The organism is Streptacidiphilus sp. PAMC 29251 (genome assembly GCF_054208735.2).
Map to the genome: position 1 here is coordinate 1133109 of NZ_CM135725.2, position 115070 is coordinate 1248178.

96 protein-coding genes and 11 pseudogenes (2 of these 107 cut by a window edge) are annotated in these 115070 nt (G+C 70.3%); 63 read left to right on the forward strand and 44 right to left on the reverse strand.

Translation table 11 applies throughout. From position 1 onward, the window contains the following. The 4 genes and pseudogenes from gap to ACXKR8_RS05340 all read right to left on the reverse strand — a co-directional run. Nucleotides 1–379: the 5' portion of a type I glyceraldehyde-3-phosphate dehydrogenase gene (gap, locus tag ACXKR8_RS05325; RefSeq protein ID WP_458271723.1), read on the reverse strand. The gene continues 638 nt to the left of window position 1, outside the view; 379 of the gene's 1017 nt are visible here — the first part of the coding sequence; the start codon lies at nt 377–379; its stop codon lies beyond the left edge, outside the window. Between the two features lie 45 nt (nt 380–424). Continuing rightward, nucleotides 425–1168 (reverse strand): pyruvate formate-lyase-activating protein, encoded by a 744-nt coding sequence (gene pflA, locus ACXKR8_RS05330; protein ID WP_458271724.1) that lies wholly within the window; start codon nt 1166–1168, stop codon nt 425–427. After that, a pseudogene (gene pflB, locus ACXKR8_RS05335) lies at nt 1165–3430 on the reverse strand (formate C-acetyltransferase). The gene pflA and the pseudogene pflB overlap by 4 nt, the downstream one beginning before the upstream one ends. Nucleotides 3431–3571: 141 nt before the next feature. Then, nucleotides 3572–4438 carry a universal stress protein gene (locus ACXKR8_RS05340; protein ID WP_458271726.1) on the reverse strand — a complete coding sequence of 289 codons (867 nt, stop codon included), beginning with the start codon at nt 4436–4438 and terminating at the stop codon, nt 3572–3574. Nucleotides 4439–4811: 373 nt separating this feature from the next. Between ACXKR8_RS05340 and ACXKR8_RS05345 the strand changes: the two genes are divergently transcribed. The 3 genes from ACXKR8_RS05345 (at nt 4812) to ACXKR8_RS05355 (ending at nt 8194) form a co-directional block, all read left to right on the forward strand. After that, nucleotides 4812–5399 carry a hypothetical protein gene (locus tag ACXKR8_RS05345; protein WP_458271727.1) on the forward strand — a complete coding sequence of 196 codons (588 nt, stop codon included), beginning with the start codon at nt 4812–4814 and terminating at the stop codon, nt 5397–5399. A gap of 100 nt (nt 5400–5499) precedes the next feature. Then, a complete protein-coding gene (locus ACXKR8_RS05350) occupies nt 5500–6330 on the forward strand; it encodes a universal stress protein (RefSeq protein WP_458271728.1) in 831 nt (276 codons plus the stop codon). Between the two features lie 262 nt (nt 6331–6592). Beyond that, nucleotides 6593–8194, forward strand: coding sequence for a carboxylesterase/lipase family protein (locus ACXKR8_RS05355; protein WP_462100341.1), 1602 nt, complete (start codon nt 6593–6595; stop codon nt 8192–8194). A 473-nt stretch (nt 8195–8667) separates the two neighbouring features. Here the strand turns inward: ACXKR8_RS05355 and ACXKR8_RS05360 are convergent. Together ACXKR8_RS05360 and ACXKR8_RS05365 are read right to left on the reverse strand one after the other, a co-directional pair. Next, nucleotides 8668–8808, reverse strand: a pseudogene (locus tag ACXKR8_RS05360) (flavin reductase family protein); the annotation flags it as partial. Between the two features lie 554 nt (nt 8809–9362). Further along, on the reverse strand, nt 9363–10655 hold the full coding sequence (locus ACXKR8_RS05365) for a carbohydrate-binding protein (RefSeq protein ID WP_458271730.1): 1293 nt from the start codon (nt 10653–10655) through the stop codon (nt 9363–9365). Nucleotides 10656–10953: 298 nt separating this feature from the next. Between ACXKR8_RS05365 and ACXKR8_RS05370 the strand changes: the two are divergent. Together ACXKR8_RS05370 and ACXKR8_RS05375 are read left to right on the forward strand one after the other, a co-directional pair. Then, nucleotides 10954–11202: pseudogene (locus ACXKR8_RS05370) on the forward strand (transposase); the annotation flags it as partial. A gap of 48 nt (nt 11203–11250) precedes the next feature. After that, nucleotides 11251–11919: pseudogene (locus ACXKR8_RS05375) on the forward strand (AI-2E family transporter); the annotation flags it as partial. Here the strand turns inward: ACXKR8_RS05375 and ACXKR8_RS05380 are convergent. The 4 genes from ACXKR8_RS05380 to ACXKR8_RS05395 all read right to left on the reverse strand — a co-directional run bounded on the left by ACXKR8_RS05380 (nt 11909) and on the right by ACXKR8_RS05395 (nt 13952). Then, nucleotides 11909–12082, reverse strand: coding sequence for a CsbD family protein (locus ACXKR8_RS05380; RefSeq protein ID WP_458271731.1), 174 nt, complete (start codon nt 12080–12082; stop codon nt 11909–11911). The pseudogene ACXKR8_RS05375 and the gene ACXKR8_RS05380 sit on opposite strands and share 11 nt — an antisense overlap. 54 nt (nt 12083–12136) lie before the next feature. After that, nucleotides 12137–12721, reverse strand: coding sequence for a hypothetical protein (locus tag ACXKR8_RS05385; protein ID WP_458271732.1), 585 nt, complete (start codon nt 12719–12721; stop codon nt 12137–12139). A 343-nt stretch (nt 12722–13064) separates the two neighbouring features. Beyond that, nucleotides 13065–13619 (reverse strand): transposase, encoded by a 555-nt coding sequence (locus ACXKR8_RS05390; RefSeq protein WP_458271733.1) that lies wholly within the window; start codon nt 13617–13619, stop codon nt 13065–13067. A 15-nt stretch (nt 13620–13634) separates the two neighbouring features. Continuing rightward, entirely contained in the window at nt 13635–13952 is a 318-nt protein-coding gene (locus ACXKR8_RS05395) for an IS110 family transposase (RefSeq protein ID WP_458271734.1), read from the reverse strand. A gap of 215 nt (nt 13953–14167) precedes the next feature. Between ACXKR8_RS05395 and ACXKR8_RS05400 the strand changes: the two are divergent. From ACXKR8_RS05400 to ACXKR8_RS05455, 12 genes and pseudogenes are all read left to right on the forward strand, one after another. After that, a pseudogene (locus ACXKR8_RS05400) lies at nt 14168–14344 on the forward strand (ISL3 family transposase); the annotation flags it as partial. A 274-nt stretch (nt 14345–14618) separates the two neighbouring features. After that, nucleotides 14619–15368: an HAD family hydrolase gene (locus ACXKR8_RS05405; RefSeq protein WP_458274907.1), complete on the forward strand. Its 750-nt coding sequence runs from the start codon at nt 14619–14621 to the stop codon at nt 15366–15368. Then, entirely contained in the window at nt 15369–16136 is a 768-nt protein-coding gene (locus tag ACXKR8_RS05410) for an SDR family NAD(P)-dependent oxidoreductase (protein WP_458271735.1), read from the forward strand. Nucleotides 16137–16986: 850 nt separating this feature from the next. Then, the gene (locus ACXKR8_RS05415) at nt 16987–17487 is read left to right on the forward strand and encodes an RNA polymerase sigma factor (RefSeq protein WP_458271736.1); all 501 of its coding nucleotides are present in this window, start codon (nt 16987–16989) and stop codon (nt 17485–17487) included. After that, nucleotides 17484–18104 (forward strand): methylated-DNA--[protein]-cysteine S-methyltransferase, encoded by a 621-nt coding sequence (locus ACXKR8_RS05420; protein WP_458271737.1) that lies wholly within the window; start codon nt 17484–17486, stop codon nt 18102–18104. The genes ACXKR8_RS05415 and ACXKR8_RS05420 overlap by 4 nt, the downstream gene beginning before the upstream one ends. Next, nucleotides 18101–18865 (forward strand): 2OG-Fe(II) oxygenase, encoded by a 765-nt coding sequence (locus tag ACXKR8_RS05425; RefSeq protein ID WP_458271738.1) that lies wholly within the window; start codon nt 18101–18103, stop codon nt 18863–18865. The genes ACXKR8_RS05420 and ACXKR8_RS05425 overlap by 4 nt, the downstream gene beginning before the upstream one ends. Nucleotides 18866–18950: 85 nt before the next feature. Further along, the gene (locus tag ACXKR8_RS05430; RefSeq protein ID WP_458271739.1) at nt 18951–19526 is read left to right on the forward strand and encodes a hypothetical protein; all 576 of its coding nucleotides are present in this window, start codon (nt 18951–18953) and stop codon (nt 19524–19526) included. Further along, complete coding sequence (locus ACXKR8_RS05435; protein WP_458274908.1) at nt 19526–20182, forward strand: alpha-ketoglutarate-dependent dioxygenase AlkB family protein; 657 nt, start codon at nt 19526–19528, stop codon at nt 20180–20182. The genes ACXKR8_RS05430 and ACXKR8_RS05435 overlap by 1 nt, the downstream gene beginning before the upstream one ends. A 40-nt stretch (nt 20183–20222) precedes the next feature. Further along, nucleotides 20223–20864 (forward strand): DNA-3-methyladenine glycosylase I, encoded by a 642-nt coding sequence (locus tag ACXKR8_RS05440; RefSeq protein WP_458271740.1) that lies wholly within the window; start codon nt 20223–20225, stop codon nt 20862–20864. Between the two features lie 106 nt (nt 20865–20970). Next, nucleotides 20971–21885: a 2-amino-3,7-dideoxy-D-threo-hept-6-ulosonate synthase gene (locus ACXKR8_RS05445; protein ID WP_462100342.1), complete on the forward strand. Its 915-nt coding sequence runs from the start codon at nt 20971–20973 to the stop codon at nt 21883–21885. Continuing rightward, nucleotides 21803–22904: pseudogene (locus ACXKR8_RS05450) on the forward strand (3-dehydroquinate synthase II family protein). Before ACXKR8_RS05445 ends, ACXKR8_RS05450 begins: the two are co-directional and overlap by 83 nt. Before the next feature lie 111 nt (nt 22905–23015). Then, nucleotides 23016–24425 carry a class I adenylate-forming enzyme family protein gene (locus ACXKR8_RS05455; RefSeq protein WP_458271743.1) on the forward strand — a complete coding sequence of 470 codons (1410 nt, stop codon included), beginning with the start codon at nt 23016–23018 and terminating at the stop codon, nt 24423–24425. Nucleotides 24426–24498: 73 nt separating this feature from the next. Here the strand turns inward: ACXKR8_RS05455 and ACXKR8_RS05460 are convergent. Both ACXKR8_RS05460 and ACXKR8_RS05465 read right to left on the reverse strand, forming a co-directional pair. Then, nucleotides 24499–26080: pseudogene (locus ACXKR8_RS05460) on the reverse strand (4-hydroxyphenylacetate 3-hydroxylase family protein). An 85-nt stretch (nt 26081–26165) separates the two neighbouring features. Next, nucleotides 26166–26720, reverse strand: coding sequence for a flavin reductase family protein (locus tag ACXKR8_RS05465; protein WP_458271745.1), 555 nt, complete (start codon nt 26718–26720; stop codon nt 26166–26168). Between the two features lie 205 nt (nt 26721–26925). Between ACXKR8_RS05465 and ACXKR8_RS05470 the strand changes: the two genes are divergently transcribed. The 5 genes from ACXKR8_RS05470 to ACXKR8_RS05490 all read left to right on the forward strand — a co-directional run bounded on the left by ACXKR8_RS05470 (nt 26926) and on the right by ACXKR8_RS05490 (nt 33085). Beyond that, nucleotides 26926–27588: a class I SAM-dependent methyltransferase gene (locus tag ACXKR8_RS05470; protein WP_458271746.1), complete on the forward strand. Its 663-nt coding sequence runs from the start codon at nt 26926–26928 to the stop codon at nt 27586–27588. Nucleotides 27589–27677: 89 nt separating this feature from the next. After that, entirely contained in the window at nt 27678–29390 is a 1713-nt protein-coding gene (locus ACXKR8_RS05475) for an FAD-binding oxidoreductase (RefSeq protein ID WP_458271747.1), read from the forward strand. Next, nucleotides 29387–31096: an FAD-dependent oxidoreductase gene (locus tag ACXKR8_RS05480; RefSeq protein ID WP_458271748.1), complete on the forward strand. Its 1710-nt coding sequence runs from the start codon at nt 29387–29389 to the stop codon at nt 31094–31096. Before ACXKR8_RS05475 ends, ACXKR8_RS05480 begins: the two co-directional genes overlap by 4 nt. Nucleotides 31097–31212: 116 nt before the next feature. Beyond that, nucleotides 31213–32358: an MFS transporter gene (locus ACXKR8_RS05485; protein ID WP_462100343.1), complete on the forward strand. Its 1146-nt coding sequence runs from the start codon at nt 31213–31215 to the stop codon at nt 32356–32358. A 79-nt stretch (nt 32359–32437) separates the two neighbouring features. Next, nucleotides 32438–33085, forward strand: a complete 648-nt coding sequence (locus tag ACXKR8_RS05490; protein WP_458271750.1) for a cupin domain-containing protein — start codon at nt 32438–32440, stop codon at nt 33083–33085. 86 nt (nt 33086–33171) lie between these two features. Here ACXKR8_RS05490 and ACXKR8_RS05495 read toward each other — a convergent pair whose 3' ends face one another. Both ACXKR8_RS05495 and ACXKR8_RS05500 read right to left on the reverse strand, forming a co-directional pair. Then, a complete protein-coding gene (locus ACXKR8_RS05495; protein WP_462100344.1) occupies nt 33172–33813 on the reverse strand; it encodes an SDR family NAD(P)-dependent oxidoreductase in 642 nt (213 codons plus the stop codon). Continuing rightward, a complete protein-coding gene (locus ACXKR8_RS05500; protein WP_462100345.1) occupies nt 33798–33977 on the reverse strand; it encodes an SDR family NAD(P)-dependent oxidoreductase in 180 nt (59 codons plus the stop codon). The genes ACXKR8_RS05495 and ACXKR8_RS05500 overlap by 16 nt, the downstream gene beginning before the upstream one ends. Before the next feature lie 196 nt (nt 33978–34173). Here ACXKR8_RS05500 and ACXKR8_RS05505 point away from each other — a divergent pair, with 196 nt between their 5' ends. Then, on the forward strand, nt 34174–35679 hold the full coding sequence (locus ACXKR8_RS05505) for an MFS transporter (RefSeq protein ID WP_458271752.1): 1506 nt from the start codon (nt 34174–34176) through the stop codon (nt 35677–35679). On the opposite strand, the gene ACXKR8_RS05510 is transcribed toward ACXKR8_RS05505, so the two are convergent. Together ACXKR8_RS05510 and ACXKR8_RS05515 are read right to left on the reverse strand one after the other, a co-directional pair. Further along, on the reverse strand, nt 35610–36479 hold the full coding sequence (locus ACXKR8_RS05510; RefSeq protein ID WP_458271753.1) for an AfsR/SARP family transcriptional regulator: 870 nt from the start codon (nt 36477–36479) through the stop codon (nt 35610–35612). The genes ACXKR8_RS05505 and ACXKR8_RS05510 overlap by 70 nt on opposite strands. 184 nt (nt 36480–36663) lie before the next feature. Beyond that, nucleotides 36664–38322: an FAD-dependent monooxygenase gene (locus ACXKR8_RS05515; protein ID WP_458271754.1), complete on the reverse strand. Its 1659-nt coding sequence runs from the start codon at nt 38320–38322 to the stop codon at nt 36664–36666. A gap of 194 nt (nt 38323–38516) precedes the next feature. On the opposite strand from ACXKR8_RS05515, the gene ACXKR8_RS05520 reads away from it, so the two are divergent. From ACXKR8_RS05520 to metF, 8 genes and pseudogenes are all read left to right on the forward strand, one after another. After that, on the forward strand, nt 38517–40211 hold the full coding sequence (locus tag ACXKR8_RS05520; protein ID WP_458271755.1) for a class I adenylate-forming enzyme family protein: 1695 nt from the start codon (nt 38517–38519) through the stop codon (nt 40209–40211). Between the two features lie 36 nt (nt 40212–40247). Further along, complete coding sequence (locus ACXKR8_RS05525) at nt 40248–41117, forward strand: methyltransferase (protein ID WP_462100346.1); 870 nt, start codon at nt 40248–40250, stop codon at nt 41115–41117. Beyond that, nucleotides 41117–41245 carry a hypothetical protein gene (locus tag ACXKR8_RS05530; RefSeq protein ID WP_462100347.1) on the forward strand — a complete coding sequence of 43 codons (129 nt, stop codon included), beginning with the start codon at nt 41117–41119 and terminating at the stop codon, nt 41243–41245. Before ACXKR8_RS05525 ends, ACXKR8_RS05530 begins: the two co-directional genes overlap by 1 nt. A 41-nt stretch (nt 41246–41286) precedes the next feature. Then, nucleotides 41287–43264, forward strand: a pseudogene (locus ACXKR8_RS05535) (FAD/NAD(P)-binding protein). Next, nucleotides 43261–44691 (forward strand): nitrosuccinate lyase, encoded by a 1431-nt coding sequence (locus tag ACXKR8_RS05540; RefSeq protein ID WP_458271758.1) that lies wholly within the window; start codon nt 43261–43263, stop codon nt 44689–44691. The pseudogene ACXKR8_RS05535 and the gene ACXKR8_RS05540 overlap by 4 nt, the downstream one beginning before the upstream one ends. A gap of 1 nt (nt 44692) precedes the next feature. Next, nucleotides 44693–45916, forward strand: coding sequence for a methionine adenosyltransferase (gene metK, locus ACXKR8_RS05545; RefSeq protein ID WP_458271759.1), 1224 nt, complete (start codon nt 44693–44695; stop codon nt 45914–45916). A 37-nt stretch (nt 45917–45953) separates the two neighbouring features. Further along, nucleotides 45954–46937: a carbohydrate kinase family protein gene (locus ACXKR8_RS05550; protein WP_458271760.1), complete on the forward strand. Its 984-nt coding sequence runs from the start codon at nt 45954–45956 to the stop codon at nt 46935–46937. Nucleotides 46938–46983: 46 nt separating this feature from the next. Continuing rightward, a complete protein-coding gene (gene metF / locus ACXKR8_RS05555) occupies nt 46984–47892 on the forward strand; it encodes a methylenetetrahydrofolate reductase [NAD(P)H] (RefSeq protein ID WP_458271761.1) in 909 nt (302 codons plus the stop codon). Nucleotides 47893–47959: 67 nt separating this feature from the next. Here metF and ACXKR8_RS05560 read toward each other — a convergent pair whose 3' ends face one another. From ACXKR8_RS05560 to ACXKR8_RS05575, 4 genes are read right to left on the reverse strand one after another with little or no spacing between them, the layout of a single operon-like run. After that, nucleotides 47960–48772 (reverse strand): Ada metal-binding domain-containing protein, encoded by an 813-nt coding sequence (locus ACXKR8_RS05560; protein ID WP_458271762.1) that lies wholly within the window; start codon nt 48770–48772, stop codon nt 47960–47962. Continuing rightward, nucleotides 48769–49353, reverse strand: coding sequence for an RNA polymerase sigma factor (locus ACXKR8_RS05565; RefSeq protein ID WP_458271763.1), 585 nt, complete (start codon nt 49351–49353; stop codon nt 48769–48771). Before ACXKR8_RS05565 ends, ACXKR8_RS05560 begins: the two co-directional genes overlap by 4 nt. 2 nt (nt 49354–49355) lie before the next feature. Beyond that, nucleotides 49356–50225: an AfsR/SARP family transcriptional regulator gene (locus tag ACXKR8_RS05570; protein ID WP_458271764.1), complete on the reverse strand. Its 870-nt coding sequence runs from the start codon at nt 50223–50225 to the stop codon at nt 49356–49358. Further along, entirely contained in the window at nt 50222–50803 is a 582-nt protein-coding gene (locus tag ACXKR8_RS05575; RefSeq protein ID WP_458271765.1) for a TetR family transcriptional regulator, read from the reverse strand. The genes ACXKR8_RS05570 and ACXKR8_RS05575 overlap by 4 nt, the downstream gene beginning before the upstream one ends. A gap of 198 nt (nt 50804–51001) precedes the next feature. On the opposite strand from ACXKR8_RS05575, the gene ACXKR8_RS05580 reads away from it, so the two are divergent. Then, a complete protein-coding gene (locus tag ACXKR8_RS05580) occupies nt 51002–52234 on the forward strand; it encodes an IS701 family transposase (protein ID WP_458271766.1) in 1233 nt (410 codons plus the stop codon). A gap of 80 nt (nt 52235–52314) precedes the next feature. Here the strand turns inward: ACXKR8_RS05580 and ACXKR8_RS05585 are convergent, their stop codons facing one another. After that, nucleotides 52315–53298, reverse strand: a complete 984-nt coding sequence (locus tag ACXKR8_RS05585; protein WP_462100348.1) for a ScbA/BarX family gamma-butyrolactone biosynthesis protein — start codon at nt 53296–53298, stop codon at nt 52315–52317. A gap of 100 nt (nt 53299–53398) precedes the next feature. Between ACXKR8_RS05585 and ACXKR8_RS05590 the strand changes: the two genes are divergently transcribed. The 3 genes from ACXKR8_RS05590 (at nt 53399) to ACXKR8_RS05600 (ending at nt 55065) form a co-directional block, all read left to right on the forward strand. Beyond that, nucleotides 53399–54031 (forward strand): ScbR family autoregulator-binding transcription factor, encoded by a 633-nt coding sequence (locus ACXKR8_RS05590; protein ID WP_458271768.1) that lies wholly within the window; start codon nt 53399–53401, stop codon nt 54029–54031. A 719-nt stretch (nt 54032–54750) separates the two neighbouring features. After that, on the forward strand, nt 54751–54879 hold the full coding sequence (locus ACXKR8_RS05595) for a hypothetical protein (protein ID WP_458271769.1): 129 nt from the start codon (nt 54751–54753) through the stop codon (nt 54877–54879). Nucleotides 54880–54888: 9 nt separating this feature from the next. Continuing rightward, nucleotides 54889–55065, forward strand: a complete 177-nt coding sequence (locus tag ACXKR8_RS05600) for a hypothetical protein (protein WP_458271770.1) — start codon at nt 54889–54891, stop codon at nt 55063–55065. A 321-nt stretch (nt 55066–55386) separates the two neighbouring features. Here the strand turns inward: ACXKR8_RS05600 and ACXKR8_RS05605 are convergent, their stop codons facing one another. Then, on the reverse strand, nt 55387–59166 hold the full coding sequence (locus ACXKR8_RS05605; protein WP_458271771.1) for a CHAT domain-containing protein: 3780 nt from the start codon (nt 59164–59166) through the stop codon (nt 55387–55389). 28 nt (nt 59167–59194) lie between these two features. Next, nucleotides 59195–59659 (reverse strand): hypothetical protein, encoded by a 465-nt coding sequence (locus ACXKR8_RS05610; protein ID WP_458271772.1) that lies wholly within the window; start codon nt 59657–59659, stop codon nt 59195–59197. A 51-nt stretch (nt 59660–59710) separates the two neighbouring features. On the opposite strand from ACXKR8_RS05610, the gene ACXKR8_RS05615 reads away from it, so the two are divergent. Next, a complete protein-coding gene (locus tag ACXKR8_RS05615; RefSeq protein WP_458271773.1) occupies nt 59711–60508 on the forward strand; it encodes an alpha/beta fold hydrolase in 798 nt (265 codons plus the stop codon). Here the strand turns inward: ACXKR8_RS05615 and ACXKR8_RS05620 are convergent. From ACXKR8_RS05620 to ACXKR8_RS05645, 6 genes are all read right to left on the reverse strand, one after another. Then, the gene (locus ACXKR8_RS05620) at nt 60480–62276 is read right to left on the reverse strand and encodes a hypothetical protein (RefSeq protein WP_458271774.1); all 1797 of its coding nucleotides are present in this window, start codon (nt 62274–62276) and stop codon (nt 60480–60482) included. The genes ACXKR8_RS05615 and ACXKR8_RS05620 overlap by 29 nt on opposite strands. After that, nucleotides 62257–62820, reverse strand: a complete 564-nt coding sequence (locus ACXKR8_RS05625) for an SET domain-containing protein-lysine N-methyltransferase (protein WP_458271775.1) — start codon at nt 62818–62820, stop codon at nt 62257–62259. The genes ACXKR8_RS05620 and ACXKR8_RS05625 overlap by 20 nt, the downstream gene beginning before the upstream one ends. After that, the gene (locus tag ACXKR8_RS05630; protein ID WP_458271776.1) at nt 62820–63995 is read right to left on the reverse strand and encodes a preATP grasp domain-containing protein; all 1176 of its coding nucleotides are present in this window, start codon (nt 63993–63995) and stop codon (nt 62820–62822) included. Before ACXKR8_RS05630 ends, ACXKR8_RS05625 begins: the two co-directional genes overlap by 1 nt. A gap of 96 nt (nt 63996–64091) precedes the next feature. Continuing rightward, nucleotides 64092–64817, reverse strand: coding sequence for a class I SAM-dependent methyltransferase (locus ACXKR8_RS05635; protein WP_458271777.1), 726 nt, complete (start codon nt 64815–64817; stop codon nt 64092–64094). Continuing rightward, on the reverse strand, nt 64814–65941 hold the full coding sequence (locus ACXKR8_RS05640) for a hypothetical protein (protein WP_458271778.1): 1128 nt from the start codon (nt 65939–65941) through the stop codon (nt 64814–64816). The genes ACXKR8_RS05635 and ACXKR8_RS05640 overlap by 4 nt, the downstream gene beginning before the upstream one ends. Nucleotides 65942–65964: 23 nt before the next feature. After that, the gene (locus ACXKR8_RS05645; protein WP_458271779.1) at nt 65965–67032 is read right to left on the reverse strand and encodes a lysine-2,3-aminomutase-like protein; all 1068 of its coding nucleotides are present in this window, start codon (nt 67030–67032) and stop codon (nt 65965–65967) included. Nucleotides 67033–67184: 152 nt separating this feature from the next. On the opposite strand from ACXKR8_RS05645, the gene ACXKR8_RS05650 reads away from it, so the two are divergent. From ACXKR8_RS05650 to ACXKR8_RS05665, 4 genes are read left to right on the forward strand one after another with little or no spacing between them, the layout of a single operon-like run. Then, nucleotides 67185–70196 carry a CHAT domain-containing protein gene (locus ACXKR8_RS05650; RefSeq protein WP_458271780.1) on the forward strand — a complete coding sequence of 1004 codons (3012 nt, stop codon included), beginning with the start codon at nt 67185–67187 and terminating at the stop codon, nt 70194–70196. Between the two features lie 56 nt (nt 70197–70252). After that, on the forward strand, nt 70253–72922 hold the full coding sequence (locus ACXKR8_RS05655) for a tetratricopeptide repeat protein (RefSeq protein ID WP_458271781.1): 2670 nt from the start codon (nt 70253–70255) through the stop codon (nt 72920–72922). Nucleotides 72923–72958: 36 nt separating this feature from the next. After that, nucleotides 72959–74584 carry a hypothetical protein gene (locus ACXKR8_RS05660; RefSeq protein WP_458271782.1) on the forward strand — a complete coding sequence of 542 codons (1626 nt, stop codon included), beginning with the start codon at nt 72959–72961 and terminating at the stop codon, nt 74582–74584. Nucleotides 74585–74590: 6 nt separating this feature from the next. Next, complete coding sequence (locus tag ACXKR8_RS05665; RefSeq protein ID WP_458271783.1) at nt 74591–75412, forward strand: hypothetical protein; 822 nt, start codon at nt 74591–74593, stop codon at nt 75410–75412. 17 nt (nt 75413–75429) lie between these two features. Here the strand turns inward: ACXKR8_RS05665 and ACXKR8_RS05670 are convergent, their stop codons facing one another. Next, nucleotides 75430–76347 (reverse strand): macrolide 2'-phosphotransferase, encoded by a 918-nt coding sequence (locus tag ACXKR8_RS05670; RefSeq protein ID WP_458271784.1) that lies wholly within the window; start codon nt 76345–76347, stop codon nt 75430–75432. 154 nt (nt 76348–76501) lie between these two features. On the opposite strand from ACXKR8_RS05670, the gene ACXKR8_RS05675 reads away from it, so the two are divergent. Further along, nucleotides 76502–77338 (forward strand): PHP domain-containing protein, encoded by an 837-nt coding sequence (locus ACXKR8_RS05675; RefSeq protein ID WP_458271785.1) that lies wholly within the window; start codon nt 76502–76504, stop codon nt 77336–77338. Between the two features lie 280 nt (nt 77339–77618). Here the strand turns inward: ACXKR8_RS05675 and ACXKR8_RS05680 are convergent, their stop codons facing one another. Continuing rightward, nucleotides 77619–77855, reverse strand: a complete 237-nt coding sequence (locus ACXKR8_RS05680) for a globin family protein (protein WP_458271786.1) — start codon at nt 77853–77855, stop codon at nt 77619–77621. A gap of 172 nt (nt 77856–78027) precedes the next feature. On the opposite strand from ACXKR8_RS05680, the pseudogene ACXKR8_RS05685 reads away from it, so the two are divergent. From ACXKR8_RS05685 to ACXKR8_RS05770, 18 genes and pseudogenes are all read left to right on the forward strand, one after another. After that, nucleotides 78028–79712: pseudogene (locus ACXKR8_RS05685) on the forward strand (GNAT family N-acetyltransferase); the annotation flags it as partial. Nucleotides 79713–79847: 135 nt separating this feature from the next. Beyond that, on the forward strand, nt 79848–80585 hold the full coding sequence (locus ACXKR8_RS05690) for an acetate--CoA ligase family protein (RefSeq protein WP_462100661.1): 738 nt from the start codon (nt 79848–79850) through the stop codon (nt 80583–80585). Next, nucleotides 80582–80830: pseudogene (locus ACXKR8_RS05695) on the forward strand (hypothetical protein); the annotation flags it as partial. The gene ACXKR8_RS05690 and the pseudogene ACXKR8_RS05695, both read left to right, overlap by 4 nt. Nucleotides 80831–80897: 67 nt before the next feature. Further along, nucleotides 80898–81572 carry a PRC-barrel domain-containing protein gene (locus ACXKR8_RS05700; RefSeq protein WP_458271789.1) on the forward strand — a complete coding sequence of 225 codons (675 nt, stop codon included), beginning with the start codon at nt 80898–80900 and terminating at the stop codon, nt 81570–81572. Between the two features lie 41 nt (nt 81573–81613). Next, the gene (locus tag ACXKR8_RS05705) at nt 81614–82486 is read left to right on the forward strand and encodes a universal stress protein (protein WP_458271790.1); all 873 of its coding nucleotides are present in this window, start codon (nt 81614–81616) and stop codon (nt 82484–82486) included. A 62-nt stretch (nt 82487–82548) separates the two neighbouring features. Beyond that, nucleotides 82549–83226 (forward strand): DUF6629 family protein, encoded by a 678-nt coding sequence (locus ACXKR8_RS05710; protein ID WP_458271791.1) that lies wholly within the window; start codon nt 82549–82551, stop codon nt 83224–83226. Between the two features lie 42 nt (nt 83227–83268). Further along, a complete protein-coding gene (locus ACXKR8_RS05715; RefSeq protein WP_458271792.1) occupies nt 83269–83568 on the forward strand; it encodes a CBS domain-containing protein in 300 nt (99 codons plus the stop codon). A 367-nt stretch (nt 83569–83935) separates the two neighbouring features. Continuing rightward, nucleotides 83936–85123 (forward strand): NAD(P) transhydrogenase subunit alpha, encoded by a 1188-nt coding sequence (locus ACXKR8_RS05720; protein ID WP_458271793.1) that lies wholly within the window; start codon nt 83936–83938, stop codon nt 85121–85123. After that, a complete protein-coding gene (locus tag ACXKR8_RS05725; protein ID WP_458271794.1) occupies nt 85120–85446 on the forward strand; it encodes an NAD(P) transhydrogenase subunit alpha part 2 in 327 nt (108 codons plus the stop codon). The genes ACXKR8_RS05720 and ACXKR8_RS05725 overlap by 4 nt, the downstream gene beginning before the upstream one ends. After that, complete coding sequence (locus ACXKR8_RS05730; protein ID WP_458271795.1) at nt 85443–86864, forward strand: NAD(P)(+) transhydrogenase (Re/Si-specific) subunit beta; 1422 nt, start codon at nt 85443–85445, stop codon at nt 86862–86864. The genes ACXKR8_RS05725 and ACXKR8_RS05730 overlap by 4 nt, the downstream gene beginning before the upstream one ends. 47 nt (nt 86865–86911) lie before the next feature. Further along, complete coding sequence (locus ACXKR8_RS05735; RefSeq protein WP_458271796.1) at nt 86912–88441, forward strand: aldehyde dehydrogenase family protein; 1530 nt, start codon at nt 86912–86914, stop codon at nt 88439–88441. A 51-nt stretch (nt 88442–88492) separates the two neighbouring features. Then, nucleotides 88493–89548 carry a 2,3-butanediol dehydrogenase gene (locus ACXKR8_RS05740; protein ID WP_458271797.1) on the forward strand — a complete coding sequence of 352 codons (1056 nt, stop codon included), beginning with the start codon at nt 88493–88495 and terminating at the stop codon, nt 89546–89548. A 279-nt stretch (nt 89549–89827) separates the two neighbouring features. Then, nucleotides 89828–90694, forward strand: a complete 867-nt coding sequence (locus ACXKR8_RS05745) for a universal stress protein (RefSeq protein WP_458271798.1) — start codon at nt 89828–89830, stop codon at nt 90692–90694. 69 nt (nt 90695–90763) lie between these two features. Continuing rightward, nucleotides 90764–91492: a CBS domain-containing protein gene (locus ACXKR8_RS05750; RefSeq protein WP_458271799.1), complete on the forward strand. Its 729-nt coding sequence runs from the start codon at nt 90764–90766 to the stop codon at nt 91490–91492. A 33-nt stretch (nt 91493–91525) separates the two neighbouring features. Further along, a complete protein-coding gene (locus tag ACXKR8_RS05755) occupies nt 91526–91807 on the forward strand; it encodes a hypothetical protein (protein WP_458271800.1) in 282 nt (93 codons plus the stop codon). A 327-nt stretch (nt 91808–92134) separates the two neighbouring features. Next, nucleotides 92135–92548, forward strand: coding sequence for a hypothetical protein (locus ACXKR8_RS05760; protein ID WP_458271801.1), 414 nt, complete (start codon nt 92135–92137; stop codon nt 92546–92548). 65 nt (nt 92549–92613) lie between these two features. Beyond that, on the forward strand, nt 92614–95235 hold the full coding sequence (gene mgtA, locus ACXKR8_RS05765) for a magnesium-translocating P-type ATPase (protein ID WP_458271802.1): 2622 nt from the start codon (nt 92614–92616) through the stop codon (nt 95233–95235). A 188-nt stretch (nt 95236–95423) separates the two neighbouring features. Continuing rightward, the gene (locus tag ACXKR8_RS05770; RefSeq protein ID WP_458271803.1) at nt 95424–98240 is read left to right on the forward strand and encodes a cation-translocating P-type ATPase; all 2817 of its coding nucleotides are present in this window, start codon (nt 95424–95426) and stop codon (nt 98238–98240) included. Here ACXKR8_RS05770 and ACXKR8_RS05775 read toward each other — a convergent pair. Further along, nucleotides 98215–99165: a ribose-phosphate diphosphokinase gene (locus ACXKR8_RS05775; RefSeq protein WP_458271804.1), complete on the reverse strand. Its 951-nt coding sequence runs from the start codon at nt 99163–99165 to the stop codon at nt 98215–98217. The genes ACXKR8_RS05770 and ACXKR8_RS05775 overlap by 26 nt on opposite strands. 44 nt (nt 99166–99209) lie before the next feature. Next, a complete protein-coding gene (locus ACXKR8_RS05780; RefSeq protein ID WP_458271805.1) occupies nt 99210–100085 on the reverse strand; it encodes a universal stress protein in 876 nt (291 codons plus the stop codon). Nucleotides 100086–100405: 320 nt separating this feature from the next. On the opposite strand from ACXKR8_RS05780, the gene ACXKR8_RS05785 reads away from it, so the two are divergent. Then, complete coding sequence (locus ACXKR8_RS05785) at nt 100406–101095, forward strand: CBS domain-containing protein (protein WP_458271806.1); 690 nt, start codon at nt 100406–100408, stop codon at nt 101093–101095. 7 nt (nt 101096–101102) lie between these two features. Here the strand turns inward: ACXKR8_RS05785 and ACXKR8_RS05790 are convergent. Beyond that, nucleotides 101103–102813, reverse strand: a pseudogene (locus ACXKR8_RS05790) (GAF domain-containing sensor histidine kinase). 213 nt (nt 102814–103026) lie between these two features. Here ACXKR8_RS05790 and ACXKR8_RS05795 point away from each other — a divergent pair. Then, complete coding sequence (locus ACXKR8_RS05795; protein ID WP_458274909.1) at nt 103027–103380, forward strand: ArsR/SmtB family transcription factor; 354 nt, start codon at nt 103027–103029, stop codon at nt 103378–103380. 95 nt (nt 103381–103475) lie between these two features. Continuing rightward, entirely contained in the window at nt 103476–105101 is a 1626-nt protein-coding gene (locus tag ACXKR8_RS05800) for a SulP family inorganic anion transporter (protein WP_458271808.1), read from the forward strand. Nucleotides 105102–105135: 34 nt separating this feature from the next. Here the strand turns inward: ACXKR8_RS05800 and ACXKR8_RS05805 are convergent, their stop codons facing one another. From ACXKR8_RS05805 to ACXKR8_RS05825, 5 genes are all read right to left on the reverse strand, one after another. Continuing rightward, nucleotides 105136–106620: an amino acid permease gene (locus tag ACXKR8_RS05805; RefSeq protein ID WP_458271809.1), complete on the reverse strand. Its 1485-nt coding sequence runs from the start codon at nt 106618–106620 to the stop codon at nt 105136–105138. Continuing rightward, nucleotides 106617–108149: a glutamate decarboxylase gene (locus tag ACXKR8_RS05810; RefSeq protein WP_458271810.1), complete on the reverse strand. Its 1533-nt coding sequence runs from the start codon at nt 108147–108149 to the stop codon at nt 106617–106619. The genes ACXKR8_RS05805 and ACXKR8_RS05810 overlap by 4 nt, the downstream gene beginning before the upstream one ends. A 129-nt stretch (nt 108150–108278) precedes the next feature. Then, complete coding sequence (gene pspAA / locus ACXKR8_RS05815; RefSeq protein ID WP_458271811.1) at nt 108279–108581, reverse strand: PspA-associated protein PspAA; 303 nt, start codon at nt 108579–108581, stop codon at nt 108279–108281. Continuing rightward, nucleotides 108578–109342: a PspA/IM30 family protein gene (locus ACXKR8_RS05820; RefSeq protein WP_458271812.1), complete on the reverse strand. Its 765-nt coding sequence runs from the start codon at nt 109340–109342 to the stop codon at nt 108578–108580. Before ACXKR8_RS05820 ends, pspAA begins: the two co-directional genes overlap by 4 nt. Before the next feature lie 7 nt (nt 109343–109349). Continuing rightward, nucleotides 109350–109841 (reverse strand): STAS domain-containing protein, encoded by a 492-nt coding sequence (locus ACXKR8_RS05825; protein ID WP_458271813.1) that lies wholly within the window; start codon nt 109839–109841, stop codon nt 109350–109352. A 382-nt stretch (nt 109842–110223) separates the two neighbouring features. On the opposite strand from ACXKR8_RS05825, the gene ACXKR8_RS05830 reads away from it, so the two are divergent. After that, nucleotides 110224–110562: a hypothetical protein gene (locus ACXKR8_RS05830; RefSeq protein WP_458271814.1), complete on the forward strand. Its 339-nt coding sequence runs from the start codon at nt 110224–110226 to the stop codon at nt 110560–110562. A gap of 306 nt (nt 110563–110868) precedes the next feature. On the opposite strand, the gene ACXKR8_RS05835 is transcribed toward ACXKR8_RS05830, so the two are convergent. The 5 genes from ACXKR8_RS05835 to ACXKR8_RS05855 form a co-directional block, all read right to left on the reverse strand. Beyond that, nucleotides 110869–111480 carry an Rv1733c family protein gene (locus ACXKR8_RS05835; protein WP_458271815.1) on the reverse strand — a complete coding sequence of 204 codons (612 nt, stop codon included), beginning with the start codon at nt 111478–111480 and terminating at the stop codon, nt 110869–110871. Between the two features lie 170 nt (nt 111481–111650). Further along, the gene (locus tag ACXKR8_RS05840; RefSeq protein WP_458271816.1) at nt 111651–112397 is read right to left on the reverse strand and encodes a DUF6544 family protein; all 747 of its coding nucleotides are present in this window, start codon (nt 112395–112397) and stop codon (nt 111651–111653) included. Continuing rightward, nucleotides 112390–113241: an ABC transporter permease subunit gene (locus tag ACXKR8_RS05845; protein WP_458271817.1), complete on the reverse strand. Its 852-nt coding sequence runs from the start codon at nt 113239–113241 to the stop codon at nt 112390–112392. Before ACXKR8_RS05845 ends, ACXKR8_RS05840 begins: the two co-directional genes overlap by 8 nt. Next, complete coding sequence (locus ACXKR8_RS05850) at nt 113238–114191, reverse strand: ATP-binding cassette domain-containing protein (RefSeq protein ID WP_462100349.1); 954 nt, start codon at nt 114189–114191, stop codon at nt 113238–113240. The genes ACXKR8_RS05845 and ACXKR8_RS05850 overlap by 4 nt, the downstream gene beginning before the upstream one ends. A gap of 48 nt (nt 114192–114239) precedes the next feature. Then, nucleotides 114240–115070 carry the 3' portion of a universal stress protein gene (locus ACXKR8_RS05855; RefSeq protein ID WP_458271819.1) on the reverse strand. 102 nt of this gene lie beyond the right edge of the window, so the window shows 831 of its 933 coding nt (coding positions 103–933); the start codon falls outside the window, past its right edge — the gene reads right to left on this strand; the stop codon is at nt 114240–114242.

Consider the following 115070-nt stretch of genomic DNA (forward strand, 5'->3'; position numbering starts at 1 on the left):
GAGACGAGAGCAGAACCTTGCGGGCACCGGTTTTGAGGTGCAGGGCTGCCTCGTCGCGGGTGCGGAAGTGGCCGGTGGACTCGATGACGATGTCCACCCGGTGCTCCGCCCAGGCGAGGGCGGCGGGGTCGCGTTCGGCGGTGACGGCGATGCGGTGGCCGTCGACGGTCAGCGAGTCGGCGTCGTGGCGGACGGTGCGGTGCAGGCGGCCGTAGGTGGAGTCGTACTCGAGCAGGTGGGCCAGGGTGGCCGTGGGGGCGATGTCGTTGACGGCCACCACCTCCAGGTCGGTGCCGCCCTGGTCGATGCGCTCCAGGACGCCGCGCAGGTAGTTGCGCCCGATCCGGCCGAATCCGTTGATGCCGATGCGCACGGTCATGTCCGTTTCCTCTCCAGGTGGATGGTGCGGTGACGATGGTGCAGGTCAGTAGGCCTTCAGGCCGTGGGCTCGGAACTGGCCGCGTACCCGCTCGGTCAGGGCTGCGTCCGGTACCGGGGTGTCGGCCAGTGGGAAGGGGATGCCGAGGGTCTCGTACTTGGGGGCGCCCAGCTTGTGGAAGGGCAGCACGTCGACCTGTTCGACGTTGCCGAGGCCGGCCACGAATGCGGCCAGGCCGTCGATCGCCTCGGCGTTGTCGGTCCAGCCCGGGACCAGCACGTAGCGGATCCGGGCCCGGATGCCGAGCCGGTCCAGGCGGGTGGCGAAGCTGAGCGTCGGGCCCAGTTGACGGCTGGTCAGCCTCCGGTAGGTGGCCAGGTCGAAGGACTTGATGTCGAGCAGGACCAGGTCGGTGTCGGCGAGCAGCCGGTCGTCGGCGGCGGCGCCGAGGAAGCCCGAGGTGTCCAGTGCGGTGTGCAGGCCCAGTTCCTTGCAGCGGTGCAGGATCTCGGCGGCGAAGGCGTGCTGGAGCAGGGGCTCGCCTCCGGTCAGGGTCACTCCGCCGCCGGCGGCCCGGACGAAGGCGGCGTGCCTGCCGATCAGCTCCATCGCCTCGTCGACGGTGGTGGGCGTGCCGTCGCGCATGTGCCAGGTGTCGGGGTTGGCGCAGTACAGGCAGCGCAGCGGGCAGCCGCTGAGGAAGAGCACGAACCGGGTCCCTGGCCCGTCCACCCCGGTGGACAGGTCCCAGGAGTGGATCCGACCGGTGGGGTCCGCGGCGCGGTTCACAGCGCGCCGTGGAAGGTGCGGCTGATCACGTCGAGCTGCTGCTCGCGGGTCAGGCGGACGAAGTTGACGGCGTATCCGGAGACCCGGATGGTCAGGTCCGGGTAGTTCTCCGGGTGCTCCATGGCGTCCTGGAGGGTGGCCCGGTCCAGGACGTTGACGTTGAGGTGGAAGCCGCCGGACGCGATGTAGGCGTCGAGCAGGCCGACCAGGTTGCCGGCCCGTTCGGCCGGGTCGTGGCCCAGGCCCTCGGGGGTGACCGTGGACGTCAGCGAGATGCCGTCGCGCGCGTGGTCGTACGGGATCTTCGCGACGGACAGGGCGGAGGCGGCCATGCCGTGCCGGTCGCGCCCGTTCATGGGGTTGGCGCCGGGGGCGAACGGAGTTCCGGCACGGCGGCCGTCGGGGGTGCTGCCGGTGTGCTTGCCGTAGACGACGTTGGAGGTGATGGTGAGCACCGACTGGGTGTGCACCGCGCCTCGGTAGGTCGGGTGGCGGCGCAGTTTGCCCATGAACGAGTCCACCAGGTCCACCGCGATCGCGTCGGCCCGGTCGTCGTTGTTGCCGTAGGCGGGGTAGTCGCCCTCGACCAGGTAGTCGACGGCGAGGCCGCTGTCGTCCCTGATCACCTTGACCCGGGCGTACTTGGCGGCGGACAGGCTGTCGGCTGCCACGGAGAGGCCGGCGATGCCGCAGGCCATCCAGCGGTGCACCGGGTGGTCGTGCAGCGCCATCTCCAGCCGCTCGTAGGCGTACTTGTCGTGCATGTAGTGGATGACGTTGAGCGCGTTGACGTAGACGTCGGCGAGCCAGTCCAGGGTGTGGTCGTAGGCGGCGTACAGGGTGGCGTAGTCGAGATACTCGCCCTCGACCGGGGCGGAGGGCGGGGCGACCTGGACGCCGCTGATCTCGTCGCGTCCGCCGTTGACGGCGTAGAGCAGGGCCTTGGCGAGGTTGACCCGGGCGCCGAAGAACTGCATCTGCTTGCCGACGGTCATCGCCGAGACGCAGCAGGCGATGGCGGTGTCGTCGCCGGTGACCGGGCGCATCAGCTCGTCGGACTCGTACTGGATCGAGGAGGTGTCGATGGACACCTGGGCGCAGAACTGCTTGAAGCCCTCGGGCAGCCGCGGCGACCAGAGCACGGTGAGGTTCGGCTCGGGGGCCGGGCCCAGGTTGTAGAGGGTCTGCAGGAAGCGGAACGAGGTGCGGGTGACCAGGGTGCGGCCGTCGGCGCCGATCCCGCCGATGGACTCGGTGACCCAGGTCGGGTCGCCCGAGAAAAGGGCGTCGTACTCCGGGGTGCGCAGGAAGCGCACGATCCGCAGCTTGACCACGAAGTCGTCGACCAGCTCCTGCGCGCCGCTCTCGTCCAGCTCGCCGGCTTCGATGTCGCGCTGCAGGTAGACGTCCAGGAAGGTCGAGGTGCGACCGAGCGACATGGCCGCGCCGTTCTGCTCCTTCACCGCGGCCAGGTAGCCCAGGTAGAGCCACTGGACCGCCTCGCGGCCGGTGCCGGCCGGGCGGCTGACGTCGCAGTCGTAGGTCGCGGCCATCCGCTCCAGCTCACCCAGGGCCCTTATCTGCTCGGAGAGTTCCTCGCGGTCGCGGATCACCTCGGCGGTGGAGGCCTGGTGGTCCAGGCGGGCGCGTTCGACCCGCTTGGCTGCGATCAGTGCGGTGGTGCCGTAGAGGGCGACGCGCCGGTAGTCGCCGATGATCCGGCCGCGGCCGTAGGCGTCGGGCAGCCCGGTGACGATGCCGGCCCTGCGGGCGCGGACCATCTCCGGGGTGTAGGCGTCGAACACGCCGTCGTTGTGGGTCTTGCGGTACTGGGTGAAGACGCGTTTCCAGTTCCGGGGAGACCGGGTAGCCGTAGGTGCCGAGGGCGCCGGCCACCATCCGCCAGCCGCCGAACGGCATGATCGCCCGCTTGAGCGGGGCGTCGGTCTGCAGGCCGACGATCAGTTCCCGGTCGCGGTCGATGTAGCCGGGCCGGTGGGCGGTGATCGTGGAGGGGGTGGTGGCGTCGATGTCCAGCACGCCCTTGCGGCGCTCCTCGGGGAAGAGGGCAGCGACCGTCCCCCACACGCTGCGGGTCCGCTCGGTGGGGCCGGCCAGGAAGGAGCCGTCGCCCTCGTAGGGCGTGTAGTTGGCCTGGATGAAGTCGCGCACCTCGATCCGCTCGCGCCAGGCGGTTCCGGTGAAGCCGCGCCAGGCGGTTTGCGGGGATCCGGTGGTCGGGCGGGTGGTCACGGTCGTCATGACTGCTCCTGTGCTGGGTGGGCCGTTCCCTCTGCTCTGTCATCGTCCGTCCGGGCGGCCCGCCGGCAGCAGAGCCCACCCGGCCCTTCCTGGGCCCGATGGTCCCCTGCGCGACTGAGTGGCAGCGATCTGTGTCACTGCTCAGTCGTGCGGGACCACCGCGACCGGGCACATCGCATGGTGCAGAACCGCGTGGGCCACCGGACCCAGGCGCATTCCCAGGACCGGCCGCGTGACCTGACGTCCGACGATCAGCATCCCGGCCTTGGTCGCCTCGTCCACCAGGACGGCCGCGGCCGTGCCCGGGCGGGCCTCAGCGTGGATGCGTGTACCGGGGTACTTCTCGGCCCAGCCGTGCAGAGCCTCAGCAAGCAGCCGCGACTCCCGGTGCATCCGGTCGCGTTCCGGGACCCCGGGGTCAACCGGGTTGACCGACCACAGCGGCGGCGGGCTCCAGGCGTGGACCACCCGCAGGGAGGAACCGCTGCTGGTGGCAGTGCGCAGGGCGAAGTCGATCAGGGCGTCGCTGGAGTGGCGGGCGTCGAGTCCCAGGACGACCTCACGGCGCGACGCGACCGCGCCCTCCGGGCTCTCGCCGTCGGGCACCAGGACGACCGGACAGGTGCTGCGGGCCGCCGCCGCCAGGCTGGTGGAACCGACCAACAGGTTCCGGAAGCCGCCTGTTCCACGGGATCCGAGGACCATCAGCTCCACGTCGTCCCCCGCCGCGAGCAGCCCGTCGACGGTCGAGTACGACAGCATCTCGGTGTCGACGGCCAGGTCGGGGAAGTCTGCCTGGATGTCAGCGCCGGCACCGGTGAGCATGCGCAGCGCATCAGCCTGCAGGGCATCGGGACTGGGGGACCCGGGGTACAGGTGCGGCAGCCACGGCCAGGCGTAGAGCAGACGCAGCGGTGAACCCAGCAGGACCGCCTCGCGCGCAGCCCACCGGGCAGCGGCGAGACTCTGCGGGGAACCGTCCACCCCGGCAACAACAGGACGCTTCATGGGGGTTCGACCTCTCAGGTGGGAGCGGCCTCACGACCGAGGCCCCGACACCCGCCCACCCTGACCCCGTCAACCGCTCGCCGGGGATGGGCCTATCGGGGCGAATCCGGGTGCCGGTGGTCCCCTACCTGTCAACCCGTCGTACTGGGCGACCCATGGAGGCAATCGGAGCAGGACCCAGGCATGCAGTGGGCAAACGATACCCACCGCCGCGAGAACGGGACGCTTCATGGGGTTCGACCCCTCGACGGGCGCGGCCTCGGTCGAGGACCCGGTTGTCGGTGAGGGACGGGACCAACGGCCCTGTCGTCCTTCCCGGGAGGTGACACATGCTCAGGAAACCAGCCCAGAAGGACAAAGGAAGGTGCCAGTCATGCGCCGTAGAGTATTCGACCTCCTTGCCAGCGTCGGAGGAATAGCGATCGTCCTGATGCTGCTGATCGCCGGGGGTCTGGCGACCTGGGGCTACAACTTCGCCGACTCCAGCGTCCACAGCCAACTGGCCCAGCAGCAGATCGTCTTCCCCGCCAAGGGCACTACCGCTCTCGCCGACCCGAAGATCAGCCCCTACCTCGACCAGTACGCCGGCCAGCAGCTGACCACCGGGGACCAGGCCAAGGCCTACGCCGACCACTACATCGCCGTCCACCTCTCCGAGATGCCGTACGGGGGCGTCTACTCCCAGGTGAGCAGCGCGTCGCGGGCCGATCCGAAGAACGCCGCGCTGGCCGCCGAGGTCCAGACCTCCTTCCAGGGAACGACGCTGCGGGGCCTGCTACTGGAGGCCTACGCCTTCTCCGTCTTCGCCACACTGGCCCTGTGGGCAGCGATCGCCTCGTTCGTGATGGCGCTGCTCTTCGCGGTACTGGTCGGCCTCGGCATCCGACACGCCCGGAGGGTCCCGGACAGCGCCGAGCTCCTGGCGCACCCCGCCGTGGGACCTGAGCTCAGCGCCGCCTGACATGCACGGCGTGCCCGAGGGGCCTCTCCAGCACGGAGACGCCCCTCGGGCACCCGGGAAGACCACCGGCCGAGCGATCAACGCGCATGAGGAGTGGACTATGCCGATCAGCCGGATAACCGTGGGTGTGGACGGTTCCCCATCGAACCCGCACGCGGTGGACTGGGCGGCGGAGGAAGCGTGTCGCCGCGACGTCCCCCTGCGCTTGCTGCACGCGGGCACCTCGCCGCCCGATGTCGGAGCCGCACGCTCGGAAACCCCGGTGTTCCTGGCCGCAGCCTGCGAACGAGCCTCCCGGCACCGTCCCGGAGTCGCGGTGACCGTCGAAAGCCTCACCCGGGACGTGGTGCCCGCACTCCTGGCGCTTGACGGGACGACGCAACTGCTGGTTCTGGGATCGCGCGGCCACGGCGCGCTGACCGGTGCCCTTCTCGGCTCGGTGAGCCTGGCGGTGGTCTCACAGGCGGAATTTCCCGTCGTGGTGGTACGCGGTGACCCCAACCGGCGCAAGCCGTGGGGTGGGGGCGTGGTCCTCGGCATCGGTCCGCATGGAACCCCCGGATCCGTGATCGACTTCGCGGTGCGGGAGGCGGCCCTGCGCCGAACGAGTCTGCACCTTGTGCACGCCTGGCAGTCCGAGGCCGAGACGCTCGGGCTGCCGGCCCCCAGGGCCGACGAAACAGCGGCGCAGCGGGCACGGGCCCTCGTCGCCGCCGTCGTCCTTCCCAACCCGCCTCCTGGGGTCGATGTCCGGCGCTACAACGCGCCCGGCAGCGCCGGCTCGGTCCTGCTCCGGGCCGGAGCCGACGCACATCTCCTGGTGGTGGGCGCTCAGCGCCGATCCGGCCGTGCGGGTCCGCGCCTCGGCCCTGTCAACCACACCGTGCTGCACCACGCGGCCTGCCCGGTGGCCATCGTCCCGTACCCCTGACGGTCCGGGCGCCCGCAGCGAACACGTCGCCGAGGAGATCCGCCTTCCGGAGACCGGCACCACACACCAGAGGTGAGCCACGGAACCGTTACCGAACGAAGGAGTTCGCCCCGACGGAGTCGACGCTGGCAACCTCCGCCGTACATCAGCTGACCGTCAGTCTGAGAAGGGGACCACCGGCAGCGCGTTGCCGTCACCCGCCCCAGCAACCGGAACGAGAGAGCGAATGCCGAAATCACCTGCTCCCAACGAGCAAGCATCCTTGCGGGCCGTCACAGCCACCTCCCTGGTCATCGCCGTGCTCTTCGCCACCACGGCCCTTGCCAGCGCGAGCACCGCCCCCAACCGAGCCACCGACCGACCCCCCAACAGCAGCCTGGTGGTGCGCACCTACGACGGAGCCGTCCAAGGCAGGACCACCAGTACCGCGAACGAATACCTGGGCATCCCCTACGCGGCTCCACCGGTCGGCGCCCTGCGCTGGCACGCCCCCGAGCCCGTCGCCCACTGGCGAGGCGTCCAGGACGCGACCGCATACGGCAGCCACTGTGCTCAGCCCAGCTCGGCGTTCGGGGAGGCCGGCACCTCGGAAGCATGCCTGAACCTCAATGTCTTCACTCCGACCAGCCGCACCGCTGCCGCACACCGTCCCCTTCCCGTCATGGTGTGGATCAACGGCGGCGCGAACATCGTGGGAGAGAGCGACGACTACGACCCCACCCCGTTGGTGCACAGAGGAGTGATCGTTGTCACCATCAACTACCGCCTCGGCGCGCTCGGTTACCTCGCCGACCGCGCCCTGGCCGGCACCGACGGAGCCGCTGGGAACTACGGGCTGATGGACCAGCAGGCCGCTCTTCGCTGGGTCCAGCACAACATCGGCCGCTTCGGAGGCGACCCCCGCAAGGTGACCCTGTTCGGGGAATCAGCCGGCGGACTGAGCGTCCTGGCGCAACTCGCCTCCCCCGCAGCCAAAGGCCTGTTCTCCAAGGCCGTCATCGAGAGCGGCGGCTACGGCCTCGACACGACACCTCTCGCCGCTGCCGAAACCGCAGGCCAGGCATTCGCCACCACCGCGGGGTGTACCGGTGCGGCCAGGGCCGAAACGGCTTCCTGTCTGCGGAACCTGCCGGTGTCCACCATCCTCGACGACCAGAACCCGTCCGGCTACCAGCCGGACATCGACGGACAGGTCCTCCCACGGTCCATCCGAACAGCCCTCGCCAGCGGGCAGTTCAACCGCGTCCCGGTGATCAACGGCTCCAACAGGGACGAACGGCGGCTGTTCGTCGCCGAGGCCGAACTCGAAGGCCACCCGGTCGTCACCGTCGCCGACTACCAGGGCATGATCGAAGCAGAACTGAAGGTCACCCCCCAGACAGCCGCGATCATCGCCACCCAGTACCCGCCGAGCGACTACCCGAACCCAGCCGAGGCCCTGAGCGCGGCATGGACCGACGACAGCTTCGCCTGCCCGGCGCTGACCATCGACCAGTCCATGGCGGCGTACGTCCCCACGTACGCCTACGAGTTCAACGACGAGAACGCACCCGAGCGCTACCTGCCACCGGTCAGCTTCCCCTACGGTGCGGCCCACGAATCAGAGGTCCAGTACCTGTTCACCCTGGCCAACACCGCCAACCCTGGCATCTTCACACCCCGCCAACAGGATCTGGCCGCCACAATGCAGCAGGACTGGACCGGCTTCGCCCACCAGGGACACCCCCACGCCTCCGACCAAACCCCCTGGCCCCGCTTCACCAGCGCCCACCCGTCCCTGCTCTCCCTCAACGCCCCCGGGCCCGATCTGGAAACCAATGTCGCAGGCGAACACCACTGCGTCTTCTGGAGCAGCGCGAACTGACCGGAGCACGGACCCCCACGTCTTGAGTCGATCCAGGGTTGCGGTGGAGTGGTGCTCCCTGCACCTGCGGGACTGTTCCCCAGTCACGCATCGTGTCCATATGAGCCAGCATGTGCTCACCGCGCCTGGGACCGTTTCTGCGGAGAGCGACCACACATTCTGCGCAGGCCGCCAGGCTGCTCCTACGGGTGCACGCTTTGCGCACGCATAGCGTGCACTAGCGCCTAATTTAGGCGGGGATATACCTTTGGCACCCGACTGGGGGTCAGGGGTCTCCGGCGGGACCTCTTGCGGCCCCAGCAGGGGCAAGGGCGTCGGAGGAAACACCACGTCGGCAGTTGCTGCAGCCACTTGGCGTGCCAGCGTCCTGAGCATTGCTTCGGTCTGCACCGTGCGGTTCCAGATCGCGCTAGGACTCTTGCCATGGTGTTTGACCTGGGTTAACGTCACGAACTGCGATACTGCTTTCTACCGAACTTCGCAGGGGCGAGGTTCGCCGTCCCGGCAGAACTCAACGTGGACACCCAGGCGATCGGCCGCGGCACCACTACCGCGGTCAGCAGCTTGTAGAAGGCTCCCGGTTCCATCACCTGTGGGTCGAAATCAGTGCGCATGGCGATCAGTATCCCGCGCCGGGCCGTGGACCGTCCCACCAGGTCAACGGCACGGCTAAACCACGAGGCTGAGGAACGTCCCGAATGCCAAATGGATCCGAACCCGGGAGCCGACCCCGCAATGTCAGTGCGGCCGCCACCGGTGACCTCGAAGAACTGCTGTCGCTGCTCGCGCCGGACGTCGTGTGGACCGCCGACAGCCAGGGGGGCGCACGACTGCGGCTCGTCGGCCGGTCGTGGGCGCGGACAAGGTGGCAGCAGTGCTGACGAACATCTTCCGCAAGGGGCGTCTGGCAGACCTGCGGATCGAGATGATCAACCGCAACAGCGCTCCCGCGATCGCGGTCCACGGCCTGGGCCGCCTCCAGGGCGTCTTCCTGACGGAGGTCACCAACGGCCGAATCACCGGAATCCATGCCATCCGCAACGGCGAGGGCACTGCAGGCGCGCTGCCAGGAACCTGGACTGCTCGTGGACGTGTTGCTCCTGCGGCGGGGACGCGGGAAGGCGGGCCGTGCACGCGAGGTGCACGGCCCGCAGTCACCCCGGAGGGGTCAGTACCCGAGGTCGCCCAGGAACCTCTTGGTGTACTGCAGCGGGGTTGTGCTGGACACGGAGTTGCAGGTGGGCGACGCGTAGGTGTAGTTGCAGGGCGTGTCTCGGTCCAGGGACCAGAAGTGGACGCCGGCCAGGCCGTTGCTCTTCGCGTAGGACGACAAGGTGTCCACGTCCGCGGTGGTGAAGGTCTCGCTGGTGTTGTCGTTCATGCCGATCATCGGCGTGACGGCGATTTTTCCGGCCGGTATCCCGTAGGTGTGCTCCAGGTTCTTCACTGCCTGGATCGAGGACTGGGCCATCTCGCACGTGCTGCTGGAGACCACGCACACGCTGCTGGAAGCGTTGCCGAAGTCCATGGTCATCAGGTTGATGACGTACGACTTCAGGCTGGAGCCCAGGACAGCGCGGACGACCTGGTTGCCGAGCGAGTTCACGCCGCCGTAGGAGCCGTCAGAGGCGCCCAGGGTGGCCAGGGTAAAGCTGAACTGGAGCTTGGGGTAAGTGGCCTGGGCGCCGGCCGCGGCGTTGACCAAATTGGTGATGTCCGAGGAGCTGAGCCCGTTCTCGATGTCGAAGTCGATGCCGACCAGGTTCGAGCTGGTGTAGCGCGAGATGAAGGAGTTCATGGCGGAGGTGGAGCCGCAGGTGAACGTCCCGGCGGCACCGCCGGTGGACACCACGTAGTTCAGGTTGGCGGAGTGGAGCTGGGGCACGTTCTCGGCGGCCCAGTTGGCACCCGAGACGCCTCCCCAGGTCTCGCTGCCGCAGGAGCCGGTGGCGAAGGCGACGCTGACGGCAGGCAGCTTCGGGACGTACTGGGACACCATGCTGCCGGATCCGACCAGCGGCCGCACGGACCCGCCGGCCGCCGACTGCATCTGGTAGGTATTCCAGTTCATATTGATGGTGACGTCCTTATACGGGCTCAGGAGCAGGCCGCTGACCGAGCCCGTCCCGGTCCCGCCGGTCCCGCCTCCGCCCCCGCCGCCGCCGGAGGAGCCGCCGGTACAGGCGCCGTTGGAGGTCCAGGGCTGTCCAGAACCGCTGCCGCCGTTGCTGGTGGCCGGGTCGTTGCCCTGGGTCCAGTAGTTGGCCGTGTAGTTGGTGCCGTTCTCGCTGGTCTGCTGGCCTGCGGTGTACACCGTGGCGGCGCTCCAGGCCGTGACGCAGGTGGTGGCCGCCTGCGCGGCGGGCGCCGAGGCCACTGCCAGGACCGTTCCACCGATGGCCAGGCCGAGGGCTGAACAGCTCGCCAGTGCCGTGCGAAGAATCCGCTTTCCAAGGCGCATGAATCCTCCAGGGGGAGAGGAGTGGGGGCGACCAATCGGCTCACCTGCGCCGAGGCACAGGCAAGTTGACGACTTTTGTATGTCCGCCGCCAAGATTGGTCAAGACCACTAGCGCGTATTGGTACAGACCAGAATCCGGCGTCGCGAAACGGGTGGGCCTCCGTCAGGCTGTTGGCGCCGCCCAAGTCCGCGGCGGTGCGCACGCGAAAGCAGGGGCGGGCCGCGGGGAGATGTCTCAGCCTTCCCATTCCAGCTGGCCGGCTCCCTGTTGCCGCGCGCCGTGCTGCGGAATGGACTCTCCGGCGCGGCGGGAAAGATAGAGAATGCCCAGGTCGGCGTGTTCCTTGCCTACTCATCCGCGCGTGGACGAGCCTTGGTCGACCGTCGCCTCTACCTTCCCGAGCAGAACTGGTGCCAGAACGCCGAGCGTCGCAGCGCCTCGGGCATCCCGGAGGCGGTCGGGTTCGCCACCAAGCCCCGCCTGGCCGCACAGATGACCGTCACGGCCCTGGCGGCCGGGGTCCCGGCCCGCTGGGCGACCGGGGACGCCCTGGGCACCGGCAGCGGCAACGTCCTGGACGGCGTCATGGGAGCAGGCCAACTGGTCGCCACCACTCTGACCGGCCTGATCCTGGTCATCACCCTGACCATGTACTTCCTCGCCGGCCTGCCCTCCCTCAAAGCCTTCGGCCTGCGCTTCGTCTCCGGCAGCAAACGCGAGCACGCGGCCGTGCTGACCGACGAGATCCTGCTGCGCACCGGCCGCTACATGCTCGGCAACCTCGCCACCTCTGTCATCGCCGGAGTCGCGACGTTCATCTGGCTCGAAGCCTTCGGCGTCCCCTACCCCGCGGCTCTGGGCGTGTTCGTCGCCGTGATGGACCTGATCCCCATGATCGGCTCCACCATCGGCGGCATCGTCGTGTCCCTGGTCGCCCTGGTCGTCTCGCTCCCGGTGGCGATCGCCACCGCCGTGTTCTACATCGTCTTCCGCGTCGCCGAGGACTACCTGATCATGCCCCGGGCGATGAAGTACGCCGTCGAGGTCCACCCCCTGGTCACCATCCTCAGGCGTCCTGATCGGCGGATCACTGCTGGGCATCATCGGCGCCCTGCTCGCCATCCCCATCGCCGTCGCGATCGGCCTGATCCTGGACGACGCCGTCTTCCCCCGCATCAGCAGGCGCTGACCGGTACATCCGAGCAGGGGGCGCGCCCCGTAGGCGGACCCCCTGCCATCTGCTCTGGGCCGGTCAGTCCTTGAAGGCGTCCTGGACCTTCTCGACCGCCTGCTTGGCGTCGCCCTTGACCTGGTCGACCTTGCCTTCGGCCTCAAGGCGCTCGTTGCCGGTCACCTTGCCGGCACCCTCCTTGGCCTTGCCCTTGAGCTTGTCCGCAGCGTTCGAAGCCTTGTCGTCGGCACCCATGGTCATCTCCCTCACTCCGTCAACCAACCCGGCTGTCCCGGCGAAGCCCCGGGGTCAGTGTGCTGCCGAGTCGGGATCAACGCCTCGGCTCCATAGCCGGGCGCGGACACGCTCCCACCTCTCAGGGGGAAGGTCCCACCCGATCACCGATCCGGTGTCACTCGCGCAGAAGGAGAGTCCTGACCCAGACGGGCCCCAGATCTCTGCGGAGATGGTATGCGGCACCAGGGTGATGAACCATTCGCACTGCCGTTCGTCTGTGAGATCCAGGACGACGGCGGTCTCTCCCTCCCGGGCCCCCGTCGCGTCGGTGATCGCAGTCAGGGCGGCCTGGGCGTCCGAAGGCCAGGGAAGGTCCGAGATCAGATCGATGCCGACCGAAGCCGCACTCGGGGCGACCTCCCGAATCACCTCCTCAACCACCATCCGCCGCACCTCAGCAGTGACCCCGTCCAGGAGGAGGAGCTCAAGCGGTACTGGCTTCTGATCAGTGCGGTCCCTGCGGCGCCATTCGAATCCGGCGAGCGTGCGCGAGAGTGAGTGTCTGGCGGACAGGTCCATCTCCTCCGGTGAGGCTCTGTGCAGGTCGTCATCCGCAAAGGCCCCGTTGTTTCGCTGTGCCGAGCTGGCGGCGGACACCGCGATGCCCCTGAACCACTCCCGCATCGTGCACCGAACAGGTGCCCCGCCCTGATGTTGATCAATCTCTGGACAAGTCAGATCATCGCAGGTCGGGCGGCACCTCTCGCACTAACTTCACCAAGCGCCCCAGACCTCATGAAACGCTGAGGCTGGTGCCAGTCGGGGCCGAGGTCCTGTAGCGCCGGGGGTCTGCCAGGAGATGCCAGACGATCACCAGGATGGAGCGGGCGACCGCGACGAGTGCCTTCTTGTGCGGCATGTGCTTGACCAGGCGTCGGTAGCGGGCGCCGAGGAACGTGTCGGTCCGTGCCGCGGCTGCGGCGGCTTCGTCCAGGACTCCCTAGAGCCAGGGGTTGCCGTGCCCGGTGGGCCTCGATGTGTTCTTCCCGCCGGACTGGATCGTGCGGGGCGAGAGGTTGGCCCAGGAGACCAGGTGACCCGGGGTCGGGAAGACACTCATGTCCCATCCGATCTCGGCGAGGATGATCTGGGCGGTGACGGGTCCGATTCCGGGAACGGCGTCCAGGAGCACAACGACGTCGGGCAGGCCGCCGGGGAAGGCGGCGGCGTGCTGGGCGCGGGTCTGGGCAGTGGCGCAGGCGGGCCCGGGCGGTGGGCCGGTGTCGTGGGGCTCGCTGACGCGGTTCAGATGCCGCTCGATGCGGACGGTGAGCCCGTCGATCCGGGCGCTGAGGTGGTCCACGGTGTCCAGCAGCGTGGCGAGCCGGTCGGCGTGGTGGGCGGTGAAGTTGCCGGTGGGCGCGTCGACCAGAGCGTTGTGCTTGTTGCGCAGGCGGCCCTGGGCCAGGCCGGCCAGCGTCCGCGGGTGGTGTTCGCCTGCCACCAGCGCGTCCATGATGGCCCGCCCGGAGACTCCGGAGATGTCGGTGGCCACTGCCGAAAGCTTGATCTAGGCGTCTTCCAGGAGCTTCTCGGCGCGCTGCTTGACGCGGGCGCGGTCCTGGGCGAAGACGGTTCGGGCCCGGGTCAGGTCGCGCAGTTCCCGCACGGGACGCGGTGGGACGAAGGAGGGCCGCAGCATCCCCTTCTCGCGCGGTTCGGCCAGCCAGACCGCGTCGAGCCGGTCGGTCTTCGGCCGGCCCGGGACGTTCTTCACGTCGCGCGCGTTGACCAGCCAGCATTCCAGTCCACGCGACTCCCATATCTCCTCCCTCCAATACCCCTTCGGGATCTGGTCGATGGGCCGTCCGGGGAGCCGAGAGGGCACGCGAGAATCTGAGCGGCGTGCTCGAAGCAACAGTTCACAGCCCCTCGGACCGGCTCCCGCACCAGACTGTCCCCCGGGTTCGAGCCCCAAAGAGCAAACGGCTTCGACGGACGGCCCACGCCAATTTTCGGGCCTCCACAGGCGTCAGCACAGCGGATACAACAACTGTCCCGTAATCGGTGGTAGCTGTGGGTCATGGTGTGCGAGCCTGAGGCATGGACGACGTCAACTCGCTTGTCGGTGTGGTACTTTCGGGCCTGTCTGCTTCGATCGTCGAGAGTGTGGCCGACGAGGGAGACCTGACTCGGGTGGTGGCCAGCACGCGGGATGTTCCGGTTCCGTGTCCGGTGTGCGGGACACCGACGGGGCGGGTGCACGGGTTCCACGGCCGGACGGATGCTGCGGGCCGGGGTCCGACTCACCACCGAGCAGGCGTCGTTCGCGGTGCACGATGCGACGCCCTACCAGGACTGGGCCCAGATTGCAGATGTACGCCGAAGTGGTCAGCGGAAGGGCCGACCTGCCGCAACGAGCGGTAAGAACGTGGCGGATCCTCCTCCCCGGCATCGCCGTACCTGCCATCGTCATGCGCACCGAGGTCAACCCGGCCCGGACAATCAAACCCGGCGCCCAACGCCCGGCACCAAACCGACCAGCGGAGTGCAGATGACCACAGGGCTCCACCAACCGCACCCGCTGACCCGCCTGCGCCTGGCCGCAATCAACATCGACGGCGTACTGCTCAACGACACCTTCAGCCCGGTGATCCACCACTTCGTGGTCAGCCGGGGAGGCCAGTACACAGCCGACACCGAGCGAAGAATCTTTTCCCAGCCCCGGCATGTCGCAGGTGAGGAGCTCGCGCAGGCGGTGGGTGGAACCCTCACCGGGCGGGAAGCGCTGGCCGCCTACTTCGTGGAGCGCGCCGACTACCTTCGGACACACCCCGTCGAGTTCATGGACGGCGCGATCGACCTGGTCCAGCGGTTGCGCGGTCTGGGACTTGCCACGGTCTGCTACGGCGGATTGCCCCGTGCCCACTTCGACTCCTTCTTCGGTGAGTACTCGGCGCTGTTCGACGGCCCCGGATATGTCTGCACCAACGCCTTCCGCCCCGGTATTCACGAAATCGCCACCGATGTCTTCGAACTCCCCCACAGCCATTGCCTGTTCATTGACGACGTCGCCCGGGTGGCGGAGGCCGCCCGAACACTGGACGTACCCTTCATCGGTCACCCCAGCAGCTTCGAGCACAGCTTCCAGCCCGAGTTGATGCGCCGGGCCGGAGTCCGCTATCAGGTCGCATCACTGCATTCCATCGACGAGGCGATGCTGCGCGCGATCGATGCCGACGCCGCCCACGGCACCGTATGGGCGCCCAGAGCCGAGGACAGTCCCACCCATGAGGAGAGTTGAATGAGCAGCGGGGCACGTATGCTGAGTGGAAGAGTCGCAATGATCACGGGGGCCTCCAGCGGCATCGGTGCCGCCGCCGCTCGACTGTTCGCCGCCGAGGGCGCGGCGCTGGTGCTGATGGCCCGCCGCGAGGACCGGCTGCGCGCCGTCGCCGACGAGATAGCAGCGGCCGGAGGCCAGGCCCTCGCGGTGCCGGGTGACGTGGCGTCCTCGGCCGATGTCGAACACGCCGTCAGATCCGCAGTGGGGGCCTATGGCCGACTGGACGCGGCCTTCAACAACGCCGGCTGGGCCACGGCCGGGACAGCACTGCACGAGACTGCCGACACGGTCTTCGACCGCACCATGGAGGTCAACGTCAAGGGCGTGTGGAACTGCCTGCGGCACCAGATCCCGGTCATGCTCGCATCCGGCGGGGCAATCGTGAACACCTCCAGCGTCGCGGGCGTCCGGGCCACAGGCGCCTCGGCCGCCTATGTCGCAGCCAAGCACGCGGTGATCGGGCTGACCAAGGCCGCAGCGGCGGACTACGGGCAGCACGGCATCCGCGTCAACGCGCTGGTCGTCGGCAGCACCCGCACCGAGATAATGCAGGAAGTCCTCAAGGAAACCCCGGAGTTGGAAGAGATCTTCCTGTCCCACGCGATCCAGAAGCGAATGGCGGCGCCGACCGAAGTGGCCCAGGCGGCGGCCTGGCTGTGCAGCGACCTCTCCTCCTTCGTCACCGGCACTGCCATGGCCGTCGACGGCGGCGTGACCGCCGCCTAGTAGTCAGCAGGGCTCCTGGCACTGCGGCGGGCGCGGCAGCAGTGGCCCGACTGCGAGTTCGGCCCGGTCGTGATGGCGTACAAGTTCCATCTGCTGGACGGCGCCCTGGACCAGTGGGTGGCGCAGGCCTCGGCCCGGCACCGGGTGGAGATCCGGCTGCTGAGCCCCGCCGGAAGCACCCTGGCCTACGAGGTGAAGCTCGGCACAGAACGACCCGCGGTCCGCGACAACCCGGTCTACTCCTCGACCAAACAGCAGATCGGCGTGGACCTCCTAGCCCTGTTCGACCCGCAACCGCGGCCCGGCTCCGCCGCCGATCTGGAACGCAGAGGCTGGTCCACCACCACCCGCACCCCCCTTCGAATTCACCCACCAGTACGGACGCGGCCCGCGGCCCGAGCCCCACGACGCGCTGGCGAACAACCGATGGGTGTTCGCCGCCAAACCAACCGCCGGGCTGGGAGTCGATTCTGCGGCGGTCTGACCTCCGCGTGTCAGGGCACTCTGGCGCCGTCTCTCGCGGAACTTCCCGCGGAACTGCCCGCGGCACTGATCAGGGGCCGGCTCGCGCAAGGCGCCCAGGTCTGCGCCGAAGAGGCCTCCGAGGGCCTTGAGGGGATCGAGGTGCGGCCGGGCCCGGGCCTCGTACACCGGACCGCGGACCCCGGTCCCCGTGATCGTCCCCCCTGCCGCCGAGTGGTGGACGCCGATGGCAGCGTGACCCGGTGCGCCGGCGAACTGGACGGCGAAAGGCAGTTGCTGAGCCTTGGGGAGCCTGCCCGGATCAAAGCCGAACAACTTTTTTGGAATGCCGACCTCACGTTCTGCGCAGCCCGGTCGTTTACCTGGTGTGACCAAGCCACCATTCGAACAGATCGTGACCGACCACGGGCCCACGGTGCTCCGCGTCGTGCGGGCCGTGCTGGGTCCCAACGACGCGGAGGATGCCTGGTCCGAGACGTTTCTGGCGGCGATGAAGGCCTATTCGGACCTTCCGGCGGACGCCAACGTCAGGGCCTGGCTGGTGACGGTCGCGCACCGGAAGGCGATCGACGTCACCCGGGCCAACTTCCGGCGGCCCGCACCGGTCGAGCAGCTCCCCGAGCGCCCCAGCACGCTTGGAACGCCGCAGGACTGGGACGGCGACCTCTGGCAGGCCCTCAAGGCGCTGCCCGAGCGGCAGCGGCAGACCGTGGCGTACCACTACCTGGTCGGTCTGCCCTACCAGGAGATCGCCGACCTGACCGGCGGCAGCACCGAAGCCGCCCGCAGGGCGGCGGCCGACGGGATCAAGGCCCTGCGCAGCACATACCCAGGAGTGACCAACGAGAGAGGAGGGGCCCGACCATGACAACCGCATCCGACCCCACCAGCGGCGATCTGTTCGCGGCCCTGCCCTACGACGACGACGCGACGATGTCCCGGCTGCGCGCCCGCCTGGCGGCCCGGGCGCAGCAGCAGGGGATCCTCGACGTCGCCTACCGCACCCTGGACACCCCGGTGGGCTCGCTGCTGCTGGCCGCGACCGAGGAGGGCCTGGTCAGGGTCGCCTTCGCGGTCCAGGACCACCAGGCGGTGCTGCAGCATCTGTCCGGCACGGTCAGCCCGCGCATCCTGCACGCACCGGCCCGGCTCGACCAGGCCAGTCGGCAGATCGACGAGTACTTCGCCGGCCGACGCCGGGCCTTCGAGCTCCCGCTGGACTGGCGACTGTCCAAGGGCTTCCGCCTCGAGGTGCTGCGCCACCTCGCCGGGATCGGTTACGGAGGCACCGAGAGCTACGCCCAGGTCGCTCTCGCCGCGGGCAGCCCCCGGGCGGTCCGCGCGGTGGGTACCGCGTGCGCGACCAACCCGCTGCCGGTCATCGTGCCCTGCCACCGGGTGGTGCGCTCCGACGGCACGGCCGGGCAGTACGTCGGTGGTACCGACGCCAAGCACATCCTTCTCTCGCTGGAGGCAGCGGCATGACCACCATCACCGAACGGGCGGGCAGCGACAGCCTGGACGCCACGGAGACGCAGGACGTCTTCGCCCTGCGGATCGCCGGGGCGGACTGGACAGCCGTCACCGACGAGGTCAACGAGCACGGCTGCGCTCTGCTGCCGCAGCTGCTCACCCCGGCCGAGTGCGCGGAGATCGCCGCCCTCTACGAGCAGGCCGAGCTGTTCCGGGCCACCATCGACATGCGGCGCTACCGCTTCGGCAGCGGCGAGTACCGCTATTTCGACCGTCCCTTCCCGACCGCGGTCCAGCGGCTCCGGGAGGAGCTGTACCCACGGCTGCTGCCGATCGCCCGCGACTGGTACGCCAAGCTGGGCCGCGACGCCGAATGGCCCGACACGCTGGCGGAGTGGCTGGACGTGTGCCACCAGGCCGGACAGGTCCGGCCCACCCCGATCCTGCTGCGCTACGAGGCCGGCGACTGGAACGCGCTGCACCGCGACCTCTACGGCGAGAAGGTGTTTCCGCTGCAGGCTGTCATCAATCTCAGCTCACCCGGCGAGGATCACACCGGTGGCGAGTTCCTGCTCGTCGAACAGCGTCCCCGGGCCCAGTCGCGGGGCACCTCCGTCCTGGTCCCGCAGGGGCACGGGCTGGTGTTCACCACCCGCGACCGGCCGGTGCGGAACACCCGCGGCTGGTCCGCTGCCCCCGTTCGGCACGGGGTGTCCGTGGTCCGCACGGGTCGACGGCACACCCTCGGCCTCGTCCTGCACGACGCTGCCTGAGCCGAGCCGGACGGCAGCAGGGCAGGAGCGGTACTGGGCCGCGAAGGCGTGCGCCGCCCCCGATCACGCCCCCTGAGGAGGCATCATGAGCATCGCACGGGCCGGACAACGGTCCCCGCTGAGCCCGTACCCGGTTCCGTCTCCGCCTGCGGAGCCGCTGGCCGGGGCGGAGCAGGACGCGGTCCTCCGGCTGCTGGGCCAACTCCGTCCGCGTCCGGCCACCGTCGTGATCGGCACCGCCCGGGAGCCCGAGTGCCTGCGCACCGCCTGGCTGCTGGGCTCTCGCTGGCGGGACGAGGGCGGTGTCGTCCTGGACACGGTGACCTGGCCCGAGCACGCTGCCTCCTGGCTGCGGCAGGCCCATCGGTTCACCCGCTCGGAGCCGGACGCCTGGATCGTCAGCGGTCTGCTGCCCGGCTGGGTGCAGTTGGGCCGACGGCTGGCCCTCTCCACCGCCTGGGACCCCGCGCGCACGGTCGCCACCGCTTCCCTCGCGCACCAGGACCTCATCGTCCACGGCGGGGCAGGCACCTTCGACGGTCTGCGCGGCGCCCACCGCGACGGCGGCAGCTGGCAGATCGACGGCTCCCGGCTCGTGAACCACCCCCGTCCCGGAGCCACCCCCGTCCCAGACCGGACCCATCACGGACAGACGACATGATGCTTCCCCTGCCCACGCCGCCTCGCCGGCATCTCGCGGCCGGCGCCGTGCATGTGCCCGGCTGGCTGGATCCGTCCCAGCAAAGGAAGTTGGCCGCCTCCTGCCATGCCTGGGCGCTGGGCCCGGTGGCCGCCCGAGCGGCGACGCTGCCGGGCGGGCACCGGATGTCGGTGCGCACCGTGTGCCTGGGCTGGCACTGGCAGCCCTACCGCTACAGCCGCACCGCGGACGACGCCGGCGGCGGGCGGGTGGCGGAACTGCCGGACTGGCTTGCCGACCTGGGCCGCGCCGCCGTCGCCGACACCTGGCAGGACTCCGTCGCGGCCCAGGACTACCGGCCCGACATCGCGCTGATCAACTTCTATGACGACAGCGCGCGGATGGGCCTGCACCAGGACAAGGACGAGCGCAGCGATCAGCCCGTGGTCTCCTTCAGCATCGGTGATTCCTGCGTGTTCCGCTTCGGCAACCCGGACACCCGCACCAGGCCCTGGACCGACGTGGAACTCGCCTCCGGCGACCTCTTCGTCTTCGGCGGCGCCTCCCGCTTCTGCTATCACGGCGTGCCCAGGACCCTTCCGGGCACCGCTCCCGCCGACTGCGGGCAGCCGACCGGTCGGATCAACGTCACCCTGCGCCAGAGCGGCCTGACCTGACGCTCCGGCACCACCACACGAGACACGAATGGCAGTCACCATGCCCCCGGTACCTCATTCAGCGACCCCCCGAGCCGAACCCACGACCGACGGGGCGGTGTTGGGCGTGGATGGCCTGGCCAGGCCCCCGTGGGCGGCCACCGACCCGCTGCTGCGCGCCTACTACGACACCGAGTGGGGCATGCCGGTACGCTCCGAGCAGGGGCTGTACGAACGCATCAGCTTGGAGGCCTTCCAGGCCGGACTCTCCTGGGCCACCATCCTGCGCAAGCGCCCCGCCTTCCGCGCGGCCTTCGCCGGCTTCGACCCCGACCTGGTCGCGGCGTTCACCGAGGACGACATCGAGCGGCTGCTGGGCGACCCGGGCATCGTACGCAACCACCGGAAGGTACGCGCCGCCGTCACCAACGCCCGTGCCACCAGGGCCCTGCGCGACGCCGGCGGACTGGCCGACCTGGTCTGGTCGCACCGGCCCGACCGCACCCCGGAGCCTCGCACCTTCGCCGAGATCCCCACCCGTTCGCCGGAGTCGCTGGCCCTGTCCAAGGCGCTGCGCGGCAAGGGCTTCGTGTTCGTCGGGCCCACCACCATGTACGCCCTCATGGAGGCGATCGGCATGGTCGACACCCACCTGCTGGGCAGCCACCGCCGCGGCAGTTCCGGCGTCTGGACCTCCCGCTGACAGCGGTTGCCCGGGGCTGACCGGAACCCCGCTTGGCTCGATCCTTCAGCGGCTCTTGGCAGGGTGCAGCCATGACACAGAGTTGTCGCGAACGAAGGAGCGAGTCATGACGATCATGCCGCTGACCGGGAAGGCACTGCGCTTGGCGCGACTGTCCCGGAGAGGTGACGACCGCTACCTGTTCATCCCACTGGACCACTCCGTCTCCGACGGGCCGATCGTGAGTGCGGCGGGGTTCCCGGACCTGGTGTCGGCGATCGTGGGCGGAGGCGCGGACGCCATCGTGGTCCACAAGGGCAGGGCGCGGCTGATCCCGCCGGACCTCCTGGTCGACACCGGGCTCGTGGTCCACCTGAGTGCCAGTACCAGCGCGAGCCCTGACGCGGACGCCAAGGTCCTCGTCGGTGACGTCGAGGAGTGCGTGCGATTGGGCGCGGACGCCGTCAGCGTCCACGTCAACATCGGATCCGACACCGAGGCCGAGCAGTTGAGCGGGCTCGGGGCGGTGGCGGCGGCGTGCGAGCGGTTCGGCATGCCGCTGATCGCCATGATGTACCCGCGCGGGCCGCGGGTGGACGAGCCGCACCGCCCGGATCTCATCGCTCATGTGGTGAGCGTCGCCGCCGATCTGGGCGTCGACATCGTCAAGACGCTGTTGGCCTCGCCGTCGGAGCGGATGGCGGAGGTGGTCGCGGGATCCCCTCTGCCGATCATCGTCGCCGGCGGTGGCGGGTCCGAGGACAGCCTCTCGGCGTTCGCCCTGTCCGCGCTGTCGGCCGGCTGTGCCGGTGTGGCAGTGGGCCGCCGGGTCTTCAGCAGCCCTCCCCGCAGCAGGCGGTCGAGCAGCTGGCCGCGATCGTCCACGGCCGCGGGCTCGCAGACAAGTCCGTCCCCTATCACGAACTGGCAGGAGCCCTGTGAAATTCGCCTGGATCGACATGCGTACCGTCCCCGCCGAATACCGCGAGGCGGTCATCGACGCCGCCATCCACGCCCGGGTGGACGGAATCGTCGACAGTGACCCCGAGACGCTGGCCATCCTGCCGGGGACGGTCAAGCGCATCCTGTTCGGCGCCGACCGGCCGCAGAGCCAGGACGCTGACGGACCGTCCGACGACCTGATCGTGCTGCACGAGGTGGCCGGCCAGGACGCGCTGAACCGCTTGAGGGCCCGGCACCTGTCGGGGGCCAAGGAGATCGCGGCACTGGTGAACGTGACCGACGACCCCACGCTCAGCCTGGCCTGCGAGACCGCGATCGCACTGCCCTACACGGTGGTGCAGTTCAAGGACCCGACGAAGATCCCGCTGGAGATCGTGATCGCGGCCGCCGACCACGCCCCGGGCCAACTGATCTGCCAGGCCGACGACCTGGAGGAGGCCAAGGTCATCATCGACGTTCTGGAGAAGGGGTCGGAGGGCATTCTGTTCGCCCCCAAGGACGCCAACGACGTGTTCGAGCTGGTGGAACTGCTCCGGGTGAAGACCCCGGACCTCAACCTGACCACGCTGACCGTCCAGTCGATCCAGCACCTGGGGCTGGGCGACCGGGTGTGCATCGACACCTGCACCCACTTCGAGAAGGACGAGGGCATGCTGATCGGCTCGTACGCACACGGGTTCATCCTGTGTGTGAGCGAGACGCACCCGCTGCCCTACATGCCGACCCGGCCGTTCCGGATCAAACGCCGGAGCGCTGCACTCCTATGTGTTCGGGCAGGACAACCGGACCAACTACCTCAGTGAGTTGAAGGCCGGCAGCGCGGTGCTCGCGGTGGGGGCCGACGGCCGGACCCGCCGGATCGTGGTGGGCCGGATCAAACTGGAGTCGCGTCCGCTGCTCAGCATCAAGGCGACCTCGCCCGAGGGCGTCGAGGTGAACCTGATCGTGCAGGACGACTGGCATGTGCGGGTGCTCGGCCCCGGTGCGAGCGTGCTGAACGTGACGGAACTGAAGCACGGCGACCAGGTGCTCGGCCATGTCGCCACCGACAAGCGCCATGTCGGCTGGCCCGTGGGCGAGTTCTGCGTGGAGAAGTAGCAGGAGAAGAAGTGGGGGAAGCAAGCCCGCACACGCCGGTCCGGGGCCGCGCCGCAGCAGTACCGGCGGGGCGGCCCCGGACCGGCGGGGACAGTTCGACCCGGAGGGACGATGAACGACGACGGCTGGTGGGGCGAGGGACTGCTCGCCGCCGGTGCCCCGGAGGCGGCGTGGGCGCACTGCACGGACACGATGGACTTCGGAGCGCTGCGTGAGCAGACGGCCCGGCTGGCCCGGATCCTGACGTCCTACGGAATCCGCCCTGGCTCGACGGTGGCGCTGCACGGTTCGCCGAGTTTCACCCACCTTTGGTCGGTCTTCGCGCTGTGGTCACTGGGTGCACAGGTGATCCTGCTGGAGCCGTCGCTGAGCCTCGCGGAGCGCGAGGCGCTGCTGCGACTGAGCTCCCCGCAGTTCGTGCTGACGCTCGGGCAACTGAGGCGCGACGAGGAGCTCTTCGTATCGGAGTGCGAAGTGCTGGTGCGGCGCCGGCCCGACGGCCGGTCCGCGCGGACCGACCACTGCCTGGTGCAGTTCTCGTCGGGAACCACCGGACGCCCCAAGGCGGTGGGCCGCACACCGGGTTCGCTGATGACCGAGGTGGCCCGGCTCGGCACGCTGGCGCTGATGCCGCGGGCCGGGGAGCGAGTCGCGGTACTGGAGCCGGTGGCGCACTCGTTCGCGCTGATCGGCGGGGTGCTGCACGCCCTGGCGGTCGGGGCGACGCTGGTGTTCCCGGCGTGCGGGGAGCGCGACGCGGTGGTCGAGGCGGTGACCGGCGCCCAGGTCGTCCTGGGCCGGCCCCGTCACTTCGGCATGCTCGTACAGGCCCCGGCCGGGTTGCGGCTGCCGTCGCTGCGGCTGGCGGTCTCCGGCGGCGACGTGCTGGCCGGCGAGACCTCGGGCGCGTTCGCCCGGCGGTACGGGGTGCTGGTGGGCCAGGCCTATGGCACCACCGAGACCGGCCTGGTGGCCGCCGACCTGGCGGGCGGCCGCGGGCCGCACACGCTGGGGGTACCGATGCCGGGAGTGCGCACCCGGACGGTCGGCGGGGCGCTGCAGGTGCTCATGCCCTCCTGGCCGTACCCGTACGAGACCGCACCGTCCAGAACGACGGCGGACGGGTTCTGGTTGGAGACGCACGATCTGGTGACGCGTGATCCGGCGACCGGGGTGCTGAGCCTGCGCGGCCGGGCCGGTCGGACCCGGGCGGGCGCGGATCTGCTGGACATCGAGGCAGTGCTGCGGGCTCACCGGCATGTCACCGACGCGGTGGTGCTGGGGCCCGACCCGGTGGAGGCGCATGTGTCCGGCACCGAGGAACTGCGGTCGGCCGACCTCTCGGCCTGGTGCGAGCGGTTCCTTGACACCACGTCGGCGCCTCGACGGTTCCATGTGGTGCCCGAGCTGGCGCGGTCGGCCAGCGGGAAGCTGCTCCGGGACCGGGCCCGGCTGGCCGAACGCGGCTGGGCTCCCCCGCCGGTCGCGGTCGGTAACCGCCCGAAGGCCCGGGGCCGGTAACCGCCCGAAGGCCCGGGGCCGGTCCGCGGTGGTTCGCGGACCGGCCCCGGGCCTCTCTGTGGACACCCCCCAGTCAGCTCCAGAGTCGGTTGCGCTGCTCGCGCAGGCCGTGGAAGGAGTCGAGGTCCGGTACGGTCCAGCCGTCCAGGTCGTACTCCTCCAAGCACTTCTCGGCGAAGCCGCGGTACTGGTCGAGCTGGCCGCTGGCCTCCTGTGCCTGCACGATGTCGGTGCGGATCTGCTCGTGGTTGCCGGAGTAGTTCCGCTCGTAGAGCTCGTGCCGGCCGCCGAACTCGGAGCCGACCGCGTCCCACAGCAGCTTCATCAGCTTGACCCGGCTGACCGAGTCGTAACCGTTGGAGCCGCGGACGTACTTGTCGAGATAGGGGCGGATCTCGGGGTTGGCGAAGTCCTCGGCGCTGGAGTTGATGTAGATCAGGCCGCTGGCGACGTCCTGCTGGATGATCTCCTTGATCCGCGGATAGCCGATGGTCATGAACCAGCGGTAGGCCATGCCGTAGTCCAGCCGTGGCAGCAGGGCGCCGTTCTTCCAGTCCTGCGGGTTGCGGGCTGAGGCGTCGCTGAGTGCCCAGAACATGTTGCGCCAGGCGAGCACCTCGCCGACCCGGGCCTGGATGCCGCGGAAGTCCTTGCTGCCGGTCATGTCGACGGCCTTGAGAAGCAGGCCGGCAATGAAGTCGATCTTCACGGCCAGTCGGATCGAGCCGTGGAAGGTGAGCCGCTCCAGGAACCCGGACTGCGGGGCGAAGGCGTTGACCTTGTCCACGTCGCCGTACAGGAAGACGTTCTCCCAGGGGATGAGCACCTTGTCCATCACGAAGATGGTGTCGTTCTCGTCCAGGCGACTGGACAGCGGGTAGTCGAAGGGACTCCCCATCACGGCGGCCGCAGCCGCGTAGGAGGGCCGGCAGATCAGCTTCAGGCCGGGCGAGCCCATCGGGACGGTGGCCACCAGGGCGAACTTCCGGTCGCGCAGCGGCAGGCCGTAGTGGGAGATGAAGTTGTAGTGGGTGATGGCCGAGCCGGTGGCCACCACCTTCGCACCGGAGACGATCAGCCCGTTGTCGGTCTCCTTCTCCACGTGCACGAAGACGTCCTGGACCTGCTCGGTGGGCAGGTGGCGGTCGACCGGGGGGTGGATGATGGCGTGGTTCCAGAACAGCACCTTCTCCTGGGACTCCTGGTACCAGCGGCGGGCGTTGGCCTGGTACGGGTCGTAGAAGTCGCTGTTGGCGCCGAGGGTGCCGAGGAAGGCGGCCTTGTAGTCGGGGCTGCGGCCCATCCAGCCGTAGGTCATCCTGGCCCACTCGGCGATCGCCTCGCGGTCCCCGACCAGATCCTGGACGCTGTGCGGGGTGCGGAAGAACTTGTGCGTGTAGCCGTCGCTGCCGGTGTCGGTGCGGGTCGTGAGCACCGCCTGCTTGGCCGGATCGTGCAGGGGCGTTGTAGAGGCGTGCGGTCATCAGCGCGGAGTTGCGGAAGGCGGGGTGGGCGGTGACGTCCTTGACGCGTTCGCCGTAGAGGAACACCTCGCGGTCGTCCTTCAGGCTCTCCAGGTACTCGTCACCGGTGAGCGGGCGGGTCACCCGGGGCGGCGGGCCCTGCGGCGCGGCGGCTTCATTCGTTGGCGTCATGTCCTGTTCCTTGTCCGGTCGGTGACCTGTTTGTCGTCGGCGGCCGTCAGGGCCCGGTGGTGGAACTTCCTCGTGCGCCGCCGCATCATCCGCGGCCGGTCAGCGCAGCGGAGTCCGCTGCCCAGCCGTGCGAGGGCCCGTCCAGAGAGGTGGTCCAGGCGGCGTCGCCCCAAGGTCGGCGGAACTCGCCCAGCGCCCCCGAGTGGAACACCAGCGGCTCCCCGCCGGGGGCGTCGAAGCGCACCACCTGCCCGACGTGGAGCACATGGTCGCCGCCGTCGTAGGAGGCCCAGGGGGTGCAGCTGAAGTGCGCCACGGCACCGACCAGCCGCGGTGCGGCGGCGTCGCCCTCCCAGCGGACGTCGGGAGCAGCGTCCGCCGCGCGGCCGGCAAAGAGCAGGGCCAGGTCGCGCTGACGGGTACTCAGCACACTGACGCCGAAGGGAGCGCCGTACAGCCGGGTGCAGCTGCGGCTGCGACGGTCCAGGGCGACCAGGACCAGTGGGGGGTCCAGCGACACCGAGGTGAACGAGCTCACCGTGGCACCGTGGACGGCGTCGGCGTCGGTGGTGGTGACCACCGTGACGCCCGAGGCGAACTGACCCAGGCAGTCCCGCAGCGCGCGCTGTTCGGGATTCATGGACTCCTCCTGTGCCGGTCCTTTTCAGGCCAATTGAAAAATCATTCTTCCAGTTGCCGCTGAAGAAACGGTCCAGGGATATACGTGCCTAATTCCACTTGACGGGAACCGGTTTTGCGTTCTAGTTTTCCGTTGCGGAAGCACCCCCGGACTCCTATCGAATCCTGCCGGTTATCGCAGGTCAAACGAGCGTGAGGGATAGATTATGCGTCTCCAGGTAGATGTGAGCGAGGCCATGCAGGACTACGTGGCGAGCATTTCGCTGCGGGAGTCCGACCTGTTGCAGGAATTGCGGATCCTGACCTCGGAACTCCCGCTCTCGCTCATGCAGATCTCGCCCGAGCAGGGACAGTTCATTTCCCTGCTGGTCAAGGCGATCGGCGCGAAGCGGGCCCTCGAGGTCGGGGTGTTCACCGGCTACAGCATGCTGGCGACCGCGCTGGCGCTGCCGGCCGACGGCCGGCTGACCGCGCTGGACATCAGCGAGGAGTGGACCGACATCGCCCGTGACTTCGCCGTGCGGGCCGGTGTGGCCGACCGGATCGACCTACGGATCGGTGACGCCCGGCAGTCGCTGGAGGTCCTGCTGCGCGAGGAGGGCGCGGTCGGTTCCTTCGACTTCGTCTTCATCGACGCCGACAAGGAGAACTACACGGCCTACTACGAGGCGGCGCTGGAACTGCTGCGCCCCGGCGGCCTGGTCCTGGTGGACAACGTGCTGTGGCACGGGGCGGTGCTGGACCAGAGCAAGCAGGATTCCGAGACGGTCGCGCTGCGGGCTTTCAACGCCAGGGTGCGCGAGGACAAGCGGGTGGACCTGAGCATCCTGCCGTTCGCCGACGGCCTGACCTTCGCGCTCAAGCTCTGAGCAGGCCGCACCACCCCGGCCCGGCCGTTGCGGCCGGGCCCTCCATCCGTCAGTGACCCTGGGGTCCAAGGTTCCAAGAAGGTAGAAACATGGCAGACAACCACGCCGGGATGATCCGGCGTCGCTTCCTGGCGGGCGCCGGAGTCGTTGCCGGCGCCGCCGTCGTCGGGCTGGACGGCAATGCCTTCGCCGCCGACGCGGTGGCCCCCAGCCCATCCACGGGCACCGTGGACCCGACCATCGGCCCGGTCTCGGTGACCTCCGCCGACCAGCAGTACCCGGACCTGGTGCGGGCGTTGAACGCCCGCTATGTGGCAAGCCCGGATTCGGTGCAGGTGGTCGACTCGCCCGCCCAGGTGGCCCCGATCCTGCTGGCGGCGGTCAAGGCCGGCAAGCGGCTGACGATCCGCAGCGGCAACCACTGCCTGGAGGACTTCGTCTTCAACTCCTCCACCCAGGTGGTGCTGGACGTGTCCCAGATGAACGGCGTCTACTACCACCCGCCGCTGAACGCGATCGCGGTGGAGTCCGGCGCCACCCTGCTGGACGTCTACACCACCCTGTACTCCGCCTGGGGCGTCACCATCCCCGGCGGCATCTGCTACTCGGTCGGCGTGGGCGGGCATGTGGCCGGCGGCGGCTGGGGCATGCTGGTGCGCCGCAACGGGCTGGTCATCGACCACCTGTACGCGGTCGAGGTGGTCACCGTGAACGCGGACGGCACGGTCCGGACGGTCACCGCGACCAGGGAGGCCAACGACCCCAACCGTGAGCTCTGGTGGGCCCACACCGGCGGTGGCGGCGGTAACTTCGGCGTGGTCACCCGCTACTTCTTCCGCTCGCCCGGGGCGACCGGAACCGACCCGCGCCAACTGCTGCCCAAGCCGCCGGCCGAGGTGCTGTTCTGCGCCGTGTCCTGGGCCTGGAGCGACCTGACCGAGGCGGAGTTCCTGCAACTGGTCCACAACTACTCGTCCTGGCACGTGGCCAACATCAGCCCGACCAGCCCGACCCGCTTCCTGACCAGCTTCCTGCTGCTGAACCACGCGTCCAACGGCCAGATCGGCCTGGTCGCCCAGGTCGACGCGACAGCGCCGAACGCCCAGCAGATGCTGGACGACTACCTGACCTACATGAACCAGGGCGTGGCCACCCAGCAAGGTGCGCTGACCGAGCCGATGGGCGACCTGGCGCCGATGCCACAGTTCGCCTCGGCCGTCCGGATGCCGTGGCTTCAGGCCACCCGCTACGCCGGAACCACGAACCCGCAGCTCAACGACCCGACGCTGCGTGCGGACTACAAGTCGGCGTACATGAAGGTGGCCTTCCCGACCACCCTGGCGCAGGTGCTGTACAAGCACCTCACCCGCACCGACATCGACAACCCGAAAATCAACATCCAGCTGACGCCCTACGGCGGCCTGGCCAACGCGGTCGCCGAGGGCGACACCGCCTCGGTGCACCGCAGCGCCGCCTTCAAGATGCTCTGGTCGGTGCTCTGGAACGACCCGGCCGACGACGCCACGTACATAGCGTGGACCCGGCAGAGCTACGAGGAGGCCTTCGCCGGCACCGGCGGCGTCCCGGTCCCCAACACCGTCACCGACGGCTGCTACATCAACTACCCGGACTCCGACCTCAACGACCCGGCGCACAACACCTCGACGGTGCCGTGGCACGACCTCTACTACAAGGGCAACTACCCACGGCTGCAGCGGGTGAAGCTGGCGTACGACCCGCGCAACTTCTTCCGCCACACCCAGTCCGTGCAACCGCCCACCACCGCGGGGAGTCGGCCGTGACGACCGAGGGAGCAGGGGGCGGCATCGGACGTATCCGCAGACGGGACCTCATCGCCGGAGGCGCGGCGGCCGGTGGGGCCGTCCTGCTCACCGGCACCGGGCTGACCAGGGCGGCAGCCGCCGCCCCCACCGCTGCCGGGGGCGGTACGACCGCGCCGGAGCCGATCACCACGGTCACTTCGGCCGACAAGCGCTACCAGGACCTGGTCCGGGGCTGGAACCAGCGCTGGACCGCGGCGCCCGACGCGATCTTCCTCGCGGAGACCACCGCGCAGGTCCAGCAGGTGGTGCAGCGGGCGGTGCGCGCCGGCAAGCGGCTGACCGTGCGCGGTGGTGGACACTGCTGGGAGGACTGGGTCTTCAACGCGGACGTCCGGTTCATCCTCGACATGACGAAGATGAACCAGGTCTACTACGACGCCGCGATGAACGCGATCTGCGTCGAGTCCGGGGCCCAGCTGCTGAACGTCTACGAGCGGATGTACCGCACCTGGGGTGTGGTGGTGCCGGCCGGGATGTGCTTCCAGGTCGGCGCGGGCGGCCACGTCAGCGGCGGCGGCTGGGGGCTGCTGTGCCGTCAGCTGGGCCTGGTGGTGGACCACCTGTACGCCGTCGAGGTGGTGTCGGTGGACGCCGACGGCACCGCCAGGACCCGGGTGGCCACCAGGGACGCGGACGACCCCGACCGCGAGCTGTGGTGGGCGCACACCGGCGGCGGCGGCGGCAACTTCGGCGTGGTCACCAGGTTCTGGTTCCGTTCCCCGAACGCCGCCGGGACCGACCCGGCCGGGCTGCTGCCGCAGCCGCCCGCCGAGGTCCTGCTCAGCGCTGTGGCCTGGCCGTGGGCGGAGCTGACCAGGGAGCGGTTCGCACTGCTGGTGGGCAACTACGGGGCCTGGCACGAACGCAACCTGCGCTCGGGCACGCCGAACGACAACCTGGTGAGCATGCTGGCGCTGAACCACAAGTCCAACGGCTACGTCGGGCTGGTCACCCAGGTGGACGCGACGGTCCCGGGCGCGCAGCAGTTGCTGGACGGATTCCTGGCCGAGATGACAGCCGGACTGGATGTGGCGCACCAGCCGCTGAGCACGCACATGGGCGAGCTGTCGGCGATGCCGGAACTGGTCGCGCCGCGGCGGATGCCGTGGCTGCAGGCGGCCCGCTACATGGGGACCACCAACCCCACCCTGAACGACCCGAGCCTGAAGGGGGACTTCAAGTCCGCGTACTACCGCACGGCCATGCCGGCCGCGCACGTGGACACCTTCTACACCCAGCTGACCAGGGACGACCTGTCCAACACCACCGCGTCGGTGCTGTTGAGCTCCTTCGGCGGACAGATCAACTCGGTCGCGCCGAACGCCACCGCCTCGGCGCACCGCGGGGCCGCGTACAAGGCAGCTTGGATGATCTGGTGGATCGACCCGGCCGACGAGGCGATCTCGCTGAGCTGGCTGCGGGAGTTCTACCACGGGGTGTACGCCGCGACCGGCGGCGTCCCGGTGCCCGACGCGGTGACCGACGGCTGCTACGTCAACTACCCGGACATCGACCTGAGCGACCCGGTGTACAACACCTCGCGGGTGCCCTGGTCCACGCTGTACTACAAGGACAACTACCCCAGGCTGCAGCAGGTCAAAAAGACGTACGACCCGCGCGACGTCTTCCGACACAGCCAGTCCGTCCAGCTACCGGCGTCATGACGACCGAGCACGGGACCGCGTACGACCCCCCGCGGTTCGCCGGGGGGCGTACGGCCGTGCGGAGCCGGGGCGAGGGTGGCAAAGGAAGCGGGAACGGGTGGCCCGCGGTGCTGGCAGTGGCGCTGGGGTCGTTCACGCTGGTGCTGTCGGAACTGCTGCCGGTCGGGGCGTTGAGCCAGATCGGCGCCAGTCTGCGGATCTCGACCGGAACGACCGGACTGCTGGTGGTGGTGCCGGGACTGGCGGCCGCGCTGGCCGCCCCGCTGCTGACGGTGGCGTCCGGGAGGCTGGACCGGCGGCGGGTGCTGTGGACGCTGGCCGCGCTGACCGCGGTCGCCGACGCGGTGTGCGCGCTGGCACAGGACCTGGCGGTGATGCTCGCCGGGCGGGTGCTGCTGGGGCTGGCGCTGGGCGGGTTCTGGTCGGTGGGGGCGGCGGTCGCGCCCCGGCTGGTCGGACCCGGCTCCGCCCACCGGGCGGCGTCGCTGGTCACCGCCGGGATCTCGCTCGGTACGGTGGCGAGCCTGCCGCTGGCGGCGCTGGCCGCGCAGCAGGCCGACTGGCGGGCCGCGTTCTGGGCAGCGGCGTTGCTGGCACTGCTGGCGCTGGCCGCCCAGCTGCGCCTGCTGCCGGTGTTGCCGGCCGTTGCGGCGACCGGTGCCTGGGCGCTGTTGGCGGCGCTGAGGCGGCCGGCCGCGCGGGCCGGGCTGGCGACGACCACGTGCGTGTTCCTGGGCCACTTCTTCGCCTACACCTATGTCGGTCCCTATCTGGAGCGGCAGGCGCAGCTGGGTACCGGGGCGGTGGCCGGGCTGCTGCTCGGGTACGGGGCGGCCGGCGTCGCCGGGAACTTCCTGGCCGGGCTGACTCTGGCCCGCTCGGTGCGCGGCACGATCGGCGCTGCGGCGGCGGGGCTGGCTGTGGCAGTGGCGCTGCTGCCGCTGTGCACGCATGCTCCGCTGCTGGTCGGCGCACTGTTGCTGGTGTGGGGCGCGGCGTTCGGGGCGCTGCCGCTGGCGCTCCAGACCGCCATGGCGCAGGCGGTGCCGGCGGCCCCGGAGAGCGGCCTGGCCGTGTTCGTGACAGTCGTTCAGGTGTCGCTGGCCACCGGATCGCTGCTGGGCGGGCTGACCGTGGACCGGTACGGGATCTCCGCGAGCCTGCTGACGGGGGCCGTGCTGGCGGCGGCCGCCGTGCTGGCGGTACTCGCCCTGCCGGTGGGCCGCAGATCGAGAGGTACGCAGCAGGAACCGGTGCTGTGAGGCGGCACCGAATCAGGTGGACCCGGGACACATCAACGGCTCGCCGGACAGCCGGTCGAGCATTCCCCTTGGAGGAGACATGGCAGTCCGCACCGGAGAGGTCTACTACAACCCGCGCTGCAAGGAGCGGATCGTCATCCGTACACCTGCCGCGCAGACCGGCGGCGAGCGTGCGGTGATGGACCTGTACGTGGAGCCGGGAGGCTTCGCCGCCGGGTACCACACGCACCCGTTCAGCCAGGAGATCTTCCACCTGGTGCGCGGTAACATCCGGGTGCACGTGGGTGGACGGGACGTCATCCTGGACCAGCCCGGGCAGACCGTGGCGGTGCCGGCCGGCACCGTGCACCGCTGGTTCGGCAACACCCGGGACGAGACCTCGTTCGCGGTGGTGGAACTGGTCAACCTGGCAGATCGTTTCGAGAAGTTGATCCTGCGTCAGCTGTTCGGCCTGGCCCAGGACGGCAAGACGGACGCCGAGGGCCGGCCTGGCCGACTGCAGCATGCGATCACCATGCGGGAGTTCTCCGACGTGCTGCGCTTCACCGACCGGCCCTGGCCGGTGCAGCGGCTCAGCAACGGCGCGCTGGCGCCGCTGGCCCGGCTGCTGGGCTACCGGGCCTGCAACCCCGAGTACCTGGAGCGGGGGCCGTCGGAGCTGGCCGCGCTGGAGGAACTGCCGGACGTGGTGGTGGAGCAGCTCGGCCGGGCGGCCGACCGGGTCTGAGCACATGAGGAAGGACCCCGGCAGCCGAGGCTGCCGGGGTCCTTCCTCATGTGCTCTGGTTGCGCCAGGGGGTGAGGAGCTCTTGGTCAGAAGCTCTTGAGGAAGCCGGCGTCGACGGCGAAGTCGGCGCCGGTGGTGCTCGCCGAACGGGGCGACGCGAGCAGCAGTACCGCGTCGGCCACCTCCTGCGGGGCGATGAGCCGACCGGTGACCTGGCCCATCATCTGCGGGGCGATGCTGTCCATGACGCTGTCGCGGTCGGCACCGGCCATGCCGGCGATGATGTCGGCCGCGCCGCCCTCCTCGGTCCACCAGGCGGTGAGCACCGCTCCCGGGGACACGGTGTTGACCCGGATGCCCTGCGCGCCGAACTCCTCGGACAGCGCCTTGGTGAGGTTGGAGAGGCCGGCCTTGGCAGCGCCGTACTCGACGTTGACCGGTGCGGGCTGGCGGGCCATTCCGGTGGAGATGTTGATGATCGAGCCGCCGCCGCGCTCCAGCATCTTGGGGATGGCGGCACGGATCGCACGGACGGCCGAGAACAGGTTGAAGTCGAAGATGGCCTGCCACTGGCTGTCGCTGCTGTCGAAGAAGCCGGTGCGCGGCATGGAGACGCCGGGGGGCGGGCCGCCCGCGTTGTTGACCAGGATGTCGAGCCCGCCGAAGTGCTCCACCGCCCGGGCGATGACCCGGGCCGGGGCCTCGGGGTCGGTCAGGTCGGCCGACACGTGCAGAAGTTCGGGACCGCGAGCTTGTCCAGCTCGGGGGTGCTGTTGCGGGAGACCGCGACGACCCGGGCGCCCTCTTCGAGCAGCGAGCGGGTGACGGCCAGGCCGATGCCCTTGGAGGCGCCGGTGACGACCGCGACGCGACCGGAAAGCTGGAGGTCCATGAGTGTCCTTCTCCATGACTTGAAACGGGCCCTCACCCGGACAGGCGAGGAAGAGCGTGTCGTTCGCTCTCATGTTGTTGAACACCGCCGCCCGCCGACGGGTTGCAGGGCCGCGGCGGTGCAACCTGCGACCGGAGCACGGGGTTCTGACCCCCGACAGCCCCGCAGCCCCTTGCCGGCCCCCAAGGAGTCCCGTATGCACTCCCCCGCGCCACGTCCGCCCCGCTCCGTGCTGGTGCTGCTCTCGCTGGCCCCGCTGCTGGCCAACGCCGACGCCGGGCTGGTGGTGCTCGCCCTGCCCGACATTCGACAGGATCTGTCGATGGGCCTGGCCGGGGCGCACTGGGTGATCAATGTCTATGTCCTCCTGGTCGGCGGACTGCAGCTGCTGGGCGGGCGGCTGTGCGACCGGGCCGGGGCACGTCGGCTGTTCCTGTGGTCGTTGGCGGCGTTCGCGGCGGCATCGGCGGGGTGCGGGCTGGCGCCGAGCGGGCCGGTGCTGCTGCTCGCGCGGGCCGGGCAGGCGATGGCGGTCGCGGTGCTGGTGCCTGCGGCCATGTGCATCCTGCTGGTCGCGGTGCCGGGGAGCGCCGAGCGCCGGCGTGCGTTGGCGCTCTGGGCGGCCTGCGGGGGCATCGGGTCGATCGTCGGGGTGCTGGCCGGTGGGCTGGCGGTCACCGTCCTTGACTGGCGCTGGGCGTTCCTGCTGAACGTGCCGCTGGCGCTGGCCGGGGTCGTGGTGGGGTGGCGGCTCTGTCCGGACGACACGACGCGCCCCCGCGACGCCACGTTGGACGTGCCGGGGGCGCTGCTGCTGGTCGGGTCGCTCGGGGGGCTGGTGTACGGGCTGGTCGGCACCGCCGGGCACGGTACCGGGCCGCACACCTGGGCCGTGCTCGGTATCGCGGCGGCCCTGGGCGGGCTGCTGTGGTGGCGTCAGACACATGTGGTGGAACCGCTGTTGCCAACCGCGCTGCTCCGGGACAGGTCACTGGTCGCCGGTGCCGTCGGCATCGGGCTCATCGCGGCGGCGACCAGCCCGGTGGTGTTCGTCTGCAGCATGTACTTGCAGCAGGTGCACGGGTACAGCGCCTGCCTGACGGGGTGTGCGCTGCTGCCGGTGGTGGGTGGGGTGATCCTGGTGGGCCGGTGGGCCACCAGGCTGCTGGGCCGGCTGGGGCCTCGCCTGCCTTGTCTGGTGGGCTGTGCGCTGACCGGCTCCGGACTGTTGCTGCTGACCCGGCTGCAACCCGACTCGCCGTACCTGAGCGGGCTGCTGCCGGGGCTGACACTGGTCGGGGCGGGACTGCCTTTCCTGTGGATGGCCTGCGAGCTCGCCGCAGTGTCGGGGGTGAGCAGGCTGGACACGGGGGCGGCGGCCGGGGTGGTCCAGTGCGCCGGCCAGATAGGTGCGGCACTCGGGCTGGCCCTGGCGGTGACGGTGTGCGGCACGGCCGGTCCTGCGGCCACCAGCGGCCCGGTGGACCCGGCGGCGCTGACGGTGGGGGCGACCCGGGCCTTCTGGGCCTGTGCGGGGCTGATCCTCTGTGCCGCGCTCACCGCCCGGTTCGGCCTGCGCGCAGTACGTCCGGTGCGGTCGGAGCCAGTGCAGTCGGAGCCGGTGCGGGCCGGCTACGCGCCGAGCAGCAGCGGGCGAGCCTCGGACCAGCCGGAGTCTCCGGTGCTGCTGGTGCGCGGCTGACCGGGCGCCGGGCGCGGGCGCCGGGAGACCACGTCCAGCGACTGCGGCTCGCTGGTCGCGGGCGGTTCCAGGCGCGGGTGGCCGGCCAGCATGTCGGTGATCAGCCGGTGCAGGCTGTGGTTGGGCGACTCTCCCAACTCCTCGCGCAGAGTGCGGCGGAGCCGGTGGAAGGCGACCAGGGCGTCGGCCTGGCGACCGGAGCGGTAGAGGGCGAGCATCAGCCGCCCAGTGAGTTCTTCGTTGATGGGGTCCTGGTGGACCAGCGCGCACAGTTCGGCCAGCAGCCGGTGGTGCCGGCCCAGCCGCAGCTCGGCGTCGACCCGCTGCACCAGCGCGTACCGGTAGTCGTGCTCCAGGGTGGCCAGCGCGGCGCACAGCAGCGGACCGGTGGGCGCGTCGATCAGGCCCTGGCCGTTCCACATGGCGTGCGCGGCGCGGATCTGACCGGCCCCGGCGCGGAGCTCGCCGCGGTCCAGGGCCAGCAGCCCGGACCGGACCTGGCGTTCATAGGCGTGCAGGTCGAGTTCGTGTTCCCGGACTTCCAGCAGGTAGCCGCGCTCGCAGGTGGTCAGCCGTCCCGCGGCGACCGGGGGCGGGCCGTCGTGCAGGATGCGCCGCAGTTGCATGACGTAGGTGTGCACGGCGGCCACTGCGCGGGGCGGCGCGTTGTACTCCCACAGCTCCTCGGTCAGCTGCGCCATCGACACCACATGGTTGGCGTTCATCAGCAGAAGGGCCAGCATCTGCCGGTGCTTGGGCGCGCTGGGCGTTCTGTCGCGGCCGTTTTCGGTGACGGACATGGGCCCGAGTATGGAGAATTTCATTACCCCTCCACGGATATGCATCCCGATCAGGAACTCCCCGACCGTAGTCACAGTCGGCCGTTTTGCGCAGAGACCCGGAGCCACTTTGGCAACTGCCGCGCGATGCGCCCGGTATCAGCAGTGCAATGTTCTCAGGAGCGGATTCCAGCATTCCGGGAATTCACCGTCCGCTTACTCGGTCGAGCAGGGCCCCCGAGTCGCTGGGCAGGCGGTTGCCGCGCCAGGCGATGTGCTGGTCCGGGCGCACCAGCACCAAGCCGCGCCCGTAGAGGTCGTGGGCGACGGGATCGTCGATCCGGACCACGTCCAGCGGGATCCCGCGGCTGCGGGCCGCGGCCACCAGGGGACCGGTGTCCTCGTGGCGGGGGCACAGGCTCAGCAGCGTGAAGCCGGTGCCGAACCGGTCGAACAGCGAACTGCCCGGGCCGTGCTCGTCGTCGAGCCAGAGGTGCGGCGCGCGACCGCCCGGCACCCCGGAGGGGGTGTAGTCGGTGAAGGCGTCCGGCGGCGCCGGATCGCCTGCGGCATCGACGATCGCGGAGGCGTCGTAGCGGGCGCCGAGCTGGACGCCGAGGGTGTCCAGGGTGAGTCGGCCGTACTCGGCGAGCTGCGCCGCGACCTTGTCGCGGGCGGCGGCGCCCGCGGGGGTGTCGTCCTCCAGACCGGCCGGGCGTTCGACCGCCCCCAGCCCGATGTTGAGCTCCCGGGCGGCGCCGGTGTTGCGCAGCGCGACCGGGCGGCGCTCGGCCTGGTAGGAGGGCAGCAGGCCGGGGCCGGCCCAGCCGTGGACGGCGGCGGCCAGCTTCCAGGCCAGGTTGGCGGCGTCGTCGACGCCGGTGTTCATGCCGAAGCCACCGTTGGGGGTGAACAGGTGCGCCGCATCCCCGGCCAGCCAGCAGCGGCCTGCCCCGAAACGCTCGGCCACCAACGCGGCGCCCGGGGTCCAGGCCCGCCGACTGAGCACCTCGACCTGCAGCGGAACCCCGGCGGCCCGGCGGACCAGGTCGGCGAGGGCGGTGTCGTCGGCGCTGTCCGGGTCGGCCGAACTGCTGAGCAGGAAGTACTCGTCCGCGCCGTCCAGGGCGATCAGGTTGAGCGCCAGCTCGGCGTTGACGACCCAGTTGCTCCAGGCCGCGTGCTCGCGCAGATGGCCGCTGCGCAGGCCGGGGACCCGCAGGTGCGCGGCGGTGGCACGGCCGCCGAGCACCGCCTGGTCCAGGGTGCCCTCGCCGGTGTAGCCGATGCCCAGCGACCGGCGGACCAGGCTGTGGCCCCCGTCGCAGCCGGCCAGGTATCCGGCCTGCCAGCACCGGGGTCCGTCCGGGCCGGTGGCAGTGACGGCGACATGGTCGGTGCGCTCGCTGACCGAGGTGACCCGGTGGCCGTAGCGCAGGGTGATCCGGGGCCGGGTGCGGGCGTGGTCCAGCAGCAGCCGCTCGACGTACATCTGGTTGGCGCGGTGCATCGGTTCGGGGACCTGGTCGGTGCGGGGGGCTGCGGCGACCTGGGCCCGGGCGGCGTCGGGCCCGGGCCAGGGCAGGTCGGCGAGCAGCCGGCCGCTGTAGCGGGTGAAGAAGGAGATGCCGGCGCTGTGCCCGCCGGGCAGGCCGAGGTTCCGGACCCGGTCGGCCAGTCCGAGTCGGCGGTAGTGCTCCATGGTTCGGGCACCGTGGGTGCTGCCGCGCGGGGTGGTCGGCACGCCGTCCTCGCCGTCGAGGAGCACCGAGTCGACGCCGTGGCGGTCCAGGAAGAGGGCGAGCAGCAGCCCCACCGGACCGCCTCCGACGATGGCGACGGGCGTACGCGTGGGGCGGTCCATGGCACTGGCCTCCGGTCCTGGTTCATCCGCGAAAAAGGGCGCGGGGCATGATTGCAAATGCTTCTGAAGGATTAATGGAAGGGCTGCTCAGGAATTGAGCCCGGCTTTTCTCCAGGGGATCTTTAGATGCGGTGGGGAGACTCGGCGGCGGACCGGTCAGATTCTTTGAAACCTTCCGGAGTGCGAGGTATTCCATGTTTCTTTTCAACACGCACCGATCCGTCGGGCAACGCCTGCGTCTCCACACCGACCGGAACCTGGGTGCGGGGAACTTCTTCTGGCACGCCTGGAAGGTCTCCCGCGACCGGGACCGCCCGCTGCTGTTCCACCCGGACCCGGCCGTACCCGGCTGGGAGGACCGGGAACCGGCCGGGATGTCCCTCAACGACATGCGGCTCACCGTCATCCGCTATGCCAACTGGTACCGCGAGCACGGAGTGACGCCGTCCTCGCACGTCGGACTGCACACCCGGCACGGGCTGTTCGGGCTGCTGCACCACATCGCGGTGACCAGCCTGGGCGCGGCGGCGGTGCACTGCAATCCGCGGATGCCGCCGCAGACCGCGGCGGAGTACTTCGTGCGCACGGGAGCGACACTCGTGGTGGGCGACGCCGACCTGCTCAAGGATCTGACCGGCGGCTGGGAACGGTCCGGCGCGGTGGCACCGGCGCTGCACGACATCCAGGCCGTGGACGCCGAGGCGCTGCGGCCGACCGTGCCGCTCACCTCGTTCCCGCACCGGCACTCCGCCGACGACCTGGTGATGGTCTCGCACTCGTCCGGGACCACCGGCCGCCCCAAGGCGCCGGTGTTCCACCACCGTTCCTTCTTCATCGGCAAGCGCGAACGGCTCTGGACGTTCCCCTCGCGGCGCAGCGACCGACTGCTGACCGCCCTTCCGCACAGCCATTCGGCAGGAATCAGCTATCTGTCGATGGCGCTGCTGCTCGGCATTCCCACCCTGATCCTGGACGGCGCCGACGGCGACCGGGTCGCCCGGGCGGTCAACGGCTTCCGGCCCACTATCGTGCTGGGTTTCCCGCTGACCCTGGCCGAGATCGATCCGGCCGAGCTGCGACCGGAGGCCGCGGAGCGGATCCACACCTGGAACGGCATGGGCGACGCCTCCCACGAGCGGCACATCCGGCCACTGGTGGCACTGGGTGGATCCGGCGCCGGATCCACCTACCTGGACGGCCTGGGCTCCTCCGAGATGGGCATGGTGCTGTTCAAGGCCGCCCACACCACCGGCTCGAACCACTACGGTCGGTTCATCGGCACCCCGGCCTCGGTGGTGCGCAAGGCCGCGGTGCTGGGCGCGGACGGGCGCGAACTGCCGGACGGGCAGGCCGGGATGCTGGGGGTGCGCACCCCCAGCGTGACTCCCGGCTACTGGGACGACCCCGCCCTGAACAAGGAGTCGGTGCTCAGCGGCTACTTCCTCACCGGCGACATCGTCCGCAAGGACCGCGAGGGCAACTGGTACCACCTGGACCGCACCCCCGACGTGATCAGGAGCGCCGCCGGGGACGTCCACAGCCTGCCGCTGGAGGAGGTCGTACTGACGGCCACCCAGGCTCTGGACGCCGCGGTGGTCGCCATCGCCGACCCCCGGCAGCCAGGCAGGTACTGCCCCGCCGCGGTGGTGTACTTCCGCGACGGCGTGCCGCGCGCCGCCGCCGAACTGCTGGCGCTGTGCAACACCGCACTGGACGTCGCCGGGTTGCCCCGGCTGGACGCCCTGGTGCTGGCCACCGCACGCGAGGAGCTGCCGGTGGGGGTGACCGGCAAGGTGCTCAAGCGGGTGCTCCGGGAGCGCCACCACGACCTGATGAGTCAGTCGGCCACCGAGACCGTCGCCATCATGGCTTCCCCGTCCGCTGCCTGAGCCATCGTCAGACCATCGATCGACAAGGGACAGGCCATGCCCGATCAGAAAGCAGTGCGGCACGTCATCGACATCATCACCGGCACCTGGCAGTCGCAGGCCCTGTACGCAGCGGTCGCGTTGGGCCTCGCCGACCACGTCGCGGCGGGCCACAGCACCAACCGCGCGCTCGCCGAGCAGACCCGGGCCAGCCTGGACGGCATCGTCCGGCTGATGCGGCTGCTGACCGCGATGGACGTCTTCGAGCGCACCGACGCCGGCTACCGGCTCACCGCCACCGGGGAGCTGCTGCGCGCGGGCTCCCCGCAGTCGATGAGCGACCTGGTCCGACTCTACGGCGAGGAGTTCCACCAGGCCTGGGGCGCGGTGGTGCCGGCCGTCCGAACCGGCGGCTCCGGCTTCCAGCACGCCTTCGGCCGGACCCTGCACGAGTACCTGCGCGAGCCCGGCGCGGGTGCGAAGTTCCAGCGGGCCATGAACGCAGGCAACGCATTCTTCCCCGACGTGCTGGAGGCCTTCGACTTCACCGACTGCCGCACCGTCGTCGACGTGGCCGGCGGCAGCGGCATGCTGCTCGGTACCGTGCTGGCCGCCTACCCGCGGCTGCAGGGCGTGCTGTTCGACCAGCCGCACATGGTGCCGGTGGCCACCGCCTACCTGGACGTGGCCGTCGGCCCGAGCCGCTACCGGGCCGAGGGCGGCGATGTCTTCCAGGGGGTGCCGGCCGGCGCGGACACCTACCTGCTCTCGCGGGTCCTGCAGGACTGGGACGACTCGGGCTGCGTCACGCTGCTGACCCACATCAGGGAAGCGATGGCCGCCGAGGGACGGCTGCTGATCCTGGAGCGGGTCATCCCTGACGGCGGGAGCAGCTGCTACCGCTGCTCTACGACCTGCACCTGCTGATGGCCGCCGGCGGCCGCGGCCGCGACCTGGACGACTACCACGGCCTGATCGCGGCGGCCGGGCTGCGCCTGGAGTCGGTGCACGCCCTGTCCCTCGAGACCAGTCTGCTGGTCGCAGCCGCCGCGTGAGCGCGCGCACCGGTTCCTCCCACATGTATCGGAGAAGCGAGATGAGCAGAGGGGAACTCACGGTCGGCATCGTCGGCGCCGGCCCCCGGGGTCTGTCGGTGCTGGAGCGGATCTGCGCCAACGAGCGCAAGTCCTCCTCCTGGTCCTCGGTGACCGTCCACCTGGTGGACCCCTACCGGCCCGGGCCGGGCCGGGTCTGGCGCACCGAGCAGTCCCAGCATCTGCTGATGAACACGGTGGCCTCGCAGGTCACCGTGTTCACCGACGGCAGCGTGGAGATGGACGGGCCGGTCGAGGCGGGGCCCAGCCTCTACCAGTGGGCTTCCTCGCTGCCCCTGCCCGCGCCAGACCCGGGCGAGTCGGCCTTCCAGGCCGAGGTGCGGCGGCTGGGACCGGACTCCTACGCCAGCCGGGCCCTGTACGGCCGGTACCTGGAGGACTCCTTCGACCGGGTGGTCGACGGCGCGCCAGGGCATGTGACAGTCCGGGTGCACCGGGCCCTGGCAGTGGCCCTGGAGGAACGCGGCCCGGGTCGGGAACAGGTGCTGACGCTGTCGGACGGGGTCCGTCTGCGCGGCCTGGACGCGGTGGTGCTGGCGCAGGGGCACCTCCCTGCGCGGCCCACCCCGGACGAGGCGCGGATCTCCGAGGAGGCCCAGGCCTGGGGGCTGACGCATCTGCTGCCGGCCAACCCGGCCGACGTCGACCTGTCCGCGGCCCTGCCCGGGGAGCCGGTCCTGCTGCGCGGACTGGGGCTGAACTTCTTCGACCACATGGCGCTGCTGACCACTGGCCGCGGTGGGCGGTTCGAGCGGGCCGGGGACCGGTTGCGCTACCTGCCTCGGGGCGTGAGCCGAAGCTGTTCGCCGGGTCGCGGCGCGGGATCCCCTACCACGCTCGCGGCGAGAACGAGAAGGGTGCGCACGGACGTTACACGCCCCGGCTGCTGACCCCCGGGGTGGTCGCCCGGCTGGCCGGTCAGTCCACGGACGGCGAGCGCGTGCACTTCGGCACAGATGTCTGGCCGCTGGTGGCCAAGGAGGTGGAAAGCGTCTACTACGGCACGCTGCTGACCGGCTGCGGCCGGGGTGCGGCGGCGGCGGAGCTGGTCGAACGCTACCTGGCAGCGCCGCCGGGCGAGGCCGAGGAACTGCTGCTGGACGAGTACGGGGTGGCGGCGGTCGAGCGCTGGGACTGGGCCCGGATCTCGCTGCCCTACGGGCAGCGGGTGTTCGCCGACCGGCCGGAGTTCCACGGCTGGCTGCTGGAGCACCTGGCCGCGGACGTGGCCGAGGGCCGGGCCGGCAACGTCAACGGGCCGCTGAAGGCAGCCCTGGACGTGCTGCGCGACCTGCGCAACGAGATCCGCCTGGTGGTGGACCACGGACGGCTGGAGGGCAACTCCTACCGGGACGACCTCCAGGGGTGGTACACCCCGCTGAACGCGTTCCTCTCGATCGGCCCACCGGTCTCCCGGATCGAGGAGCTGGTGGCGCTGGTGGAGTGCGGGGTGGTGGAGCTGGTCGGGCCGGGCATGCGGGTGCGGGTGGACCCGGCGCGGCGGGTGGGCCGACAGGCGGTGGCATGCGCGGGCCCGCGTTCGAGGCCACCTCCGACCGGGTCGGCGGAGCGCCGGTGCGGGCGACGGTACTGGTCGAGGCACGGCTGCCGGAACCGGACCTGCGGCGCACCGGGGACCTGCTGCTGGCACAGCTGCTGGCGAGCGGGCAGATCACCCCGTACCGCATCGCCGGTGCCGGCGGCACCAGCTACGAGACCGGAGGGGTCGCCGTCACCGAGCGGCCGTACCGGGTGGTGGGTGCGGACAACCTGGCGCATCCGCGCCGCTTCGCCTACGGGGTGCCGACCGAGGCCGTGCACTGGGTGACAGCAGCCGGGATCAGGCCGGGCGTCAACTCAGTGACCTTGGGCGACTCGGACGCCATAGCCGTGGCCGTGCTCGACCTCACGCCGGTCGACGGACTGGCAGGCGCCGGCCTCTCGGAGGCGACGGCATGACGGCCGGTCAGCAGGCGGGCGCGGACACCGGGCTGCTGTCGCCGGTGCGCGCGGGCACTCCGGTGGAGGCGGCGGTGGCCGACGAGGCCTGGCTGCAGGCGATGCTCGACGCGGAGGCGGCGCTGGCCCGGGCCCAGGCAGCGCTGGGCACGGTGCCGGCCTCCGCCGCGCGGGCGATCACCGACGCCGCCGACGCCCGGCGGTTCGACCTGCGGGCGCTAGCGCTGGACTCCCGGGAGACCGCCAACCCCGTGGTCGGCCTGGTGCAGGCGCTGGGGCTGTTGGTGGCGCAGGCCGATCCGGCCGCCGCCCCCTATGTGCACCGGGGCTCCACCAGCCAGGACATCTTCGACACCGGGGCCATGCTGGTGGCCCGGCGGGCGCTGGCGCTGATCCGGGCCGACCTGGACCGCACCGCGGCGGCCTTGGCGGGGCTCGCCGCCCGGCACCGTGACAGCCCGATGGCCGGACGCACTCTGGGCCTGCACGCGGTGCCGGTCACCTTCGGACTCAAGGCCGCCGGGTGGCGCGAACTGGTGCTGCAGGCCGAAACGCGGCTGGCCGCGCTGGAGGTCGCGCTTCCGGTCTCCCTGGGCGGGGCGGCCGGCACCCTGGCGGGCTATCTGGAGTACGCCGGGCTGGAGGGCACGCTCACCGACCCGGGCCGCTACCTCGACGACCTGGTCACCGCCTTCGCCGGGGAGACCGGACTGGCCCGGCCGGTACTGCCCTGGCACGCGCTGCGGACGCCGCTGGCCGACCTGGCGGCCGGGCTGGCGTTCAGCACCGGGGCGCTGGGCAAACTGGCGGTCGACGTGCAACTGCTGGCCCGGACCGAGGTCGGCGAGGTCGCGGAGCCGGACGGAGCCGGACGCGGCAGCTCGTCGGCCATGCCGCACAAGCGCAACCCGGTGCTGGCCACCCTGGTGCGCAGCGCGTCTCTGCAGGTTCCCTCGCTGGCAGCGGCTTTGACGCAGTGTCTGGTAGCTGAGGACGAGCGGTCCGCCGGCGTCTGGCACGCCGAGTGGGCGCTGCTGCGGGAGTGTCTGCGGCTGACCGGCGGCGCGGCGCACACCGCAGCCGAGCTCGCCGAGGGGTTGCTGGTGCACCCGGAGCGGATGCGCGCCAACCTGGACCTGACCGGTAGTCAGGTCGTCTCCGAGCGGATGGCCGCGCTGCTCGCTCCGCGGCTGGGCCGGGCCAGGGCCCGGCAACTGCTCACCATCGCCTCGCAGACCGCCGGCCGGGACGGCCGGCCACTGGCCGCCGTACTGGGTGAGATGCCCGAGGTGTCCGCGCACTTCGACGACCGGGAGCTGGCTCTGCTGCTGGATCCCGCCGACTACACCGGGGCCGCCGGCCTCCTGGTGGACCGCGCCCTGGCCCTGTCCGCCGTTCCCTCTCCCCCCGCTCTCCACCGGAGTTGACATGTGCCGTCGTCTGTTCACCTCGGAATCCGTGACCGAAGGCCACCCGGACAAAATCGCCGACCGGATCAGCGACACCATCCTGGACGCGCTGCTGGCGCAGGACCCGTCCGCGCGGGTCGCGGTGGAGACTCTGATCACCACTGGGCAGGTGCACGTGGCCGGAGAGGTCACCACCAGCGCCTACGCGCCGATCGCGCAACTGGTGCGGGACACCGTGCTGGAGATCGGTTACGACTCCTCCGTCAAAGGCTTCGACGGAGCCTCCTGCGGTGTGTCGGTGTCCATCGGCGCGCAGTCCCCGGACATCGCCCAGGGCGTCGACGCCGCCCACGAGGCCCGGACCGGGGTCGCGGCCGCGGGCGTGGAGCAGGACCCGCTGGACCTGCAGGGGGCCGGCGACCAGGGCCTGATGTTCGGCTACGCCTGCGACGAGACGCCCGAGTTGATGCCGCTGCCGATCCAACTGGCGCACCGGCTGGCCCGGAGGCTCACCGAGGTCCGCAAGGACGGCACGGTGCCCTACCTCCGGCCGGACGGCAAGACTCAGGTCACCGTGGAGTACGCGGGCAGCCGGCCGGTCCGTCTGGACACAGTGGTGGTCTCCTCCCAGCACGCCCCTGGCATCGACCTGGACTCACTGCTGACCCCGGACGTCCGCGAGCACGTGGTGGAGCATGTCCTCGGGCAGTTCGCGGCCGACGGCATCGCCCTGGCGGCCAACGACTACCGGCTGCTGGTCAACCCCACCGGCCGGTTCGAGATAGGCGGCCCGATGGGCGACGCGGGACTGACCGGACGCAAGATCATCATCGACACCTACGGCGGCATGGCACGGCACGGTGGTGGCGCGTTCTCCGGCAAGGACCCGTCCAAGGTGGACCGCTCTGCCGCCTATGCGATGCGCTGGGTGGCGAAGAACATCGTCGCGGCCGGTCTGGCCACCCGCTGCGAGGTCCAGGTTGCCTACGCGATCGGCAAGGCCGAGCCGGTGGGCCTGTTCATCGAGACCTTCGGCACCGCCGCGGTCGCCACCGACCGGATCGAGAAGGCCGTCACCACGGTGTTCGACCTGCGCCCGGCCGCGATCATCCGGGACCTGGACCTGCTCCGGCCGATCTACGCGCAGACCGCCGCCTACGGGCACTTCGGGCGCGAGTTGCCCGACTTCACCTGGGAGCGCACCGACCGTGTCGCGGCGCTGCTCGAGGCCACCGGCCTGTAGGGCCGTCCGTCATCCGCTCCACCACGAGGAGACCACCGTGCGTATCGCCGTCACCGGTTCCATCGCCGTCGACCATCTGATGGTCTACCCCGGGCGGTTCGCCGACCAGCTCATCCCCGGTGCGCTCGACCGGGTCTCGCTGTCCTTCCTCGCCGACGAACTGCGGATCCGGCGCGGCGGGACGGCCGCCAATATCGCGCTGGGGCTGGGTCGCCTCGGCCTGCGGCCGCTGCTGGCCGGGGCGGTGGGCACGGACTTCGCGGAGTACCGGCAGTGGCTGCACGCCCACGGTGTGGACACCACCCTGGTGCTGGTCAGCGAGTCCCTGCACACCGCCCGCTTCGTCTGCACCACCGACCGCGACCAGAACCAGATCGCGACCTTCTACGCCGGTGCGATGGCTGCCGCCCACGGCATCACCCTGGCCCCCGCGGTCGCGGACGGCGGCCTGGACCTGGTGCTGGTGTCCCCGAACGACCCCCGCGCGATGCTCAGGCACACCGAGCAGGCCCGCGAGCTGGGAGTCGCGTTCGCCGCCGACCCCTCCCAGCAGTTGGCCCGGCTCACCGGGCACGAGGCCCGGCGACTGGTGGACGGGGCGCGATTCCTGTTCACCAACGAGTACGAGGCAGCGCTGCTGCGGCAGTTGACCGGCTGGGACCAGGGGCAGGTGCTGGACCGGGTCGGCAGCTGGATCACCACCCTGGGCGCGCGCGGCGCGCAGGTGGCCCGGGCCGGACAGCCGCGGCAGACCGTGGCCGCCGTCCCGACGGACCGGGTCGCCGACCCCACCGGGGCCGGGGACGCCTTCCGCGCGGGCTTCCTGGCGGGGACCGCCTGGGGCTGGGCCCCGGAACGCGCTGCCCAGTTGGGCTGCGCGATCGCCACCGTGGTGCTGGAGTCGGTAGGCCCCCAGGAGTACAAGCTGTTGGCCGCCGATCTGTTGCTGCGGATCGAGCACGTCTATGGCACCGACCCTGCGCACGACATCGCCGCCCGGCTGCTCAGGACTGCCGTATGAACGCCGCAACGCCCGCTGACCCTCCACCGGCAAGGAACGGACGACCATGGTGCCGACACGTCCACCAGGCGGTCTGCGCGAGCTCCTCGCGCGGAACGAGCCCTGCTTCTCCTTCGAGTTCTTCCCGCCGAAGACCGAGGCCGGCGGACGGGCCCTGTGGCGCGTCATCCGCCGGGTCGAGGCGCTCGCCCCGGCCTTCGTCTCGGTGACCTACGGCGCCGGCGGATCCTCGCGCGACCGCACCGTCGAGACAACCCAGCAGATCGCGGCCGGCACCACGCTGCGGCCGGTCGCGCACCTGACCGCGGTCGGCCATTCCGTCGCGGAACTGCGGCACATCATCGGCCGCTACGCAGACGCCGGGGTGCGCGACGTGCTGGCCCTGCGCGGTGACCCGCCGGGCGACCCTGGCGCGCCCTGGCCGCGACACCCCCAGGGGCTGGACCACGCGCACCAACTGGTGCGGCTGGTCAAGGAGTCCGGCGACTTCACGGTCGGTGTGGCGGCCTTCCCCGAACGGCACCCGCGCTCGACGGACTGGCACAGCGACATCCGGCACTTCGTGGCGAAGTGCCGGGCCGGCGCCGACTACGCGGTCACTCAGATGTTCTTCGACGTGGAGGACTACCTGCGACTGCGCGACAAGCTGGCCGCCGCCGGCTGCGACACCCCGGTCATCCCGGAGATCATGCCTGCCGTCGACGCCCGGCAGATCCGTCGCTTCGCCGAACTCAGCAGTGCCCGCTTCCCCGAGGACCTGGCCCGGCGGCTGGAAGCCGCCCAGGACGACCCGGCCGAAGGCCGCCGCATCGGCGTGGAGCACGCCACCGGTATGGCCCGGCGGCTGCTCGACGAGGGCGCCCCGGGACTGCACTACATCACCCTGAACCGGTCCAGCGCGACGCTGGAGATCCACCAGAACATCCTCGGCACCGCCCTCGCCGACACAGGGTGACCGCGGTCGCCCCGGCCGACTCGTGGCGCCGGGTGCGATGTCCGTCCCGGGGTAACCGGGGCGGACGTCACGCCGGCAGCGGCCGGCAGCTCTTGCAGGCGCGGTACCCCGCCCGACGGGCATCGTGCGCGGTGGCGAACGGCACCCGGTGCGGCACGGTGATGCGGCGGGCGTGCGAGCAGGTGGGGTGGCAGTAGATATGGGTGGTGTCACTGCCCAGGAAGACCATCCCGCTGCTGGACCAGCGCCGGACCTCGGTCAGGTCCATGCCCTCAGCCGCGCGCAGCGCGTCGCCGATCTGCGGCAGGTAGGCGGCGTCGCAGGGCGTGCCGTTCTCGTAGGTCACCCGGTGGCAGGGGACCAGCACCATGAACGGGTTGCGGGCCAGCACGCCGGTCAGGGCCTCCAGACTCTGCTCCGCGGGCAGCACGGCCTCCCGGACCAGCCAGGACAGCGGACGCAGTTGACCTCCGGGGATGGCCCGGACCGCGCCGTAGACACGGGCCTCCAGGGTGCCCGACGGGCCCAGGTCCAGCGGCAGGGCGCGGGCCCGGCCGGTCCGCACAGCGGGGGCCAGGCCGGGAAAGGGCCTGCGGGTCTCGATCGCCGAGCGGCCGGTGCGCAGCCGGTGCTGCTCCTCGAAGCGCTCGGCGGACAGGCCGCCCACGCCCAGGGCCGAGCCGGTCACGGTGTCGGGGCCGAAGGCCACAAACAGCGGGCCTGCCGGTGGGTCCAGTCGTACATAGGTGTCGTAGCGGTCGCGGGGGATGCCCACGCGCTGCAGAATGCGCAGGGCGAAGTCCGGCGGGGCCGCCGGGACATCCATCCCGTCGCCCGTGCCGTCCGCTGCCGGTGGCTCGCCCTGTTCTCTTCCGCTCACGTCGTCCCCTCCTTCAGCTCCGCCTCCGGTCCCAGCAGACCCCGCAAGTCTCCCATTCCGCGCGAGACCCGCGCCTTGGCGGTCCCGACCGGACAACCCTGTACCTGAGCCACTTCCGCGTAGCTCATCCCGACCACGTGCCGCAACACCACCGCCACGCGGTAGTACTCCGGCAACTGGGACAGGGCCGCGACCAGTCGGCCGCGGTCGTCCGTGTTCAGGGCCCGTTCCGCGGGTCCTGGTCCCTCCTCGGGCCAGTTGTCCTGTGCGTCGTCCACACGCATCGCCGACACTGGGCGACGTGTGCTGCTGCGGACGTGGTTGCGCCAGACGTTCGCCGCGATCGTCATCAGCCAAGCCCGCGGCAGCAGCTCCCTCCGTCGTTCCGGCGGATACGACTGCAGCGCCGTGTAGGCACGCAGAAATGTGTCCTGCCCCAGGTCCTCCGCCTCGGCGACCGACCCGGACACCCGGAGCAGGAAGGCGTGCACACCCCTGGCGTGGATGCGGACGAGTTCCGTGAAACCGCCGTCCAGATCCGTCGACAACAAGTCGGTCAACTCTTCGGCCACTTTGTCCATCACTACTGAAACACCGCTCCCCGGGAAAGGGTTGCCGAATGTGCCGGAGCGCGCAGGGCCGGATCGTCGTTGTCGATGGCCTCGTAGAGCCGCCGCAACCTCGGGACCGGTTCGATGCCGAAGGAGTCCCCCAGTCGGCATCGGAGCCGGTGGAACACCCCCAGCGCCTCGGGCCGCTGATCGGAGCGGTACAGCGCCAGCATGTACTGGGCCTGAACGTTCTCGTGCGTCGGGTGCAGCGCGGCCAGCGTCCGCAGCTCGGTCAGCAGCTCACGGTGTCGGCCCAGCTGCAGGTCGGTCTCGATCCGCTGCTCCAGCACCCCTTGGCGGGCCTCCTCCAGCTCCACCACATGGGCCGAGCTGAGCAGCCCGGCGGGCAGGCCGGCCAAGGCGGGGCCGCGCCACTGGGCGAGCGCTCTGCCGAGGAGCTGCGAGGACCGGGCCAGGTCGTGGGCGGCGGCCGCACGACCGTCCCGGGCCAGGTCCTCGAACCGGAGCCGGTCGCTGGCCTGAGCGGGGACGTCCAGCCGGTAGCCCTGGTTCAGGGTCACCAGGGTGCGGCTGTGGTCGGTCGGTGCGCTGCGCAGGATCTGCCGGATGCTGAGTACATAGGTCTGCAGGGTGGACATGGCGGACTTGGGCGGCTCGGTGCCCCACAGCTCGGTGATGCACTCGGTGGCCCGGACCATTCGGTTGGCGTTCAGGATGAGCAGTGCCAGTAGCTGGCGCGGCTTGGGGGCACTGGGGGTGTGGTTCTCACCGTGGAGGACAAGGGAAAGTGGCCCCAGCACGCCGACCTGGACGGCGGCCTCGGGAGCCGTGGCGCGGGCCGGACCGGACGGGTTGGCGCGGAAGCGCATCGCGTGGCTCATCCCAGGTCCTGCTCGTACTCGCCAACATTCTTGACGGTCTGTCCGCTCAGTGCCACCAGCCAGGTCCTGACGAGTTCGGTGACCGGTCCGCCGGAAGCCACGGCCGGCCGGCCGCGTACCTGTATCTCGGCTCCGGCCACCAGGTACGCGGCCAGGGCGGCCAGCAGGTCGGGGTCGGTGCCCGGGCGCAGCAGGCTCTCCTGCTGCGCCTGGTGGAACAGGTCGTGCAGGATGGGTAACCAGTCGGCGGACCAGTCGCAGGACCAGGTGGCGGCCGGAGGGCACTCGCGGGCCAGCCGAACGGCGGCACGCACCGCGACGTCCTGTTCCAGCAACCGGGCCAGCCCGACGGTGAGGGCGACGCCGAGGGCCAGCGCGGGTCGGGGACGGGAGACGATCACCGCGACGGCCTCGCGAACCACGGCGCGGCCCTGCTGCTGGACGGCCTGGGCCAGCGCCTGCTTGGTGGGGAAGTGGAAGGTCAGCGCACCCATGGAGATCCCTGCCAGCTTGTTGATCTGGGCGAGGGTGGTACCTGCGTAGCCGGAGCGGTCGAACTGGGTCGAGGCCGCTTGCATGAGAAGGGAGCGGGTACGTACCGCTCGTTGTTGTTGCGCCATGTGCAGTCTCCGATCGAGTCCTCCGGCATGCCGAAGGGCGGGCGGTGATGACGTGCAAAAGGTGTCGCGGGGTTGCTGCCCTCACTGAGAACATACAGAGCGTTCGTTATTCTATTACCATCAGATGTCAGGGATGACGCCAGTCTGGGGAGCGGCATGATCCGAGACAGCAGCAGCCGGCAGTACAGTCCGTCCCACCAGGCCTCGGTCGCCGCGTTCGCAGAAGCGATCTTCGGCCACCTGCCGCGGCAGGACCAGCGCCGCTGGGCGGAGACCTATCTCAGGGGGCTGCTCGGAACTCCAGGCCGGAAGTCGGTGCGGCGGATGGCGGAAGCGGTGGCGGACACACCCACCGCCTCCCAGTCACTGCACCAGTTCGTCAGCGCCAGCCCGTGGCCATGGGATCCTTCCCGGCGCGCGCTCGCCGACTGGATCGAGGAACGGGCCCCGGTTCGGGCCTGGACGCTGGCCCCGGTGGTGGCGCCCAAGCGCGGCGAACACTCGGTCGGCGTGCACCGGCGCTTCGACGCGGTGGCCGGACGGGTCATCAACTGCCAGGTAGGGGTGGGCATGCTGATGTCCACCTGCTGCGGGAGCATCCCGGTGGACTGGCGCCTGCACCTGCCCGAGACCTGGTGCCAGGACGAGCAGTTGCGTCGGCGGGCCAAAATCCCGGCGTCCGGGGACCCTCGCCCGCTCTGGGCACTGGGCCTGGAACAGGTGGACGCCATGACCGCGCGCGGTGAGGGGCCGACGCCACCGGTGATCGCCGACGGCCGGGAACTGGCCGACACCGTCGCCCTGGTCAACGGACTGAGCAGCCGCTGCCACAGCTTCCTGGTCTCGGCCCGCGGCAGCCTGATGCTGCACGCGGGCCCGCACCTGGGCCCGCAGCGGCACCCGCGGGTGCTTTCGACCGCCAACAGGCTGTGCATGGACGACCACCTGCCGCAGCGCAGCGTCCCGGCCCAGATGCCGGCTCCGAGGGACGGGCGGACGCCGACCGGCATGTGGACCCTGTCCGGCCCGGTGCACCTGCCGCGCACGCTGCACACGCTGCGGCTGCTGGCCAAGTGGCACCCCAGCCGCTCCCGTCCCACTCGGATCTGGCTGACCAACCTGATGAACGCCACCCCGGACGACCTGATGGTCCTGGTCGACGCGCAGGCCGGTACCCACACCGCGATGCGCTCGCTGAGCGAGGACTTCGGCCTGCTGGACTTCGAAGGCCGCTCCTTCCCCGGATGGCACCACCACACCACCCTGGTCTCGGCCGCCTACGGCTGGCACCGGCTGGCTGCGGCCCCCGGGCACGCCCACGCTCCCGGCTGGGACCCGCGGGCCGCGCCGGCAGCCCCGCTCGACTGGCTTCGACGGATCAGCTGCTGACATGCGGAGCCCGTCACCGGTCCCGGCGGAGTCCGCCGGGACCGGTGACGGGCTCCGCACACGGGCGGCCGCCTGGACGGCTAGCCGGCGGCGTCGGCCGCCACCCGCGAATGCGTGGTGGTCACGTCGGCGGTGAACACCTCCTCGCCGTGCTGGGACGCGGTGACCCGGATCCGTGGCCGGCCCAGCAGGTCAGGACGTAGCGGGGTGGCCTGGATCCAGCAGGGCGCGTCGAGTTCGGCGTAACGGATGAAGGTGGTGTCCAGGCCCAGGATCACCGGCAGGTGTGGGTAGCAGGCTGCGTGGGCGGCCTGCCGTGCGGCTTCGAGCAGCAGCATGCCCGGGGCGTGGTCGACGGGGTGATCGAAGAGGATCGGGTGGGTGGTGTCAGTCCGCAGCTGCCAGCGGTTCGGGGTGTCGGCGCGGGCGAGGACCACGTCCTCGGACCGGGTGCGGGCGACCAGGTGGGGGGCGAGCGGGAGCGGCAGCTCGACCGCATGCTTCACGGCCTCGACAGCGTCGGTCCGGCCGCCGCGCAGGCGCTGGTAGATGGCGGGAGCGTAGCTGGAGAAGCGGGTCGAGACGTCGCCCAGCCGGGCACCGTCTCGTTCGGCGCTCACAGTCATGTTCAGCGACGACAGGCCGCCCCTGCGGAGCTCCACGTCGGAACAGGTGATGTGCAGGGTCAGCTCGGTGGGGACGGCTGCCACCCGTAGTGCGGCGGTGCCGAGTCGGTAGCTCAAGCGGTCCCAGGCCAGATGGAAGCCCACCGGTACCTGGTAGACGGCGTGCGAAAGCAGCGGGATGGCCTGGCGGACGGTCTCGGCCAGCAGGAGCGGGTCGTGCAGCTGGTGGCGCGTGGTGTAGAAACTGTGGTCGCGGGGCCACTGAGCGGTAACGGTGAACGCGTGCGTCGAGGTGTCCCGGGTATGCCACCCGGTGAGCAGCACCTCGTCCTTGACGACCTTGTGGACGAGTTCCTGCGGAACGGCTGCTTCCGGCGCGCAGGGTACCGGCGCAGATGGGTGGGCAGTGGCGCGCATACAACCCCCGAAGAACGGCATGGGTGTGAACCTTGCATCGTGAATCGGTGCTGGCGGGGTGGGACCGCTTCGAATAACGTAAAGTACATTCGTTTTGTTTGTCGAGAGATTTAGGGACGTAGTGAAGGAACAGAAGCAGCAGGAGCGCGCCATCCGGACCCGCGAATTGATCCTCAACGCCGCTGCGGAGGTGTTCGACCAGTACGGGTTCGCCGGGGCAAGCATCACCAAGATCCTAGACCGCGCCGGTGTCACCCCCGGGGCGATGTACTTCCACTTCAAGTCCAAGCAAGGGCTGGCACAGGCGGTGATGAACACTCAGCCGCAGACGATCGTCCCCCTGCTCGAGTCGGAGGGGCTGCAGCGACTGGTGGACATCACCATGATCTGGGCCCACCTGCTCCAGGTTGATCCGATGCTGCGGGCCGGGGTCCGGCTCACCACCGAGCAGGCATCGTTCGGCGTGCACGATGCGACGCCTTACCAGGACTGGGCCCAGATCATGGCCGACTGCCTCCAGGTCGCCCTCGAACGCGGAGAATTGCAGGCCGGGGTGGAACCCGCCGAGGTCGCGGAGTTCGTGGTGGCAGCCTGCACCGGCATGCAGTTGTACGCCGAAGTGGTCAGCGGACGGGCCGACCTGCCGCAACGCGCGGTACGGATGTGGCGGATCCTCCTCCCCGGCATCGCAGTGCCCGCCATCGTCATGCGCACAGAGGTGAACCCGGCCCGGGGAATCAAACCCGGCCCCTGACGTCCGGCGCCGACCGACCAGCGGAGTGCAGATGACCAAAATCGCCCGGCCGCCGCAGACTTCGACCATCATGCTGCGCATCGGCGCATCGGTTCGTCGAGGCTGGCCGGGCGCTCCTCCAGCCCCGCCCTGTCTGCACCGGTCAACAGCAGGCCAGGGCCTGAACGGAGTCAGCCGAAACCGGTGCCGCGGTGCCGCCACCGCCGCCACCTCACGCTGTGGGAACCTTCCCTCGCAGACCGGCACCGACCCCGACCCCGACCAGGGTGCCGGTGCCGGAACGCCCCCGCCGGAGGCTTCAGCTCGCGATCGGGAGGCGCACGACGAAGTCACGGCCGGCAGCCTTCGCGGCGGGCAGGAACACCATCTTCAAGCCCGGGCCCGGGAGATCTCCCGGGCCCACACCGCGGCGGCCGACCGGCCCGCCGGCCCGGACGCGTCCGATCCGGCCCCCGCCGCCGATCCAGCCGCCGCCGAGATGCCCGCGGTCGAGATGCCTGCTGCCTGGGCCGAGCACGCCCGCACCATGGACCGGGCCGTCGACGCCGACCGCCGCCAGCGGCGCGAGAAGGCCCTGGCAGGGACCCCCTGCAACGTCACCACCGCCTGCTGGAGGAGCACGTCGGCAACTCGCGGCGGCCAACCCAGCCGCCTATCAATCCGACCTCGCCAGCGCGCTGAACAACCTCTCGGTCCGCATCGGGGAGGTGGGGCGCAGGATGGAGGGGCTGGCCGCCATCGAGGAAGCCACCGCCATCCGGCGGCGGTTGGCGGGGGCCAACCCCGACGCCTACGAACCCGACCTCGCCACTCCCCTGTCCAACCTCGGGGTGGACCTGACGGCATGATGATCGACTGTGCTGCTGCGGCTCGCCTACCTGACCGTGACCAACGCCTTATCCCTGCTGCGCCTGCTCCCCATGAGCGACCGTGACAAGGACGCCGAGATCCTGGCACTTCGCCGCCAGGTCACCGTCCTGCAACGGCGACTCGGCCCCGGCAGAGCGAAGTTCGCGCCCGAGGACCCGGGATAGGGGATCTGCGGTTCGGTGCTCGCGTCTCGCATCTGCTGGGCCCTGGCCATCGGGTCGATCTTGCTCAACGGACTTCCTTGGGTACGTCGTTGAACAGCGGGCCTCACCGCACATTGGCGCAGAGCCCAACAGCTATCGGGTGGCGGGACAGCCCGTCCTCCTCCACGACGAAGCATCCGAGGCCCTTCGCCAGCGCCCAGCATGGTGTCAGCGGCACCCATCAGCGAGCTTGGTCACCCGTTCTTGGCAATTTCGGCTCGTCGAAGGGTTTTACAGGTCCACCGCCCGGTGCTGGACGCGGACTCTTCTGGGGTGAGCGCTTCAGGAGCCGTGGTGCACGTGGGAGGCCCACAGGTGAGGGTTGGCGGGATAGCGGGCCCGCATGTGTCGAACGGCTTCGTGCAGTGCGACGGCGACACCGTCACCAGCTCTGAGGCGTGCGTATACGCGGTCTGCGATAAGCGGTGCCATGTCGTCCGAGATGGGCCACAGGGTGCCGATGACGTGGTTGAAGCCAGCCAGTTGCAGGGCAGACGCGATGTGGACTGATTCGTCGAGGAGGGTGGTGCCGCCGAAGGCCGTCGTACAAGCCGAGAGGTATGCCAGTTCGGCACCGTTGATTTCCAATGCCATCAGCTCTCGAACCGTCAGACGACCGTCATGCAGGGCAAGGAAGCTCGCACTGGGGTCAGTCGGGTCGGTTGCCGCGTGGCAGGCGAAGTGCGCCCAGGTGCTGGTCTTGAGCCGTCTTCGCACTGCCGCGCAGGAGGCGTGCTCCTCTGCCAGCGGAGCAGTGCCACCGGACCATCGCGAGACCAGATCCGCTTCGGTGAGCGCGGAGGCCAGCGGTGGAAACCCAGAGGCGGTGCTGACTGCAGCGATCAGTACCTGGCCTTCGGAGCTCGCGGTGACCGGCCCGCTCCACCCTTCCTGAGCGGCCGGTCCCTTCCAGGCTGCCGTCCGCCGGCCTTCGATGTGGTGCAGGGTCCGCACCGTCGGGGTGTAGGACGACACGACACGGTCGAGCACGGAACCCCGCGACGGTCGACCGAAGGCGGGACGGTGTCCGGCGGCGTGCAGGGGAAGTACGGTCAGAGCCCCGGTCGGCATCCACCAGAGCCGTGGCCAGGGTGTGTCCGCGGCAGGGGGCGCCGTGTGTCCGAGGTGCTTCAGCACCGGCTCCGCTATCGCATCCCACAGCCAGCGCAGGACCGCCAGTCGGTCCCTGTTGCCGGACAGCGTGGCCCTCTCCTGGCTGGCCGCGAGGAAGACGTTGGCGTGAGCCACTGTGTCGGTGAGGGTCACACCTGGAAGCGGCACCACTGCGGACCCATCGGATGTGAGTAGCAGTGCATCGGCGCCGAGCGCGGTGATGACCGGGGCGACCACGGTGCCCGCGCCCAGAACACTGCGCATCTCCGCCGGACTCGGGCCGAGCCCGAAGCGATTCATGGAGTCCAGTCCTCGAATCTCGGTGAGCAGGCGCTTCCAGTCGGCCACCGCCTCTCGCCGCCGCAGCGGGTTGCTGGAGGGGGCCGCCGGCTCCTCGGAGTTGAGAATGGCGCGGAGTCGGTGGAACTCGGCGGCGAGGTCGGGACGTACAGCGGCCAGGCGGTTGGTGTCGTTGGACCGAGTTTCCATGCCCTGCCCCAGCAGGAGGCCGCGGCCCAGCTCCAAAACGGTCCAGGCAGTGTCGAGTTCTCCCAGACGGATGTACACGGCGGCGACTTCCGGACCGAGTCCGCTGAGCACGGAGAGATGGTGTTGCCGGTCGGCTCGCAAGAGCTCGTGGTCGACCAGAGGCGGGAGGAAGCCGAGGACCGACGACCAGGCCCGGGCGGCCTCGGCCCACTCGCCCTCCTGGCCCGCGAGCCGGGCCCAGGCACTGCCGACCCTGGCACGCTGCAGTGTGGGGGCTGTGTCGATCTCGGCGCCTCGGCGCAGCGAGTCCAGTGCCTCTCGTAGTACTTCCGGCTGCCTGTCCTGTTCGTAGGCTGTCTGCAGGGCGGCGCCCAGGTTGCCGAGTCGGGCCGCCCGGTCCGGGTGGTCCGGCGGGGTGGCCTCGACCGCGGCCGAGGCCAAGGTGCGTGCCCGCAGGAGGTCATCAGTCCGACCGTGCCGGCCGTGCCGAATCTGCAGTGCGCTCCCCAGATTCGAAAGGACGCGGCCGAGGTTCGACCGCTCCACCAGGGTTGCGTCAACTGCCTGTTCGGCTAGTGCCACTGCCTCGTCGATGTCGTCATCCGCTCCTGTCGTTCGGAATCGGGCAAGTGTGGCATTGCTCAGATTGGACAGCAGGGTGGCACGATCGGCATGGTTGGCGGGCATGTCGACCAGAGACAGTCGTCCGTAGTTGATCGCGTCGTCCAGGTCTCCCGTGGTGTTCGTGCGCGTGAACCTGGTGAAGGTGACACCAGAGAGGTTAGACAGGCAGATGGCACGGGCCGGACTATCTGGGTCAATAAACCTCAGTGCACCCGCCAGGCAGGTGATCGCCCGCTCCAGGTCGGCAAGCGCTCCGGCGTGTTCGTAGCGGGTCTGCAGCGCGTTCGCGAGATTGACCAGGCAGTCGGGCTGGCGTGGATGTCCTTCCGGGACCTCGCGTGACGCCCGCTCGCCCACGTTGATCGCCTGTTCCAGGTCGTCTGCGACACCCCTCCTCTCGAAGCGCACGCGGAACGCGTCGGAAAGGTTGGACAGGCAACGCCACTGCTCGGGGTGGCTGTCCGGGAGTACCTCGATCGCACGTCGGCCGACTCGCAGCCCACGGTCCAAGTCGTCTGTCGAGTTCCGGTGGTCGAAACGCAGTAGCAGGGCGAGGCTGAGCTGGGACATGATGACCGGCTGGTCCGGGCTGTCGTCCTGAGTCTCTTCGGCCGCCTGCTCAGCTGTGCTGACGGCCTCCTCCACGTCCTTCGGATCGCCGGTCCGTTCGGCCCGGCTGCGACAGGCGCCGCTGAGACCGGACAGGTAGCCGGGGCGATGCGGGTGTCCGACGGGTGCGGCCTCCACTGCAGACCGTCCGCAGCCGATGGCCCGGTGGAGGTCCTTCAGGTCGCCGTCGCGTTCGTAGCGGGCTCGTAGGGCGTTGCCAAAGCTCGACAGGACCGTAGGCCGGTCCGGGTCGCCCGGGACCGAGGCTGCGGCGGCCTCGGCGCCGAGCTCCACGGCACGGTCCAAGTCGGGCCGTTCGCCTTCCCGTTCGTAGCGGAGGCGAAGCGAGTTGACCAAATTGGTGACGCGGCCGGGGCGGCTCGGATGGTCTGCAGGGGTCGCCTCGACCGCTTGTTCGCCGAGCTCGACAGCCCGTTGGAGGTCGCCGACAACACCGGTGGCTCCGTATCGTGACTGCAGCGCTGTCGCGAGGTTTGACACGAAGGCCGCGTGGTTGGGGTCGTCCCGTGCGGCTTCAACGGCGGCCTCGCCCAGATCGATCGCCTGGTTGAGGTCGTCACAGCTGCCTGCCAGGTCATGGCGCATGCGGAGCGCGTTGCTCAGGTTGGACAGGACGGTCGCCCGGCGCGGATCGTCCGGAGTGATGAGCCCGACGGCACGCCTCCCCGCTCCAACGGCTTGGTCCAGATCGTCTCGTGCGCCCTGCGTCTGGAAGCGACGTTGCAACGCGGTGCACAGGTTGGACAGGCACACGACGAGCAGCGAACCATCGCTTGCGTCCGAAGCGCGCCTGAGCAGGTCGACCGCGCGATCGAAAACAGCCGTGTGCACGTCGGGCCACGCGATGCCCAGGTACCTGGCCGCTTCGGCGTTCCAGGACTCTGGATCGTCGCCCGCCGGCGGCAGCGTCGTGGCCAGGGTCGGCCATAGCACTGCGGGAACGTTGCCGGGTGCGTAGGGGAAGACACGGCCGTACCAGTGGACGGATGCGTCGAGGGCTTCCTGATCCTCGTCGTTCGGGAGGGACTGGTACCGCCACCAGTGGAATGTGGCCAGCACCAGCAGGCCGTCGAGGCTGTCGACCGGAAGGGACTCGCCCAGTAATCGGGCCTCAGTGACTGCCTCCTGGGTAAGCAGTTGGCCGGGGTCGGTCTGCGCCCGGCTCAGCCGGTCTCGGACCACGTTGAGGAGTTCGGTGTAGGTCATCCGGTTCTCCGGTTCGCCGACGGTCAGGTCAGTCCGCGTTCAAATCCTCCCGCATCGCCCGGCGCAGTGAGGGGAATCGGTCATACCACATGTCGCGCTGGCTGCGGTACGCGTCGTCCGAGTGGGTTGTGCCGGCCTCAACCAGGTCACGCAGGTCGCGCAGCGTGCGGAAGGTCGCGGTCGCCGCCTCCACTACTGGCTCCGGTGCGACCACCCCGATGTGATAGCGGAGTTCGTAGCAACCGCCGGCCCGGAAGGCCTCCTGGGCGGCCGTCGCACGGTCGATCTGCGGCAGGGTCGGGTTTCGGGCGGTGTCCCGAAGGGCATTGTCGGTCCGTGACAGGGCGGAGAGGTACTCGACGTACACGCGTCGTTTGACCTCCTCGGCTTTGTCGCTGCGCTGGCGCTTCCAGCGCGATCTGTCTGCCACCGTCGTCGCTACTACACAGATCAGGGCTCCAAGCACCGTACTTACCAGGGGAATCCAGTCCACAGTGTCCGATCCCTAGGTCGGTGGGCCTATACCGATATGAGGTGAGCGGCGGTGCGTGAGAGCAGAGGTTCGTTCAAGCACAACGGCGGGTCGATCCAGTACAGGACCTTCGGTGGCGGGCCTCCGGTCGTACTGGTCCACGGGTTCTCGCTGGACCACAGGATGTGGCGCCCGCAAATCCCCTCACTCGCTGCCGGCTTTCGCGTCGTCAGCTACGACTGCCGTGGGTTCGGCCGTTCGTCGTGTCCCACCGGTCCGTACAGTCATGCTGATGACCTGCGACGGTTGCTCGAGCATCTCGGGATCGAGCGTGCGCATCTGGTCGGCCTGTCGATGGGTGGTCGGATCGCCCTCAACCACGCGCTCAGCCGACCGGAGGCGACCATGTCGATGATGCTGATGGCCACTGACCTCGGCGGCTACCGGCACCGGATCGACTGGGACGTCGACATCGGAGCCGGCAGCGGTGGGCTCCGGGCAGGGAGGACGGCCTGGCTCCAGAGCGATCTCTTCGCAACGGTGCGGAGGCACCCGGACGCCCGGGCCCTTGTGCACGAGATGGTCGGCGACTACTCCGGGTGGCACTGGCAGCATCCCGACATTCGAGTTCCGGCGGACGGCGATGCCATGGAGCGACTGGAGGAGATCGTGGCCCCCACCTCGGTGCTCGTCGGGGCGGAGGACCTGGCGGAGTTCCATGAGATCGCCGGGATCATCGCCTCCCGTGTACCGAACGTACACCGCACGGTGCTGGCCGGAGTCGGCCACCTGGCGAACCTGGAGAGTCCGGCGACTGTCAATGAGCTGCTGTGGAGGCATCTTATGAGCGTTGAACGAGCGGGTCGGTGATGTCGCGCCACTGGTCCTCCTGATACCACAGGTGGTCGAACGCAGTGACGACAGGAAACGGGGACCCTGCCGCTGCCTCGGCGTGCTGGGCGACTGCCCGCCAGAGGGCATCGACGAGTCCACTGTACCGAGTGGCAACCCACAGGTCGTTCCTGACGAATGGCGCCCCGTTCATGCGCACCAATCTGATGTCGTAGCCGCCTCGGTAGTCGTTGCCGAGAACTGTCAGAGGTGGGCGCCACAGATGGGATCCGGGAGCCCGGATCGAGTAGCGGACGCGGGCGGCCACATGGCCGCCGTGCCACAGTTCAGCCGACTCGGCGATGTCGGGCACAGCCGGTGGGAAGAAGTAGTGCCGTTGCGCGGGAACCTCCTCACGTTCGAAGTTGCCGGGAACGAAGTGCCAGCGGTTGTACTGCATCCGCTGCGCCACCAGCCACAGGATCCGGCGGACGTCCTCGGTCGGCATGCCGTCCAAACGTGAGGGGTGCGGCAGGGCACAGCAGAAGAAGTCCGGTTTGCGTAGCCGGAGCGCCGATGTCGTTCGGTCCCGCTCATTCCAACCGAGGCGGCGCATGTCGCGTACGGCGCTGGACATGCCGTAGTCGGCGTCCAGGTCCACGACGGCCGCTCGGACGACGGCGGCAAGCAGCCGCTCCAGCAAAGCGCCGGAGCGGGCCGGTTGTTCGGACATGATGCTGAGTACCATCCGGTGCACTGCCTCCTCGCCCGTTGCGGCCCGCTCGATGGGCATGCCGAGAGTTCGCTCGGCGAAGTCCACCAGTTGCTCGGGCAGGGCTGCGTGAGTGCGTTCGAGCAGAGGGAGCGGAACCAGAACCTCGTTCTTGGCGAATGTCATTCCGGATATTCGGCGGAACCGCACCCATTCCGACATGTTGACCTCGGTGCTGAGTTCGGCCACTTCGTGCGCGAGAGTCTCGAACGCTCTCCCGGTCAGGTCCGTGGGGATGTCCCTGGCGACCGCATGCGCGTAGCTGCGCCAGGTCGAGACGAGCCAGGTTCGTAGTCCGGACGCGCTCAACTGCCGTCCGTTGAACTCCTCGAACCGCACCGATCGGCCCGCGATGAACAGCAGGTGCACTGCGACCACGAACAATCGTTCGGCCATGCTCCAGCGATCCAGCGGTTCGTCGGCAAGGTCCTCGAGCAGTCGGTCGCGCAAGAGTGTGCTGGTGCCTGCGTCGGATCGGGAGAAGACCTGGCGCCCGGAGTAGATCAGCACAGTCTCGACCCGGTCCACCCAGTCGGCGGCCTGGTGCACCCGGTCGGGCAGGCACCCTGCCGACTCCCAGCGGCGCAGGATGCGGTCGAGCTCTGTCTGGTCGCAGCGTTCGGCCAGCTCCCAGGCGGCGACCTCCTCCTCGGCCCGCTCCCGTATCGGTGGACTCACTCGAAGTCCGGCGAGGGCCTCGTCGGGCTTTGCCCGGGCGTACTCGGAAGCGTCGAGGAGTGAGAGTTTGCCCTGAGCGGAGTAGGTGACGGCGAAGTCGCCCGAATCGGCGTCGATCGCTTCGGGGAGCAGTAGGCGCAGATCTTCGTTCCCGGTGATCTGGTGCAACACCGACCGCTCCATGACGGTGAGGCCGGCGACCGCGTGATCGAAGGGGATGCGGCCCCTTACCGTCAGCAGCCTGATCAGCACCAGGAATGCAGGACTGTCGGCCAGCACACCGACCCTTGCCTCCGCCATCAGGTCGTGGGCCCCGGGCCTCGATTCGCCCGCTCCTTCAATCGGCATGATGATCACGTTCCCTCGGCAGCGGTCCGTTGACGTCTCCGGCCCTGATCGTCGTCTCCTGCGCTACTGACACCGATGCCTCCAGAGCCGGGAGGATTCGGCGCTGCCACATGCGGCTGAGCTCGACCGGCGGTGTACCGGCTGTCGAGGCGACCACGCCGACGCAGAGCTCGCTCCCGCACAGACACGGGAAGCTCCAGGCGTCGTCGTGGCGGAACGTGCGGTAGTCGCAGGTCACTTCCTCACCCGTGCTGATGTCCTGCACGGCGATGCCGACCGCCAGGCCGGAGTCCAGGACTGAAGCTGTGCAGGAGTGGTTGAGCAGGGAGGCACCCCGGCACGGGGCGATGAGGCCGCCGTCCGCCCTTCGGTAGCCGAATTCCGCCAGCCAGCGCAACACGCCCTGGGGCGTCTGCTGCTGTCGGTCGACGGGGATGACCTGGCATCTCGGGCACGGCCACCACAGCGCTGTGCCCATCGGGATGTCCCGCAGTGCGAAGACGCCGATGCCGTGGATCGAGCTGAAGCCGGGGTGGAGTGCGGAATGGAGCATCAGGACAGCTTCAGGATCCGGGCCAGTTCCTGTTCGGCCTCCCTGATCACAGTGTCATCCGCTCCGACCACCAGATAGCGCCATCGGCCGTCCAGCGCGAGCGTGTCGACCGGCAGGACGACCCGAGCGGAGGCTCGCGGATCATTGAGTCCGGCGCGGTCCAGGGCCCGCACAGCGGCAGCGAAATCCAGCCCCTCGGTTCCGGTGCGGACGTCGGCGCGCCAGTGCAGGACGCCGTCCGCAGGCGTTCCGGGACGCAGCCGCCGGGCCAGCTCTTCCAGATAGGTGCCACCGGTGCGCCGCACGTTGGCCTCGGTGACCACGTAACCGCCGTCGAAGGTTCCGCAGTCGACGTCGAAGATGCCACGGTAGCCCTGGTTTTGGAGCCATACCCCGATCCTGTGGGCCGCGTCCGTCAGCAGGTCGTGGAGGGGGCGTGGCTGAGCCGGAGTGTTCATGCCAGTCCAGGCGTTGTTCGTGGTGCGCTGGTCGCAGCTGTAGAACTCGGATACGCCGGTGTCGTCGACGAGCATCTCCAGACTCGGTACGCTCTCGAAGGGGAGGAACTCCTCGTAAACCCAGCCACAGGCCCTTGCGCCCTGCTCCTCGACCATTGCGTGGACTCGTTCCCGCAGCGGGGACGTGCGGTCGTCGGCACGCAGCACCACGTTGCCGTATCCATTGGACGACCGGTCGACCTTCACGATCGCGGCGGCGTGGTCGGTGAGGAACTGCCCCAGTTCCGAGGCCAGCGACTCCTCAGTGGTTGCGTAACCGCCCTCGGCGACCGGAAGGCCCAGGGCAGTTGCGATGCCCCGAAAGCCCCTCTTGGTGTTGATGAGCCGCACGGCCGCCAACGTCTCGGAAGTCGGATTCGACGTGAAGGGGTGCACACGCAGACCGGTCCGGTCGGCGAAGTCGACGACCTTGGCGTCCAGTACGAAGGGAGAGATCACCTGACGCGCGGTGACCTTTGCGATGGCGCCGGTCTCTGTTACGAGATCGAGGGCGTGAACCCCGCGGATCTCGTCCGGGGCGACGATGTCAACCTGGTCGACATCGAGTGCGAGGGTCTCGCCGACGTAGTCCAGGAACGTGGTGCTGCACGGTGCCAGCATCACGACGCAGTCTCCGGGCTCTGCCTGCCACAGCTTTCGCGGGGTCACCGCGGCCATGGTCCGGACGTAGGCGTTGGTTGGCCGCTCGACCATGACGTCGTTGACGAGGTTGGCCAGGACGGTGCGACCGTTCTCTGTGCTCATCTGCCGGTCCTAACTGCTTGAGGATCTCGAGGCGGTCATCACGACATGTCCGGCCAGCGCCCAACAGGCGTCCACGTGCACGAAGCCGGCTGTGGCGAGCCAGCGCAGGTGCTCGGCCAGCAGGGAGGGCTTGTCCACCAGGTCGGGGAAGCGGTAGGTGTTCCAGTGCGCTTCGTGGAAGGCGTCGGCGGCTGCGCTGCCGCCGTACAGGGCGATCGATTGCCGCTCCACTTCCAGGTCCCAGCTCTGCGCCGCCGACGCGACGGCGGCATCGGTAGCGGGTCGTACCAGGTCGGCCACCACCAGGGCTCCTCCCGGCGCGATCATGGCGTGGAGGTGGTGGTAGAGCTCTTGCTTGGCATCGTCGTCCAGGTGGTGCAGGGCAAGCGAGGTCACCACCGCGTCGTAGGTCCCCTGCCGCCAGTTCGGGTCTTCCAGGACGGCCTGTACCAGGCGCACCCGGGTACCGAAGCGACGGAGACGGCGGGTCGCCGATCCGAGCATGCGTGTTGACCCGTCCATCGCTGTCACTCGTGCCCCGGGCAGCCGCCGCAGAAGTGCCTCAGTCAGTCGACCCTCCCCGCAGGCGAGTTCGAGGATATGCGGATCGGGCAGGTATTCGAGCAGATCGCCGATGACACGGAACTGCTCCTCTCGTCGGGGCACGAACGCGTCGCCGAACCGGACGAACAGGTCGGTGTCGGCGTTTGTCCACTCCGGCTCCTGGTCGGTCACAGGTCCTCCGGAATGTCGAGGATTCCCTGGCCGTAGAGCCAGTTGGCGATCCCCCGACACGGCGGGGGCACAGGGAACGGCCCGCTGTCGGGGTGGACCGCGTCAGTCAGCCAGTCCCGGACAACGGCACGGTCCGGCACCTCCGTGACCGCGCCCAGGGCCGCGACCAGTAGGCGGCCCTTGCCCCTCCGCGTCTGCCACAGCAGCGGAGCGGACGTCACGCAGGTCATAGTCCCGTTCGCTGCCAGTCTGCGTTCGGCCGGAGCCGGGCGCATGCCCAGGCCGGAGAGGTCCGCGAGCATGCCCGCAGCGGACCGGCGGGCGCCGGTGTGGTCGCGGTATGCCGCCAGCCAGGCATGCGGCACCTCGCCCCGGAACTGCTTGTCCCAGAGCGGCAGCCCGCTGGATGCGGAGTCGAGGTCCTGCTGGTAAGCGGCGATGTTGAGGGCCATTGCGGCGCCAAGGGTTCCGCCCAGGTGCCAGGTACCAGCGGCCCAGCAGAAGCCACTGCCTTCCTCGGCGGTGATGGTCTCGTCAGCGGCCAGCGGGCCGACCGGGTCGAGGTCGGGCAGGTACTCCTCGCGGGTGCCCGCGTCCGGGGCACTGTCCGTACGCATGGGTGTGCCGTCCGGAGGCCAGGCGGGGTCCAACCAGAAGTGCATCTGCTTGCACCCCTGGAGCACGAGGTGGATGTTCGTGCACGACTCGCGGTGGATGCCGCCAGGCGTGCGTCCGTAGTTGCCGAAGAAGACCTCCGCCTCGACCGGTCCGCTCGGAACACCTCGTTGGGCCAGGTGCGGCGTCAGCGCCTCGACCAGCGCCTCGAACAGTCCGCGTCGGTGCTGCTGTACGCCGCGGGCCCAGAGGAAGAACTGGTTGCCGCCGAGGAGTGGCTCCAGCGCCGCCAGCCAGGGAGCAGGCCCCTCCTCGATGCGGCGGACGCGGTGCGGCCAGCGTTGGGGCTCGGTGACGAACTCGCCCTCCACCGCGAGTTTCACATGGTTCGGCAGTCTCCCGGACTCCTCCGCGGCGAAGGCGGCGCACATCGCCTGCCAGGCGCTGGCGACACTGAGTTCGGTGATCGACCAGTCGACTGCTGAACACGGGCGATTCGGCTCCCTCACCCTGATGGAGGGCGCTGCCGTTCTCATACGTCACCACCGCCTGTCATGTGACCGCCCGGCGGATACTGGTGCCGCCGTCCGTTCGGGTCCGTCACCAGGTACCCCTTGTCATGCCGCTCCAGGTAGCTGCGGCCGATGGGTACCTTTCCGTGGCCACCGGGGATGTCCAGGACATAGGTGGGTTGGCATATTCCCGACACCGACCCTCGGAGGTCGGCGATGATGTCCTGGCCGACGGTGATGTCGGTCCGGAAGTGACTCGTGCCCTGGGCGAGATCCCCGTGGTGGAGGTAGTAGGGCTTGACCCGGTGTCGTACGAGCGTGCGAAAGAGCTCTTCGAGCACCGCCGCCGAGTCGTTGACCCCCTTCAGCAGGACTGTCTGGCTGAGCAGCGGGAACCCTCGGTCCACCAGGCTGCGCAGAGCGATCGCGGCATCGTCGCCGATCTCCTGCGTGTGGTTGCAGTGCACCACGATCCAGACGGGTGTGTCGGCGGTCAGCGCGTCCATCAACTCCTGGGTCACCCAATCCGGGGAGACGACCGGCACCCGGGTATGGATGCGCACCACACCCACGTGCGGAATGCCATCCAGTTCGCCGACGATGTGCCGCAGCCGCTCGGGTGAAAGCATCAGGGGGTCGCCGCCGGTGAGGATGACCTCCCACACCTCGGGGTGATCGCGGACGTAGGAGATCGCCCGGCGCAGGTCCTCGTCGCCCAGCACGCCGTTCTTGGTGCCCACCGTCTCTCGGCGGAAGCAGAAGCGGCAGTACACCGGGCACAGGTGCAGCGGCTTCAGCAGGACGCGGTCCGGGTACCTGTGGGTGATGCCGGGGAGCGGAGTGAACGGGGCGTCGCCGATCGGGTCCCCGTCCTCCTCCGGCAGGACCAGCAGCTCCTGTGTGCTCGGAACGAACTGCAGTGCGACAGGATCGTCGGTGGTCCCGAGCATGCGCGTCTGGACGGTCGGTGTCACGCTGACCGCGTAGCGGGAGGCGACATGCTCCAGCCCTGCTTGCGCCGCTGCTGGGACGAGGCCGGAATCGACCAGCCCCGCAACAGTCCTGATGGTGCGTCCCTTGCCGGGCATCTGTCACAACCTCTCTGGCCGTGGTGCTGAGAGCCAGCGAAGCGCCAACTCCGCCGTTCCGGGAAGCCGTCGCTGCGCAGTCCGTACAAGCTCGTACATCCGCCGGCCGGTCGGACGGCTAAGGTGGATCCCGAGGCGATGGGAGAGCGTGAGTGACCCACAACGTCGTGCCGATCGATACCGGTGAATGGCGCAGCCGGGCGCCCGAGTTGATCAGCCGTGGTCGCGCCGAAGGCCGGGCCGAGCCCCTGGTGGAAGCGGTCGCCCTGCTGGTGGAGGCTGCCTCGGCCGATCCGGCGGGACGCGGGGACTGCGCGGCCCTCCTCGGTGCCGCCCTGCTCGAACTGCATGAACTCACCGGTGAACGGCACCTGTTGGTCCATGCGCTGGGCGCGCACCGGGCCGCGCTCGGGGCACGGCCATCCGACCCGCGCCGGCTGTCCAACCTCGGGATCTGTCTTACGCGGTGGTACGAGCACACGGGAGACGCCGACTCGCTCGACGAGGCGGTGGCGGTGCTTCGTGCCGCCGTCACCGAAGCGCCGGAGAACGCCTCTGGTCACGCCAACCTCGGACTCGCACTGATGCGGCGGGCCGAACGGACGGGGGACGGCGCGGATGCGGTCGATGCGGTCGAGGCTCACACTCTGGCTGTCCGACACGGACCTGACGTGCCTGGAACCAGGGCGGCGATGCTGGCGAACCTCGGTGCGGCACTCATGGTCCTCTTCCGGCGCACCGGTGACCGTGAGCAGCTGAGCTCCGCCGTCGCCAGGTACCGCGAATCGGTGCTGGCTGTGCCCGAAGGCGACCCGCGGGCCGCCGGTTGCCGTGCGGGTCTCGGCGACGCACTGACCGCAGAAGCCGCTGCCACGGGCAGTACCGGATTGCTCCTGGAAGCGATCGAGGTGCTGCGTGGGGTGGTCCGGGACCTGCCCCCGGAGCACCCGGACAGCCCGGTCTATCTCAACCAGCTCGCCGCTGCTCTGAGGATCGGCTTCGCCAGGAACGGTGACACGCTGGCCCTCAAGGAAGCTGTCGACTGCCGCCGGGCCGCAGTCGACCGGACCCCGGCCAGTCATCCCGACCGGTTGCTGTTCACGGCCAACCTCGCGGTGTCGCTGCGTAACTGGTTCGAGTACACCGCCGACCCGGCGGCCCTGGGGGAGGCGAGCGACCTGCTTCGAGCAGTGGTCGACCAGTCACCCCCTGAGCACCCCGAACGCGTCAAGTGGCGGGCGGACTACGCCAACACGCTCCATCGGCTCGGAGTCCACCGGAGCGATCCCGATGTGCTGGCCGAGGCCGCCGCAGCACTGAGACTCGCCGTGGCAGAGGTGGAGCAGGCACATCCCGACCGGGCTATGCACCTGGCCAACCTCGGCTCGGTACTGAACAGCCTGATCGGTCTCCGCTGGGACCCGGACCTCCAGGCCGAGGCCGTCGCCGTGTTGTCCGCAGCGGCGGAGCTGGCCGCGGCAGTCTCGGCGCCACAGGAGGAGATGTTGCTCAGCCTCGGCCTGGCCCACCTGGTCCGGCTTCACCATGACGGGTCCGTGAACGCACGGGGCGCCGCAGTCGAGGCCTTTCGGACAGTCGTGGGCACGGTGGCCGCAGCGCCCAGGACCCGGGCAGTGGCCGCCCAGCACATCGGTCGGATCCAGGCCGCGACCAAAGATTTCGCCGGCGCCCTGACCGGGTTCGATCAGGCCCTCGACCTGCTGAGCCTGGTTGCCTGGCGCGGACTGCAACGCGATGACCAGGAACGGCTGCTCGTCGAGTTCAGCGGGCTGGCCGGTGCGGCCGCAGCCTGTGCACTCGAACTCGGCGATCCGCCTCGGGCCCTCGCTGTACTGGAACAAGGCCGCGGCGTGCTGCTGGGCCAGGTGCTGGACCTGCGAACGGACCACGAGGGGTTGCGCCGGAGGCATCCTGAGCTGGCCGGTGAGCTGGAGGCGGTGTACGCGGGAATCGATGCCGCCACCGAGCCCCCGTCGCCCAGCGAGCCGCCCGCCGAGGCCGATCTTGGCCTGCGACGCCAGCGCCTGGCGATGAAGAGCGAGGACGTGCTCGCGCGGATTCGCGAGAATCCCGGCTTCCGACACTTCCTGTCAGCACCCGATCCCGCGTTGCTGCTTGACGCGGCCCGGTCCGGGCCCGTGGTGACGCTGAACCTCGCCGGAGGCCGCTGCGACGCACTGGTAACCACTCTGGACGGGACCGAGGCCGTTCCCCTGCCGGATTTGACCGCGGTTGACGCGACTGAGCGCGCCAATGCGTTCGTGGCCGCCGTCAACGCCAATGCCTGGGGCACCAACCGGGCCGTGCGCGAGGTTCTGGAATGGCTGTGGGACACGGTCACCGGGCCGGTTCTCGACCACCTCGGCCTGCCCGAGTCGGACAGCACGGAACTCCCACGCCTGTGGTGGGTCCCCACCGGCGCGCTCAGCGTGCTCCCCCTGCACGCCGCAGGCCATCACTCACCTGGCGCCGGGAACCGGCGCTCCGCCCTGCACCGGGTGGCCAGCTCCTACACGCCCACGCTGCGCTTCCTCTGCCATGTGCGTGACGGCGCGACTGATCACCGGCCGGCTCCAGCGCTCGTCGTCGCGGTCGGGGCCGGGGCCGTTCCTTTGACGCAGGCGGCGGCCGAGGCCGATCTGGTGTCCGCGGCACTGTCCGGTCCGGTGGTCCGTCTTGTCGACCAAGAGGCCACCAGGGCCGCCGTGCTGGACCTGCTGCCGGGTGCCGGCCATGTCCACTTCGCTTGCCACGCCACCACCGACGCCGCTCGTCCCTCGGACAGTTGTCTGCATCTTGCCGACCGCGGGACGCTCAGGATCCGCGAGATCGGAGCGCTTCGGGTGCCCTCCGGCCGCATCGTGTACCTCTCGGCGTGCACGACGGCACTGGGCAGCGGTCGGCTACCGGACGAGACCATCCACCTCTCCTCCGCCTTCCAACAGGCAGGGTTCGCGACGGCGATCGGCACCCTGTGGCGGGTCCCCGACCGGGCTTCCCGCGAGGCGGCGGAGTTCACCTACGCGGCGCTGACCGAACACTCTCCAGCGCGTGCGGTCAACCTGTCCGCCCGTCGCCTGCGGGAGAAGTACCGTGCGAATCCTTATGAATGGGCGGCGTTCGTGCACAGCGGGCCGATGTGACAACCCTGCCCGCGAGCGGTTCCACACCACCTGACCCCCGCCCTGTGGGAGCTCCGATGACCGACCAGCCGCCAACCGGCGATGCCCGGTACCCCGACCCGCGCCGGATCGCCACCCGCTCCGACTTCGGCCGGGAGCTGACTGCCCTCCGGCTCAGTTCCCAACTGAGTGTCAGGCAGCTGGCGAAGGCTTCGGACATCCCCGCGAGCACCCTCGGCGGATACTTCGCAGGTACCCATCTGCCGGCCCTCCAGCCGCCCGACCTGCTGAGCCGCGTCCTGTGCGCGGCCGGGACGTCGGATCCTGCCGTTCTCGAGGAGTGGCGGCTGGCGTACCTCCGGGTGAAGCAAACAGGCAGTGAACCGTCCGGGCACCTCGGTGATCAGGTCAGTACCGACCGACCCACGGCCTTGCACACGGCGGCCGGGGTCACTCCGGTGACCGTTTCCACCCGGCCACCGCTCGAACGTCTCGACGCCGAACCGAGCATCCGTGGCCGGGACCGCCTCCTCGACCTCCTCGCTTCGATCGTCGCCGGGGCGACGCAGATGCAGGACGACCCGCGGATCCACGTTCTGCACGGGCTCGGCGGGTGCGGCAAGAGCCTTGTCGCGTTGAGCGCGGTGCGGAGCGCCGCCCAGATTGGGGTCCGCACCTGGTGGATAGCGGCAGACGACGCTGCCACCGTCACTGGTGGTATGTTCGCGCTCGCGACGGAATTGGGCGCTTCCCCGGACCGACTGCGCCTGGGCAGCCTTCCCGACATCCTCTGGCGACAGCTTCAGGAACTCGACGAGCCCTGGTTGCTGGTGCTGGACAACGTGGACGATCCACCGCACTCCCTCGCGCTGACGGGTCACCGGGTCACCGATGGAACCGGCTGGTTACGTCCGACCGGACAGGCCATCGGCACCATCGTGGTCACCACCCGCGACGGCAGCCGGACGACCTGGGGAACGAACCAGCCGGACTGGATCCGCCTGCATCGGATCGGCACCCTTGGCCGCGAGGACGGTGCGCGGGTCCTCCTGGAACTCGCCGGCCGAACCGCCGGCACACCTGCTGACGCCGCGGCGCTGTCCACCCGTCTCGGCGGCCTGCCGCTCGGGCTCGCCCTCGCCGGACGGTACCTCGCCGAGTCCCTGGAGATCCCGCCGGGACTGGGTCCTCCGGAACTGCCCCGCAGCTTCACCGACTACCGGGAGGCCCTGGGACGTGGTGGGCACGAGGATCTGCTGACGCCGGCCCGCGGTGCGACTCCTGCGACGCGGCGCGCCCACGCGACGATCGGCCGGACCTGGGAGCTGTCCATCGACCTGCTCCGCGACAGGGGACTCGGCGAAGCCAGGCCGCTGCTCCAGACCCTCGCCTGCCTGGGCTCGGCTCCCATCCCGTACGGCCTCCTGCTGCGGGCCGACGTGCTCGCCGCGTCACCGTTGTTCGCCGGGGTCTCCGTCCGGGGGGCCTGGGACGCGCTTCGCGGCCTTGAGGAACTGGGGCTCGTTGGCCTGGTCCGCAACGACGAGCACGACCTGCTCACCATCCACACCCTGGTGCGCGACGTGTCCCGGCGCCACCCAGAGGTGCGGCAGCACGTCGACCACTACCTCAGTCTGACCACCGCGCTGCTGACTCCGGTCGTCGAGGCCGTCGACCCCAAGTCCCCCAGTGCGTGGGAGCGGTGGCGGCTGCTCGCCGACCACTGCGCCGCACCCCTCGACCTGATCAGTGAACACGACGTCGGCCACTCCCCCGCCTGGCCGACGGCGCTCCGCCTGGCGAACCGGGCGGCGAGCTACCTCCGCGCGGCAGGACATCTCGCAGAGGCGAAGTCCGCCTGTGCCAGCGCCCTCGATGCTGCCCGGCGGCGGTCCTCCGAGGACGATCCACTGGTGCTCCACATCAGCCACGAGTTCGCTCGGGTTCGCTACGACCAGGGTCGACTGGCTGAGGCCGAGGGCCACTTCCGTGCGGTGCTGTCAACTCGTGCGGCCGTCCTGGGCCCGGAACATCCCGACACTTTCACCACCCGGCACTACCTGGCCCGGACGCTGCGGGACCGGGGGCGCACCGAGGAGGCGGCCGCCTTGTTTGCGGAAACGCTCCAGGCCCGGTTGAGGCTGTTGGGAGAAAACCACCCCGACACTCTGACCAGCAGCAATGGTGTTGCGGACATCCTGCGGGCACAAGGACGATGGACTGAGGCGCTTGCTGCCTACCAGAGGGTCCTGGAGCGACGCACCCAGGTCCTCGGGGAGCGGCACCCGGCGACCCTCGTAACCCGACAGTACCTGGCTGAGGTGCGTCAGGAACTGGAACAGTTCGAGGTCGCAGAAGCGGAACTCCACCTGCTGGTGGCGGCCAACCGGGACGTCCGGGGAGCCGACCACCCGCGCACCCTGGCCGTCCGGCAGTCTTTGGTCAACCTGCTGCACGACACGGGGCGCCAGGAGGAGGCCAGGGTGTCCGCGCTGCCTCTGGTGGCCAGCCGTCGGCGGGTGCTCGGTGACGCCCATCCAGCCACCTTGCACAGTCGGTACCGGCTCGGGCTGATCCTGCTCGACCTCGGCGCGACCGATGAGGCGGAGGCCGAAATCTGGGGCGTCCTGATAGACCGGCAGCGGGTGCTCGGGCTGATGCATCCGCATACCTTACTGGCCCAAGAAACCCTTGAGGTTGTGCGTCAGCGTTCCCATCGCAAAGCAGCTGTGACAGCTCGTCAGTAGTTGTCGCACAGAGACCCCACTATGTAGGGACACCACATGGACGACAATGTTGACAAGGCACTCGCGGACGGCCTGGGCGCCGAGGCAGCCAAGGCTCTCTCCGCCTGGGCGCGTGTGAACAACCGTCACTACCGCCTTGTGCGATGGCTGGTCAACGGCAGGAGCCGAGCGCCCGTCGCTGTGGTGCAGGAGACCGACCTGCACGAGTCACGGAGTACCAACCTGGTACTGAAGGTGCCGATGGTGGAGGAGGGTGCGCTTCACCGGATCGAGTATGCACGCCATCGCGAGGCGATCCTGAGGAGCCCGGAATTCGCCGCGAAGCATCTCTCGACCACGGTCCACGAACCCTTCGAGGCCGGAGGAGGAGCGTGGATCACCTTTCAGAGGATCGCGGGGAAGACCTTCGAGGACTCGGAGGTGCTGACCGTGCTGCTGCGCCGGATGCTGCATCAGGACGAGGCTGTCGACCCGGCCGGTGCGGAACCCTTCACCTTCGCCCCGGGTGCGTTCAGCGCCGCGTGCGGGCGGGTCGTCGCGGGTGTGCTGCGCGACTGGGCGAAGTACCCCTACGTGCCGAGGGACGAGCCGTTGTCCGTGGCGGAATTCCTCGGACTGCACCTCACGGACCAGTTGGAGCAGGGCGGACGCCTCCACCCGTACGCCCTGCGCTATCAGGGCGACGAGATCCATCCGGAGGGCGAGGAACGGCCCCTGCCCAACCCATTCGCTGTCGCACAGGGCAGGTACTTCGTCGCTCAGGGGACGATTCGCCCCCTGCTCGGGAAGACCCACGGGGACCTGCACACGGACAATGCGCTGGTTCGGGTGCGGCCAACGGTGGACATCGACGACTTCCATCTCATCGACAACGCCCTCTACGAGGGGCTCGGCCCGCTCACCCGAGACCCGGTCCACCTTGTGCTCTACATCATCGCTCGCACCCTGGAGACGATCTCCCCCAGCCAGCAGCGGGCGCTGATCGACCTTCTGCTGGACCCACGCGCGGACAGCGGTCAACTCCTCCCGGGATGGCTGGCGAGCGTCGTGAAGGAGATCGACGACCAGTGCCACCGGTGGATCGAGGAGTCAAGCCTCGCGGGAGAGTGGCGCGAGCAGACCTTGCTCTCCTATGTCGCCTGCGCGCTGATGTTCGTGGGCAGGACCTCCATCCGCGACGAGGACAGGGACTGGTTCATCCGCCTCGCCGCGAGAGCCGCGCAGAAGTTCGCGGATGCCCGTCCTGACGCACTGCGTGCGGTCGCGCTCGCCGCTCCACAGGACCTGCCCGCCGGCTCCGGGCGAACGGGCTGGATCGGTCGGCTGTGTCATGACCTGCCTGAGGTCGTCGAGGCTGCGGCGACCGAGGCCGCCCACGACTGCCCCGAAGCGCTCGAAGAGCTCGACGGCCTCCGCACGGCTGCGCTCGGCGGGCTCGACCGGTCCCTGGAGTACCGTGAGTTCGTGCGGCGGATCGGTGGGCCGGACCCGGACATCCGCTTCGGGACGGAGGGATCCGAGGGCCGACCCGTCGATCGGGAGACCTACGTGTGCCCGCTGGAGCTGTGCGACCGGAAGGATCGCCGCGCGCCGGGCGGCCCGCTGCCGACCTGTCACCTGCCGCGGACCGATCCGCAGCGTATGACCGCGAGCTTCCGGTAGCGCGCGGTGCCGCTCCTCGACTCCCGCGACGGTGCGCGCTGGCGCGACTTCCTGACTCCCGCCGCAGGTCTGTGGCTGGTGGCTGCCACGATGGCGGTGGGAGCCGGCCACGGCGGCTGGGGGCGATGGTGCGTCGGCGCGGAGCCGGACCGTGCCGCACGCTTGGCGGGCACGGTGGCCCTGGCGCTTGCCGCGGCCGTAGCGCTCGGACTGATAGGCCGGACGCTTGAGCGTCTCCTCACGGATCTGTGGCTCGGACGCAGGCCCCGGGGACTCCTCCGGCCGTTGCTGGCACGCCGTCAGGTCCGCTGGGATCGGGCGGATGAGGCCGCGGCAACCGCCGCATCCCGGGAGGAACGCTACCGTCAGGCCGGCATCCGCAATCGGATCGCCCTTGCCCGGCCGGAGGCCGCGACCTGGATGGGTGACCGGCTCCTGGCCTTGGAGACCCGGGTATTCCACGAATACGGTCTGGACCTGCCCTCCACGTGGCCCAGGCTGTGGCTGGTCGTGCCCGAGACCTGCAGGGCCGAGCTCCGCGCCGACCGCGCCGCCTGGCGCGAGGCGGTTCGCTGGGGTGTCTGGGCCCTGCTCTACGGAGTGCTCACGCTGGTCTGGTGGCCTCTGCTGCTGCTTGCTGTGGTCACCATGGTTGGCGCCGTCCGGTCGGCCCGGAACTCCCTGGAGTCGTTGACTGACCACGCCGAGGCCGCAGTCGACCTCTACGCGCCCGACCTCGGGAGGGCCCTGGGACTGGAGGTGCGTGACGGTCAGGTCGATCTGACATTGGCCCAGCTGATCAACAGCCGACTGCGCAAGAGCGTGTAGCCGGCTGTGCCAGTGCCTCAGCCCGTCGTGGGAATGCCCAGCGTCCTCCTCGCCGCCTCGACGTATCGTGGCTTGTCCGACGTCAGACCGAGAACGCCCAGGGCAAGTGGCGCGAAGGCGATTCCCTCCACGACATGTCGGCGCAGACCCGACCAGGCCGGGCCGCCGTGCCGACTGTAGGAGTCCAGCAGCTCGTCGAGCATCGGCGGTTCGAACTTCCGGGCCGCCTCGATGAACTCCATTCCCGGGTCCCCCACTTCGGCGTCGGTCCAATCCAGGATGCCGACCAGGAACCCGTCGGAGTCCACCAGGGTGTGGCCCGGATGGAGGTCGCCGTGGATCAGTACGGTCCGGTCCGACCACAGATTGTCACGTTCGAGCCAACGCTGTCCGCGGGCCAACCAACTCGGGTGCAGGCCCAACTCTGCCCTGCCCGTCTCAAGTTGTCGGCCGAATCGCTCCCGCACCTCGTCGGGGCTCCGTACCGGCACACCCGCTGCGGCGGCCATGCCGACCGGCGTGCTGTGAAGGACGGCCATGCAGTGCCCCAGGGGTTCGACGAAACCGTGGGGTGGTTCTGTCCGGTCGATCCGCCAGTTCAGCTGGAAGGAAACGACGTCCTCGCTTGCCGCGGGTTCACCCGCCAGCCGTCGATAGGCGATGAGCTCGTCGTCAGCGAATCTCCACTCGGGAATCGCCACCGGTAACTGCCCGTAGAGCATCTCGAGAAGTCGTTTCTCGTTTCCGATGGCAGCTGCCGCGTCGGATCGCCGAGGCCTTCGCAGGATCCATGGTGTTCCGTCAGCAGTGACGCCGTGCAGAACCAGGAAATCCCACCCTGTCTCATCCAGCCTCGCTGATTCAGACATGAGCTCTAGACCTCTGGCCCGAGCCATTCTCAGCATTTCTTGGACGGTCTCCACAGTGCTGTTCACGGCGGGATCATATCCAGCACGGGACGGTCACGGGAGGGTCACCGGGCTGATTTTCCGTACGACCTTCCCTGGCTGCGGGACCCGTACAACGTCGTACGGTCTTGTTGACCGCAGTTCCCTTGCGGGGCCTTGGTCGAAGCGCCAGCATCGACATATGATTCCTTCCGACAATCATGTCCATACCGAATGGTCCTGGGACGCCCTTTCCGGTTCCATGGCCGAATCGTGCCGTGAGGCCGTCGCACTCGGAATTCGCTCCATGGCTTTCACCGAGCACACCGATTTCACGGCATGGACGCTTCCGGAGGATGCGATAGCCGACCTGCCACTCGAGTACCAGGCGATGGTGGGTACGGACGGCCGACTACGACCGCCGCCCTTCGACGTCGAGGGCTACCTGGACTGCATTCAGAGATGCCGGTTCCTATTTCCGGACCTACGCATCATCACGGGCGTCGAGCTAGGTGAACCACACTGGCACGCTGCGGCGGTGGGCGACCTGCTCGCCTCCGCGGACTTCGAGCGAGTTCTCGGATCGCTGCACTCGCTCGAGACGGCCGGTGAGCGCTTCGTCGTTGACCGGCTCTACGGCCAGGATTCTCCCTCGGAGGTTGTACGCCGGTATCTCGCTGAAGTGGTGCGTATGGTTGAGAGGTCGGACGACTTCGCTGTGCTCGGACACATCGACTACCCACTGCGGGCCTGGCCCGAAGACGCCGGTCCGTGTAGGCCCGAACTATTCGAGGACGAGTTCCGCACGGCGCTGCGGGCGCTGGCGAGGAGCGGGCGAACGCTGGAGGTGAACACCAGCCTGACGCCGTACCTCAGCATCGTCCAGTGGTGGTCCGAGTGTGGCGGCGATTCGATCTGCTTCGGCAGTGACGCGCATGAGCCCCATCAGGTCGGCCGGAACTTCGCCCGGGCCGCCGGGCTTGTGGAGTCGGTCGGATTCAGGCGGGGTCGAGACGACCACGATTTCTGGATCAGATAGTCCGGCGTCGGAGCTGCCTGCCGTGCGGGTTGCGCTGGACCGCGCCTGCGACGAGCTGCCGGGCTCCAGAGCCTTCCGCGAAAACCATCGCTGGTGTCGGGATTCTGCTTGCTCCATGCGCCGATCCAGGTCGGCTCCCGAAGTACGCCTCGGGGCCGCCCTACTGGGGGTAGCCCTCGGGCGCGGTGCCGAACAGGGTGTGCTGCGCGGTGCGGGGGTCGGTGCCGCGGGGGTGTGGATACTCGCCCGCCCGGTCGACCTTGATGGCGGTGGCAACGGGTCAGCAAGGCGTACCCGCTTCTTGCACGAAGTCCCGTCGCTGGTCTGAGCCCGGCACCGATACACCATAACGCTCCGCACGCTGGAAGACCGGAGCGGTCGCATGCCCACCACCCAAACCCCGTGGACGGCTCCGGTGGCCGCCGAGCTCGTCGGTGAAGCGGGTGGGCCCTCCGAAGATCTCGGCGAGCCAGATCGCGACGTGCTCGACATGGGCGGGGGTGAAGTCGATGAACACCGGTGCGAGCAAGGGGTCGGCCAGAACACCGTCGTAGAAGGTGCTGCTCAGTCAGCGGAACGCCTCAGGGCCGGTCGGGCCCGGGGAGGGGCCTGTTGGGCCCTGGGCCGGATACGGGGCGGGGCGGAGAGTGAGGACTGCGTACCCATCCCCAACCCGAGGGGCCCACCTCATGTCCAAGGCCCGGCACCAGCCCGCGGCGGCGCAAGCCCTGCTTGCGGACGGCACCACAGTCACGATCCGTCCGCTGTCGCCGGCAGACCACGCGGCCGTCCTGGACCTGCACGCCCACCGGATGTCGCCGGGCAACCAGCGGATGCGGTTCTTCGCCATGAGCCGTCTGGCCCCTGCCGAGTCCGCCGCACGCCTGTGCGACGCTCCGCACGCGGGCTTCCTCGCCCTGGGCGCGGTGGCGGCGGACGGGGGCCCGTACGAGCGGCTCGTCGGGGTCATCGAGTACCACGTGATCGAAGCGGACGACGGGGACGGTCGCCCGGACCCGGTCGCGGACTTCGCCCTGGCCGTCGCCGATGACTGGCACGACCAGGGGATCGGCACCCTGCTGATCGAGCACCTGGTCCACGCCGCCCGCAGCCGGGGCATCCGTACCCTTCAGGCGGACGTGCTCGCTGAGAACGCGCTCATGCACAAGGTCTTCGCCGACCTCGGCCTGCACGTGGAGCGGCTGGCCGACGGCCCCGAGGTACGAGCCGTGGTCCAGCTGGACGAAGGCGCGGAGGCCTACCGGGCGAGCGTGGACGAACGCGGTCGACGCGCGGACGTCGCCAGCCTGATTCCGCTGCTGCGACCGCGCTCGGTCGCGGTGATCGGGGTGTCGAGCCGGCCCGGTTCAGTGGGACAGAGCGTGCTGCTGAAGATCCGTCATGGCCACTTCCAGGGCCGGCTGTGGGCGGTCCATCCGAAACGCCCCATGGTGGCCGGCGCCCAGTGCTATCCCTCGGTGGCAGGCCTGCCCGGGGTGCCCGACCTGGCAGTGCTGGCCGTACCCGCGGACCAGGTGCCCACCGTCGCGGAGGAGTGCGGACAGGCCGGTGTGCGGGCGCTGGTGGTGCTGACCGCCGGCCTCGACCGGACCCAGTCCAGGACGCTGCTGGACTCCTGCCGCCGTCACAGCATGCGCATGGTCGGCCCCAACTGCCTGGGCATCGCCTCCACCGACCCGCTGGTGCGGCTGGACGCCCAGTTCGGCACGGTGGTCCCGGCCCCCGGCAGCGCCGGCATCGCCGTGCAGTCCGGCGGGGTGGGCATCGCCCTGATGGAGCACCTGAACGCGCTGGGCATGGGAGTGTCCGACTTCGTCTCACTGGGCGACAAGTACGACGTCAGCGGCACCGACCTGCTGCAGTGGTGGGAGAGCGACGACCGTACCGACCTGGCGATCCTCCACCTGGAGTCCTTCGGCAATCCCAGGGCGTTCTCCGTACGGCCCGCCGGGTCGCCAGGTCGATGCCGATCCTGACCGTCGACGCCGGACGCTCCGCCGCGGGACGCCGGGGTGCTGCCGCCCACACCGCCGCGGCGGCCAGCTCGACCCTGGCCCGTGAGACGCTCTTCGCCCAGGCCGGAATCACCGCCACCCGCGGGATCGCCGAACTGGTCGAAGCCGCAGCCCTGTTGCGGGCCCAGCCGCTGCCCGGCCCGAACGGCAGAGTCGCGGTCGTGTCCAATGCCGCCGGCATCGGGGTGCTGGCAGCGGACGCCTGCGCCGACGCCGGACTCAGCGTCCCCGAACTGCCGGCCGACCTGGTACGGGACCTGCTCGGCGTGCTCCCCGCGGACGCGAGCACCGAGAACCCGCTGGACATCACACCGGCCGTCGAGCCGGGACAGCTCGCCGCCGCCGTGGACCTGCTGGTGCGCAGCAGCTCCGTGGACGCGGTACTGCTGTGCCTGGCGCCCACCGCGCTGGCCGCGGACCCGCTGCGGGACCTGCGGGGCGCGGCGGGGCGGCGCGACTGCCCGATCGTCCTGGTGGACCTGGCCCAGCAGGCCACCGTCAGCTACCTGCCCACCCAGGACGGCAGTCGGTTCCCCTCGTACGCGGACCCGCAGACGGCGGCCCGGGCCCTGGCCCACGCCAGGGACCGGGCCCGCTGGCTCGCCGAGCCGCCGTCCGCCGTGTCCGACCCTGCGGGCGTCGACAGTCGGACTGCGGAAACGCTGGTCCAGGCCTTCCTGACGGAGAGTCCGGAGGGCGGCACACTCGACCCGGCTGCCACCGCCCGCCTGTTCCACTGCTACGGCCTGCCGGTGAGCGCGTCCCCCGCGACCCCCGCGACCGTCACCGGGCGCGGCGCTGAGCTGTTCGCCGGTGTGGTCCAGGACGAGGTCTTCGGCCCGCTGGTGCTCTTCGGGACCGGCGGCACCTCCAGCCGGGCCCTGGACGACCGGGCCGCCCGGCTGGCACCGCTGACCAGGGCCGACATACGCGCCCTGCTCACCTCACCCCGCAGCTCCCCGCTGCTCCCGGGCCGCCCGGGCTCCCCCGCGGCCGACCTCGACGCCCTGGAGGACCTGCTGGGCCGACTCAGCCGGATGGCCTGCGACCTGCCCCAACTGGCCGAGGCCGCACTCAACCTCCTCAGCACCGGAACCGGGGCCGGCAGCAGCAGCAGCTGCGTCGACGCCAGGATCCGCCTGGAACCGCGCGGGACCCCCGACCCCTATCTACGACGCCTGCGCCGCATTCCCGGCGCCGACAGGCAGTGACGGCGGGGACCTCCGCACGGCGGCACTTGCAGCACCGCCCCACTCTGCAGGTCGTCGCCGTCCTGGCTGGCAACAGCCGAGCGCGTGCCGGAGTGCCCTCGGGCGCCTCGACCGGCTCCGGCGAGACCGAGGACACCTTCATCGCCGACCTCGCCGTCTCCGCCGGTTGCGGCCAACGGAAATCCGGCGCACCCGCCCGCGGCGAACGCGTCGCCCAGTACAACCGCCTCCTGGAAATCGCCGCCACCCACACCCACCCCTTGTGCCCTACGGAACAGCCTGACGCATCGCGCCACTACCTGAGGAGTCGCCATGACCAGCGAGACCCTGCCCTTCACCATCGGAACCCACGTCACCTGCCAGGACGGCGCGTACGGGGTACTGACCCGGGTGGTCGTGGACCCCCTGGCCCACGACCTCACCCACCTGGTGGTCGAGCCCGCCCACCACCGCACAGCACCGCGCCTGGTTCCCGTCGACCTCGTCGACCCGGACGCCGCACCGGTAGCACTGCGCTGCACCAACGACGCGGTCGACGCGCTCCCGTCCGCCGAGGAGACGCAGTTCCTCCCCGAGTGGAAGGACGACTGGGGCTACCCCCGCGGCCATGTCCTCGCCTGGCCCTACTACGGGCTCGGCACGGGCTCGGTGACCGCCCTGCGCGGAACGCCCGGCCTCGGGCCCGACCAACGGGGCTACGGGCCGATCGCGGTCACCCGGGACCTCCTGCCCGAAGGCGAGGTGGCGATACGCCGCGGTGAGCCCGTCCACGCCACCGACGGAACCATCGGACGCGTACAGGGACTGGTCGTCGACCCCGGCAACCACCGCGTGAGCCATGTGCTCCTGGACGAGGGCCACCTGTGGGGCAAGCGGACGGTCGCCATTCCCGTCGCCGCCGTGACCGGCGTCAGCGGCGGTGTCCGGCTCGACCTCACCAAGGACGAGGTCCGCGACCTGCCGTCGATCGACCTCGACCACCCCTGACCAGTACTCGCCCGCACGCAACAGAGACCCAAGGGGATCCGATGGCTTCCAGCCGTGCGGCGCCGCGACGCATCATCGTCGGCGTGGATTCTTCCGACAACGCCTCCCGGGCCGCCGCCTGGGCCGGGCGGGAGGCCGCCGAACGCGGCCTGCCGCTGCACGTGGTGCACGCGATCGACTTGCCCGGCGCGATGGGCAGGCGGTTCGAGCCGCCGCACTACGCCGCGATGCAGAGCGAGGCAGGACAGCACCTGCTCAAGCGGATCGTCGGCATGCTGCGCGGGTCCTTGCCGGACCTCGCCGTCACCTCGGAGATCTCCGCGCTGTCCGCCGCCGAGGCCTTGGTCGACCTCAGTAGCGGGGCCGAACTCGTGGTCAGCGGCACTCGCGGCGAAGGCGGCTTCGCCGGGCTGCTGCTCGGCTCGGTCAGCCACGCCCTGGCCGCCCATGCCCACTGCCCCGCCGTCGTCGTACGCGGCGAGGACCCGGGCGACCTCCTCGGTGAGATCGTGCTGGGCGTCGAACCCGGCCAGGACCAGGCCCCGATTCGGTTCGCCTTCGCCACAGCCGCCGCAGTCGGCGCCTCGGTCACCCTCGTGCGGGCCTGGTGGATGCGCTCGGCATACGAGGGGCACTACAGCGTCAGCGAGTTCAGCGAAGCCAAGGCCGCCGAGGAAGCAGCCGTCGCCGAACTGATCAGGGCCGCACGCGAGGAGTACCCGCATGTCGACGCTCACGTCGAAGCCATCCGCGGCAACGCGGTGCCCGTACTGACAAACGCCGCCCAGGGCTCACGGCTCCTGGTCGTCGGAGCGCACCGGCACCGCGGGCCGCTCTCGGTCGGAACCGGCTACGTCGTGCAGGGTCTGCTCGCCCACTCCCACACACCGGTGGCCGTGGTTCCGATCAACTGACGTGGGATTGATGGACCGTTCGGCCCTTCCCTCCACCGGGTAGTGCCGGTCACGTTGGAGGCATGTGCTGGAGCCCCACCGCAGATCTGGTCGCGGGCACCGTCGTCGGCGTGATCGCTATCGCCACCGTGGTGCAGACCCGCAGACCGCGCGACCTACCGCTGGCATGCCTTCCGCTGCTGCTCGGCGTGCACCAACTGATCGAGGCAGTGGTCTGGCGCGGCGTGGACGGGACGGTGAGCCCCGGCACTGCCCACTTGGCGGTCCTGCTGTGGACGGCCATCGCCTTCCCGCTGCTGCCCGCCTATGTCCCGCTCGCCGTCCTTAGTGCGGCCTGGCCGCAACGCGCGGCACGCCTGCGCGTCCTGCCGCTGTGCGCGGTGGGCCTGGCCACCAGCGGGGTGCTCGCCGACGCGATGGTCACCGGTCCGGTGCGCGCCGTGGCCTCGGGGCACGTGCTGACCTACAGCCTGCCGGTCCCGGCCGGCGATCTGCTGGTCGCCGGATACCTCCTGGCCACGCTCGGCGTGCCGTTGATCAGCGGTGACCGGGACCTGCGCCTCCTGGGCCTGACGGCCGCCGTCGGCGCGGCGGTGTGCTTCGCCGTGTGGGAACTGGCCTTCGCCTCGACCTGGTGCGCCTTCGCCGCTTTGACCAGCCTGACCCTGCTGATCTGGGTACGGCGGGGGAGGGCTCATGCCGGTTCCGGCTCCCAGCCCCTCCCGGCTCCAGCGGCCTGATCAACCGGCACCCCACCACTCACCGCGCTGAACGTGGTCACCGTGAGCCGCTGTGCCTCCTTCAAGGACGTCACCCGGCAGCTCGCCAACGCCGAGGTGACCGCTGTTCCCGTAGTCGACGCGTTCAACCGACCGGTGGGGATCGTCTCCGAAGGCGACCTGCTGTCCAAGGAGTCGGCGCAGCCGGAACCGCACGACCGCAGCGACGGGGCCTGGATGCGGCCCAGGGCACAGGAGCGGGCAGCGGCGGAGAACGCCGACGCGCTAGCGACCTGTAGCCGTCCACGACCAGCTCCGCTTCACCATCGACGACCAGACGAGCCCGGGCGAGTGACAGGTTGATACTCCATCTCCGCGCGAGCGGACATCCAGCCGCCGGCCGCGCCTGCGGCACGACGGACCGCGCTCCCACCCGCTGCCCCCACGACGCTTCCTCGACCCGTACCCGCTGCCCGAGCGGGACCGCCGCAGTGGACCGGGTGGAACTGGCGCTGGGCCTGCTGGGGGATCGCCCGGCCGACCTCCCCACGGTCCTGGGCGTCTCCACGGCCAATGGTCCCTGCTCGGGGGCCGGTCAGACCCTGCCTGAGCGGAAGAAACCGAACCACTCTGAAGTGGTGGCCGCGAACGGCCGATCACCCGCGATGCGGTCAGGTCGGCCGTGGTCGGTCAAGACCTTTCGTTCCGTACCAAGGCAAGGGAGCAGCGCATGGCCGCAGTGACGGTGGGAGTGGTGGCCGAGACGGCTGTGGGTGAGCGTCGGGTGGCACTGGATCCGAGTGCGGTGGCGAGGCTGGTGAAAGCCGGTCGAGCCGTTCTGGTCGAAGGCGGCGCCGGCCTGGCGGCGAGTTTCCCGGATGCGGCCTACGCGGAGTGCGGAGGCACCGTCACCTCTCGCGAGGACGTGCTCGCACGGAGCGACGTGGTGGCCGTGGTGCGCTTTCCCGAGGAAAGGCTGCTCGGTGTCCTGCACGCCGGCCAGGTCCTCGTCGGGTTGCTGGATCCGCTGAACCACCTGTCGGCCATGGAGTCGCTGGCGGCGCGGGAGGTGACGGCGGTGGCGTTCGAGCTGCTGCCGCGGACACTGAGCCGGGCCCAGTCGATGGACGCGCTGAGTTCGCAGTCCAGTGCCGCCGGCTACCGGGCGGCCATCGTGGCGGCGGAGGCCTTCGGACGCTACCTGCCCATGATGATCACCGCTTCCGGGACCGCGACACCCGCCAAGGTCATCGTGATCGGCACCGGGGTCGCAGGCCTGCAGGCCATCGCGACGACCAGGCGGCTGGGCGCCGTGGTGACCGGCTACGACGTGCGCGCGGCCTCACGGGGAGAGGTCGAGTCCCTCGGGGCGCTGTTCCTGACGTCCTCCGTGGCGCAGGGTACGGCCTCGGGCGGATACGCCCGGGAGCTGACCGATGACGAGTCGGGGACCCAGCAAGGGGAACTGGCCGCGGCGCTGCGCGCGTTCGACGTGATCATCACGACTGCCAAGGTCCCCGGTCACATCCCGCCGGTCCTGGTCTCGGCGCAGACGTTGGCGACCCTGCGTTGCGGGTCGGTGTGCGTGGACCTGGGTTCCGGCGACCGTGGCGGCAACGTCGCGGGATCCGTGCCGGGGCAGCGGACGGTCACCGACCGGGGCGTCATCGTCGTGGGAGCGGGGGAACTGGCCGCCGACCTGCCAGCCTCCTCCTCCCAGATGTACGGCAGGAACGTCGCCGCGGTCATCGCCTCATTGGTTCCCGCGGACGAGATCGTCGTCGACCCCATGGACGAGGTCCACCGGAACATCGTCGTCACCCATGGCGGCCAGGTCACCAACGCGTCCGTGCGACGAGCGCTGAACCTGGACCCGGGCCCCTCGCGAACCACTCCCGTCAAGGTGGGCACCTCATGATCGAGACCCTGTACGGCAATCTCGCGATCTTCGTGCTGAGCCTCCTGGTCGGCTTCGAAGTGATCAGCAAGATCCCCTCGACCCTGCACACGCCGATGATGTCCGCGGCCAATGCCATCCACGGTGTGGTGGTGGCGGGCGCGATCATCACGGCCTCGCTGGCCCACAACCCCACCGGTTACGCCCTCACCGCCGTGGCAGGGGCGCTGGCGGCGGCGAACGTCTGCGGCGGATACACCGTCACCGACCGGATGCTGAAGATGTTCACCAGACCCGAGCCCGAGCCCGTCCCGAACCACACCGGTCCGCTGGGCCCCTCATGAGCACCCTGGCGTTCGTCACCGGTGTCGCGTACCTGCTGGCGGCGACCCTGTTCGTGGTGGGACTGCACCGGATGCGATCCCCTGTCACCGCCAGGCGTGGAAACCTGGTCTCCGCCGGCGGGATGGTCGTCGCCGTCGCCGCCACCGTCGTGTTCGCCCTGGTGGAGTCGGGTGGGACGCTCTGGGGCTGGCTCGCCCTGGTCCTGGGACTCGCCGCGGGCGGCTGCTTCGGGGTTCTCCGCGCCCGGCGCGTCAGGATGACGGAAATCCCGCAACTGGTCAGCCTGTTCAACGCCGTTGGTGGCGGGGCGGCGGCGGCCGTCGCGGTCGCAGCGTTCGCCCTGCACCCCAGTGGCCCACCGCTGTCGGCCACCGTGTCCATCCCGATCGTGCTGGACGTACTGATCGGCTCGGTGACCTTTTCCGGCTCACTGATCGCCGCGGGCAAACTGCAGGGGCTCGTCCCCGGTCGACCCCTCACGTTCCGCGGATCGCGCCTGGTCAACATCGCCGTCGTCGCCGTCGCCCTCGGCGCGGGCGTGCTGGCCCTGCTGTCCACCCACAATCTCGCGCTCCTGGTGGTCGTCCTGGTCGCCGCGCTGGCCGTGGGCGTGCTGATGGTGCTGCCCATCGGCGGTGCGGACGCCCCGGTGGTCGTCTCCCTGCTCAACGCGCTGACCGGGCTCGCGGTCGCCATGGCGGGCTTCGCGGTCGACAACCAGGCCATGATCATCGCCGGGGCCCTGGTCGGCGCGGCCGGAACCGTGCTGACCCTGCAGATGGCCCAGGCCATGAACCGCTCGGTCGCCGCCATCGTCCTCGGCGGTTTCGGTACCGGCGACACGCCTGCCCCGACCGGCGGCCAGGGGCAGGACCTGACCCAGGTGCGCACCGTCACCGCCGACGACCTCGCCATCCAACTGGCCTACGCCCAGCACGTCATGGTCGTGCCCGGCTACGGCCTGGCCGCCGCCCAGGCCCAGCACGAGGTCGCCGAACTCGCGAAACTCCTCACCGACCACGGCGTCGACGTGAAGTACGCCATCCACCCCGTGGCCGGACGCATGCCCGGCCACATGAACGTCCTGCTCGCCGAGGCCAACGTCCCCTACACCCAGATGCTGCAACTCGAGGAGGCCAACGACGCCTTCACCACTTGCGACATCGCCCTGGTCGTCGGAGCCAACGACGTCACCAATCCCGACGCCCGCAAGCCCGGCAACGCCGTCTCCGGCATGCCGATCCTCGACGTGGACCACGCCAGATCCGTGGTGGTCCTCAAACGCTCGATGAACCCCGGCTACGCGGGAATCACCAATCCGCTCTTCACCGACCCCAAGACCGGCATGTTCTTCGCCGACGCCAAACAGGGCCTCAGCGACACCATCGCCGCAGTCAAGCAATACGTCCCCGCCTGACAAGTCCGCAGACGGCTCACGCACCACCACGCCGGAAGAAGTCCCTGATGACGATCTACGTCCGCCCCGGAACCACAGGCAGCATCGTCCCCCTCAAGACCAGATACGAGAACTTCATCGGCGGTGACTGGGTGGCGCCGCGCAAGGGCCACTACGCCGAGGACCTCGCCCCCGCCACCGGCCTGCCGATCGCCGAATACGCCCGCTCCACCACCAGTGACGTCGACGCGGCCGTCGCCGCCGCACAGGCCGCGTTCCCGGGCTGGGCCCGCACCACCACCACCGACCGCGCCGCCGTGCTCAACGCCGTCGCCGACCGCCTGCAGCGGCACCTGGAGCAGATCGCGGTCCTGGAGTCCTGGGAGAACGGCAAGCCGGTCCGCGAGACCCTCGGCGCCGACATCCCCCTGGTGATCGATCACTTCCGCTACTTCGCGGCCGCCATCCGCACCCAGGAGGGCACCATCAAGAAGCTCTCCGACCAGCTCGTCTCCTACCACTTCTACGAGCCGATCGGCGTGGTCGCCCAGATCATCCCCTGGAACTTCCCCCTGCTCATGGCCGCCTGGAAGCTCGCCCCGGCCCTGGCCGCCGGCAACACCGTCGTGCTGAAGCCGGCCAGCGCCACCCCGATCTCGATCCTCTACGTCATGGAACTGATCGCCGACATCCTGCCGCCGGGCGTCATCAACGTCGTCAACGGCAGCGGCGCAGCACTGGGGCAGTCGCTGGTGGAGCACGACGGCGTCGGCAAGGTCGCCTTCACCGGCTCCACCGGCACCGGGCGGCAGATCATGCAGTACGCGATCAAGAACATCATCCCCACCACCATGGAACTGGGCGGGAAGTCCCCCAACGTGTTCTTCGAGGACGTCGCCCGCGCCAAGGACGACTTCTACGCCAAGGCCGTCGAGGGCTTCACGATGTTCGCGCTCAACAAGGGCGAGATCTGCTCCTGTCCCTCGCGCGCCCTGCTCCAGGGCGGCCTGATAGCGGCCGGGTTCCTGGAGGACGCCGTGGCGCGGGTCGAGCGGATCACCGTCGGCGACCCGCTCGACACCGAGACCGAGATGGGCCCGCAGAACAGCCTGGAGCAGATGCGGAAGATCTCCCACTACCTCACCTCAGGACCGCAGGAGGGCGCGAAGGTCCTCACCGGCGGTGCCCCGGCCGAGATGTCCGGGGACCTGGCCGGCGGGTACTTCATCCAGCCCACCGTGTTCCAGGGCACCAACGACATGCGGGTGTTCCAGGACGAGATCTTCGGCCCCGTCGTCACCGTCGCCACGTTCTCCGACTACGCCGAGGCGATCTCGATCGCCAACGACACCATCTACGGGCTCGGCTCCGGCGTGTGGAGCCGCGACACCGACCTGACCTACCGGGCCGGCCAGGACATCGCGGCCGGCCGGGTGTGGGTGAACACCTACAACCAGTACCCCGCGGGCGCCGGATTCGGCGGCTACAAGCAGTCCGGATACGGCCGCGAGACCGATCAGCAGACCCTCAACAACTACCAGGAGGTCAAGAACATCCTCGCCAACCACGACCCCAAGCCGCTCGGCTTCTTCGCCTGACCCGGAAGCCGGACCCGGTACTCCCCCGCACGCAACAGAGAGAAGAAGCTCATGAAGGCGGCAGTTTTCCACGGTCGTAAGGACATCCGGATCGAGGACGTGCCCGTGCCGGAGTTGCGGGCCGGGGCGGTGGCGATCGACGTCGCCTGGTGCGGCATCTGCGGCACCGACCTGCACGAGTACCTCGACGGGCCGATCTTCGTCCCCGCCGCGGGGCACCCGCACCCGCTGACCCACGAGCAGGAGCCGGTCACCCTCGGCCACGAGTTCTCCGGAACCGTGACCGCGCTCGGCGAGGGCGTCACCGACCTGGCCGTCGGCGACAGCGTGGTGGTCGAGCCCTACTTCGTCTGCGGCACCTGTGCGCCGTGCCAGGCGGGAAACTACAACCTCTGCACCACCATGGGCTTCATCGGACTCGCCGGCGGCGGCGGGGGCCTGAGCGAGAAGATCGTCGTCGAGCGGCGCTGGGTGCACCCCGTCGGCGACATCCCGTTGGACCAGGCCGCCCTGATCGAACCCCTGTCGGTCGGGCACCACGCCTTCGTCCGCAGCGGCGCCAAGGCCGGGGACGTCGCCTTCGTCGGCGGCGCGGGTCCCATCGGCCTGCTGCTGGCCGCGGTCCTCAAGGCCGAGGGCCTGACCGTGATCATCTCCGAGCTCAGCGAGGCACGGAAGGCCAAGGCCCGGTCCACCGGAGTCGCCGACCACGTCCTCGACCCGAGCCGGGAGGACGTCGTGGCCCGGGTGCGCGAACTGACCGGAGGGGTCGGAGCGGACGTCTGCTTCGAGTGCTCCAGCGCCAACGCGGTCCTGGACCAGCTGTTCGACGCCGTGCGGCCGGCCGGCGTGATCGTGAACGTGTCGATCTGGGGAAAGCCCGCCACCATCGACATGCAGAAGCTCGTCCTCAAGGAGATCGACCTGCGCGGCACCATCGCCTATGTGCGCGACCACCCCGCCACCATCAAGCTCGTCCAGGACGGAAAGGTCGACCTGGCCCCCTTCATCACCGCCAGGATCCCCCTCGCGCGCCTGGTCGAGGAGGGCATCGACACCCTCATCCACCACAACGACAGCGCCGTCAAGATCCTCGTTCACCCGTAGCCCGTCGTCCGGTCCCCGTCCTCCCCACCGAGTCGGTGCGAGGAGGACGGGGACCGTGTGATGCCCGGTACGCGGATGTGGATTCAGGCCGGTCCTGTCCCCGGGCCCATTCAGGTGGAACCGGTCGCAGTCAAGCCGTCGCGGGTCCTGCTTCTGAGGGTCCACCGGGTCCCTGTCCGTCCCCAACCGACGCCTCTGCGGCGGCCTCTGACGGTGTGACAGTGGTGATGTGCCCGGGTTCACCTCTCGGGACCACTCCACCGAGAGGCCGGAACCCCCATGACGCATCCCGTGATCGCCGGAGTCGACGGATCCCCGCAGAGCCTCGCCGCCGCCCACTGGGCCGCCCGGGAGGCGGCCCGGCGCGGGGTCCCGCTGCGCCTGCTGCACGCCTGGTCCTGGCTGCCGCACCTGCTCCCCGGCGCCTCCAGCCCCACCGAGTTCCAGGGCCACACCCTGCGCATGCTCGCCCGCACCCAGGCCGACCTCGCCGCCGCCTTCCCGCGGCTCACCGTGGAGCGCGAACTGCTCAACCTCTCCACCCCGGACGGACTTCTCGCCGCCGCCCAGGAGGCCGACCTGCTGGTCCTGGGCTCCCGCGGCCTCGGCGGCTTCAAGGACATGCTGCTGGGATCCACCGGCCTGGTCGCCGCCGCCCGCAGCACCTGCCCCGTCGTCCTGGTCCGCGCCGACGCGGACTCCCGCGACGCCCTGCCCCAGCGCCCCGTCGTCCTGGGACTCGACGCCCGTCACCCCAGCGACGCCCTGATCGACTTCGCCCTGCACACGGCTGCCCAGCGCGGGTGCCCGCTGCACGTGGTCCACGCCTGGGACCTGCCCACCCCGTGGTCGACCCACCACCTCCAACTCAGCGAGGCCGAGCGCGCCGAACGCGAGGACCAGGAGACCCTGCTGCTGCACGACGCCCTGCGCGGATGGAGCGAGAAGTACCCGACCGTCGACATCCACCCCGACGTACGTTCCGGCTCCGCCTCGCAGATCCTGGTGGACGAGTCGGATCCGGCGGCCCTGGTCGTCGTCGGCCGCAGAATCCGCAGCCACGCCGTGGGACCCCGCCTCGGACTCGTCGCCCACGCCGTCATCCACTACGCCACCAGCCCCGTCGCCGTGGTCCCGCACCAGTAGACCGCCACCGGCGGGCCCGGCGGCCGGAACAGCCACCATCGCGCCGTTCGATCCCGAGAGGAGAACACCGTGCCCGCGACACCGCACGACCGCACGAGGGACGCGGACCATTCCGCGCTGTGGTGGCCCCGCCCGCAGACGCCCGGGCAGGACGGGTTTCCGCACCACACCACGGTGGGCGAACTGATGACGCCGGGCGTTCCCGCGATCGGCCCGCACACCTCACCCACCGCGGCGGCCACCACCCTGCTGCGCCACCACCGCGAGCTGCTCCCGGTGGTCGATGACGGCCGCCGGCTCCTGGGCGCGATCAGCCCCGGAGCGCTCCTCGTCAGCCTCGCCCTGCGAGCGCTCCACCCAGGTCACCACCTCGTGGCGCCCCTGGGGTCGGCGCCGGCGCAGGTGCCGACCGTCAATGTCGCCGACAGCGCCGGGGAGGCTGCCTGGGCAGCGGTGCACGACGACATCGACCGCTTCCATGTCGTCGACGACGAGGGACGACTGGTCGGTACTGTCCGCCTGTCCACCCTGCTGGGCACCCTGTGCCGGGACGACGACGCGATCCGGTCCGAGGTCCTCTGCATCGCGGTGGCGCAGGAGACGGAGGGCGAGCAAGCCCACCTCGTCGTGGACTGCCGACAGGGCAGTGTCACGCTCAAGGCCACGATGACCTGGCGCAGCCAGGCCGACACGCTCCTGGAGCGTGTGCGCGCGGTCGAAGGCATCGCCGAACTCGACGCCGCTCTGTCCTGGGCACTCGACGACACACCGGCAGCGACATCCACGCAACTCCCCTGACCGGTCGCCACCCAACGAAGGAGTTCACCCCCGATGATGTCGACACTGGAAACCCCCGCCGTGCACCACCTGACTGTGACTCAGAACGCGCCCCACGGAGGTGTCTTCACTCCCGGTTGCTTCGATTCCTGGATCGGGGAGAGCATCCCGATCACCGTCACCGAACCCCCCTTCCGCGGCGCCGCATTCACTCTCCTCAGCTACCGGCTCACCGAGCACGGCACGGTGGCGCTGCTGGACCTGGAAGCCGAGAGCGCGGAGGAACAGGACATCGGCCTGGAACCAATGCTCCCATCCGCTCAGCCACCTGCGTGACCTCGGGGCGAACCCCACCGGCTCAGAGGGCGCTCATCAGCGGTGCGGCAGCGTCGTCCTCTCAACGCCGGCCACCATGGGGCTGGTTTCCTGGTCCTGAGATACCAGAAGGACTAGTCTGGAAGTTCGACGTCCCGGACCCCGACGTGGTCACCGTCCGGTATCGCGCCGGACGCATAGGCATCCGGGAGCGATCACCGTGAACGGAATACTCAGAACAGCTGTCCCCCGCCCTCCCGCGCTGGTGGCGCGTGCCTTGAGGACTCCGAAGCGGCGCTTGGGCCGGTCTCGATGACCGCCTCCCAGGCACAAGGGTCCGGGATCCCCTTGGCTGAGGTGCCGGGCAGTGCGCTCATCGCCCGTCAGCACTCCATCACCAGATGGTGTGACTTCCACCTGATGGCGGTCTACCAGTTGGCTCCGCTGATGACCGATCGGCCGGCCGTGGTCGCCTCGGCACTCGCCGAGGTACTCGCCGATCCGCGGAACTCGACCGGCCGGCGCACACGACGGCCGCGGAACACTCGCGCCTTCCCGTTCTCCAGTGACCGGTGCCCCGAGGAAGCCTCTTCGCTGGACCGGGTCGAGCTGGCCCTGGGTCTCCTGGGAGAGCGCACCAGCGCCGGTGTCTCCGTGATGCTGGGAGTGCCCGAGCATGAGGTCGTCGCTCGCCTGCACTCCGGACTGATCGCCCTGTTCGCTCCCTGCGACCGCCGCGACCCCCGCAGTCGCCGACGATGAACGTCGCAGCCCCAGCGGCGCCCCCCGAACCTGACACCGGAGTGGTCACAGCCGGTACCCGACCGGTGCCGGACCTGCTCCGTGACCTGGGCACGACCGCCGGCCAGGGTCTGAGTGGCGAGGAAGTCACTCGACGCCAGGCGACGTTCGGCCCCAACGCCGTGTCCTCGCACCGGGCCCGGGTGCTGCCGGTGCTGTGGCACCAACTGCGCTCCCCCTTGCTGGGGTTGCTGCTGATCGCGGCCGTGGCGTCGTACCTGGTGGGTGAGCGCAGCGACGCCGTGATCATCGGTGTGATCGTCGCGGTGTCGGTGGGGCTCGGTTTCGTCAACGAGTACCGGGCCGAGAAGGCCGCTGAGGCCCTGCACTCGCAGATCCATCACACCAGCGTCGTCATCCGTGACGGCAAGCCGGCCGATGTGGACGTCACCGCCCTGGTGCCGGGTGACCTGGTCGAGCTGCAGCTGGGCGACATCGTCCCGGCCGACCTCCGGTTGCTGGCGGTGACCGGCCTGGAGTGCGACGAGTCGGTGCTGACCGGCGAGTCGCTGCCGGTCGACAAGACCACCTCCGCGGTCCCGGCCGGGACGCCCCTGGCCGAGCTGGCCGGATGCGCGCTGATGGGCACGGTGGTGCGGGCCGGGAGCGGCACCGGCGTCGTGGTGGCCACCGGGGCGCGGACCGAGTTCGGCAAGATCGCCGCCGGTCTGAGCACCCATCAGCTGGACACCGCGTTCCAGGTCGGCCTGCGCCGGTTCTCCATGCTGCTGGTGTACGTCGCCGGGGCGCTGACCTCGTCGATCTTCGTGATCAACGTGGTCCTGCACAAGCCGATCATCGACGCCCTGCTGTTCTCGCTGGCGATCGCGGTCGGCATCACCCCGCAACTGCTCCCGGCCGTGGTCTCCACCAGCCTCGCGGCCGGCTCCCGGCGGATGAGCGCGCGCAAGGTCCTGGTCAAACGATTGGTGTGCATCGAGGACCTGGGCGACGTCGACGTCCTGTTCACGGACAAGACCGGCACCCTGACGCTGGGCCGCATCGACTACATGCGTGCGGTGGCGACCGGTGACGAGAACCGGGACACGGTCCTGCGCTGGGGACTGCTGTGCACCGAGAACGCCGCCGAGAACGCAGCCGGCAACGCCACCGGGGACGGCGAAACCGTCGGCGGGAACCCGCTCGACCAGGCCCTGTGGCGCTCACCCGCCGCAGCCGGCGAACGGTCCGCACTCGCCGACTGGACCCAGCGGGCGGTGCTGCCGTTCGACCATGAGCGCAACATGGTCTCGGTCCTGGTCAGGGACACGAAGGGGACAACGACACAGATCACCAAGGGCGCACCGGAGACCGTCCTCGACCGCTGCACCGACGTGCCCGACGCCGCGCGCCGGGCCCTGGCGGCCGAGTTCGCCGCCGGCAACCGCGTCATCGCCGTGGCCACCCGCACCACCGCTGCCGACACCGACAGCCTCACCCCCGCGGACGAACGCGGGCTGCGCCTGGCCGGTCTGCTGGTCTTCCTGGACCCGCCCAAGCAGGACGCGGCCGCGGCCCTGCGCCGGCTGGCCGACCTGGGCATCGTGGTCAAGGTCGTCACCGGCGACAACCCCGCCGTCGCCGTCAAGGTCTGCCGCGACCTGGGCCTGGGCGGGGGCGACGCGCTCACCGGCGCCGACCTCGACGCCATGGACGACACCCAACTCGCCGCCGCGATCGCCGCCACCACCGTCTTCGCCCGGGTCAGTCCCGAGGACAAGGCCCGCATCGTCCACACCCAGCGCCGCAGCGGCGGCGGGGTCGCCTTCCTGGGCGACGGGGTCAACGACGCCCTGGCCCTGCACGCCGCGGACGTCGGCATCTCCGTGGACTCGGCCACCGACGTCGCCAAGGACGCCGCCGACGTGATCCTGCTGGAGAAGGACCTCGACGTGCTGGCCGACGGCGTCGCCGAAGGGCGGCGGATCTTCGCCAACACCATCAAGTACGTGCTGATGGGGACCTCCAGCAACTTCGGCAACATGGCCTCGGCCGCGGGCGCGTCCCTGTTCCTGTCCTTCCTGCCGATGCTGCCCTCGCAGATCCTGCTGAACAACCTGCTCTACGACACCAGCCAACTGGCCATCCCCACCGACAACGTCGACGAGGAGCAGTTGCGCAAGCCCTCGCACTGGGACATCTCGTTCATCCGTCGCTTCATGGTCTGCTTCGGGCCGCTCAGCTCGGTGTTCGACTTCCTCACCTTCGGCGTGATGCTCTGGGTGTTCCACTCAGGACCGGCGCAGTTCCGCTCCGGCTGGTTCGTGGAGTCCCTGGCCACCCAGACCCTGGTGATCTTCGCGATCCGCACCCGCCGCATCCCGTTCTTCCGCAGCCACCCCAGCCTGCCGCTGACCCTGGCCGCCCTGAGCGTGGTCGCCGTCGGCGCACTGCTCCCAGCCACCCCGCTGGCCCACACGCTGGGCTTCCAGCCCCTGCCCGGCGCCTTCTTCGGCGCCCTGGTCGCCATGGTGCTGGGCTACCTCGCCCTGATCGAGGCCGGCAAACGGATCTTCTACCGCGCCGAACGCGCCACCCCGACCAAGCGAACGCCCTACAGCCGGCACCGCCACCTGCGCCGCCGCCTCGCCTACTTCAGCACCGCCGCCGCGACCGGCCCCGCCACCAGGTCGACGCGGAAGGCCTGAGGGCCCGGTGCGGGCCCGGCCCGGCCGGTCAGCCACCGGCAGGGACCATTGGCCCTCCGCCCGGCCCCCACCGGTCCCTGCACCAGCGGTGCCATGCGGAACCAGGATGAGGATCAACGGCGCGCCCGCCGTGAACCGATGAAACCTCCCCGAGATCCTCAACCGACCCGGATCGGAAGCGCAGGCTGATGAGCACCACTGCGACCACCACTCCCCCGACCGAAGCCGCCCCTCCGCCCGCCGATCCCCGTGAACCGCTGACGGACCTGTTCCAGGACCTCAACAGCTCCCCGCAGGGACTGCCGGCTCGCGAGGCGGCCCGCAGGCTGATCGCCTACGGGCCGAACTCCCTGGTGCGGCGCGGTGGTCGCCGGTGGCCCGGCGAGGTGGCCCGTCAGCTCACGCACCCGCTGGCGCTGGTCCTGGCCCTGGCGGCGGTGCTGGCGGGAGTGACCGGGTCGCTGCCGCTGGCGGTGGCGATCGCCGTGGTCATCGTGCTCAACGCGGTGTTCGCGTTCGTCCAGGAGATGCAGGCGGAGAAGGCCGTCGAGGCCCTGGCCGCGTTCCTGCCCGCACGCGCCCGGGTGATCCGCGACGGCGAGCGGCAGGAGGTCCCCGCCGCTGATCTGGTGCCGGGCGACCTGCTGGTCCTGGAGGAGGGCGAACGGGTCTGCGCGGACGCCCGGCTGTCCTCCGGCGGCCTGGAGGTGGACCTGTCGGCGCTGACCGGGGAGTCCGTCCCGGTCTACCGGGCGGCCGACCTGCTGGACACCGACGGTCCGCTGCTCTACAGCCGCGACGTCGTCTTCAGCGGCACGGTCTGCACCGGGGGCCAGGCCCAGGCGGTGGTGACCGCCACCGGCATGAACACCGAGCTGGGCCGGGTCGCCGCGCTCAGCCAGGGCGTCAAGCGCGACGAGAGCCCGCTGGAGCACCAGGTCAAACGGGTGGCCTGGCTGATCGCCGCGGTGGGTCTCGGCGTCGCGGCCGCGTTCGTTCCGCTGGGACTGGTGGCCGGACTCTCCGTCGCGGCCGCGATCACCTTCGCGGTCGGCCTGCTGGTGGCCAACGTGCCCGAGGGGCTGCTGCCCACCATCACCCTGGCCCTGGCCGTCGGGGTCCGGGATCTGGCGAAGCGCGGCGCGGTCGTCAAACGCCTGTCGGCGGTGGAGACCCTGGGATCGACCACGGTCATCTGCACAGACAAGACCGGCACCCTGACCGAGAACCGGATGAAGGTCACCCAGCTGTGGACCCTGGCGGCCACCGTCGAACCCGGCAGCGCCCCGGCCGAACCGGCGCCGTCCCTGCGGACGCTCGTCCGGGCCGCCGCCCTGTGCACCACCGCGACGCTGTCCGCCGACCCGGCGGTCCCCTCGCACGGGGACCCCACCGAGATCGCCCTGCTGCAGGTGGCCGCCCTGCTGGACCGGGCGCCGGACACCGCCGGCCGCGACCGAAACCGCCGGACCCTGTTCCCCTTCGATCCGCGCCTCAAGCTGATGTCCACCCTGGAGAACTCGGGCAACGGGACGGGCTGGACCAGCCACACCAAGGGCGCTCCCGAAGCGGTCCTGGCCCACAGCCGTGCGGTCCTGGACCAGGACGCCGCCCGGCCGCTCACCGACGCCGACCGCACCTCGATCGGCCAGGTGGTCGAGGACTACGCCAAGCAGGGCCTGCGGGTCCTGGCCATCGCCCGGCGCGACTCCGCACCCGGCGAAGCCGTCCCCGGCGACCGCGCGGTGCTGGAGGACGGCCTGTGCCTGCTGGGCCTGGTCGCCATGCAGGACCCGCCCCGCCCCCAGGTCGCCGCCGCGATCGAACAGGCCCACCGGGCCGGCATCAGGATCCATGTCGTCACCGGCGACAACGGCCTGACCGCCACCGCCATCGCCCGCACCGTCGGCATCGGCACCGGCCCGGCCGGCACCCGGGTCATCACCGACGCCTCGCTCGACACCATCAGCGAAGCCGAGCTGGACGCGGCACTGACCTCAGGGCAGGAACTGGTCTTCGCCCGCAGCGCCCCCGAGGTGAAACTGCGGATCGCCGACGCCCTCCGCGATCTCGGCCAGGTCGTCGCCATGACCGGCGACGGCGTCAACGACGCCCCCGCACTGCGCCGCGCCGACATCGGCATCGCCATGGGCCGCTCGGGCACCGACGTGGCCAGGGAAGCAGCCACCATGGTGCTCACCGACGACGACTTCGCGACCATCATCGCCGCGGTCGAAGCCGGACGCCGGGTCTACGACAACGTGCGCAAGTTCATCCTCTACATCTTCGCCCACCTGCTCCCGGAGATCGTGCCCTTCCTGGTCTTCGCCCTGTGCGGCGGCCTGGTCCCGATGCCGCTGACGGTGATGCAGCTGCTGGCCATCGACCTGGGCACCGACACCCTGCCCGCCCTCGCGCTGTCCCGTGAACCGGCCGAGCCCGGCCTGATGGACCGTCCGCCGCGCAAACGCACCGACGGCGTGATCAACAAAGCCCTGCTCGTCCGGGCCTGGGCCTTCCTCGGGCTGATCTCAGCGGCGCTGGTCATGGGCGGCTACTTCCTCACCCTCACCCGGGCCGGCTGGCACCCCGGCGACGCCGTGGGCTCCGGCACCGCACTGCACCACGCCTACCTGCAGGCCTCCACCACCGCCTGGCTGGGCATCGTCGCCTGCCAGATCGGCACCGCCTTCGCCGCCCGCACCGACCACGCCTCGCTGCGCACCGTCGGGCTGTTCACCAACCGCCCGCTGCTGGCCGGCATCGGCTTCAGTCTGCTGTTCGCCGCCGCCGTGGTCTACCTGCCGTTCCTGCACTCCCTGTTCGGCACCGCCGCACTGGGCCCGGCCCAACTGGCCACCGTCCTGCCGTTCCCCTTCATCGTCTGGGGAGCCGACGAACTGCGCCGGGCCCACCGCCGGCGCAAGGCGGCACGGGGGCCGGCGAGTCAGCTCCTGCCGTCACCCGCGAACGGGCCACTCACCCTGCCTCGAACAGGGCGCTGACCGATTCGCCGTTGTGGATCCGTCGCATCGCCTCGGCCAGGGCCGGGGCGATCGACAGGACCCGCAGCTTGTCGGTGCGCTTCTCGGCCGGGATCGGCACGGTGTCGGTACACACGATCTCCAGCACGTCCTGCTGGTCGGACAGCCGCTTGAGGGCACCGGCCGCGAACAGACCATGGGTGCAGGCCACGCGGATGCTGCGGGCCCCGCGAACCCGCAGGTGGTCCAGGAGTTCCAGGACGGTGCTGCCCTTGGCGATCTCGTCGTCCAGGACGATGACGTCACGGCCCTCGATCTCGCCGATGACCGAGCTGATCCGGACCTGGTCGTCGGCAAAGCGCTGCTTGGACCCGGCCGCGACCTCGACATCCGCTCCGAGAAGTCGGGCGAAGGCCGCGGCGGGCTTGGCGTTGCCCAGGTCCGGTGAGACGACGGTGGTCCGGGACAGGTCACCGTCGCGAAAGTGCCGGGCGAGTTCGCGCAGCGCGTGCAGGTGGTCCACCGGCACCGAGAAGAAGCCGTGCACCTGCGGCGAGTGCAGGGTCATCGCCAGCACCCGCCCTGCTCCCGCGGTCACCAGCAGATCGGCCATCAGGCGCCCGGCGATGGAGATCCGCGGGGCGTCCTTCTTGTCGGAGCGGGCGTAGGCGTAGTGCGGCAGCACCACGGTGATCCGGGAGGCCGAGGCACCGCGTGCGGCGTCGCACATCAGCAGCAGTTCCACCAGGTTCTCCTGGACCGGAACCACCAGCGGCTGGATCAGGAAGACGTCCCGCTCACGGCAGTTGGCCTCGAGCTGGACCTCCAGGCAGTCATTGGCGAACCGTGTGGTCCGCACCGGGCTGAGCGGAAGCCCGAGATGGGCGCAGACCTCGGCCGCCAGCTCGGGGTGGGCGCTTCCACTGAACACGGCGATCTCTCGCACCGGTGTCTCCTTGCTGGATTGGCGGGGCGGGGCGAGCGCGCCGGTCAGACGGCGGGACCGGACTCGTCCGGAAGCGGTGTGCCGGCGACGACGGCGACCGGGCAGGGCGCGTACAGCAGCATGGCATGGTTGACCGGGCCGAGCTGGAGTCCGAGGTGCCCGGGATGGCGGTGCGCCCCGACCACGACCAGTTCCGCGCTCGCGGCCTCGTGCAGCAACAGGCCCGTCGGCGGCCTCGGGGCGGACCTGCGCACCACCTGCACGCGGAAGGTACCGGTCTGCCGCTCCGTCGCGGCGTCCAGGAGCTCCATGGCGTGTTCCACCACGGTGTCCATCAGCGCGGCAGCCCCGGCCGGGTGGCCGGCCGTGGCATGGACCACGTGCAGGTCCGCCTGCCGCAGGACGGCCTCACCGACAGCGAACTCGGTCGCCGCCACTGCCTCGTGCGGACCGAGGGCCAGCACGACCCGCCGACGCGGGCGGTCGCTCTGCTCGCCGACGGCGCGTACGACGATCACCGGGCAGGTGGCGTGCGCGGCCACTCGCAGACTGACCGATCCCAGCAGAAGTCCGTGGAACCCTCCGCGTCCGCGCGAGCCCAGGACGAGCAGCGGAGCGGGGCCGAGCAGTTCCAGCAGTGCGGTCACCGGCTCCGCGGCGAGCACCTCGGTGGCCAGCTCAAGGCCGGGCCGGCGCACTTCCGCCCGCTCGGCGGCGGCGAACAACATTTCCTGGACCAGTTTGCGCTCCGAGTCGGGGTCCCCGTCGTCCTCGACGCCCTGCTCATAGCGCTCGCGCACGGAGGCGTGGACCAGCCGCAACCCCAGGCCGCGGCGGAACGCCTCGTCGGCGGCCCAGTCCACCGCCAGCAGGCTCGACGGCGAACCGTCCACGGCAACGACGACCTCGGCGATCTCCACGATTTCCTCCTGGCAGTGAGCGGGTTCGGACCTGACCGACTCTTGTCCCTGCTACACCGTCCCGCTCGCATGCGCGACCTGTCGTGGGCCGCAAGGGTCCCGACCGAGGGCCGAACGGCCTCACTTCTGACATGGGACCGCCGCGTCTCCGCCAGGTGGCGGTAGAGGACGGGGCTGACCGGTCCCTGTCTCAGGGCCTGTTGGTCCCTGTGCGGCGGTGAGGGCAACGCGCAGAGTGGACGTGTGTACCGGCCGAAGGCCCTTGCAAGCCCCACCGCGACCCGCGGTGACCGTGCCGCGCACCGAAGGAGTGAACGTCCATGCAGCACCGCACCGTCCAGGACGTGATGACCCACGAGGTGGCCACCGTCCGCCGCGACACCCCGTTCAAGACCATCGCCCAGTTGCTCGCCGGAAGCGACGTCACGGCGGTCCCCGTGGTCGACGGGCAGCACCGGCCGATCGGGATCGTGTCCGACTCGGACCTGCTGCGCAAGGAGCAGGTCCAGCCCGAGCCCGAGGACCGCTCCCCCGTCGCCTGGCTGCACCCCCGTGACCGTGCCCGCGCGGAGGCGGAGACCGCCGAGGGTCTGATGAACACCCAGGTGTTCACCGCCCGTCCGGAGTGGAGCGTGGTGGAGGCCGCCCGCACGATGGACCGCCGGCACGTCAAGCGCCTGCCGGTGGTCGACGACACAGGGACACTGGTCGGCATCGTCAGCCGCGGCGACCTGCTCCGGGTGTTCCTGCGCCACGACACCGCCCTCCGCGAGGAGATCGTCCAGGACGTGCTCCAGAACACCCTCTACCTCGCGCCCGACGAGGTGCAGGTCGAGGTCCTCGACGGCATCGTCACGCTGCGCGGTGAGGTGGGTCGCAAGAGCACGCTCCCCATCGTGTTGCGCCTGTGCCGCACCGTCGACGGCGTCGTCGCGGTCCACAACCAGCTCCGTTACACCTTCGACGACTCCGGCGACGTCGAACCGGCCAAGGTGCACGGCATTCTGTAGTCGGAGGTCAATCGCGTCTGATCGGCACCCGCCACACCAGCCGGGTCCCGTGCGGGACCCCCGGGGCGACGGTGAACGTCCCCCCGCGCTGCCGGGCCCGCTCGTCGAGATTGACCAGCCCGCTGCGGGCCGCGCCGTCCGCGATGCCGACTCCGTCGTCGACCACCGTCAGGGTGAGGTCCGTTCGCGTCGCCGCGACCGTGACCTCGACCGCCCCAGCCTTGGCATGGCGGGCCGTATTGCTCAGCGCTTCGCCCAGCACCGCCAGCAGGCTCGCGACGAGGTCGCTGGGGACTTCCGTGTCCAGCAGGCCCTCCATCTGCAGCCCGGGTGTGCAGCCGAGGGCCGCGACCGCCCGCTCGACCGTTTCGACGATGCGGGCGCGCAGACCATGGCCGCTGGGTCCGGTGTCGCGGGCACGCAGGCCGAAGATGGTCGAGCGGATGATCTTCACGGTGGAGTCCAGGTCGTCCACGGCGCGGTGCACCCGCTCCAGGGCCTCCGGATGGTCGATGAAGCGCTCGACGCTCTGCAGCGTCATCCCGGTCGCGAACAGCCGCTGGATCGCCAGGTCGTGCAGGTCGCGGGCGATCCGGTCACGGTCCTCCAGCAGGGCGATCTGCTCGGCGTCGCGACGCCGCTCGGCCAGCTCCAGCGCCAGCGCGGCCTGCCCGGCGAACCCCAGCAGCGGGCCCGCGTCCTCCGTGGTGAACTCGGCAGCGCCTTCGGCGCGCGCGAGCGCCAGAACCCCGCGCACCCCGCCCTCGACCGTCCCCATCCGCACCGCCACGGCGGGTCCGAGGCCCGACCAACGCACCGGGCCGGTGGTGATCCGGGGGTCCTTGCTGACGTCGGCGCTGATGATCGGTTCCCCGGACCGCAGCGCGGACCCGACGAAGGAGCCGTCCACCGGCAGCACCAGGCCGCGGTGGGCCTCGGCTCCCTCACCGGCAGCCAGCTCGACCATCATGTCCGTCTCGCCGAAGGGCAGGGCGACCACGGCCTGGACGGACTCGCCGATGTCTCTGGCCCGTTCGGCGAGCAGGTGCAGCACCTCGGCCCGCCCGGCTCCGGTGAGCAGGCTGTTGGTGATCTCGGCGCTGGCGGTCAGCCAGCGCTCGCGCTGCCGGGCCCGACTGTGCAGCCGGGCATTGTCGATGGCAACCCCGGCCGCCACCGCCAGCGTCGCCAGGACCGCCTCGTCCTCGGCGTCGAACCTGCCGCCACCGTGCTTCTCCGTCAGATAGATGTTGCCGAACACCTCACCGCGTACCCGGATCGGCACACCGAGGAAGGTGCTCATCGGCGGATGGTTCGGCGGGAAGCCGAGCGAGGCCGGGTGCGAGGACAGTTCCGTCAGCCGCAGCGGCACCGGGTTGCTGATCAGCTCCCCGAGCAGGCCGCGCCCCTGCGGAGCCGATCCGATCGCCGCCTCCTGCGCTTCGTCGAGGCCGACGGTGATGAACTGGGACAGCCGCCCGCCCTCACCGATCACTCCCAACGCGCCGTACCGGGCATCCACCAGCGCCACCGCGGCTTCCCACGATGTGCTGGCAGCACTGGTCGAGTTCCAGTTCCCTGCCGACCGTCAGGACCGCTTCCAGCAGGCTGCGCACCTGATCTCTCGCGTCGCGGGCCAGGTCCAGTCGCGCCTCCAGTTCATCGAGCATCGTGTCCAGTCGGAGTTCGCCCTGCTCGTCCTCTGTCTCGTCGATCATGTGGATCTCCCTAGGGAACGCTGCCCGACCGTCGCCGCCATCAAGGCGGCAGGGCTCCAGCAGGGTTCCACTGGCCCTCTACCCCACCCCCCTCGGCCCATCCGCCGTATCCCGCAGCGCATCACCGCCGGCGCCGACGAGATGATTTCCGTCGTGTTATCAATTGAAGTATTCTTCAATTGATAACACGATCGAGTGGAGGCCTTGATGGCAGTGCCTGTTCCGCTGTACCAGGCGAAGGCAGACTTCTTCCGGATGCTCGGGCATCCGGTGCGGATCCGGGTCCTGGAGCTGCTGCAGGACGGGCCGCTGCCGGTGCGCGACCTGCTGGCGCAGATCGAGGTGGAGCGCTCCAACCTGTCGCAGCAGCTGGCGGTGCTGCGACGCTCGGGCATAGTGACGGCCACCCGTGAGGGCGACACCGTGGTCTACGCCCTGGCCGGCGGGGACGTCGCCGAGCTGATGCGCGCCGCACGGCGGATCCTGACCGTCCTGCTCTCCGGGCAGCAGGAGTTGCTGGCCGAGCTGTACGAGGTCGACCGTGAGGGCACGGCGACGAGCGCGTGAGCGCCTCCGGTGCGACCGGAGGCATCGGGCGAGCAGCACGGCTCGTACGCGACCGGCTGGTGGGGGTCCTGCCCGACCGGCACACCCTCGCGAGCATGGGCCGTTCCCCGCGCAAGGACCTGGTGGCAGGGTTGACTGTCGCCGTGGTGGCGCTGCCGCTGGCGCTGGGATTCGGGATCTCCTCGGGCGCCGGGGCTCAGGCCGGGCTGGTGACCGCAGTGATCGCCGGAGCACTCGCCGCGGTCTTCGGCGGCTCGAACCTGCAGGTCTCGGGGCCCACCGGGGCGATGACCGTGGTGCTGGTCCCGGTGGTGCACCAGTACGGCACCAAGGGTCTGCTGACCGTCGGGCTGCTGTCCGGGGTCATGCTGGTCCTGCTGGCCCTGCTTCGTGCGGGCCGTTTCATGGTCTACGTCCCGGTACCGGTGGTGGAGGGCTTCACCGTCGGCATCGCCGCTGTGATCGCCCTGCAGCAGATTCCCGGCGCGCTCGGAGTCAGAACACCCTCGGGCGACAATCCCGCCCTGGTGGCCTTCTCGGCGGTCCGCGACTTTCTCGTCCACCCGAACGGGGCCGCGCTCGCGCTGACCGCCGGCGTAGTGGTGATCATGCTGGTGGGCGCACACTGGCGACCGGCGATCCCGTTCTCGCTGCTCGCCGTTGTCGCGGCGACCCTCGTCGCCGCCCTGGCGCCCCTGCACGTGGCCATGATCGGGCACCTGCCCGCCGGGATTCCCGCGCCCTCGCTGGCCTTCCTGCACCCGTCGGCGATCCCCTCCCTGCTGCCGTCGGCGCTGGCGGTCGCCGCACTGGCCGCGCTGGAGTCGCTGATGGCGGCGACCGCCGCCGACGCGATGAGCGTCTCCGAGCGGCACGACTCCGACCGGGAGCTGTTCGGCCAGGGCCTGGCCAACCTGGTCGTCCCGCTGTTCGGAGGTGTCGCCGCGACCGGCGCCATCGCCCGGACCGCCGTCAACGTCCGCACCGGGGCCTCGTCGCGGCTCGCAGCCCTGGTCCACGCCGGAGTCCTCGCCGTGATCATCTTCGCTGCCGCGCCGCTGGTCGGCGGAATCCCGCTGGCGGCCCTGGCCGGTGTGCTGATCGCCACGGCGATCCGGATGGTCGAGGTCGGCTCCCTGCGCGCGCTGGCCCGAAGTGGCCGCGGCGAGGCCCTGGTCCTGGCCCTGACCGCCACCGCCACCCTCGCGTTCAACCTGGTCACCGCCGTGGTCGCGGGACTGCTGGTGTCCGGGGTCCTGGCGCTGCGCGCGGTGGCCCGTGGTGCTCAGGTCGAACAGGTGCCGCTGCACGAGGGGCTGCCGCCGGCCGACCACCACCAGGAGGAGCAGGCACTGCTGGCGGAGCACATCGTCGCCTACCGTCTGGACGGGCCGCTGCTGTTCGCCGCCGCCCACCGCTTTCTGCTGGAACTGACCGAGAACACCCAGCTCAGGGTGGTGATCCTGCGGATGTCACGGATCAGCGCGATGGACGCCTCCGGCGCCAGGGTGCTGGGCGACGTGATCGACAGACTCACCGAGCGCGGCACGCTCGTCCTGGTCTCCGGGATCCGCGAAGCCCACCGCACCCGGCTGGACGCCCTCGGCGTCCTGGACCAACTGGACGCCGAGGGCCGGGTGTTCCCGTCCACCCCCCAGGCCATCGCCTACGCGCGCACCTACCTGCAGAGCGAGGGCCTGCTGACCGGCGCGGGCCGGTGAGGCGTACCGCGGCAGCAGTGCCGCTGACGGACCGTCACTGCTGTTTCCAGCCGGGGCGGCGGAGCTTGTAGATCAGCAGCGGCAGTCCGGTGAAGACGATGGTGCCGCCGGCCACCAGGGCCACATAGCTGGTCGGGTTGCCGATGGGCAGTTGGGAGGGCGGCACGAAGGCCAGGACCAGGGCGAAGGCGACGGCGAGGAAGCCGGTGCCGGCCACGATCCAGATGCCGGGGGTGCCGCCGGGGATGCGGAACTGGCGGGGCAGGTCCGGCTGGGTCCGGCGCAGCCGGATCGCCGCGGCGAACATCAACATATACATGATGATGTAGAGGCCGACCACCAGCGCGGAGATCAGGAAGAAGGCGGAGCTGACGTCCTTCATCACCAGGTAGACCGAGGAGATGGCGGTGACGATGCCGCCCTGGACCAGCAGGATGTTGCGCTGGGCCCCGCGGGCGTTGGTGCGCTGCAGGAAGGGCGGCAGCGCGCCGTCCTCGGCGGTGACCAGCAGGGCGCGGCTGGGGCCGCTGAGCCAGGCCAGGGCGCCGCCGAGGGCTCCGTAGCAGATCAGGGCGGCGAGGACGGGTCCGGCCCAGGAGACGCCCAGGGCGTCGAGGGGGGCGTTGAAGGCGTCGAAGACCCCGGACTGCAGGGTGATCTTGTCGTAGGGCAGGATCCCGGCCACCGCGAGGGCGCCGAGGGTGAAGACGGCGAAGCAGATGCCCGCGGCGAGGAAGATCGCCTTGGGGAAGCCGCGGCGGGCGTCCTTCATGTCGGTGGCGTGCACGGCCTGCACCTCGACGCCGGAGAACAGCAGCAGGATGCCGGCCAGGAACGACAGCGTGCCCAGGCCCGCGACGTGCGGGAACCAGCGGGGGCTGGGGTGGCCGTGCGCGGTCGTGGTCACCGCGGCGTCGTGGGTGTGGGACCAGCCGATGGGGTGGCCGGAGACGATCCAGTAGCCGAACAGGGCGAGCAGCACCGCGCCGGGCAGGATGGTGCCGACGATGAAGCCGTACTTGGTGACCTTGGCCAGGAAGGCGTTGCCGCGCAGGGCGACCAGGGTGGCCAGCCAGTAGGCGCCGATGCAGAACAGCCCGACGTAGACGTTGTTGTCGGCCGCGCCGGGCTTGTGGACGGCGAAGGCGGCGGCCGCTGCGGCGAAGCCGAGGGCGGTGGGGTACCAGACGACGTTCTGGATCCACTGCAGCCAGACCGCCAGGAACCCCCAGCGGGGTCCGAAGGCCTCGCCCACCCAGGCGTAGACGCCGCCCTTGCGGTCGGCGAAGGCGCCGCCGAGCTCGGCCGAGACCAGGGCGGCCGGCACCAGGAACAGCAGGGTGGCGAAGCCGATGTAGACGAACATCGTCAGCTCTTCGTCGGCCATCAGCGGCAGCCCGCGCAGGCTGGTGACGATGGCGGCGGCGGTGAGCATCGCGATGGTGGGCACCGACATGATCGTGCGCGGGGCCGGGGCGCCGACGGTCCCGGCCGGCGGCGCGGTGGTCGGGGCACTCATGACGTGGTCCCGGGGGACGGGACGGCCGCGGTGGCGTTGTGGCTGAACGAGGAGTTGGCGGAGCCGGTGCCGGGCGTCGAGGGCGGCGCGGTCTCCAGCGCGGTCAGTGCGCGGTGCATGTCGGCCAGGAGCAGGTCGGCCATGTCATGACTGAAGCCGTGGCGCACGATGACGCGCTGCACGGTCAGGTCCTGGCGGTCCGCGGGCAGGGTGTAGGCGGGCACCAGCCAGCCCCGGGCCCTGAGCTTCTCGGCGAAGTCGAACAGGCTGAACGGGTGGGCCCGGTCGGGGTCCAACTGCCAGGTGACGGCGGTGATGCCGTGGGCCGGGTCGCCGTCGAACAGGAGGGCGAAGGGGCCCATGGCGGCGATCTGCCGGGCCAGGTGGCCGGCGGTCTCGTAGCCGGCGGCGTGCACGCGCTGGTAGCCCTCGCGGCCGAGCCGGACGAAGGTGTAGTACTGCGTGATGACCTGGCCGCCGGGGCGGGAGAAGTTGAGGTTGAAGGTGGCCATGGAGCCGCCGAGGTAGTTGACGTCGAAGATCAGCTCCCGGGGCAGCGCGTCGGCGTCGCGCCACAGCGCCCAGCCGCAGCCCAGCGGGGCCAGGCCCATCTTGTGGCCCGAGGCGTTGACGGACTTCACCCGCGGCAGCCGGAAGTCCCAGAGCAGGTCCGGCTCCATGAACGGGGCCAGGAAGCCTCCGCTGGCGGCGTCGACGTGGATGTCGATGTCCAGGCCGGTGTCCTCCTGCAGCCGGTCCAGCGCCGCGCTGATCGCGGCCACGTCCTCGTACAGCCCGGTGAAGGTCTGGCCCAGGGTGACCATCACGGCGATGGTGTTCTCGTCGCAGCGGGCCACCGCCTCTTCCGGGGTGAGCACGAACCCGTCCTTGGTCATCGGCGCCTGGCGCAGCTCGACGTCGAAGTAGCGGGCGAACTTCTCCCAGCAGACCTGGACCGGCCCGGACACCAGGTTGGGCGAGGCGGTGGACTTGCCCTGCGCGGTGCGGCGGGCGCGCCAACGGAACTTGGCGGCCAGTCCGCCGAGCATCGCCGCCTCGCTGGACCCGGTGGTGGACGTCCCCACCGCCTGGCCCGCGACCGGGGCGTGCCACAGGTCCGCCAGCATCGCCACGCAGCGCGCCTCCAGCTCGGCGGTCTGCGGGTACTCGTCCTTGTCGACGATGTTCTTGTCCAGGGACGCCTCCATCAGCGCCCGGGCCTCGGGTTCGACCCAGGTGGTGCAGAAGGTCGCCAGGTTCATCCGGGAGACCCCGTCGAGCATCAGCTCGTCGTGGACCAGGCCGTAGATCCGCCGCGGGTCCGACTCCAGGGCCGGAAAGCCGGTCTTGGGCAGGGACCGCGCGATCGCGTCGCCGCCGTAGAGGTCGTCGTCGAGCGACTGCCGGGCCTCGGTCGCGGCGAGCGCTGTCGCGGCGAGGGTGGACACCGCGTGCGTGGACGCGGCTTCCTGCTCGGTCAGGACGGGGCGGTGCCGACCGGGCAGGGGAGGTACGGAGAGTGAGGTCATCGGGCGTCCTTCCGGTGGTGCTGTTCCATGGATGCGCGTGCGGCGGGGGGTGGGGTCAGTGGGCTTCTCCCACGACGGACATCCGGACCGTCAGCCGGCGGTCGTGCGGGAAGCGGGAGTGCACCGTCGTCACCCGCGCCCGCGGATCAGGCCCTCATGGATCAGGTCGGCGTCGGTGAGCAGCGCCTGGACCTGGGACAGCGTCATGTCCTCGTCCGGCAGGATCAGGGCGGAGGGGCTGAGGTCGGCACGGGGTGACGCGGTGCCCAGGCGGCGCACGGCATCGAGCAGGGCCTGCAGGGCGGGGGCGAACGCGGCCTGGCTGCCGCGGGCGACGGCCTCCTGGAGGACCGCGTCCAGCTTCTCGAGTTCCTCCAGATCCCCGTCGGGTATCCGGTACTGCCCTTCGCCGAGAATCCGAGCGGTGATCACTTCGTCTCCTTCTGTGCGGTCGTGGCCGAAGCCGGCAGTGCTGCGGTGGTGCCCGGTGCGGCGGCGAGTTCGCCCTTGATGCGGGCGAGTTCGGTGTCGACGTCGCCGCCGGTGGTGATGGCGTCGAGCTGGGACTGCAGGTCGTCGTGGGCGACCGGCACGGTGGCGTCCTGGAGCGCGCCCGAGGCCATGAGTTCGTCCAGCGCGGCCGCGCGGGCCTGGAGTTGGGCGGTCTTGTCCTCGGCGCGCTGCATGGCCACCCCCACGTCGCCCATCTCCTCGGAGATCCCGGTGACCGCCTCGCCGATCCGGGTCTGCGCGTCGGCGGCGGTGTAGGACGCCTTGATCGTCTCCTTGCGGGTGCGGAAGGCCTCGACCTTGGCCTGCAACTGCTGGGTGGACAGGGTGAGTTTGGCCTCCTGCCCGCTCAGGGCGGTCTCCTGGCCGGCCAGGTCCGCGCACTGGGCCAGGACGGCGGTGCGGCGGGTCAGCGCCTCGCGGGCCAGGTCCTCGTGCCCGGTTTCCAGAGCCTGCCTGGCCTGGCGATCGAGGGTGTCGGCGGACTGCTGAAGCCCGGTGAGCTGCAGTTCGACGCGTTTGCGACTGGTGGCCACATCGGCGACGCCGCGGCGGACCTGCTGCAGCAGCTGCAACTGCCGGCTGTAGGAGAAGTCCAGGACCTCGCGGGGGTCCTCGGCGTCGTCAAGGATCTTGTTCGCCTTGACCGAGAACAGCTCGGCGAGACGGCGGGTGATACTCATACCTGATTCACGTCCTTCGGGAGAGGTCGTCCTGGGGTGCGGTTGCGGTTGCGCTCTCGGTCTCGGTCTCGGCCGGCGGCTGCGTGGACTGCCGTTTCGCCTCGCAGCAGACGCAGTACGCCTGGCTCGGAAATCCTCGGGCCAGGTCGAACAGAACCGGTGGCCGAAGATCGCCCAGCGGCGTGCACCGGAGCAGGAAGTCGCTGCCGGTCAGGTCCAGCAGCTTGCCCAGGGCCGGGCGGGGGTCGTACAGGCACAGCGAGACGCCGGCTGCGGCCGCGTGCTGCGAGGCGCCGAGGAATGCGTCGATGCCGCTGAGGTCGCAGAAGGTGACTCCGGCGAGGTCGACGGTCACCGTGCGAACGCCGTCGTGCAGGCGCGCCTCAAGGGCGTCGTGCAGCAGGGGCGCGGTGTCGAGATCGATGTCCCCGACCAGAACGATCAGGGCCGAGGTGATGGTGTCGTAGCGGCGGACGTCGAACAGTCGTCGAGCGGGCATGGCCCCTCACTTCACGGGTTCGGTTGCGCAGGGGGCGACACGGCATGAGCCGGCCACGGACCGGGATGGGGAAAGCGCCGAATTCCCTCGGAAATGACACGAGGCGACCGGACGAAGCATCCGTTCCCCCGCAGGCATCTGTCTCACATGGCAACAGGCCGGCGTCGGGGACTGGGACGTCGAATCGAGCATAGCCCCGGCCGACCCGGCCGTGGCACTGGCACTTGTCCCCCTGTTCCGGGGCGGCCTCGGCCATTCACACCGAGGAGGGGGTTTCTCCATCATGCAGCCCGGCCAACGCTGTGCGCGGCGGCCAGAGGTCCTTCGACAAGGGCCTATTGGACGGTGACCAGGCCGATGAGCGTGGACCATGCTCACCCGTGTGAACACGCCTCCGGTCAACAGAAGCCACACCCCTCCCGTCCCGCCCCGACCGACCGGCCGACGCTGGTGGCGGGGCGCTGAGCGGCCGCACTCGCGCAGTGCCGGCTATTCGGACGGTTTCACCCCACAGGCGCTGGACGGCTTTCCCGCCCGGGAGGTCAGCCCCTGGCTGCTCACCCCGGACGGCCCAGGGCTCGCGCGCCTGCACAACGCCTGGATCCTGGCCACCGACGGCTACCCGACGCAGTGGATCACTGAGCACATCGACCTGCCCGCCGAACAGGTCCGGGTGCTGGTCGAGGCAGCACACGAACGCCTCGCACACAGGGCCCGGTAGACGCCTTGGCGGTACCCCGCATCGATGAACCAGCCCGTTCGTGTGGTGTTCCGCGAAGACCTGGCAGCCGCTACGGCTGCCAGGTCTTCGCGCTTCCGGAAACGTCACGGTGGAACCACGGCCAGGCCGGATATGTCCGGCAGGGCCAAGCCTGCTGACGGTACGTCAAGGGCGATGCCGCCCTACTCGAAGGGCGGCACGGATGCACCGATGCGCAGCGTCCGCCTCGCAAGGAGGCGGACTTGCTTCTCTGCCGGCTCGGGGGAAGCAGAAAGGCTCAGCACAAACAGTGGTGATGCGCCGTCATCACCGCGCGGTCCAGGCGGGTTCGACGCGCTGCCAGTCGAGTTCCCAGCCCTGGAGATCGGCGCGGTCCAGACGGGCGCGCCCGAAGGAGACCGCGGTGGTGATCAGGGAGACGGCGCCGAGGAAGGCAAGGAAGCCGATGAAGGTTGCCTTGCCGGCGGAGTCCGCCGCGCTCGTCGGCGGGGTGACAGGCCGGCCTTTGGCGTCCAGCCATACAGCGACGGTGCTGCCTGCGTCGGCGGTGCCCGGGACGACGGCGCGGGCCTGGTGCGTGGCTCCTGCGGCATCGGTCCAGCGGACCGGACTGACGTACTTGGCGCCTGCGGCGATTCGCTGCTGGTCGGCGTCGCCGATCGCAACTGCCTGAACCTGCCGTAGCGCCGCGGTGTAGCGCTGTACGCCCGCGCGGTCGTCATGGTCGATGTGCAGGGCCAGCAGGAAGGACAGGGACGCAGCCGCGGCGAGCCCCAGCAGGAGCAGGGTGCCGAACCGGTGGCGCAGGACGTCGGTCCGGCGCAGCAGCGGATTGTGACGGCGGGCCAGGGCCGCGCCGAGACGTGGCAGTCGCGGCGCGGGCAGGGGCGGGGTGGGTGCGGCTGCGGGCGTTTCCATCGGGTACTCGCTTCCTCGGTCGCGGCGGTGGGCCGCCGTCCTGGCCAGTCTGTGTCCGTGGGACACGTCCGGCGCAGGGTCATTCGGGGCCGCCCGGGGGGCCAGTGGTCCCGAGCCGCCGGACCGGACGGCGGCATGCTCCACCGGCCCCACCGTTCGGCCGAACGGCCCTACTCCGAGGGCCCGTTGAGCCCGGTGATCTCGTAGCGGAAGAACTCGCCCGCCGACCACCGCTCGGTGGCCCAGTCCCATCCGAAGCGACCCGCGCTGGGGATGGTGAGGCCGGCGAAGGTGCGGTAGCCGGTGACCTCGCCGCCGAAGGGACGCGGGGCCCAGGTTCCGCTGCGGTCGGGATCGCCCCAGCGCTCGAAGACCAGCGAGCGGATCCGGGCCTGTCGGTCGAGGGTGAGGTGGAGGTCGACCGCGGTGGTACCGATCCGGTAGTGGGCGGTGATGTGGTGCGCGTCCTCGGCGGACCAGGTGACGCCGAAGCGTGGGAGCAGCGCGGTCGGCAGCCAGACGGCCTCGGCGGCGGCCCGGCCCGCGGCGCTGCGCGAGACGTCCGGGCCCTCCGCGGCGGCGACGCGGAACAGGCCGGCGAGTTTCCAGCTCATGGCGCCGGCGCCGTCCAGGTAGCGGTCGGACCCGGTGATGACCCCGGCGACGCGGGCGGTCCAGACAAATCCCCGGTGGGGGTTGAGCGTCTGGTGGGCGGTGAACGGCAGCCACCGTCCGATCCTGATCCGGCCCCGCATCCGCAGCCGTGCACTCGTCATCAGCGGTGTCCCCGGGGCGATCGCGGCCTGCAGGTACCGCCGCACGGGTGCGGGCAGCCCCTTGACTTCGGCGACGCTGAACACCGCGTCCGACAGGCCGTCGGACAGCGAGCTCTCGAACGACGTTGCCGGTTCAGGCATCGCGGCGGTTCAGCGCGTAGAAGGCGGCGGCGGAGACGATCGCGACGAAGAGGCAGAACACTCCGAAGCCCGCCCAGGGACTCAGCGTGTGCGCGGCGCGGACCACGGAGGTGATCTGCTGGCCCGCCTGGGTGGGCCAGAACTTCTCCACGTTCTGCTCGATCGAGGCCGGCAGCGCCGCGGCGATCCCGGGCAGTACGTACAGCAGCGCGACCAGGACGGTGATGGCCCCGGCGGCGTGGCGCAGCAGGGTGCCCAGGGCCAGCCCGAGCAGTCCGATCAGGGCCGCGTAGAGTCCGCAGCCGACCAGGGCCCGCAGTACCTGGGACTGGGAGAGAGCGGCGGTCGGCGCCTGACCCGAGATCAGGGCCTGCCCGAGGAAGAAGGCCGCGAAGGTGACGACCTCGGCCACCAGGAGCGACAGTGCGAGGATCACCACGGCCTTGGCCGCCAGAAAGCGTCCGCGGCGCGGCACCGCGGCCAGGCTGCTGCGGATCGCACCGGTCGAGTACTCCGAGGTGATCAGCAGCACCCCGAGGACGCCGATCGCGAGCTGCGCGATCGACAGGCCGGCCGTGCTGATCGAGGTCGGATCCCACAGCACCCGTGTCCGCAGGGTTCCGGTGGCGTACTGGTGCGCCGAGAGCGCGCTGATCAGCGCTCCGAGCCCGATGCCGAGGACGGCGGCGGCCACCAGCGACCACAGGGTGGAGGGAACGGTACGTGCCTTGGTCCACTCCGAGCGCAGCGAGTCGGTGAAACCCGCCGCCCGGTAGGCGGAGCCGGCCGCGGCAGGGCCGGCCGCTGCGGTCGGGACGGGGACGGGGACGACATCGGCGCTCATGCTGCGGCCTCGCTCGCTCGGAATTCGACGCTGTCCCGGGTCAGGTCCATGAAGGCGTCCTCCAAGGAGGCACGCTGGGTGGCCAGTTCGTGCAGCGTCAGCCCCTTGGCTGCCGCCAGGTCCCCGATCGCATGACTGTCCATGCCCGACACCTCGATGCTGTCCTCGATTCCCGGTTTCACCTGGGCACCGGCTGCGGTGAGTTCGGTGCTGAGTTCGTCGAGCTGAGGAGAGCGGACGAGGACCCGGTGCTGGGTGCTCGACTCCACGAACTCATTGACTCCCTCGTTGCGCAGCAGCCTGCCCTGGCCGATCACGATCAGGTGGTCGGCGGTGACGGCCATCTCGTTCATCAGGTGGCTGGAGACGAACACGGTGCGGCCCTCGGCGGCCAGGTTGCGCATCAACTGCCGGATCCACACGATGCCCTCGGGATCCAGCCCGTTGAGCGGCTCGTCGAACATCAGTACCGGCGGGTCGCCGAGCAGGGCCGCGGCGATGCCCAGGCGCTGGTTCATGCCGAGCGAGAAGCCGCCCACCCGGCGGCCGGCCACCGCGTCCATCCCGACCAGTCCGAGCACCTCGCCCACCCGGGCCGAGGCGATGCCGTTGCTCTGCGCCAGGCCCAGCAGGTAGTGCTGGGCGGACCGGCTCGGATGCACGGCCTTGGCGTCGATCAGGGCGCCGACCTCGCGCAGCGGCGCCGGCAGATCCCGGTACCGCTTCCCACCGATGGTCACCTCGCCTCGGGTCGGCGTGTCCAGGCCGAGGATGAGCCGCATGGTCGTGGTCTTGCCGGAACCGTTGGGTCCGATGAAGCCGGTCACCAGACCGGGACTGACGTCGAAGCTCAGGTCGTCGACCGCCCGGGTCGCCCCGTACTGCTTGGTGAGGTGACGGGCCTGGATGCTCTGCCCGCCGGACGGCGGACGCATGGATTCTCGCGGCACTGCGCGCTCACTGTCCTTCGGTGGTGGGGGTACGAGACGGGTGGTCGGTCAGCGGTGCCCGTGCGGAACCACGGCAACGGGCGCGTGGGCGTGGTGCAGCACCTGCTGGGCGACGCGGCCGATCGGCAGCGCGAAGCGGTTGCGGTGGCGGTTGGCGCCGACCACCACCAGGCCGGCCCCGGCCGAGACCCGGACCAGTGCGATCGATGGATCGTTCATCCCGACCTCGGTGAACACCCGCACGTCCGGGTACTCCTTGCGGGCGGCGGCAAGAACCTCCAGCAGGTCCCTGGTCTCCTCCCCGTTCCGCTCGTCCGAGTCGTCCGGCGGCATCACCATGTAACCGCTGTAGCTCGGCGGGTACATCCAGGTGCGGACGGCCAGCAATGCGACTCCGCGCCGGTCCGCTTCGGCGAAGGCAAACTCCACCGGGGCGCCCACCTCGCCGGGGGCAGCCCCCAGGACGACCGCGCCGGGACCGGGCAGCGTCGCCGCGTCCCCCGGCTCGACCACTGCGGCTTCGGCCGCCGGGACGGTGCCGTCGGAAGCGCCGCGGAACACCACGACCGGGCAGGACGCGTGCGCGACCAGGCTCTGGCTGACCGAGCCGATCAGGACGGACGAGAAACGGCTCAGCCCCCGGGAGCCCACCACCAGCAGCTCGGCGTCCTCCGCCAGTCGGATCAGCCCCGGCACCGCCTCCTCGGGCAGCACCTCGAAGTCCACCCGCAGCCCACTGTGCCGCTCCTGGACCCGGCTGCCGGCCCGGGCCAGCATCTCCTCCGCTGCCTGGATCATGGTGGTCGCCACCACCACCCCGTCCGTGCCCGGCACCCGGTGCGGAGCCAGGGTCCAGGCGTGCGCGATCCGCAGCGGAGT

Coding starts and splice junctions, on each gene's coding strand:
- ACXKR8_RS05530 (WP_462100347.1), top strand. CDS start 41,117: ATGGCCGCCGGCGGCCGCGGCCGCGACCTGGACGACTACCACGGCCTG.
- ACXKR8_RS05800 (WP_458271808.1), top strand. CDS start 103,476: ATGGGCCGTTCCCCGCGCAAGGACCTGGTGGCAGGGTTGACTGTCGCC.
- ACXKR8_RS05585 (WP_462100348.1), bottom strand. CDS start 53,298: ATGCCGTTCTTCGGGGGTTGTATGCGCGCCACTGCCCACCCATCTGCG.
- ACXKR8_RS05645 (WP_458271779.1), bottom strand. CDS start 67,032: ATGCCCGGCAAGGGACGCACCATCAGGACTGTTGCGGGGCTGGTCGAT.
- ACXKR8_RS05505 (WP_458271752.1), top strand. CDS start 34,174: ATGCACTCCCCCGCGCCACGTCCGCCCCGCTCCGTGCTGGTGCTGCTC.
- ACXKR8_RS05380 (WP_458271731.1), bottom strand. CDS start 12,082: ATGGGTGCCGACGACAAGGCTTCGAACGCTGCGGACAAGCTCAAGGGC.
- metK (WP_458271759.1), top strand. CDS start 44,693: ATGTGCCGTCGTCTGTTCACCTCGGAATCCGTGACCGAAGGCCACCCG.
- ACXKR8_RS05425 (WP_458271738.1), top strand. CDS start 18,101: ATGACCACCATCACCGAACGGGCGGGCAGCGACAGCCTGGACGCCACG.
- ACXKR8_RS05700 (WP_458271789.1), top strand. CDS start 80,898: ATGACCAGCGAGACCCTGCCCTTCACCATCGGAACCCACGTCACCTGC.
- ACXKR8_RS05340 (WP_458271726.1), bottom strand. CDS start 4,438: ATGAAGCGTCCTGTTGTTGCCGGGGTGGACGGTTCCCCGCAGAGTCTC.
- ACXKR8_RS05825 (WP_458271813.1), bottom strand. CDS start 109,841: ATGCCCGCTCGACGACTGTTCGACGTCCGCCGCTACGACACCATCACC.
- ACXKR8_RS05455 (WP_458271743.1), top strand. CDS start 23,016: ATGAACGACGACGGCTGGTGGGGCGAGGGACTGCTCGCCGCCGGTGCC.
- ACXKR8_RS05730 (WP_458271795.1), top strand. CDS start 85,443: ATGAGCACCCTGGCGTTCGTCACCGGTGTCGCGTACCTGCTGGCGGCG.
- ACXKR8_RS05580 (WP_458271766.1), top strand. CDS start 51,002: ATGATCCGAGACAGCAGCAGCCGGCAGTACAGTCCGTCCCACCAGGCC.
- ACXKR8_RS05430 (WP_458271739.1), top strand. CDS start 18,951: ATGAGCATCGCACGGGCCGGACAACGGTCCCCGCTGAGCCCGTACCCG.
- ACXKR8_RS05835 (WP_458271815.1), bottom strand. CDS start 111,480: ATGGAAACGCCCGCAGCCGCACCCACCCCGCCCCTGCCCGCGCCGCGA.
- ACXKR8_RS05440 (WP_458271740.1), top strand. CDS start 20,223: ATGCCCCCGGTACCTCATTCAGCGACCCCCCGAGCCGAACCCACGACC.
- ACXKR8_RS05655 (WP_458271781.1), top strand. CDS start 70,253: ATGACCGACCAGCCGCCAACCGGCGATGCCCGGTACCCCGACCCGCGC.
- ACXKR8_RS05405 (WP_458274907.1), top strand. CDS start 14,619: ATGACCACAGGGCTCCACCAACCGCACCCGCTGACCCGCCTGCGCCTG.
- ACXKR8_RS05710 (WP_458271791.1), top strand. CDS start 82,549: ATGTGCTGGAGCCCCACCGCAGATCTGGTCGCGGGCACCGTCGTCGGC.
- ACXKR8_RS05500 (WP_462100345.1), bottom strand. CDS start 33,977: ATGGACCTCCAGCTTTCCGGTCGCGTCGCGGTCGTCACCGGCGCCTCC.
- ACXKR8_RS05520 (WP_458271755.1), top strand. CDS start 38,517: ATGTTTCTTTTCAACACGCACCGATCCGTCGGGCAACGCCTGCGTCTC.
- ACXKR8_RS05445 (WP_462100342.1), top strand. CDS start 20,971: ATGACGATCATGCCGCTGACCGGGAAGGCACTGCGCTTGGCGCGACTG.
- ACXKR8_RS05845 (WP_458271817.1), bottom strand. CDS start 113,241: ATGAGCGCCGATGTCGTCCCCGTCCCCGTCCCGACCGCAGCGGCCGGC.
- ACXKR8_RS05660 (WP_458271782.1), top strand. CDS start 72,959: ATGGACGACAATGTTGACAAGGCACTCGCGGACGGCCTGGGCGCCGAG.
- ACXKR8_RS05470 (WP_458271746.1), top strand. CDS start 26,926: ATGCGTCTCCAGGTAGATGTGAGCGAGGCCATGCAGGACTACGTGGCG.
- ACXKR8_RS05785 (WP_458271806.1), top strand. CDS start 100,406: ATGCAGCACCGCACCGTCCAGGACGTGATGACCCACGAGGTGGCCACC.
- ACXKR8_RS05345 (WP_458271727.1), top strand. CDS start 4,812: ATGCGCCGTAGAGTATTCGACCTCCTTGCCAGCGTCGGAGGAATAGCG.
- ACXKR8_RS05525 (WP_462100346.1), top strand. CDS start 40,248: ATGCCCGATCAGAAAGCAGTGCGGCACGTCATCGACATCATCACCGGC.
- ACXKR8_RS05465 (WP_458271745.1), bottom strand. CDS start 26,720: ATGAATCCCGAACAGCGCGCGCTGCGGGACTGCCTGGGTCAGTTCGCC.
- ACXKR8_RS05745 (WP_458271798.1), top strand. CDS start 89,828: ATGACGCATCCCGTGATCGCCGGAGTCGACGGATCCCCGCAGAGCCTC.
- ACXKR8_RS05630 (WP_458271776.1), bottom strand. CDS start 63,995: ATGGCCGCGGTGACCCCGCGAAAGCTGTGGCAGGCAGAGCCCGGAGAC.
- ACXKR8_RS05805 (WP_458271809.1), bottom strand. CDS start 106,620: ATGAGTGCCCCGACCACCGCGCCGCCGGCCGGGACCGTCGGCGCCCCG.
- ACXKR8_RS05565 (WP_458271763.1), bottom strand. CDS start 49,353: ATGGACAAAGTGGCCGAAGAGTTGACCGACTTGTTGTCGACGGATCTG.
- ACXKR8_RS05755 (WP_458271800.1), top strand. CDS start 91,526: ATGATGTCGACACTGGAAACCCCCGCCGTGCACCACCTGACTGTGACT.
- ACXKR8_RS05725 (WP_458271794.1), top strand. CDS start 85,120: ATGATCGAGACCCTGTACGGCAATCTCGCGATCTTCGTGCTGAGCCTC.
- ACXKR8_RS05720 (WP_458271793.1), top strand. CDS start 83,936: ATGGCCGCAGTGACGGTGGGAGTGGTGGCCGAGACGGCTGTGGGTGAG.
- ACXKR8_RS05770 (WP_458271803.1), top strand. CDS start 95,424: ATGAGCACCACTGCGACCACCACTCCCCCGACCGAAGCCGCCCCTCCG.
- ACXKR8_RS05810 (WP_458271810.1), bottom strand. CDS start 108,149: ATGACCTCACTCTCCGTACCTCCCCTGCCCGGTCGGCACCGCCCCGTC.
- ACXKR8_RS05350 (WP_458271728.1), top strand. CDS start 5,500: ATGCCGATCAGCCGGATAACCGTGGGTGTGGACGGTTCCCCATCGAAC.
- ACXKR8_RS05625 (WP_458271775.1), bottom strand. CDS start 62,820: ATGCTCCATTCCGCACTCCACCCCGGCTTCAGCTCGATCCACGGCATC.
- ACXKR8_RS05435 (WP_458274908.1), top strand. CDS start 19,526: ATGCTTCCCCTGCCCACGCCGCCTCGCCGGCATCTCGCGGCCGGCGCC.
- ACXKR8_RS05595 (WP_458271769.1), top strand. CDS start 54,751: ATGGAGGGGCTGGCCGCCATCGAGGAAGCCACCGCCATCCGGCGGCGG.
- ACXKR8_RS05365 (WP_458271730.1), bottom strand. CDS start 10,655: ATGCGCCTTGGAAAGCGGATTCTTCGCACGGCACTGGCGAGCTGTTCA.
- ACXKR8_RS05705 (WP_458271790.1), top strand. CDS start 81,614: ATGGCTTCCAGCCGTGCGGCGCCGCGACGCATCATCGTCGGCGTGGAT.
- ACXKR8_RS05540 (WP_458271758.1), top strand. CDS start 43,261: ATGACGGCCGGTCAGCAGGCGGGCGCGGACACCGGGCTGCTGTCGCCG.
- ACXKR8_RS05740 (WP_458271797.1), top strand. CDS start 88,493: ATGAAGGCGGCAGTTTTCCACGGTCGTAAGGACATCCGGATCGAGGAC.
- ACXKR8_RS05840 (WP_458271816.1), bottom strand. CDS start 112,397: ATGCCTGAACCGGCAACGTCGTTCGAGAGCTCGCTGTCCGACGGCCTG.
- ACXKR8_RS05420 (WP_458271737.1), top strand. CDS start 17,484: ATGACAACCGCATCCGACCCCACCAGCGGCGATCTGTTCGCGGCCCTG.
- ACXKR8_RS05735 (WP_458271796.1), top strand. CDS start 86,912: ATGACGATCTACGTCCGCCCCGGAACCACAGGCAGCATCGTCCCCCTC.
- ACXKR8_RS05475 (WP_458271747.1), top strand. CDS start 27,678: ATGGCAGACAACCACGCCGGGATGATCCGGCGTCGCTTCCTGGCGGGC.
- metF (WP_458271761.1), top strand. CDS start 46,984: ATGGTGCCGACACGTCCACCAGGCGGTCTGCGCGAGCTCCTCGCGCGG.
- ACXKR8_RS05605 (WP_458271771.1), bottom strand. CDS start 59,166: ATGACCTACACCGAACTCCTCAACGTGGTCCGAGACCGGCTGAGCCGG.
- ACXKR8_RS05820 (WP_458271812.1), bottom strand. CDS start 109,342: ATGAGTATCACCCGCCGTCTCGCCGAGCTGTTCTCGGTCAAGGCGAAC.
- ACXKR8_RS05490 (WP_458271750.1), top strand. CDS start 32,438: ATGGCAGTCCGCACCGGAGAGGTCTACTACAACCCGCGCTGCAAGGAG.
- ACXKR8_RS05515 (WP_458271754.1), bottom strand. CDS start 38,322: ATGGACCGCCCCACGCGTACGCCCGTCGCCATCGTCGGAGGCGGTCCG.
- ACXKR8_RS05410 (WP_458271735.1), top strand. CDS start 15,369: ATGAGCAGCGGGGCACGTATGCTGAGTGGAAGAGTCGCAATGATCACG.
- ACXKR8_RS05510 (WP_458271753.1), bottom strand. CDS start 36,479: ATGTCCGTCACCGAAAACGGCCGCGACAGAACGCCCAGCGCGCCCAAG.
- ACXKR8_RS05575 (WP_458271765.1), bottom strand. CDS start 50,803: ATGCAAGCGGCCTCGACCCAGTTCGACCGCTCCGGCTACGCAGGTACC.
- ACXKR8_RS05675 (WP_458271785.1), top strand. CDS start 76,502: ATGATTCCTTCCGACAATCATGTCCATACCGAATGGTCCTGGGACGCC.
- ACXKR8_RS05570 (WP_458271764.1), bottom strand. CDS start 50,225: ATGAGCCACGCGATGCGCTTCCGCGCCAACCCGTCCGGTCCGGCCCGC.